Genomic DNA, 110,561 nt, shown 5'->3' with positions numbered 1-110,561 from the left:
GGCCACGCTGCATCCCCCTGCCCTGCGGCGCACCGAGGCGCCGGCGCCCTTCCGCCTGGCCGCCGTCCCCGATGCGATGGACGAGGCCGGCCTTGCATCTCGATGAGCTCATCGCTCGCGCCGGGATCGCGCCGCCGCCCCTGATCGGGGACACGGCCGCCGAGATCACCGGACTGACCGCAGACAGCCGGGCCGTGCGGCCCGGCTTCGTCTTTGCGGCCCTGCCCGGCGCCCGGGCCGATGGCCGCGCCTTCATCGGCGAGGCGGTGGCCGCCGGCGCCGCGGCGGTCCTCGCCCCGACCGGCACCGCCTGGCCGCCCGGCCTCGCCGCCCGGCCGCTGCTCGCCGCCGCCGATCCGCGCCGGGCCCTGGCGCTGATGGCCGCCGCGCTGCACGCGCCGCAGCCCGGCTTGGCCGTCGCCGTCACCGGCACCAACGGCAAGACCAGCACCGTCGATTTCCTGCGCCAGCTCTGGACGCTCGATGGCGCACGCGCCGCCTCGCTCGGCACGCTCGGCCTGATCGCCGAGGGCTTCCCGCCCGGCCCCTCGCTGACCACGCCGGACCCAGTCGCGCTGCACGCCGGCCTCGCCGCGCTCGCCCGCGCCGGCATCGACCGGGTGGCGATGGAGGCCTCCTCGCACGGCATCGAGCAGCGCCGGCTCGACGGCGTGCGGCTCGCCGCCGCCGGCTTCACCAACCTGACGCGCGACCATCTCGACTACCATGGCGGCATGGCGGCCTACCGGGAGGCCAAGCTGCGGCTCTTCGAGGCGCTGTTGCCGCCGGGCGCCACCGCCGCGGCCAATGCGGACATGGAGGCGGCGACGCTGGCCGCGCTGCGCGACATCGCCGCGCGCCGCGGGCTGCGGCTGCTCACCCTCGGCGAGGCAGGCGAGGATCTCCGCCTGCTCGCCCAGCGCCCGCTGCCGGCGGGCCAGGCGTTGGAGCTCGCCGTCTTCGGCCGGCGCCACGCGCTCGAACTCGCCCTGCCCGGCCGCTTCCAGGCGGACAACGTGCTGATGGCCCTCGCCCTCGCCATCGCCGCCGGCATGGCGCCGGAGCGCGCCCTCGCCCTCGCGCCGCGCCTCGCCGGGGTGCGCGGCCGGATGGAGCTTGCCGCACGCCTGCCGAACGGCGCCGCCGTCTATGTCGACTACGCCCATACGCCGGATGCGCTGGAGCGCCTGCTCGCCGCGCTGCGGCCGCATGTCGCGCCGGGCGGGCGGCTGCAGGTGGTCTTCGGCGCCGGCGGCGATCGCGACCCGGGCAAGCGCCCGCTGATGGGCGCGGCCTGCGCGACGCAGGCTGATCGCTGCTGGGTCACCGACGACAATCCCCGCTCCGAGGACCCGGCTGCGATCCGCGCCGCCGTGCTCGCCGGCTGCCCCGGCGGCATCGATGCTGGCGAGCGGCGCGCCGCTATCGCCGCGGCCCTCGCCGATCTCGGCCCGGGCGACGTGCTGGCCGTCGCCGGCAAGGGGCATGAGAGCGGCCAGACGATCCGCGGCGTGACGCAGCCCTTCGACGATGCGGCCGTGGTCCGCGAGCTGGCGGGAGGCGCGGCATGAGCCTCTGGACCGCCGCGGCGCTGCGCGAGGCGACGGGCGGCAGCCTGGCCGCGGCCATGCCGATCTCCGGCATCTCGATCGACACCCGCAGCATCGCGCCCGGCGACCTCTTCGTCGCGCTGCGCGACGTGCGGGACGGGCATGACTTCGTCGCCGAGGCGCTGTCCCGCGGCGCCGCCGCGGCGATGGTGGACCGCGATCCGCCCGGCGTGGCGCCGGATGCGCCGCTGCTGCGCGTCGCCGACACGCTGGAGGGGCTGCGCGCGCTCGGCGCCGCCGGCCGCGCCCGCTGCCGGGGCCGGGTCGCCGCGGTGACGGGCAGCGTCGGCAAGACCGGCACCAAGGAGATGCTGCGGCTCCTCCTCGGCAGCCTTGGCCCGACGCATGCCGCCGTCGCCTCCTACAACAACCATTGGGGCGTGCCGCTCACCCTCGCCCGCATGCCGGCCGGGACCGCCTTCGCGGTGATCGAGATCGGGATGAACAATCCGGGCGAGATCCTGCCGCTCTCGCGCCTCGCGCGACCGCATGCGAGCGCCGTGACCGCGATCGGCGAGGCGCATATCGGCCATATGGGCAGCCTCGAGGCGGTGGCGGCGGAGAAGGGCAGCATCGCCGCTGGCCTCGAGCCGGGCGGCGTCGCGGTGCTGCCGCGCGATTCCGAGTTCTTCGACCGGCTCGCCGGCCTCGCCCGCGCCGCCGGCGCCGCCCGCGTCATCGGCTTCGGCGAGCATCCCGCCGCCGAGGTGCGGCTGGCCGAGGCCGGCATCCTGCGCGACGGCCGCACCCGCGCCGTGATCGCGCTCGGCGGCCGCGAGGCCGAGGTGATCATGCCGGCGATGGGGCTGCACCATGCGGCCAATGCCTGCTGCGCGCTGGCCCTGGTGGAGGCGCTCGGCCAGGATGCGCATCGCGCCGCGCCGGCGCTTGCCGCCTATGCCCCGGGCGCCGGTCGCGGCGCGCCGCGGGAGATCGCGGTCGCGGGCGGCACCGCGCTGCTGATCGACGAGAGCTACAACGCGGCGCCCCCGGCGATGCGGGCGGCGCTGCGCACCCTCGCCCTGCGGCCGGGCGGGCGGCGGATCGCGGTGCTCGGCGACATGCGCGAGCTCGGCGAGTTCTCGGCGGCGCTGCATGCCGGCCTCGCTCCAGAAGCTGGTAAGGCGGATCTGGTCTTCTGCTGCGGGCCCGAGATGGCGCGGCTCCATGCCTTGCTGCCGCCGGCGAAGCGGGGCGGGCACGCGGCGGACAGCGCCGCGCTGGCGCCGCTCGTGAAGGAGGCGCTGCGTCCGGGCGACGTGGTGCTGGTCAAGGGTGCGCTGGGCAGCCGGATGGCCCTGGTGGTGCGGGCGCTGACGGAGTTGCCGACGTGATTTTCAACCTGCTCGCGCCCTTCGCCGAGGGATTCGCCCTCTTCAACCTGGTGCGCTACACCACCTTCCGCGCCGGCGCCGCCTGCCTGACCGCGCTTGTCTTCTCGCTCGTGCTCGGCCCGGCGGTGATCCGCTGGCTGCGCGGCTTCCAGCGCGGCGGCCAGCCGATCCGCACCGACGGGCCGCAGAGCCATCTGGTGAGCAAGAAGGGCACGCCGACCATGGGCGGCGTGCTGATCCTCCTCGCCCTCGTCATCGGCACGCTGCTCTGGGCCGACCTGCGCAACGGCCTGGTCTGGGCGGTGCTGCTGGTGACCGTCACCTACGGGCTGCTCGGCTTCGCCGATGACTGGCTGAAGGTCACCAAGCGCAACACCAAGGGCGTGTCCGGCCGGATGAAGCTGGTGGTGCAGGCCGGCGTCGGGCTCATCGGCGCGGCCTGGATCTGGTGGGTGCATCCCCCGGCCGTCGCCGGCGGCCTGGCGATGCCGGTCTTCAAGGACATCCTGATCCCCTTCGGCCCCTTCTTCCCGCTGGTCGGGATGCTGGTGATGATGGGCGCGTCCAACGCGGTGAATTTGACGGACGGGCTGGACGGGCTGGCGATCGTGCCGACCATGATCGCGGCCGGCGTCTTCGCCCTCATCGCCTATCTGGTCGGCAACCGCGTGCTGGCGGATTACCTGCAATTGCATGCGGTGCCCGGCGCGAACGAGCTCGCCGTGTTCTGCGCCGCGCTGATCGGCGCCGGCCTCGGCTTCCTCTGGTTCAACGCGCCGCCGGCCGCGGTCTTCATGGGCGATACGGGCTCGCTCGCCCTCGGCGGCGCGCTCGGCGCCGTCGCCGTGGCGACGAAGCATGAAATCGTGCTGGCGATCGTCGGCGGGCTCTTCGTCGTCGAAACAGTGAGCGTCATCATCCAGGTCTTCTGGTACAAGCGAACCGGACGCCGCGTCTTCCTCATGGCGCCCCTGCACCACCATTTCGAGAAGAAGGGCTGGGCGGAGCCGACCATCGTGATCCGGTTCTGGATCGTCGCGATGGTGCTGGCCCTCGTCGGGCTCTCGACGCTGAAGATCCGATGAGCGCATTCCGTCCCTTCCTCGGCGAACGCATCGCCCTCCTCGGCCTCGGCAAGGCCGGGATGCCGGCCGCGCAGCGCCTCGCCGCATGGGGCGCCGAGGTATCCTGCTGGGACGACCGGCCGGAGGCGCGCACCGCCGCGGCCGCGGCCGGCCTCGCCTTGGCGAACCCGGCCGAGGGCGCCTTCCGCTGGGACGCGCTGCTGCTCTCGCCCGGCATCCCGCACCGCCTGCCGGCGCCGCATCCGGCCGCCGCCGCCGCCATCGCCGCCGGGCGGCCCGTGCTCTGCGACGTCGAGTACCTGCAGCGCGCGGTCCGCGCCGCGGGCTCGCGCGCCGGCTTCGTCGGCATCACCGGCACCAACGGCAAGTCGACGACCACGGCGCTGCTGCACCACCTGCTGCGGCAGGCCGGCCGGCTGGCCGAGGCCGGCGGCAATCTCGGCCCGGCCGCCCTGTCGCTCGACCTGCTCGGCGATGCCGGCACCTATGTGCTCGAGATGTCCTCCTACATGCTCGAGCGGCTCGTCGCCGTACGGTTCGAGCATGCGGTCATGCTGAACCTCTCGCCGGACCATCTCGACCGGCATGGCGACATGGCCGGCTATGCCGAGGCCAAGGCGCAGGTCTTCGCGCGCCAGTGGCCGGAGGATCTCGCGGTGCTCGGCATGGACGATGCCGGCAGCCGCGCGCTGCGCGGCCGGATCGGGTCGCGCGTCCGGCCGGTCTCGGGCGAGGCGCGGCAGCCCGGCGGGATCTGGGCCGAGGGCAGCCTGCTGCAGGACGAGGCGGGGGCGCTGCTCGACCTGCGCGAGGCCGCGGCCCTGCCGGGCAGCCACAACGCGCAGAACGCCGCCGCCGCCGCCGCGGTCGCGCTCGATCTCGGCCTGACGCGCGAGGCGGTGGCGGCGGGGCTGCGCAGCTATCCCGGCCTGCCGCACCGGCAGGAGCGGGTCGGCGAGATCCGCGGCGTCCGCTTCGTCAACGACAGCAAGGCGACCAATGCCGACAGCGCCGCACGGGCGCTGGCGAGCTACGACCGCCTGGTCTGGATCGCTGGCGGCACGGCGAAGGAGGGCGGCATCGAGAGCCTCGCGCCCCTCTTCCCGCGCATCGCCCGCGCCGTGCTGGTCGGCCGCGACGCGCCGATCCTCGCCGCCACCCTGGCCGCGCATGGCGTGCCGCACGAGGTCGCGGGCACCCTCGACGCGGCGCTGCCGCGCGCCGCCGAGATCGCCTTCGCCGGGGCGGCGCCGGTCGTGCTGCTCTCCCCCGCCTGCGCGAGCTGGGATCAGTTCACCGGCTACGACGCGCGGGGCGACCGCTTCCGCGCCCTCGTCGCCGAGCTCGCCGCCGGCCTCGCCGCGCCGGCCCCGTCGCAACCTTCATCGCCGTGCGGGAGGGCCGCCTGATGGCCATCAGCCGTGCCGACAATTCCGTCCTCGGGCGTTGGTGGTGGACCATCGACCGCTGGACGCTGGCTGCCCTGCTGGCGTTGATCGGCTTCGGCTATGTGATGATGCTGGCCGCCTCGCCGGCGGTGGCGGAACGCGTCATCGGCAGCGATGCGCGTTCCCTGCTGCTGGTCAAGCAGGTGGTCTTCCTGGCGCTCGCCGCCAGCCTGATGGTGATCGTCTCGCTGCTCTCGCCGAAGGGCATCCGGCGCTTCGCCCTGGTGGGATGCCTCGTCGCCCTCGCCCTCACCGCGGCGACGCTGGTGATCGGCTTCGAGACCAAGGGCGCGCGGCGCTGGCTGAACTTCCCGCTGCTCGGCACGATGCAGCCCTCGGAATTCCTCAAGCCCTGCTTCGCGGTGGTGACGGCCTGGCTGCTCTCGCTCGGCAAGGAGGCCGGCATGGCGCGCCTCGCCGCCGGCCGGCCGCGGGATCTCGGCCTGCTGCATCCGCGCCTGTTCTGGCCGGGGCTGGCGCTCGGCCTGCTCGCGGTCATCGCAGTCGTGCTGAAGTCGCAGCCGGATTTCGGCATGCTGATGGTGGTGGTCTCGGTTTTCCTGGCGCAGTCCTTCGTCGCGGGGCTGAACCTCGTCCTGGTCGGCTTCAGCGCGCTCGGCGGCGTCGGCCTGGCCGTCGGCGCCTATTTCATCCTGCCGCACGTGCGCAGCCGCGTGGACCGCTTCCTCGACCCCGCCGCCGGCGATACCTTCCAGATCACCAAGTCGATGGAGGCCTTCGGCTATGGCGGGCTGTTCGGCCGCGGCCCCGGCGAGGGGCGGGTGAAGAACCTGATCCCGGACGCGCATGCCGATTTCGTCTTCGCGGTGGCGGGGGAGGAGTTCGGCTTCATCATCTGCGCGCTGATCCTGCTGCTCTTCGCCTTCGTCGTGGTGCGCGGCCTGTGGCGGCTGATGGCCGAGGGCGACCTCTTCGTGGTCCTGGCGGCGACCGGGCTGCTGGCGCAGTTCGGCCTGCAGGCCTTCGTCAACATGGCCTCCACCCTGCACCTGATCCCGACGAAGGGGATGACGCTTCCCTTCGTCTCCTATGGCGGCTCCTCGGTGCTCGCCATCGCCATGGGCATGGGCATGCTGCTGGCGCTGACCCGCCGCCGCGGCCCGCGGCTGGAGGGGCGGGAATGAGGGGGCCGGCCGTGCATCCGATCGTCATCGCCGCGGGCGGGACGGGCGGGCACCTCTTCCCCGCCGAGGCGCTGGCGGCCGAGCTGCTGGCGCGCGGCGAGCGCATCGCGCTGATGACCGATGCGCGCTCCTCCGCCTTCGACAGCCCGGCCTTCGCCAATGCCGAGCGCTTCGTGCTGAAGGGCGCCGGCCTCTCCGGACGCGGCGCGCTGAAGGCGGCGCGCGGCGCCCTGGCGCTGGCCGCCGGCACGCTGCAGGCGCGGCGCCTGCTGCGCGACCTGCACGCCGCCGCGGTGGTCGGCTTCGGCGGCTATCCCAGCGTGCCGCCGCTGCTGGCCGCGCAGGCGCTGCCGGGCCGCCGGCCGGTGACGGTGCTGCACGAGCAGAATGCGGTGCTCGGCCGCGCCAACCGCATGATCGCGCCCTATGCCGACCGCCTCGCCCTGTCGCACGACCCGACGGCGAACGTGCCGGAGCGGGCACGCATCGCGGTGGTCGGTAACCCGGTGCGCCCGGCCCTCGCCGCGCTCGCGGGCGGCGCCTATCCCGGCACCGAGGGTGCGCTGCGGCTGCTGGTGCTCGGCGGCTCCCTCGGCGCCCGCGTCTTCGCCGACATCGTCCCCGGCGCCGTCGCGGCGCTGCCGGAAGGGCTGCGGCGCCGGCTCGTCGTCGCGCAGCAATGCCGGCCGGAGGATCTCGCGCGGGTGCGCGAGGCCTATGACGCCGCGGGCGTGCCGGCCGAGCTCTCCGCCTTCTTCCCCGATGTCGCCGGGCGGCTGGCGAATGCGCATCTCGTCGTCGCGCGCGCCGGCGCCGGCACCGTGGCCGAGCTCGCCTGCGCCGGGCGGCCCGGCATCCTGGTGCCGCTGCCGCATGCGATCGACGACCATCAATCGGCCAATGCCCGGGCGCTCGCCGCGGCCGGCGCCGCGGTGGTGATGCCGCAGGCGAAGCTCAGCCCGGCCGGCCTCGCCACGCAGCTCGAGGCGCTGCTCGGCGACAGGGCCGGGCTCGAACGCGCCGCCGCCGCCGCCGCCGGCCTCGCCCGGCCGGATGCCGCCCGCCGCCTCGCCGATCTCGTCCTCTCCCTGGTGCGGGCCCGAGCCCCGCAGGATTCCCCCTGAATGCGCGCCCTGCCCCTCAATATCGGACCCATCCACTTCGTCGGCATCGGCGGCATCGGCATGTCCGGCATCGCCGAGGTCCTGCACAACCTGGGCTATCAGGTGCAGGGCAGCGACATCGCCGAGGGCTACAATGTCGCCCGGCTGCGCGAGGCCGGCATCCCGGTCTCGGTCGGGCATGACGCGGAGAATCTCGGCGCCGCGCAGGTCGTCGTCGTCTCGACGGCGGTGAAGAAGGACAATCCGGAGGTCCAGGCGGCGCGCGCCCGGCTGATCCCGGTGGTGCGCCGGGCCGAGATGCTGGCCGAGCTGATGCGGCTGAAATGGTCGATCGCGGTCGGTGGCACCCATGGCAAGACCACCACCACCAGCCTGATCGCCTGCGTGCTCGAGGCGGCGAAGATCGACCCCACCGTCATCAATGGCGGCATCGTCAACGCCTACGGCACCAACACCCGCCTCGGCGACGGCGAGTGGATGGTGGTCGAGGCGGATGAAAGCGACGGCTCCTTCCTCCGCCTGCCCTCGGTCGTGACCATCGTCACCAACATGGATGCCGAGCATCTCGACCACTGGGGCACGGCGGAGGCGATGAAGGAGGGCTACGCCCAGTTCGTCAGCAACATCCCCTTCTACGGCTTCGCCGTCCTCTGCCTCGACCATCCCGAGGTGCAGGCGATGATCCCGAAGCTCGACCGGCGCATCGTCACCTACGGCTTCTCGCCGCAGGCCGATGTGCGGGCAGAGAAGCTGCTGACCGACCGCATGGGCGCGACCTTCACCGTCTCGGTGCAGGACCGCACCACCGGCCGCGCCCGCACCATGAAGCCGATGCGCCTGCCCATGCTCGGCCAGCACAACGTGCAGAACGCGCTCGCCGCCATCGCGGTCGGCGTCGAGATGGACATCGACGAGGAGACGATCCGCAGCGCCCTCGCCGGCTTCAAGGGCGTCAAGCGCCGCTTCACCCGCGTCGGCGAGGCCGGCGGGATCCAGGTGATCGACGATTACGGCCATCATCCGGTCGAGATCGCGGCGGTGCTGAAGGCGGCCCGCCAGGCCGGTGCGCGGGACGTGATCGCGGTGGTGCAGCCGCACCGCTACTCGCGCCTCGCCGGGCTGTTCGAGGAGTTCTGCACCTGCATGAACGACGCCGGCACGGTCATCGTCGCCGATGTCTATGCGGCGGGCGAGGCGCCGATCGAGGGCGTCGACAAGGACTCGCTGGTCGAGGGGCTGCGCGCCCGCGGCCATCGCAGCGTGGTGCCCCTGCCCGGGCCGGAGAGCCTGGCCGAGATGGTCAACGCCATCGCCAAGCCGGGCGACTACGTGGTCTGCCTCGGCGCCGGCAGCATCACCGGCTGGGCGCATGCCCTGCCGGAGCAGCTGCAGGCGCTGCAGCCGGGCGGCCGCGTCACGCCGCTGAGGCGGGCATGAGCGCGCGGGGGGCGATGACCGCCGGCGGGCCGCGCGCGATCCCGGCGATTCGCGGCCGGGTGCAGGCGGGGGCGCCGCTCGCGCCCTTCACCTGGTTCCGCGTCGGCGGGCCGGCGGAATGGCTGGTGCGGCCGGCCGATGCCGAGGACCTGGTCTCGCTGCTCGCCGGGCTGCCGGCCGGGACGCCGCTCACCGTGCTCGGCGCCGCCTCGAACCTGATCATCCGCGACGGCGGCCTGCCCGGCATCGTGCTGCGCCTCGGCGGCGCCTTCGGCGCGGTGACGGCCGAGCCAGACGGCATCGTGGCCGGCGCCGCGGCGCTCGACATGACCGTGGCGCAGCATGCCGCCGCGGCCGGGCTCGGCGGCCTCGAATTCCTCTCCGGCATCCCGGGCAGCATCGGCGGCGCCGTGGCGATGAATGCCGGGGCCTACGGCTCGGAGGTGAAGGACGTGCTGGACTGGGCGGAGGTCGCGACCGCCGACGGTATCCGCCGCCTCGATGCCGCCGTGCTCGGCTTCACCTACCGCCATGCCGCGCTGCCGGGGGGCGCCGTCGTCATCCGCGCCCGTTTCCGGGCCAGGCCGGGCGAGCCGGCTGCCATCGCCGCGCGCATGGCCGAGATCCGCGCGGCGCGCGAGGCCTCGCAGCCAGTGCGCGCCCGCACCGGCGGATCGACCTTCGTGAACCCGCCTGGCGGCAAGGCCTGGGCGCTGATCGATGCCGCGGGCTGCCGCGGCCTCGCCATCGGCGGCGCGCAGGTCTCGGAGAAGCACTGCAACTTCCTGCTCAACGCCGGCGGCGCCACCGCCGCCGAGCTGGAAGCCCTGGGCGAGGAGGTGCGCGCCCGCGTCCTCGTCCGGACTGGCATCGCCCTTGAATGGGAAATCAAGCGCCTCGGGCTCGCCTTGCCGGACGGGTCTGAGGGTGGTGGAGCAGCAGCATGACCCGCGTCGCGGTCCTTTTCGGTGGCATCTCAGCCGAGCGCGAGGTGAGCCTCGCCTCCGGCGGGCAGTGCATCGCGGCGCTGCGCGAGGCGGGGTTCGAGGTGGTGCCGGTCGAGGTGGGTGAGGACCTCGCCGCCGTCATCGCGGCGCTGCAGGCGGCGAAGCCCGACGCCGTCTTCAACACGCTGCATGGCCGCTTCGGCGAGGATGGCTGCATCCAGGGCGTGCTGGACTGGCTGCAGCTTCCCTATACCGGCTCCGGCGTCCGCGCCTCGGCGATCGCCATGGACAAGCCGGCGGCGAAGGCGGTGCTGGCCTCGGCGGACCTCCCGCTGGCGCGCCACCTGCTGGTCACGCCGGAGGAGCTCGAGGCGGCGGACCCGATGCCGCGGCCCTTCGTGGTGAAGCCGCCGAATGAGGGCTCCTCGGTCGGGGTGACGATCCTGCGGGAGGGCGACAACCGTCGCGCGGCCATCGCCCGCGAATGGCGCTTCGGGCCGCGCATCATGGTCGAGCCCTACATCCCGGGCCGCGAGCTGACCGTCGCCGTCATGGGCGACCGGCCGCTCGCCGTGACCGAGATCACCACCGACCTGCAATTCTACGACTACGACGCGAAATACGCCGATGGCGGCAGCCGCCACGCGGTGCCGGCGCCGGTGCATCCGGAGATCGAGCGCCAGGCCATGGCCGCCGCCCTCGCCGCGCACCGGGCGCTCGGCTGCCGCGGCGTCTCGCGCGCCGATTTCCGCTACGACGACACGGCCGGCGAGCCCGGCCGGCTCTATCTGCTCGAGGTCAACACCCAGCCGGGCATGACCCGCACCTCGCTGGTGCCGGAGCAGGCGGCGCATGTCGGCATCCCCTTCCCCGCGCTCTGCGCCTGGATGGTGGAGCAGGCCCGCCATGGCGCGTAGCCCGCAACGCGGCGAGGGAGGGTCGCGCCGCGCGCGCGGCACGGCCGGCAGCGCGCTGGACCGGCCGACCTCGCTGCGGCTCTGGCTGCGCCGTCGCCGCGGGCTGCTGCGGCCCGCCGGGCTCGGCCTGCTCGGCGCCGGCGCCCTGCTGGTCACCGCGGTGGCGGTGATGGCGACCGATCCCTATGGCCGCATCGCCGCCCTCTGGGATGGCGCGGCGGAGATCGCGGCTGGCGGCGGCCTGCAGGTGCAGGACGTGCTGGTGGACGGCATGCGCAACACGCCGCCCGAGCTGGTGCGCGAGGCGCTGTCGGTGCGGCGCGGCGATCCGATGCTCGGCTTCGACCCGCATTGGGCGCGCGAGCAGCTCGAGCAGATCGCCTGGGTCGAGCACGCGCATGTCGAGCGCCTGCTGCCCGGCACGATCAAGGTGCGGCTCGACGAGCGGCAGCCCTTCGCCATCTGGCAGCGCGAGAGCAAATTCTCGGTCATCGACCGCGAGGGCAAGGTGGTGGCCACCGAGAATGTCGGCGCCTTCGGCCGCCTGCCGCTGATCGTCGGCACCGGCGCCGACCGCGCGGCCGGGCCGATGATCGACGTGCTGCAGGCGGTGCCGGAGGTGCAGGAGCGCGTGCACGCGCTGGTGCGCGTCTCCGAGCGGCGCTGGAACCTGCGGCTGCGCAACGGCGCCGACGTGCTGCTGCCGGAGGGCCAGGAGGCCGCGGCGGTTGCCCGCCTCGCCGAGCTGCAGGCGAAGCAGGGGCTGATGGACCGGCCGCTGGCGGCGATCGACCTGCGCCTGCCGGACAAGCTGGTGCTGCGCATGGCGCCGGGCCAGCAGCCGGCCGAGCCCCCGGCGGCCGGCCAGAAGGCCCAGGGCGCGACGAGGAGTGGCCGCGGATGAACCAGATCTCCCGCCTGCCCCCCGCCATCGACCCGCCGGCGCCGGCGCGCCGCCGCCGCGGCGCCAAGCCCGGCGTCTTCGGCGTGCTCGACATCGGCACGACCAAGCTGGTCTGCCTGATCGCCCGGATCGAGAACGATGGCGAGGCGCGGGTGCTCGGCTTCGGCTGGCAGCGCGCCCGCGGCATCAAGGGCGGCAGCATCGTCGATCTCGAGGAGGCAGAGGCGGCGATCCGCGCCGCCGTCGGCCAGGCCGAGGAGATGGCCGATACGCGGCTGAACAGCGTCGTCGTCAATCTCTCCTGCGGTCAGCCGGAATCGCGACACCAGAACATCCAGTGGGGCATCGGCGGCCGGCCGGTGACCGAGGCCGACCTGCGCGCCATCCTGAACGAGGGCCGCCGTCGCAGCGCCGAGGACGGGCGCGAGATGGTGCACGCCTTCCCGCTCAGCTTCATGGTGGATGCGACGCCGGGGGCGAACGACCCGCGCGGCATGATCTGCGACACGCTGACGGCGCGGCTGCACCTGTGCGACGCGGCGCAGGCCTCGCTGCGCAACCTCGGCGCCTGCCTGATGCGTTGCGACCTCGAGGTGAACGAGCTGGTCTCGGCGCCCTTCGCCGCCGGCCTCGCCACGCTGGTCGAGGACGAGAAGCAGCTCGGCGCCACGGTCATCGACATGGGCGGCGGCACGACGAGCTTCGCCGTCTTCGCCGAGGGGCACCTGCTGCACACCGCGCAGCTCCCGGTCGGCGGCTGGCACGTGACGAACGACCTGGCGCGGCTGCTCTCGACACCGGTCGCGCATGCCGAGCGGCTGAAGACCCTGCATGGCGGCGTGCTCGGCGCGCCGGAGGACGAGCGGGAATGGCTGCCGGTGCCGATGGTGGGCGAGGAGGACGACCACATCGCGCGCATCCCGCGCGCCATGGTGGTCGGCATCATCCGCCCGCGGCTCGAGGAGACCTTCGAGCTGATCCGCGACCGGCTCGATTCCGCCGGTCTGTCGCAGGAGATGGGGCGCCGCGTGGTGCTGACCGGCGGCGCCAGCCAGCTCGTCGGCGCGCGCGAGCTCGCCGCGCGCGTGCTCGACCGCCAGGTGCGGCTCGGCCGACCGCATCCGGTGCGCGGCCTGCCGGAGACGGCGCAGGGCCCGGCCTTCGCCGCGCCGCTCGGCCTGCTCGCCTGGTGCGCCGGCGAAGGACGGCCGCTGATCGATCTGCTGCCGGGACTCGACCGCCCGCCCGGAGTGTTTCGACGACTGGTCCACTGGCTGCGGGACCGCGCCTGATGCGCCCCGCTGTAAGACTCCCGCCACACCTATCTGTGAAAAACCTGTGGATGAAATGGGAAAAGCCCATCGCAACCCAGGACACGAATCGCAGCATATCATTAGGATTCGCTGAGGAGATGCCCGTATGACGCTCAACCTCACCCTGCCCGTTTCCCAGCACACCGACTTCAGTCCGCGCATCACCGTCATCGGTGTCGGCGGTGGCGGCACCAATGCGGTCAACAACATGATCGCCATGGGCCTCGAAGGCGTGGAGTTCGTCGTCGCCAACACCGACGCGCAGTCCCTCATGCACAGCAAGGCGCCGGCCCGCGTGCAGCTCGGCCCGCACCTGACGCAGGGCCTCGGCGCCGGCGCCAAGCCCGAGATCGGCCGCGCCGCCGCCGAGGAGGCGACCGAGGAGCTGACCAAGCACCTCGAGGGCTGCCACATGGTCTTCGTCACCGCCGGCATGGGCGGCGGCACCGGCACCGGCGCCGCGCCGGTGATCGCCCGCATGGCGCGCGAGCGCGGCGTGCTGACCGTCGGCGTCGTCACCAAGCCCTTCGACTTCGAGGGACCGAAGCGCCGCCGCGCCTCCGAGCAGGGCATCGAGGAGCTGCAATCGGTCGTCGACACGCTGATCATCATCCCGAACCAGAACCTGTTCAGGATGGCGAACGAGCGCACCACCTTCGCCGAGGCCTTCAAGATGGCCGATGCGGTGCTGTACGACGGCGTGCGCGGCGTCACCGACCTGATGATCAAGCCGGGCCTGGTCAATCTCGACTTCGCCGACATCCGCACCGTGATGGCGGAGATGGGCAAGGCGATGATGGGCACCGGCGAGGCCGAGGGCGACGACCGCGCCGTGAAGGCGGCCGAGAAGGCGATCAGCAACCCGCTGCTCGACGACGCCTCGCTGCGCGGCGCCCGTGGCGTGCTGATCAACATCACCGGCGGCTACGACATGACGCTGTTCGAGGTTGACGAGGCCGCGAACCGCATCCGCAAGGAAGTCGACGAGGACGCCAACATCATCTTCGGCTCCTCGGTCGAGGAGGACCTGAACGGCCGGCTGCGCGTCGCCGTCGTCGCCACCGGCATCGATGCGGTGCAGCCGCAGGCGGTGAACCCGGCCGCCGCCGGCAAGGCGGAGGGTCTCACCCTGGTCCCCGGCGGCCGCGCCGCGCCGACCATCGGCGGCCGCGCCGCCGTGCCGGGCACCCCGACCGCGGGACATGCGCCTGGTCACGCCCCCGGGCACGTCCCTGGACACGTCCCCGGGCAGCCGGCGTCGCGCCGGACCGCGGTGAACATCCCGGGCTCCTTCCTTCGCCCGGCGGTGAACGCCGCCGCACCGATGCCCGCCGCGGACGCCTCCGGTCCTGTGCTCGGCCCGGTGTCGGTGGTGATGGAGGAGGCGGAAGCCGCCGCGCCGGTGATGATGACCCCGGCCCCGGCGCCGGGTTCCGCCCCGGGCGGCCGGCCGGTGCCGGCCATGACCGCCGCCGATATGCGGCCGGTCGGGCAGCCGCCGCAGCCCTCCTCGGCCGGCGGCACCTTCCGGGCGCTGTTCCGCAACGTCACCGGCGGCGGGCTGATGCGCCGCACCCTGCCCGAGGCGCCGCCGGCCCCGGTCGCCAGCCAGCTGGCGCCCGAACCGACCGCCCAGCGCCCGGCCACCCGCATGCCGCAGCAGGACGACATGGCGCTCGAGATCCCGAGCTTCCTGCGGCGCCAGTCGAACGGGTGATCCCCTTGCCGTGGCGCCTCCCCGAGGGGGCCACGGCACCGGAACTAGGGGGGACTCGCCCCTGCAAGCCGCCGTGGCCCATCGCGGCGGCTTTTCCATTCCTGCCTCACGCACCGCCGGCGAGATACAAATCGCTATTTTTTTCCAAGCAATTACAGTTGCTTAAGAAGTAATATGACGAAACAAGCCTTTATTCGCCGCAGCGCACACCCGATGCCACCTATGCGCTGGGCCTGAGGCCGAAAGGCAGGGCCCGGACTTCGCAGAGGCAAGCATGGACGGGTATATCGCACTGGAGACGGGTCGCCGCCGGACGTTGAAGGCCGCCATCGGCTGCGTCGGCATTGGCCTGCACAGCGGGCGTCGCGTCCAGCTGACCCTGCGGCCGGCGGCGCCGGGCGCAGGGATCGTCTTCCGCCGCACCGATGCCGGCTTCGAGGTCCCCGCCCTGTTCGACCAGGTCATGGACACGCGGCTCTGCACCGCCCTCGGCTTGGCCGAGGCGCCGCAGCTGCGCATCGGCACGGTCGAGCATGTCATGGCCGCCCTGGCTGGCTGCAGCGTGGACGATGCGATGGTCGAGCTCGACGGCCCCGAGGTGCCGATCCTGGATGGTTCGGCCTCGGCCTTCGTCTTCCTCATCGACTGCGTCGGCCTTGTCGCCCATGGCGGCCTCGGCCTCCGGCAGATGGAGGCGATCGAGGTGCTGCGCCGGGTGCGGGTGCAGGAGGGCGACGGGCCGGAGGCCGCCTGGGCCGAGCTCGCCCCGAATACGGGCGGGTCGTTCGAGGCCAGCCTGACCATCGACTTCCCGACGCCGGCCATCGGCCGCCAGTCCTTCTCGCTGCGCCTGTCGCCGCAGAGCTTCCGCGACGAGCTGGCCGAGGCGCGGACCTTCACCATGGCCGAGGACGTGGCCCGGCTCCGCGCCGCCGGCCTTGCGCTCGGCGGCAGCCTGGCCAATGCGGTGGTGGTGGACGGCCCGCTGGTGCTGAACCCCGGTGGGCTGCGCCGGCCGGACGAGTTCGTGCGGCACAAGCTGCTCGATGTGGTCGGCGACCTCGCCCTTGCCGGCGCGCCGATTCGTGGCCGGTTCAACGGCTACCGCTCGGGCCATGCGCTGAACAACAAGCTGCTGCGCGCCCTCTTCGCCGACCGGGCGAATTGGCGGGCCCAGCCCGGCAATGCGACCATCGATGGCGGCGCCCGCATGCCGGTCGCCGCGGCCGCCGCCGCCGCCGTCGCCTGATCCCTCCCCCGGGCGGCCTGGGGGCGGCCCCGGAGCGGCCTGGATGGGTAGAGGCGGCGCCCGGCCGTCTGTGGACCGGCTCGTCGGCGTGCTATAGAGCAGCGGGGCATCGGGCGGGCATTCCGCAACGCGGCTCCCCCCGCTTTGGCGGCGCGTCGGCGCCGTGGCACACCAGCGACCAGGCCATGATGATTCGACGCCTCTCCCTTCTGCTTGCCCTTGGCTTCGGCCTTTGTGCCCTGCCCGGCTGTTCCTGGTTCAGCGACTGGGACGGCAAGCAGGGCTCGCTCGATGCCGAGCGCCGGGTGGCCGCGAACGCCACCTACGACAATACGCCGGAGGGTCTTTACGCCGCCGGCGTAGAGGCGCTGCAGGCGAAGCGTTTCGCTGCGGCCGCCGATTATTTCGACCAGATCGAGCGTGACCATCCCTATTCGACCTGGGCGACGAACGCCAAGCTGATGTCGGCCTATGCCGAGTACCAGCGCAACCGCTACACCGAGGCCATCGGCGCGCTCGACCGTTTCATCCAGCTGCATCCGGCGCATCGCGACATCGCCTACGCCTTCTACCTGCGCGCCCTCTGCTACTACGAGCAGATCGCCGATGCGCAGCGCGACCAGCGCCCGACGGAACAGGCCATGGCGGCGCTGCAGGATGTGGTGAACCGCTTTCCCGACACCGCCTATGCCCGCGATGCCCGGCTGAAGATCGACCTCGCCCGCGACCACCTCGCCGGCAAGGAGATGAACATCGGTCGCTTCTACCAGCGCCAGCGGCTCTATGCCGCGGCGATCGGCCGCTTCCGCCGGGTCGTCGAGGATTACCAGACCACCAACCACGTGCCGGAGGCGCTGCACCGCCTGACCGAGATCTACCTGACGCTCGGCCTGACCGACGAGGCGAAGAAGACCGCCTCCGTGCTCGGGCACAATTTCCCGGGCAGCCCCTGGTACCAGGACAGCTACGCCCTGCTGGTGGACGGCGCCCCGACCTATGCGCAGGACCGCCCCGGCCTGGTGGCGCGCGTCTGGAACTGGATCTTCTGAGGGCGTTGTAGCCCCTCCCATGCTGGCATCCCTTGCGATCCGCGACGTCGTCCTGATCGAGCGGCTGGACCTCGCCTTCGGCAGCGGCCTGACGGTGCTGACGGGCGAGACCGGCGCCGGCAAGTCGATCCTGCTCGACAGCCTCGGCCTTGCCTGCGGCGCCCGCGCCGAGGCCGGCATGGTCCGTGCAGGCCAGGCGCAATGCTCGGTCACCGCCGTCTTCCTGCCGCCCGAGGGCCATCCTGCGCTCGCCCTGCTGGCCGAGCAGGGGATCGAGCGGGACGACGCGCTGGTGCTGCGGCGGGTGGTGCAGGCGGATGGCCGCAGCCGCGCCTTCGTCAACGACCAGCCGGTCGGCGTCGCGCTGCTGCGCCGCCTCGCCGCGCTGCTGGTCGAGGTCCAGGGCCAGCACGACCAGGTCGGCCTCGCCGATCCGGCGACGCATGCCGGGCTGCTGGATGCCTTCGGCGGCCTCGACCCGCGGCGCAACGCCGCCGGCGCCGCCTGGCGCGGCTGGCGCGAGGCGGAGCGCGCCCTCGCCACGGCGCGCGAGGCCATCGCCGCGGCGCAGCGCGACGAGGAATTCCTCCGCCACGCCGTGCAGGAACTGTCCGAGCTCGCCCCGGTCGAGGGCGAGGAGGAGGAGCTGAGCGGCGAGCGGCAGCGCCTGCAGCAGGGCGAGCGGCGGAGCGAGAGCATCGCCGCCGCGCTCGGCGAGCTGCAGCCGCGCGACCGCCGCCGCGGCGGCCCGGCCGATGCGCTGCGCAACGCGGCGCGGGCGCTGGAGCGGCTGCCGGCGCCGAACGAGGAGGCGCAGCCGGCGCTGACCGCCCTCGCCCAGGCGCAGGATGCCGTGGCCGAGGCCGAGACGCTGCTCGAGCGCCTGATGAACGAGGGCGGGCCCGATCCGCGCCGCCTGGAGCAGCTCGAGGACCGGCTCTTCGGCCTGCGCGCCGCCGCCCGCAAGCATGGCGTCGCCGTGGTGGAGCTGCCGGCGCTGCTGGCCGAGCTGAAGGAGCGGCTCGGCGCGCTCGATGCCGGCACCGAGCGCGTGGCCGGGCTGGAACAGGCGGCCGAGGCCGCGCGCGCCGCCTATCTGCAAGCCGGCCGGGCGCTGACCGAGGCGCGGCAGGCGGCGGCCAAGCGGCTGGAGACGGCGCTGGCCAAGGAGCTGCCGCCACTGAAGCTCGACCGCGCCCGCTTCTTCGTCGAGGTCACGGCGCGGGAGGAAGGCGGCTGGTCGGCCGATGGCATGGATCGCGTCACCTTCCTCGTCGCCACCAATCCCGGCCAGGCGCCGGGGCATCTGCAGAAGATCGCCTCGGGCGGCGAGTTGTCGCGGCTGATGCTGGCGTTGAAGGTGGTGCTGGCCCGCGGCTCGCCGGTGCCGACCCTGATCTTCGACGAGGTGGATGCCGGCATCGGCGGCGCGACGGCGGCGGCCGTCGGCGACCGGCTGGCGCGCGTCGCCGAGCGGCTGCAGGTGCTGGTGGTGACGCACAGCCCGCAGGTTGCGGCGCGCGGCGGCCAGCAGCTCCGCGTCGCCAAGCAGGTGAAGGGCGAGCGCGCCGCCACCACGGTCGAGCCGCTGGACCGGCGCGCGCGGCGCGAGGAGATCGCCCGCATGCTGGCCGGCGAGCGGGTGACGGATGCCGCCCGCGCCGCGGCGGACAGCCTGCTGGAGGGGACGCTGCTGTGACCTGGCCCGCCCCCGCGGGCGGGCCGATCGGGGAGCCCGGCCCATGACCGATGCCGGCCTCCGTGCCCGCCTGCCCGAGCAGCTCACAGAGGAGGAGGCGGCGGCCGAGCTGGCGGCGCTGGCCGCCGAGATCGCGCATCACGACCGCGCCTATCACGAACAGGACGCGCCCGAGGTCTCGGATGCCGATTACGATGCGCTGGTCCGCCGCAACCGCGCCATCGAGGGCCGCTTCCCCGGCCTGATCCGGGACGACAGCCCCTCGAAGCGCGTCGGCGCGCAGGCGGCCGAGGGATTTTCCAAATTCCGGCACGGCGTGCCGATGCTCAGCCTCGACAACGCCTTCGCGCCCGAGGATTTCGCCGAGTTCTGCGCCCGCATCCGCCGCTTCCTCGGGCTGAAGGAGGATGTCCTCGGCTTCGTCGGGGAGCCCAAGATCGACGGGCTCTCGGTGAACCTGGTCTATGAGGACGGCCGCTTCCTCCGCGGCGCCACGCGCGGCGACGGGACGGAGGGCGAGGACGTCACCGCGAATCTGCGCACGCTGAAGGATTTGCCTCTGCGGTTGCGCGGGAAGGCGCCGGAGCGAATAGAAATCCGCGGCGAGGTCTTCATGGAGAAGCCCGCCTTCCTCGCCTTCAATGCCGAGCAGGCGCGGCGCATCGAGGCCGGGGAGAAGAACCAGCGCGTCTTCGCCAACCCGCGCAACGCCGCCGCCGGCTCGCTGCGCCAGCTCGATGCGCGGATCACCGCGCAGCGGCCGCTGAAGCTTTTCGCCTATGCCATGGGAGCTGCGAGCAGCGTGCCGGTCGCGACGCATTGGGAGTGGTTGGCGCAGCTCCGCGACTGGGGCTTCGACGTGAACCCGCTCTCCGAGCTGCTGCCGGACGAGACCGCCGCGGCGGCCTTCCAGGCCCGGATCGCCGAGCAGCGCGCCCGCCTCGCCTATGACATCGACGGCGTGGTCTACAAGCTCGACCGGCTGGACTGGCAGGGGCGGCTCGGCTTCGTCGGCCGGGCGCCGCGCTGGGCCATCGCCTGGAAATTCCCCGCCGAGCAGGCCACGACCCGGCTGCTGCGGATCGAGATCCAGGTCGGCCGCACCGGCGCCCTGACCCCGCGGGCGGTGATGGAGCCGGTCAATGTCGGCGGCGTCATCGTGCAGCATGCGACGCTGCACAACGAGGATGAGATCGCCCGCAAGGATGTCCGCCCGGGCGATACGGTGGTGCTGCAGCGCGCCGGCGACGTCATCCCGCAGATCGTCTCCGTGGTGCTGGAGAAGCGCCCGGCGGAGAGCGCGCCTTTCGCCTTTCCCGATCGCTGCCCGGCCTGCGGCAGCCAGGCCCTGCGCCCGGAGGGCGAGGTGGTGCGGCGCTGCACCGGCGGCCTGATCTGCCCTGCCCAGACGGTGGAGCGGCTGCGGCATTTCGTCGCCCGCAACACCATGGATATCGAGGGTCTGGGTGAGGAGCGCATCCAGCAGCTGCACGACCTCGGCTGGCTGCAGGGCCCGGCCGACATCTTCCGCCTGCCGCAGCGGGAGGCGGAGATCGCCGCGCTCGAGGGCTGGGGCGAGCTCTCCGCCCGCAACCTGGTGCGCGCCATCGAGGCGCGGCGGAAGCCGCCCTTCGAGCGCTTCATCTTCGCCCTCGGCATCCGCCGCATCGGCGAGGCCAATGCCAAGCTGCTGGCCCGGCACTACCACTCCCTGCCGGAATGGCGGGAGCGGATGCTGGCAGCGCGCATCATCGGCTCGGAGGCGCGGGAGGAGCTGGGCTCGATCCAGGGCATCGGCCCGGCCATCGCCGAGGAGCTGGTCGCCTTCTTCGCCGAGCCGCGCAACCTCGCCGCGCTCGACGACCTCGCCGGCTTCGTCGAGCCGGAGCCGGCCCGCTTCACCGCGGCGGCGGATTCACCCTTCGCCGGCAAGACGCTGGTCTTCACCGGCACGCTCGAGACCATGACCCGGCCCGAGGCGGAGGCGCGGGCCGAGGCGCTGGGCGCCAAGGTGACGAAGACCGTCTCGAAGCGGACGGATTTCGTGGTGATCGGGGCCGATGCCGGCAGCAAGGCAACCAAGGCCGCCGAGCTTGGCCTGCGGACGCTCACCGAGGCGGAGTGGCGGGAGATGGCGGGGCTCGGCTGAACCCCGCCGGGCTCTGTCCTGGGGCGGCCCGGCGTCCCGCGCCGCGGGCGGGCCGCTTCCGCCGCTCAGCCGCCCTTGTTCGAGCGGCTGCGCGGCGTGGTCGGCAGCGGCGTCGCGGTCGGGCTGCCGGCATTGCCGGCCTGGCCCGAATAGTCGACCGTCGGCTCGGTGCCCTGCCCGGTGCTGCGCGTGCCGGTGATGGTCGCCGTGCCGGGCGTGGCGTTCGGGCTGCCGGACCCGGCGATGTCCCGTGCATCCTGCTTCAGCGGCGCGGCGCCCGGGCCGGCAGAGGTGCCGGCGACCGGCGGGCCGCCCGGCTTCACCTCGGAGCAGGCCGCGAGGGCCAAGCCGGCCGCAAGGCCGAGTGTCAGCGTGGTGATGCGCATCATGTCGAGTCCCCTGAAAAAGGTTGCGCTGCCAGCCTCACCGCAAAATCGCATGGCCGTGAAGTCACATCGGCTTGCCGGTAGCGCCATGTCGCAGCCATGCATGTCACGAAATCGAGCGCAACCTTGGCGCAGCTTAGGCGAGATCTTTCGCGGCTGGAATCGCCCGGATCAGTGACGATGCGCAGAAAACAAGGTTTTAGCCCTCGATGGGGCGCGATGCGTCGTCAAGCCCACGGGTCCGTCCCGAATGCGTCCAGCCCGGCGCATGTAACGCAGGCGGGGCCCGCGCGAGCCTCCCGGCGACGCCGATCCATTCCCGTCGCGCGACGATGCCCCGCCCTTCCGCCGCCCGCCCCCTTCCCGGCGCGGCGCGCGGCGGCGATCCTGCGGCCCTGAGAAGGAGGACGCCATGGCCGAGAGCAACCTGCAGGTGCTGCTGCGCCGCCGCCCGCAAGGCGCGCCGGTGCCGGAGGATTTCGAGATTGTCGAGACCCCGGCCCCCGAGCCCGCGGAGGGCGAGGTGCTGGTCCGCGCCGAATACCTCTCGCTCGATCCCTACATGCGCGGCCGCATGTCGGAGGCGAAGAGCTACGCCAAGCCGGTCGAGCTCGGCGCGGTGATGGAGGGGCGCACGGCCGGCACCGTCGTCGCCTCGAAGGCCGCGTCCTTCAAGCCGGGCGACGTGGTGGCCGGCGGCTATGGCTGGCAGCGCTTTTCCTGCGTGAAGGCGGCCGGCCTCATCAAGCTCGACCCCTCCGAGGCGCCGCTCTCGGCCAATCTCGGCGTGCTCGGCATGCCCGGTCTCACCGCCTGGGTCGGGCTCGAGGATATCGGCCAGCCGAAAGCCGGCGAGACCATGGTGGTCTCGGCGGCCTCCGGCGCCGTCGGCCAGGTGGTCGGGCAGATCGGCAAGCTCCGCGGCTGCAGGGTGATCGGCATCGCCGGCGGCGAGCGGAAATGCCGCTACGTGACCGAGGAACTCGGGCTCGACGCCTGCGTCGACCATCGCGGCGACCTCGCGGCGCAGCTCGACCGGCATTGCCCGGAGGGGATCGACGTCTATTGGGAGAATGTCGGCGGCGCGGTGCAGGCGGCGGTCTTCCCGCGGCTGCGCGACTTTGCCCGCATGGTGATGTGCGGCGTCATCGCGCAGTACAACGTGGCCGAGGGCTCGGACAGCTTCGGCGGCGCGCCCGGCCCCAATCTCGGCGCCGTGGTGCGCAAGCGGCTGCGCATCCAGGGCTTCATCGTCAGCGACAATGGCTGGCCGCGCTACCCGCAATTCCGCCGCGAGATGCTGGGCTGGATGCGCGACGGCCGGCTGCGCTGGCGCGAGGACGTGGTGGAGGGGCTGCGCAACGCACCCGAGGCCTTCATCGGCCTGCTGCAGGGGAAGAATTTCGGCAAGCTGGTGGTGAAGGTGGATTGAGGGGCAGCAGGTTCCCCGAAGCCGTTCCGCGGCTTCGGGGGGCCGCCCTCAGCCGCGCCGGCCGGGCAGCGTGGCGAGGGCCGCCTCGAAGGCGTCCAGCGTGTGGCGCACATCGGCTTCGGTATGGGCAAGGGAAATGTAGTACTTGCTCTCGCCCTTCAGGATGCCGGCGGCGCGGAGATGCGCGTTGACATGCTTCTGCGCCGCCGCATCGGCGCGCAGCGTGGCGCGGTAGTCGCGCACCGGCTCGGCGGTGAAGACCACGTCGAAGAGCGGCGGCTCGCCGATCACCTGCGCCGCGACGCCGGCCTTCCGCAGCGCCGCCTCCATCCCCTGCATCAGCGCCCGGCCGGTGGCGAAGACCTGCTCATAGGTGCCAGGCCGCTTCAGCACCTCCAGCGTGGCGAGGCCGGCGACGGCCGCGACCGGGTTGCCGGAGAGCGTGCCGACCTGCATCAGGAAGCCGTCGTCGCCGACCAGGCCGCGGTCGAAATGCGCCATGATGTCGGCGCGGCCGGCGATGGCCGAGAGGGCGAAGCCGCCGCCGACGATCTTGCCAAGGGTGCAGAGATCGGGCGTCACGCCGTAATAGCTCTGGGCGCCGCCATAGGCGAAGCGGAAGCCGGTGACGACCTCGTCGAAGATCAGCGGGATGCCGTATTGCGCGGTGATCTCGCGGATGCCCTCGAGGAAGCCGGGGGCGGGCGGGATCAGGCGCTGGAAGGGCTCGAGGATCACCCCGCCGAGCTCGTCGTGATGCGCCGCGATCAGTGCCCGCGCGGCCTCGAGGTCGTTGAAGGGGGCGACCAGCACCTCCTCCCGCGCGCTTCTCGGGATGCCGGGCGAATCCGGCACCGCCTGCGGGAAATTTGCCAGGTGCTTCGGCGCCAGGCTCATCAGGCCCCAATCGGACATGCCGTGATAGCCGCCCTCGAATTTCAGGATGCGGTCGCGCTTGCGGAAGGCGCGCGCCACCCGCATCGCATACATGTCCGCCTCGGTGCCGCTGCTGAGGAAGCGCACCCGCTCGGCGCAGGGCAGCGCCTCGACGATCGCCTCGGCCAGCCGGATGCCGTGCTCGTTATTGGCGAAGAAGGTGGTGCCGCGCGGGATCTGCGCCAGCACCGCCTCGGTCACCTCGGGATGCGCATGGCCGAGGAACATCGGCCCGGAGCCGAGCAGGTAGTCGATGTAGTCCCGCCCCGAGACGTCCCGGACATGGCCGCCGCGTCCCTCGCGGATGACGATGTCGGAGGGCAGGTTGCCGAAATTGCCGGCCGGCAGCACGCGATGCGCCGCCTCCACCAGGGTCTGCTCCTCGGTCTTGCCTGCCGCGCCGTCCATCCGCCTGCTCCTTCGCTCGGATGCCCCGCAGGCTAGAGCGTGATCGCTTGGGGTGGAATCACCGAAAAGCGTGAATCACGCGATCAAACAACGGCCTGGACCATGATCCGCGACCCTGTGTGAGCGGATCATGGTCCAGGCCAGGATGCGCCGGGCGGGAACGTGCTGCATCGCAGCGCGCAACTTCCCCCTACCCGCCGCCATGCGGGTCGTCGCGCGGCAGGATCTCCCGGATGTAGTCCCGCCCCTTCCATTCCGGCGCCGCCGAGCCGCCATCCGGCCGCGGCAGGTAAGCCGAGGGCTCGCCGCCGGCGAGGTCGGGGATGTAGCGCGGACAGTTGGGGAAGATGTCGGTCACCGCCACCCGCACCAGCCGCCGCGCCCCGGGGATGGCGGCCAGCCGTGCCGGGTCCTCGACCAGGCTCGCCCGGCCGCGCAGGCGCAGCCGCGGCGAGCGTCCGTCGAAGGCGATGAAGAGCATGCCGATGCCCGGGCTCAGCAGGATGTTGCCGAGGGAGAGGTGCATCGAATTGCCGTCGTAATCCGGCCATTCGAGGCTGGCCGGGCCGGTCACCCGGACGAAGCCGGGCGGGCCGCCCTTGAAGCTGCAATCGACCGCGCTCCCGGCGGCGGTGGCGACGAAGAAGAAGGGCGTGGCCTCGATCAGCGCGACATGCTGGGGGGCGAAGCTCTCCACCCGGCGCCGCGCCTCCAGCGCATCGGCGACGCGCCGCCCGTCATGGCGGTCCTGCAGCAGGCGGTTGCCGGCATGGAAAAGGCGCGAACGGTCCGCCTCGGCCCCCGCCCTTGCCCCCTCCGCGAGGCCGGTTCCGCCCGGCTCCGTTCCGCCTGGCCCCATCTCGTCTGGCCCCATCTCGTCTGGCTTGGCGCCGGCCATCCGCCGCAGCATGCGTCCCTGCCCCATCTCGGCCCTCCCCGTCCGGCCGGCAGGATGCGCCGCCCCCGTCCCGGCCGGCAAATCATCCGCCCGTCCGGGCCCAGCGCGCCGACGGCGAATTTCACGGACCGCATCCGATTTCCACGTTGGGCTGGCGCGCGAAGCGGGAAGCCCTATGCTATAGACTTGGCGTATGCCATTCGCTGCCCAGTCGGGCAGGGAGCGCAGGCCGGGTCCGTGGCACGGATCCGTCCGAAGGAGCACCGAAGAGTTCGAGAGATGGCCAAAAACGACAGCTGGCGCCCCCGCAAGCCCCGCAAGCGCGGTTTCGATGATGACGCGCCCGATTTCGCCGGCGGCTGGGGCGCCCCGCCGCCCTTCCCGATGCCAAGCATGCCTGCCTCGCGCGGACCTTCGGTCTTCGCCTCCGGGCCCGAGATTGAGGCGACGGTGAAGTGGTTCAACCCTGAGAAGGGTTTCGGCTTCGTCGAGCTCGGCAATGGCTCGGGCGACGCCTTCCTCCACGTCTCGGTGCTGCAGCGCTCCGGCAATGACGCGGTGAACCCCGGTGCCGGCCTGCGCGTGCGCGTCGGCCCGGGCCAGAAAGGCCAGCAGGTCACCGAGGTGGTCGAGATCACCAGTCCCGGCGAGCCCGGCGGCGGCGGTGGCGGCGGCCCCCGCGGCGGCTTCGGCGACCGCCCGCCGCGTGCCGGCGGCTTCGGCGACCGGCCCCCGCGCGCCGGCGGCGGCTTTGTCCCCTCGGGTCCCGCCGAGGAGATGCGCGGCACGGTGAAGTGGTACAGCCCGGAGAAGGGCTTCGGCTTCGTCTCGCCGGAGGGCGGCGGGCGCGACGTCTTCGTCCATGCCACCGCTCTCGAGCGCAGCGGGCTCTCGCCCCTGACCGAGGGCCAGGCCGTGGTCATGCAGGTCGTGCAGGGCCGCAAGGGCCCCGAGGCCTCGACCCTCAGCCACGCCTGAGCCATCGGCCTGGGCAGGCGGTAGAACGGGCAGGCCATAGGAAGGGGGGCGGCGCCACGGTGCCGCCCCTTTCGATTGCTATTCGAGCAGGGTCCGGTTCGCGGCCATCTCCGGCCGCGTGCCGGGGCTTGCGGGGGAAACGCGGATGCTGCTGCGCCGGGAACGGGCGATGACGGCGGTGGCCATCATGCTCGACGTCGCCTTCCATGCCGGCCGCACCGAGGCCGTCTCCGCCGCCGACATCGCCGAGCGGCTGGGACAGGCCCGCCGAGGCATCGAGCCGGTGCTGCAATCCCTCTCCCGCGCCGGGCTGCTCGACAGCATCCGCGGCCCGAAGGGCGGCTACCGCCTTGGCCGGCCGCCGCGCGACCTGCGCCTGGCCGAGATCGTCGCCACCGCGCTCGATGAGGATGGCGCGGGCGGCGAGCAGCCGGCCGGCCGGCTGCAGGCGGCGGTGGTGCAGCCCCTCTGGATGGAGCTGGAGGGGCTGTGCCGGGACCATCTCTCGAAGCTCACCATCGCCGATCTGATCAAGCGCGCCGCCGCCGCCGGGGTGCGGCGGCCGACCGTCGAGCCGCTGAACTTCGTGATCTGAGGCGCCCCGGCGCCATACTTGCCGCGCACGGGAATTGCCCCACTGTCCCGGTCGGGTGGCCCGCCCAGGGGGGAAGAACGCCATGGCCCGCGTCCGCAACATCGACAGCCGCGAATTGCCGCCCGGTCTGGCGGCCATCTACGAGCGCTTCGCCGCGGAATACGGCCCCTTCCGCAACCAGGTCGCGGTCCTCGCCCATGTCCCGGCGGCGCTGCGCCACCTGATGCCGATGCTGATGGAGCTGCGTGAGGCGAAGACCCTGCCGAAGCGCTATCTCGAGCTCGCCATCGTCGTCGTCTCCAACCTCAATGCCTGCCACTACTGCGTCGCCCACCACAAGCCCTTCCTGGTGGTGGAGGGGATCAGCCCCGAGGGCATCGACCGCATCATGGACTGGCGCGAGCATCCCGAGCTCGACGAGGCCGACCGGCTGGTGGTGCAATACGCCATCGCCGCCTGGGAGACGCCGAACCGCATCCCGGAGGCGCTGGTGCAGCGGCTGCGCAGCGTGCTGTCCGAGGCGCAGCTCGTCGAGCTGACCCTGCGCATCACCCTCTGCGGCTTCTTCAACCGCTTCAACGACGCCCTGCAGATCGACGAGGAGGACGAGGCGGAAGCGGCCCTCGACGGCTTCGGAACCCGCCCTCAGAGCTGAGGCGAGTCCCGCCCGGCCGCGCGGATCGCCCGCCAGACCGTCTCCGGCGTTGCCGGCATCTGCAGCCCGGTGACGCCGAGCGGCCGCAGCGCGTCCAGCACCGCATGCATCACCGTCTGCGGCGCCCCGATCGCCCCCGCCTGGCCGACGCCCTTGACGCCGAGCGGGTTGGAGCGGGTCGGCTCCTCGCCGAAGGCGATGGCGAGGTCGGGCAGGTCGGCGGCGCGCGGCAGGGCGTAGTCCATGAAGGAGGCGCTGAGGAGCTGGCCGGACTCCGGATCGTAGGCGATCCGCTCCTGGAGCGCCTGGCCGATGCCCTGGGCGAGGCCGCCCTGCACCTGGCCGGCCGTCAGCATCGGGTTCACCAGGCAGCCGTAGTCGTCCACCGCCTGGTAGCGCAGCAGCGCCACGGCGCCGGTCTCGGGATCGACCTCCACCTCGGCGGCATGCGCGCCGGAGGGGAAGGTGACGAGCTCGGAGAGGTTCTTCGCCTCGGCATCCAGCCCCGGCGGCATGCCCTCCGGCAGGTCGGCCGGGTCGTAGGAGGCCTCGATCAGCGCCTCCAGGGTCAGCGCCTGCCCATTGGCGGGCACGGTGAAGCAGCCCTCGGCGAATTCCACCGAATCCGGCGCCACCTGCAGCAGATGCGCCGCCAGCCGGCGCGCCTTGGCGATCACCTGCTCCAGCGCCATGACCAGGGCGGTGCCGCCGACATGCAGGGAGCGCGCCCCGCCATGGCCGTTGCCGAAGGCGACCGCGTCGCTATCCGCCTGCACCAGGCGGAAGCGGCTCTCCTCCAGCCCCAGCCAGGCGGCGGCGATCTGCGGGAAGCTGGTCTCGTGCCCCTGACCGTTCGACTGGGTGCCGATGACGATGTCCACCATCCCGTCCGGCGCGAAGCGCAGCGCCGCCCATTCCTGCGGCGCGCCGCGCGAGGTCTCGAGGAAACAGGCGATGCCGAGGCCGCGCAGCCGACCCCGCGCCGCACTCTCGGCGCGCCTTGCGGCGAAGCCCTCGCGATCCAGCAGCGCCTCGAGATCGGCGAGGTTGGCCTGGAAGCGGCCGGTATCCATCAGCATCCCGGTCGCACTGCGATAGGGAAAGGCGGCGATGGCGTTGCGCCGCCGGATCGCCACCGGGTCGAGGCCGGTGGCGCGGGCCGCGGCCTCGACCAGCCGCTCGGTCAGGTAGTTCGCCTCGGGCTTGCCGGCGCCGCGATAGGCATCGACCGGCAGGGAGTTGGTGAAGGCGCCCTCCACCTCCAGCAGGATGGCGGGGATGGCATAGATGCCGCCGATGGCGGTGCTGACGGAATTGGTCGGGCAGGCCGGACCGTGCGCCGAGCAATAGGCGCCCATATCGGCGGCCAGCCGGGCCTGCAGGGCGAGGAAGCGCCCCTCGGCATCGAGCGCCAGCCGGGCGGTGCCCTGCAGGTCGCGGCCATGCACGGCGCCCTGGAATTCCTCGCTCTGCGCGCCGATCCAGGCGACCGGCCGGCCCAGCCGGCGGGCCGCGGCGAGCAGCGCCACATGCTCGGGGAAGAGGAAGTTCTTCAGCCCGAAGCCGCCGCCGACATCGGGGCAGCGCAGATGGAAGGCCGCCTCCGGCAGGCCGAAGACCGTGGCGAGCTGCCGCCGCAGCCCGTGCACCCCCATGCCGGCGAGCAGCAGCTCGAAGCGCCCGCCCTCCCAGGCGGCGAGGGCACCGCGCGGCTCGATCGGGGCGGCATGGACGCGGTTGTTGATCAGGTCGAGCTCGACGATCCGCGCCGCGGCGGCGAACCCCGCCTCGGTGGCGGCGCGGTCGCCGCGCTCGAAGCGGAAGGCGCGGTTGCCCGGCGCCTGCGGCCAGAGCTGCGGCGCGCCCGGCGCCAGCGCGGCGCGGCTGTCGACCACCGCCGGCCGGGGATCGTAGGCGACCTCGATCGCCTCGGCCGCGTCGCGCGCTGCCGCCAGGCTCTCCGCGACGACGAGCGCCACCGGCTCGCCGACATGCCGCACCGCGCCCCGCGCCAGGGCATGCCGCTCGGGAATGATGAGCGGGCCGATGGTCTGCACCACCGCCGGGCAGGGTAGCGGGCCGATCCCCTCGCCGGCGAGGTCCTCGCCGGTGAGGACCAGGGCGACCCCCGGCATGGCGCGCGCCGCCGCGGCGTCGATGGCAAGCAGCCCGGCATGCGCATGCGGCGAACGCAGCACCGCAGCCTGCAGCGCCCCGGGCGGGACCAGATCCGCGACATAGCGCCCCTGGCCGGTGAGGAAGCGGGCATCCTCGACCCGGCGCCGGCTCTCGCCGATCATGGGGCAAGCTCCGATGCCGTCCGGCGGCGGGCCATGGCTTGCTCCTCAAAGCCTTTGGCGCATCGTGCCACGGCCTGGCACGGGCGCCCAGCCGCTGCCCCTCAGCCCCGTGCCAAGCGCTTCTCCACGAATTCCAGCCGGTCCTGGCCCCAGAAGATGTCCTCGCCGATGACGTAGCTCGGCGCCCCGAAGACGCCGCGGGCCAGCGCCGCCGCCGTGTCGCACTCGCGCATCGCGGCCCAGCGCGGCTCCTGCGACAGGGGCAGCAGGGTCGCCGGATCGAGGCCCGCCTCGGTCACCAGCCGGGCCAGGGTTTCCGGCGCGCCGGGATCCTGCTCCTCCTCCCAGAGCGCCTTCAGGATGCGGTGGGCGAGGCGGATCGCCGGCGCATCGCCCAGGCTCTCCCGCGCCGCGATCACCGCGCAGGCGCCCGGCAGCTCATTGGCGGGGAAATGCTTCGGCCGGATCTGGATCGGGATGCCGCGATGCTCGCGCCAGCGCGCCAGCTCCTGCAGCCGGTAGGCCTGGCGCTGCGGGCTGCGCTTCGGCAGGGGCAGCCCGCCGGAGCCGGCGAAGATGGTGCCGAAATCCACCGGCCAGATCCGCAGCGTGGCGCCGTGCTGCGCCGCCAGCGCCTCGATCCGCGCCGCGCCGAGATGCGTCCAGGGCGAGTTCAGCGAGGCGTAGTAGTCGATGTGCAAGGTCATGGAGACTCCTTCCCATCCTCGGCCCGCTGCCAGGCCGCCCGCTCCAGCGCATGCCGGAGATAGCGGCCCTGCCAGGCCCCCGGCCGCAGCCCGAGCTTGCGGGCAACCGCGAGCGAGGCGTGATTCGCCGGGTTGATGTCGGCGATGATGCGCGGCAGGCCGAGCCGGCGGAAGGCATGCGGCAGCAGCGCCGCCGCCGCCTCGGTGGCGATGCCCTGCCCCCAGGCGGCGCGGCGGAGGCGCCAGCCGATCTCGACCTCCGGCCCCCGCGCATCCTCCGGGATCAGCAGGACCCAGCCGAGGAAGGCGCCGCCCGCCTCCACCACCCAGTAGCCGAGGCCTGCCGGCCAGGGGCCGCGGGTGCGAGCCTCGATGAAGGCCCGATGCGCCGCGGCGTCGTCCCAGGGCCCGTCGATATGGCGGAGCACCGCCGGCTCGCGATCCATGGCGAGGCAGGCCTCGGTGTCCTCCAGGCGGCGCGGCCGCAGCCGCAGCCGCGTGGTCCGGAAGCAGGGCGGCGTCACGCCGGCAGCAGCGGCGCGCCGGTGGCGGCCCGCGCGGTCGCCAGGTCGATGCCCGGCGCCAGCTCGCGCACCGCGAAGCCCTCGCCGGTCGGGGCGAAGAGACCGTAATTCGTGGCCACCAGCGTCACCACGCCGCGCGCCGTCACCGGCAGGCGGCAGCGCGCCACCAGCCGCGGCTCGCCCTTGCGAGTGGTGTGCTCGAGCAGCAGGAAGACCCGCCGGGCGCAGGCGGCGAGGTCCATGGCGCCGCCGATGCCGCCCCCCTTGGCGCCGGCCAGCCGCCAATTGGCGAAGTCGCCGCCGGCCGAGACCTCGTAGGCGCCCATCACCGTGACATCGATGCGGCCGCTGCGGATGATGCCGAAGCTGTCGGCATGGTGGACGATGGCGGCGCCCGGCTGCAGCGAGACATTCTGCCCGCCGGCATTGACCAGATGCAGGTCCTCCTCGCCCGGGGGCAGCACCGGCCCGTAGCCGATGACGCCGTTCTCCGCATGATAGACGATGTCGCGGTCGCCTATGTCGGTGTTGGAGCAGAGGGTCGGCAGGCCGACGCCAAGATTGACGATCCAGCCATCCTGGAATTCACGCGCCAGGCGATCCGCCATCTGCTGCCGGTCCCAGCCGGTCGATGCGGCGCCGCTCACCGCGCGCGCTCCTGCCGGCGGGTGGTCCAGAGCCCCTCGGGCGCGGGCGGGATGGCGACGAGGCGCTGGACGAAGATGCCGGGCGTGTGGATCTGGTCCGGGTCGAGCGCCCCCGCCGGCAGGATCGGCTCCTCCACCTCGACGATCGCGAGGCGCGCTGCCATCGCCATCAGCGGGCCGAAATTCCGCTGGCTGCGCCTGTATTGCAGGTTGCCGGCGGCATCCGCGCGCCAGGCGCGCAGCAGGGCGACGTCGCAGGGCAGCGCGTATTCCAGCAGGTATTCGCGGCCGTTGATCACCCGCGTCTCGCGCCCCTCGGCGAGCTCGGTGCCCACCGCGGTCGGCGTGTAGAAGGCGGGGATGCCGGCGCCCGCGGCGCGCAACCGCTCGGCGAGCGTGCCCTGCGGCACCAGCTCGGCCTCGACCTCGCCGGCCTCGTAGAAGCGAGTGAAGGGCAGCACGTCGCTCGGCCGCGTCGCCGCGGTGAAGCTGCAGACCACCTTCGCCACCTGCCCGTTCTCCACCAGCATGCCGATATCGGGCATGCGCGGCTGCTGCGCGCCACCGGTGGTATTGGCGATGCAGGTCAGGCGCTTCGCCCCCTGGGCGAGCAGCGCCCGGGTGAGATTGTAGGGCGTGCCCGGCCCGGCGAAGCCGCCGAAGGCGATGACGGCGCCATCGGGAATATCCGCGAGCGCCGCGGCGAAACTCTGCATCACCTTGCCTGGGCGTGCCATGCTCGACCTTTCCTCCCGCAGTCTCCTTACAGCGAGCCTAGGACAGCCGACCGCCTGCCGTCGATGCATCCCGGATGGCGCGTTTGCCTCCGCTTTGGGCATTGCCTGGACGCTGCGCGCAACCCACCATCCCGGGATCGTCATGCCCGCAATGGCGCCGCTTTTGCTCTAACCCACGGCGATTCCCTCGCAGGCTACCCCCGTCCATGCCGCTCCACGTCGCCCTCAACCACCGCACCAGCTACCGCTACGACCATGCGGTCACCCTTGGCCCGCAGACCATCCGGCTGCGGCCGGCGCCGCATGCCCGCACGCCGATCGTCAGCTACGCGCTGAAGGTCGAGCCGAAGCCGCATTTCCTGAACTGGATGCAGGATCCGCAGGGCAACCACCTGGCGCGGGTCGTCTTCCCCGAGCGGGTGACGCAGTTCAGCGTGGAGGTCGACCTCGTCGCCGACATGGCGACGATCAATCCCTTCGACTTCTTCCTCGAGCCCGAGGCCGAGACCTGGCCCTTCGCCTACGACCCGGTGCTGGAGCAGGAGCTGGCACCCTTCCGCAAGCTGGAGACGCCAGGCCCGCTGCTGCGGCAATTCCTCGACGGCATCCCGCGGACCGAGCAGCGCACGGTGGACATGCTGGTGGGGCTGAACCGCCAGGTGCAGGAGCGGACCGCCTATGTCGTGCGCATGGAGCCCGGCGTCTGGACGCCGGAGGAGACGCTCGGCAACGGCCGCGGCTCCTGCCGCGACAGCGCCTGGCTGCTGGTGCAGATCCTGCGGCATCTCGGCTATGCCGCGCGCTTCGTCTCCGGCTACCTCATCCAGCTCGTCGCCGATGTGAAGCCGCTGGATGGGCCGGAAGGCCCGAGCGAGGACTTCACCGACCTGCATGCCTGGGCCGAGGTCTACCTGCCCGGCGCCGGCTGGGTCGGGCTGGACGCGACCTCCGGCCTGATGGCCGGCGAGGGCCACATCCCCTTGGCCGCGACGCCGGAACCCGTCTCCGCCGCGCCGATCACCGGCTTGGTCGAGAAGGCGGAGACCGAGTTCGGCTTCGCCATGTCGGTCACCCGCCTGCGAGAGACGCCGCGCGTCACCAAGCCCTATACCGAGCAGCAGTGGCAGGACATCCTCGCCCGCGGCCGGATGGTGGACGGCGCGCTCCGCGAGGGCGACCTCCGCCTGACCATGGGCGGCGAGCCGACCTTCATCGCCGCCGACGACATGGATGCGCCGGAGTGGAACACCGCGGCGCTCGGCCCGACCAAGCGGGCCTATGCGGGACGCCTGCTGCGCCGGCTGGCGCCGCTCTGGTCGCCCGGCGCCGCGCTGCAATACGCCATGGGCAAGCACTATCCGGGCGAGCAGCTTCCCCGTTGGGCGCTCTACTCGCACTGGCGCCGCGATGGCGAGCCGGTCTGGAAGAACCCCGAGCTCCTCGCCTCCGACGACGACCGCGACAGCGCGACCGCGGCCGATGCCGCGCGCTTCGCCCGCCTGCTGGCCGAGCGGCTGCAGGTCGATCCCGGGCTCGTCGCCCCGGCCTACGAGGACATCCACTACCATCTCTGGCGCGAGAAGCGCCTGCCGGCCAATGTCGTCGTCGAGGATGCGAAGCTGCAGGACCCGCTGGAGCGGGCGCGGCTGGCCAAGGTCTTCGGCCAGGGGCTCGCCGCCGAGGTCGGCGCGGTGCTGCCGATCCGCCGGGTGATGCGGGACGGCCTTCGGCGCTGGCAGGGCGGGCGCTGGTTCTTCCGCGGCGAGCATCTCTTCCTGGTGCCGGGCGACAGCCCGATCGGCTTCCGCCTGCCGCTGGACAGCCTGCCCTGGATGTCGGAGGCGGATGCGGCGCGGGTCCTTGAGACCGAGGCCGATCCCTTCGCACCGGTCGCGCCGCTGCCGCCCCGCCAGGCCTTCGAGCGCGGCCGCGGCGGCCAGCCCCTGCCCAGCCAGCCCCTGCCCGGCCAGCGCCTGATGCCGCAGGACCCGCAGCTCGGCCTTGGCCGCGCCGACGGCACGGCCTCGGCCACGGGCCCCGCCCTGGGGGCGGAGCATTTCCGGCCGCAGCCGCAGGAGCTGCCGGTGGTCGGCCGCTCCGATCCGGGCGTGGTGCGCACCGCCCTCGCGGTCGAGGCGCGGGGCGGGCTGGTGCATGTCTTCTTCCCGCCGCTCTATGCCGCCGAGGACTGGCTCGACCTCGCCGCCGCCGTCGAGGCGACGGCCGCGGAGACCGACCGCAAGGTGATCCTGGAAGGCTACCTGCCGCCGCGCGACGAGCGGCTGCTGCATTTCTCCGTCACCCCGGACCCCGGCGTGATCGAGGTGAACATCCACCCCGCCGCCTCCTGGCCGGAGATGGTGGAGCGCACCGAGCAGCTCTACGAGGAGGCGCGGCAGGTCGGGCTCTCGGCCGAGAAATTCATGCTCGACGGCCGCCATGTCGGCACCGGCGGCGGCAACCACGTGGTGATGGGCGGCGAGCGGCCGGCCGACAGTCCCTTCCTGCGCCGGCCGGACCTGCTGAAGAGCCTGCTCGGCTTCTGGCACAACCATCCGAGCCTCTCCTACCTGTTCAGCGGCCTCTTCATCGGCCCGACCAGCCAGCATCCGCGCGTCGACGAGGCACGGCAGGACGCGTTGGCGGATCTCGAGATCGCCTTCTCGAAGATCGCGCCGGGGAAGGAGACGCCGCCCTGGCTGACCGACCGGCTGTTCCGCAACATCCTGGCGGACATGACCGGCAACACCCACCGCACCGAGTTCTGCATCGACAAGATGTACGCGCCCGAGAGCAGTTCGGGCCGGCTCGGCCTGGTGGAGTACCGGGCGCTGGAGATGCCGCCGCATGCCCGGATGTCGGCGGCGCAGATGTTGCTGATGCGCAGCGCCCTCGCCGCCTTCTGGCGCACCCCCTATGACCGCCGCCTGGTCCGCTGGGGCACGCGGCTACACGACGAGTTCATGCTGCCGCATTTCGTCGAGCAGGATTTCGCCGACAGCCTGCGCGAGCTGGCCATGCTGGGCTTCCCGCTCGACCAGGAGTGGTTCGCCCCGCACCTGGAATTCCGCTTCCCGCGCATCGGCGAGGTGACCCTGCGCGGCATCGGGCTGGAGTTGCGGCATGCGCTGGAGCCCTGGCACGTGCTGGGCGAGGAGCCGGGCGGCGGCGGCACGGTGCGCTATGTCGACAGCAGCACCGAGCGGCTGCAGGCGCGCGTCAGCGGCTGGGTGGAGGAGCGCTACGCCCTCGCCTGCAACGGCTACGAGGTGCCGCTGACCCGCACCGAGACGGTGGGCGAGTTCGTCGGCGGCGTGCGCTTCAAGGCCTGGGACCCGCCCTCCGCCCTGCATCCGACCATCCGGGCGCAGGCGCCGCTGGTCTTCGACATCTATGACCGCTGGACCGGCCGCAGCCTCGGCGGGCTGACGCATCACGTGGCGCATCCGGGCGGCCGCAATTACGAGACGCTGCCGGTGAACGCCAACGAAGCGGAGGCGCGCCGCCGCACCCGCTTCCAGCCCTTCGGCCACACGCCGGGGCCGATGCCCGAGCCGCGCGTCCTGCCCGCGCCGGAGGCGCCGCGCTCCCTCGACCTGCGGCGGGCGGGCTGATGCCGGCGGCCGTCGATGGCGCCTCATCGACGGCCCGCCTCGGCAGAAGCGCCTGACCGGGCGCCCGGCTGGGACGGGAGATGCATGCCGCCGGTCCGGGCCAGGGCGTCTCCCCCTCGCCTGCGCGCGACAGCCATGGCATCACCCTTGGCGCATGACAGAAGCCGCCCCGCTCGATGAGATGGTGGATGGCGCCGGCGGCATCCGTCCCCATTGGGGCGGCTTGCTCGGCGCCCTCTCGACGCTCGGCCGCGGCGAGCTCGCTGGGCGGGCGGCGCTGCTCGACCGACATTTCATCGAGGAAGGCGCGACCAGCCTTCTCCCCGGCGAGTCCGACATGCCCGCCTGGCGCTGCGACCCGGTGCCCATGTTGCTAGCGCCGGCCGAATTCGATGCCCTGGCCGAGGGCCTGGCGCAGCGGGCGAGCCTGCTCGAGGCGGTGCTGCAGGATGTCTACGGGCCGCAGCAGCTCCTCGCCGAGGGGCTGCTGCCACCGGCCCTGGTCTATGCCAACCCGGCCTTCCTCCGCTCCTGCCGCGCCGCGGCGGGCCGGCGCGAGGGGCCGTTGCTGCATCTCTACGCCGCCGACCTGCTGCGCGCCCCGGATGGCGGCTGGCGCGTGCTGGCCGATCGCAGCGCCGGCCCGACCGGCCTCGCGCATGTGCTGGAGAACCGCCGCGCCTTGGCGCGCACCGTGCCCGAGCTGACGCGGGCGCGGCAACTGCGGCGGCATGGGCCCTTCTTCGACATCTGGCAGGATGCGCTGCAGCGCCTGGCGCCGCCCGGTGCCGCCGGCCGCAACCCCGGCGTCGCCATGCTCACCGGCGGGCCTTCCAGCCCGCACTGGTACGAGCACGTCATCCTCTCCCGCCGCCTGTCCTGCGCCCTGGTCGAGGGCGGCGACCTCACCGTGCGCGACGGCGCGCTGTTCCTGAAGACGCTGCGCGGGCTGCAGCCCGTCGATGTGCTGCTGCGCCGGCTGGACGGGCGGCAGATGGACCCGCTGGAGGGCGACCAGAGTCCCTCGCATGGCGTCGCCGGCCTGCTCGACGCGATGCGGGCGGGCTCCGTCCGCATCGTCAACGATCCCGGGGCCGGCTTCGCCGAGGCGCCGGCGCTCGCCGCCTTCCTCGCCGGCCTGGCGCCGCGGCTGCTCGGCGAGCGGCTGCGCCTCGCCGATGCCCGCACCCTCTGGCTGGGGGATTTGGCGGTGCGGGAGCAGGTGCTGGGCGATCTCGGCCGCTGGCTGGTGCGGCGGGCGGTGGACGGCACGGTGCAGTCGGTCACCGCCGGGGCGCTGCCCGCAGCGGCGCGGGCCGAGCTGGCCGGGCGCATCCTCGCCGCGCCGGAGGAATACGTCGTCTCCGAGGCGCTGCCCGCCTCCGTCGCGCCCTGCGCCGGGCCGCAGGGGCTGGAGCCGCGGCCGGTCATCCTGCGGCTCTTCCTAGTGCATGACGGCCAGCGCTGGCAGGCGCTGCAGGGCGGCCTCGCCCGCGCCCTCGCCGCGCCCGATCCCGGCACCGGCGCCCGGCCCGGCATGCGCTTCAGCAAGGATGTCTGGGTGCCGATGCAGGAGCCGGGGGAGGTCCAGGGGCCGCCGCAGGCCAGCATCCGCGCCCTGCCGATCCGCCGCGGCAGCGGCGACATCCCGAGCCGGGTCGCCGATAATTTCTTCTGGCTCGGCCGCTACCTCGAACGGCTGGAGACGGCGGCGCGGCTGCTGCGGGCCAGCGCGTCGCGCCTCGCCGTCAGCGATCCGGGCCCGCGGGCCCTGGCCGAGCTGAAGAGCCTCGCCGCCTGCCTGGTCCGGGCCGACCTGCTCGACAGCGAGACGGCGCGCGAGATCGGCACCGTGCCGGTCGCGCGGGTGCTGCTCCGGGCGGTGCGGGAGCGCGGCCGCCTGCCGGGGCTGCTGGGCCAGGTCGGGCGCCTCGCCGACCTGCTGCGCGACCGGTTGACCGGCGAGATGCACCTCGCCCTCAACCGCGGCATGCGGGAGCTCACCGAGGCCTTCCGCGCCGTCCCGGCCAGGCGGGAGGAAGCGCGGGAGGAGGCGCGCAGCCTCGATGCGCTCGGCCATGTCAGCGTTGCGGTGCTCGCCTTCGCCGCCACCGTGGCCGGCCTCGCCGCCGAGAACATGGTGCGGGGCGGCGGCCGGCTCTTCCTCGATCTCGGCCGGCGGGTGGAGCGGGCGCAGGCGATCGCCGCCGAGCTGCACCGGGTGCTCGACCAGCCGGGCGCCGCAGCGCAGCCGGCGCGGCTCGAGCCCGGGCTGCGGCTGGCCCTCGAGCTGCGGGATTCCGTCATCACCTATCGCAGCCGCTACCTCACCGCGCTGCAGCCGGCCCCGGTGCTCGACCTGGTGCTGGCGGATGAGGGCAATCCGCGCGGCCTCGCCTTCCAGCTCGAGGCGGCGCGGGACATGCTGGCCGATCTCGAGGGCGAGGCGGGCGGCCCGCTGTCGCAACTCGCGCAATCCCTGCTGGAGGAGGCCAGGGCGATGGTGCGGGAGGTGGCGGAGGCCTCCTCCCAGGCCGAGGCGGTGCTGCGGCTGCGGCCGCGCCTCGCGGCGCTGGAGGGGGAGGTGGCGACGCTCTCGAACCGCATCGCGCGGCGCTGGTTCGCGCTGCTGCCGGCGCCGCACAGCCTCGGCCCCGCCCCCGCCATCCGGATGCGCGGCGCGGCGTGATCTACCGGGTCCGCCATACCACCCGCTACGCCTATGGCAGCACGGTGGACCTCGCGGCGCATATGCTGCACCTCCGGCCGCGCGACCTGCCCTACCAGCAGGTGCGCAGCGCCGACCTCACCAGCCTGCCCGCGGCGGCGCGGCGGCGGGACGGGCTCGACCATTTCGGCAATGCCGTGACCTGGCTGTTCATCGATGCGCCGCACGACCTCTTCGAGGTGACGGCCGAGGCCGAGGTGGCGGTGCGCTATCCCGCGCCGCCCGCGGCGGCGGCGACGCCGCCCTGGGAGGCGGTGCGCGAGGCGGCGCGCGCCGGCGGCCCGGGCGCCTGGGAGGCGGTGGAATACCGCTTCGACAGCCCGATGTGCCCGGCCGTCGCGGCGGCCGGGGCGTATGTCGGCGCGAGCTTCCCGCCCGGCCGGCCGGTGCTGGCCGGGCTGCTCGATCTGAATGCGCGGATCCGCGCCGATTTCCGCTTCCGCGCCGGTGTCACCGACCTCTCGACGCAGGTCGCCGAGGTGCTGGAGCGGCGCGAGGGCGTGTGCCAGGACTTCACCCATCTGATGATCAGCGGGCTGCGCGCCATCGGCCTGCCGGCGCGCTACACCTCCGGCTATATCCGCACCCGGCCGCCGCCCGGCCAGCCGCGCCGGCGCGGCGCCGACCAGAGCCATGCCTGGGTCGGCGCCTGGCTCGGCGCCGATCATGGCTGGGTCGAGCTGGACCCGACCAATGGCGTGGTGGTGCAGGAGGAGCATGTGGTGCTCGGCTGGGGCCGCGATTACGGCGATATCAGCCCGGTGCGCGGCGTGATGCTCGGCGGCGGCGACCACGGGCTCACCATCGGCGTCGACCTGGAGCCGGTCGAAGACTGAATGCCCGCCCCTACTGCGCTGCCGGCGCGCGCGCCAGCCCGCGCGCCAGCATCACCAGCAGGATCGCCACCGCCGAGACCGCCGTATAGAGGCCGAAGGCGTTGAGATAGCCGATCATCGCCGCCTGCCGGTCGATCTCCCGCGACAGCCGCGCCACGCCCTGCAGCGTCTCCAGGCTCCAGCCGCCCATCAGGTCCGGCATGGCCAGCGCGCGGTTGTAGAACGAGAGCGACTCGGTCATCCGGCTGTAATTGGCGGTGGTCGAGCGGACGATCTCGGTCACGCTGGCCGAGATGAACAGGCTCGATCCGAGGTTGCGCAGCAGGTGGAAGACCGACATCGCCTCGGCGGTGTAGCGCGTGTCGAGCGTGCGGAAGGTCAGCACCGTCAGCGGCACCCAGATGACGCCGACCGCGACGCCCTGCAGCACGGCGTTCAGCCGCAGCGTGTCGACATCGACATTGAGGTCGAGGCTCATCAGCCAGAGGCCGGAGGCGACCAGCAGGCCGAAGCCGAGGCTCATGCCGATCCGCGGATCGAGCCGGCCGATCACCAGCGTGCTGCCGAAGCCGAGCACGCCGCCGATGCCGCGATAGCCGACGATCTGGCCGATGATGCTGTCGGGATAGCCGGCATGGGATTGCAGCAGGGTCGGCAGCAGCACGATCGGGGTGAAGTTCACCATGCCGTAGATCAGCACCAGCGACAGGCCGATGGCGTAGTTGCGGTCGAGCAGCAGCCGCAGATTGAGGAAGGGCCGGTCGGCGGTGAGGGAATGCGCCAGGAAGATCCAGAAGGCGAGCGCGGCGATGCCCGCTTCGATGATGATCTCCGTACTCTCGAACCAGTCGAGCCGCTGGCCGCGCGAGAAGACGAGCTGCAGGCAGGCGATGGCCGTGGCGAGGGCGAGGAAGCCGGTCCAGTCCATCGGCACCCGCGCCGCGGGGCGGTCGCGCGGCAGCACCAGCCATTGCGCCAGGCCGGCCAGCAGCCCGGCCGGGACGATCATGTAGAAGGCCCAGCGCCAGTTGTAGCTCTCGGCCAGCATGCCGCCGAAGACCGGGCCGATCACCGGGCCGAGCACCACGGTCATGCCGAAGATCGAGCTGACCAGCCCGGCCTGCCGGCGCGGGAAGCTGTCGAGCACGATGGCGTTCGACAGCGGCACCACCGGCGCGCCGATGCCGCCCTGCAGCACCCGCCACAGCACCAGCGCCTCCAGGCTCTCGGCCTGGCCGCAGAGCCAGGTGGCCAGCGTCGAGCCCAGCACCCCGGTCAGCATCACCCGCCGCCGGCCGAAGCGGGCGGCGAGGAAGCCGCTGGTCGGCGTGGCGATGGCGGTGGCGAGGATGTTGAAGGTGGTGGTCCAGGCGATCTCGTCCGAGGTCGCCGCCATGCTCCCCTGCATCTGCGGCAGCAGGGTGGAGGCGACGAGCAGCGTCGTCGCGTAGAGCGTCGAGCCGAGCACCACCACCGCCAGGATCAGCACCCGGCGCAGCGCCGGCAGCTCGGTGCCGTCAGGCCGGTCGGACATCGGGACGGACGAGGATGGGGCGGCCGAGGGGCATGACAGACCTGTAACCTTGACGAAAGTCTGCCGGGTGATGTTGAGTTGGGCAACAATCCGTGGCGCGCACGACCACGCGATGCCGGGCCAGGTCCGGCCCCCTCGGGAGACGCCCTTTGCCCCAGCAGGAGGATCGCCGGCAAATCGGCTTCCTGATCGCCGACGTCGCGAGGCTGATGCGCGCGAGCTTCGACCGGCGGGTGCGGCGGATCGGCCTCACCCGCTCGCAATGGCTGGTGCTCAGCCGGCTGCACCGGCATCCCGGCATCAGCCAGTCCGAGCTCGCCGAGATGCTGGAGGTGGAGCGGGCGACGGCCGGGCGGATGATCGACCGGATGGAGCGCCGCGACTGGCTGGTCCGCCGCCCCGATCCGGACGACCGGCGCGTCAACCGTCTCTACCTCACCGCGGCGGCGGAGCGGGTGCAGGCCGAGATGGGCCGCATCGCCGAGACGCTGCTCGACGACGCCATGGCCTGCCTCGACGAGGGCGAGCGCGAGGCGCTGACCGGGATGATGGAGCGGGTGAAGGGGCAGCTCCTCAGCCTCGGCGCCCGGCGGCCCACCGTGCCGGCAGCCGAGCGGCCGGCCGTCGCGCCATGAGCACGCCCGCGGCCCGCCGGCGCCTCCAGCGCCTCCTGCTGCTGCTCGGCGTGCCGCTGCTGGTGCTGGCCGGCGCCGCCTTCCTCTGGCAGCGGGGCGGCCGCTACGTGACCGCCGAGAATGCCTATGTGAAGGCCGATATCGTGCAGATCGCACCCGAGGTCGGCGGCCGCGTCCTCGAGGTGGCGGTGCTCAATCACGGCCGGGTCCGCGCCGGCGAGGTGCTGCTGCGGCTGGATTCCGAGCCCTTCCGCCTGGCGCTGGCGAAGGCCGAGGCCGAGCTCGACGCCGCCCGCACCGCGGTCGAGACCGCGCGCGCCACCTATCTCGAGACGCAGAGCGAGCTCGGGGAGCTGCAGAACCGCGCCGACTACCTCATGCGCCAAGCGCAACGGCAGCAGGCGCTGGCCGCCCGCGGCGTCACCCCGGCCACCAAGCTCGAGGAGACGCAGAGCGATGCCGAGGTGGCGCGCGAGCGCATCAAGGTGGTGCGGCAGCGGCTGCTCCGTCTGCTGACGGCGCTGAAGGGCGACCCCGACCTGCCGGTCGACGACCACCCGACGGTGCGCGAGCGCATGGCCGAGCGTGACCAGGCGCTGCTCGACCTGCGGCGCACCACGGTCACCGCCCCGGTCGGCGGGACCATCGTGAACCTGCGGCTGCAGCGCGGCGAGCAGGTCAAGGCGGCGGTGCCGGTCTTCGCCCTGGTCTCGGAGCGCCGCCCCTGGGTCGAGGCCAATCTGAAGGAGACGACCCTGACGCATATCGTGCCGGGGCAGCTCGTGGAGGTGGTGCTCGACCTCTATCCCGAGTTGCGCTGGCAAGGCGTGGTGGAGAGCATCAGCCCGGCGACCGGGGCCGAGTTCGCCATCCTGCCGCCGCAGAACGCCTCCGGGAATTGGGTGAAGGTGGTGCAGCGCCTGCCGGTGCGGATCCAGCTCGAGCCCTTCCCCGGCGAGCCGCCGCTGCGCGCCGGCGTCACCGCGACGGTCGCGATCGATACCGGCCGGCAGCGCCGCCTCGGCGACGTCGCCCTTGCCATCGCCGGTTGGTTCCGCGGCGGGGCGAATGCCGCGGCCCCCGCCGGCGCGCCAGTGGCCAGCGCCCGGAACTGAGCCAGAACGGAGGCGGAGGAGGCGGTTTTTCGCATCCGCGAAACCCGCCGCCGCGTCACGCGTCCTGCGAGACATCGCGGCCCCCCTCCGGCCGCCATGGAGGCCGTGCATGCGACTGTTCCGCTGCCAGAACTGCGATCAGGTTCTGTATTTCGAGAACACCAAATGCGAGCGCTGCGGCTTCCGCCTCGGCTTCCTGCCGGAGGTGACGCGGCTCTCGGCGCTGGAGCCGGCGGGCGACCCGGCCTGGACGCCGCTCGCCGCCAAGGACCAGCAGCGGCTGTTCTGCACCAATGCGCAATACGATGCCTGCAACTGGCTGGTGCCGCCCGGCACGACGGATGCCTATTGCCTCGCCTGCCGGCACAACCGGACGGTGCCCGATCTCGCTGTCGCGGAGAACCTGCAGCCCTGGCGCAAGATCCAGGACGCGCAGCGCCGCCTGGTCTATTCCCTGCTCCGCCTCGGCCTGCCGCTCGAGGACCGCATCGCCGACCCGCAGCACGGCCTGGCCTTCGACGTCCTGGCCGACCCGCCGGATGGCGGCACCTCGCGCGTCATGACCGGGCATGACGAGGGGCTGATCACCATGGCGCTGGTCGAGGCCGACGACACCGAGCGCGAGAAGCGCCGCAACGCCATGGGCGAGCCCTACCGCACCCTGCTCGGCCATTACCGGCACGAGAGCGGGCATCATTACTGGGACCTGCTGGTGCGCGACGGCGGCAAGCTGGAGGAATGCCGCGCCGTCTTCGGCGACGACAGCCAGGATTACGGCGCGGCCTTGCAGCGCCACTACAAGGAAGGGCCGCCGGCCAACTGGCAGGAGGCCTATGTCAGCGCCTATGCGACGACCCACCCTTGGGAGGATTTCGCCGAGACCTGGGCGCATTACCTGCACATCGTCGACACGCTGGAGATGGCGGACGCCTTCGGCCTGCAGGTGGCGCCGAAGGTCGCCAAGACCGACGACCTCGATGCCAGGATCGACTTCGACCCCTACACCCAGGAGAGGGTCGAGCCGCTGCTGGAGGCCTGGCTGCCGCTGACCTTCGCGGTGAACAGCCTGAACCGCTGCATGGGCTCGGCCGATCTCTATCCCTTCGTGCTCTCCCCGCCGGCGATGGAGAAGCTCGGCTTCATCCACCGCCTCATCCGGGAGGTCAGGCGAAACCCAGCTTCGCCGTGAGGCCGCCCGCCTCGGCGAGGCCCTTCAGCTTCGCCCAGGTGGCCTCCTCGATCTCGATGCCCTCGGCGGCGCGCTGCCGCTCCGCCCGGTGCTCGACCTCGCCGGGATAGAGCACGCCCTGGCTGCCCTTGGCCGGCGGCGTGTCCTTCAGGTAGTGGGCGAAGTCGGCCACCTCCTGGCGGAAGGTCAGCAGCGGGCGGAAGGCCTCGACCTTGATGGCGATGAGGAAGCAGCCGTCATTGTGCCGGCCGCTCGGCTCGACGCCGAAGCCGAGGCCGGTGAGGATGCCGCAGAACACCTCGCCCATGGCCGCCAGCGCCGTGCCCTTGTAGCCCTCCCCCGCGCCGCCGAGCGGCAGCAGGGCGCCGCCATTGATCTTCTTCGGGTCGGTGGTGAGGTCGCCCTCGCTGTCCACCACCCAGCCGCGCGGGATCTCCTGGCCGCGCGCCTCGGCGAGCTTCACCTTGCCCATCGCCACCGCCGAGGTGGCGAAGTCCATGCAGAAGGGGCCGTCGAGGTCGGAGGGCACGGCGATCGCCCAGGGGTTGGTGCCGAGCCGCGCCGCCCGCCCGCCGAAGGGCGCGACGCCCTTGGGGGAGCGGCCGCTATCGGCCCAGGCCATGCCGATCATCCCCGCCTTCGCCGCCATCAGCGGATAGCTCGCCAGGCGCCCGACATGGCCCTGGCGGAACACTGTGCAGGCGGCGATGTTGCTCTTCTCCGCCTTCTCGATGGTGAGCTGCATGGCGCGCTCGTTGATGACGTAGCCGAAGCCCCAATTCCCGTCGACCACCGTCGTCGTCGGCGATTCCTGCACGATGGCGAAGGGCGCGCCGGGGACGATGTGCCCGACGCGCACGCGCTCGATGTAATTGGGCAGCATGATGACGCCGTGGCTGTCATGCCCGGCGAGGTTGGCGTTCACCACATGGCGGGCGACGGTCGCCGCCTCATCCTCCGGCACGCCATTCGCCATCAGCAGCGCGCGGCCGATCTCGCGCAGCCTCTCGGCCTGGACCTTCGGCATCCGTCCCTCCCGCCTGTATGGCGAGAGCTTCGCGCCGAAGTGCCGGCAGCGAAAGGGGGCAGGCCCGCGCCTGCCCCCCAGCCTGCGCCCTTGGAATGTCGGGGGGTTACTCCTTCGCCACCTCGACCAGCACCAGCTCGGCATCCTCGCCGGCGGTGATCTCGATCACCGGCTCGTCGACGATGCCGGCGCCGTCGCGGGCGCCGAGCGCCACGCCGTTCACCGTCACCGCGCCCTTCGCCGGGACGAGATAGGCGGCGCGGCCCTCGGCGAGAGGCTGGCGCAAGGTCTGCCCGGCCTTCAGCGTCGTCGCCAGCACGGCGCCGTCGACATTCAGCGGCAGGGCGCCGCTCTCGGCATCCTGCGGCCGGCCGCTCGCCAGCACCTCGAAGCCGGCCTCGCGGCTCGCCTTCGGGAACTGCTTGGCGCCCCAGTTGGGCGTCGCGCCGCGCCGGTCGGGGATGATCCAGATCTGGAAGATCCGGGTGGTCTCCGGCTCCAGATTGTACTCGCTATGCACCACGCCGGTGCCGGCCGACATGATCTGCACGTCGCCCGCCTCGGTGCGGCCCTCGTTGCCCAGGCTGTCGCGATGGGTGATGGCGCCGTCCCGGACATAGGTGACGATCTCCATGTCGCGGTGCGGATGCGGGTCGAAGCCGGTGCCCGCGGCGATCTCGTCATCGTTCCAGACGCGCAGCCTGCCCCAGTTCATCCGCGCGGGATCGTGGTAGCCGGCGAAGGAGAAGTGGTGGCGGGCCTTCAGCCAGCCATGGTCGGCGCCGCCAAGGGTCTTGAAGGGTCGGACTTCGATCATCGGGAGCCTCGCATCGGACGTCTTGTCGTCCGTTGGCCCCTAGATGGCCCGGCGCCGAACCGCTCGCCATGCCGTGAGCCTGATTGCCATCATTGGCCGGCGCTATCGCGGGGGCCCCATGAGGGACGGCAGGGCGATGCGGAAGCGCAGCCCGGGCGCCCCGCCATAGGCGGCATCCTTCTCGAAGCGCCCGACCAGAATGCCACCATTGCGGGTGATGACGGCGATGGAGGCGAGGTTGTCGGGATCGGTGGTCAGCTCGACCCAGGGCAGGCCGAGCGGCGCCGCCTCGCGCAGCATCAGGCCGAGCGCCCGGCTCGCCTGCCCCTCGCCGCGGCGCCAGGGCACCACGGCATAGCCGATATGGCCGAGCACATGCGAGGGCAGGTCCGGCGTGCCGGGCTGCCAGCGCAGGCCGATGGAGCCGCAGAAGCCGGCATCCCAGATCCAGCGGCGGAAGCCCGGCAGGCGCGGCCGGGTGCTGCCATCGGGCAGGGTGACGGGCGCGCCCCGGGCCTCGGGGTCGTCGAGCCCGGCGAGGAAGGCGGCGGGGTCGCGGGCGATGGCCTCCCGCTCGGCCCGCGCGGTCTCCGCCGGCCGCGCATTGTCCGGCGACCAGCCACGGTCCAGCGCTTCGAGATAGGCGGGGAGATGCTCCGGTGCCGGTCGCACCAGACGGGTTGGCATGGTCCTCTCCCGCGCCTCCCCGCCAATCGCTTCCGTCTCAGGCCCGCGGCCCGACCCTGCCGCTGCCCTGCCGTGGCTTCGCCTCGGCAGGCCGTGACGCGCCTGTACCCGATGCGACTCCCGGGGCCTCCGTGGCGCCGCGCAGCGGCGTCGTGGGGGATTAGTCGTGGGGAACTACCGGCACATCAGCACCGGCATGTCGCTGTTCTCGAGGATATGCCGGGTGACGCCGCCGAGGATGAGCTGGCGCAGCCGCGAATGGCTGTAGGCGCCCATGCAGAGCAGATCGGCGCGGAAGTCGCGCGCCGCGCCGAGCAGCCCGGCGCCGACATCCTTGGTCTGCGGCTTGAACAGCACCGGCTCGGCCTCGATCTCGTGCCAGCGCAGATAGGCGCGGATGCCATCCACGGTCGGGCCGCGGCGCTGGTACTCATCGGCATAGAGCAGCCGCACGGCATTGGCCCGGTGCAGCCAGGGCAGCGCCGCGGCGATGGCCGCGGCGCTCTCGGCCGAGCCGTTCCAGGCGCAGCAGACCCGGGTGCCGATGGTCGCCGGCGCCTCGCGCGGCGCGATCAGCACCGGCCGGCCGGAATCGAACAGCACCGCATGCAGCGCGTCGGAGGAGGAGACATCCTCCCCCGCCTCCGGATGCGGCACCACGGCGAGGTCGTAGAGGCGCGACTGCTGGGCGACCACATCCTCCTCGCGGCCGGCGATGCTCTCGAAGGAGAGGGTCGGGCCATCGGCCTTCAGCGCGCTCTCGGCGCTGTCGGCGAGGATCACGCCGCCCGAGTGGTCGGCGAAGCGCTCGAAGAGGGCCCGCACGCGGCTGGCGCGCTCGCCGCTCTCCCGCTCGGTCGCCGCCATCATCTCCTCGATCATCGCGCCCGACAGCCCCTCGCCCGCCAGCGGCGCGACGTCCCGCGCATCGACCCGGACATGCAGACAGTGGACATGCGCGTTCCAGATCCGCGCCACCATCAGCGCGGTGGCGAGGGCGGCTTCCCCGGAGGCGGTCCCGGTCAGCGGCAGAAGCAGGCGGCGATAGGCCATGGCGCGTCTCCTGAGGGCGCAGGAGGTGAATGTCTGCTAGAGCCGATCGCCGTTCAAGCCCAGGCACCGGAGGGCCGCCGGGGTCGGATCCTCCGTCGCGTCCAGCCTCACCCAGCGCACCGCCCCGACCCCGCGCGCCGCCGCGGCCTCCAGCACCGCGACATCGGCATCCGAGGCATCGCCGCGGCGGGACTCGATGCGCGCGCGCAGCACCGGCAACGGCGCCTCCAGCCAAAACCCGGTGAAGGGCGCCGCGCCGCGTGCCGCCTCGATCGCGTCGCGTTCGGAGTCGCGCAGGAAGGCGGCATCGGCGATGACGGCATGGCCGCCGCGCAGCGCCTCGGCGGCCAGCGCATCCAGCTCGGCGAAGACCGCGGCGCTCGCCTCCGGCGCATAGACCTCGGGCGGCAGCCGCTCCTCCGGTGCCCGGCCGGCGCGGCGCTTGCGGATCTCGTCGCTGCGCAGCACCAGCGCCCCCGGCGCGGCGCCAAGGGCGGGCGCCAGGGCGCGGGCGAGGCGCGACTTGCCGGTGCCCTGCAGCCCGCCCACCGCGACCAGGCGCGGCGGCGGCGGCGCCAGCATCGCCTCGGCGCGGGCCAGATAGGGCAGCCCCTCCCCCACGCCCCTCGCCTTCGCCACGACATGCGCCCGGATCATGGCGCGGACCGATAGCCAGAGCGGCAGGCCGGCGACCAGCCCGGCATCGCCGCCGCGCGCGACGTAGCGGTTCAGCACCCGGTTGGCGGCGGCGCGGCCGAGCCGGTGGTCGAGATCCATCAGCAGGAAGGCGAGGTCGTAGCCGGTATCGATCCGCGCCAGATCCTCGTCGAATTCCAGCGCGTCGAAGGGCGTCACCCGGCCCTCCACCAGGCAGAGATTGCCGAGATGCAGGTCGCCATGGCAGCGCCGCACCCTTCCCGCCGCGGCGCGGGCCGCGAGCACCGGCGCGAGGCGGGCGATCCAGGCCTCGGTCGCCGCGACCAGCGCCTCGACGCGCGCCGCCGGCAGGCCCGCCGCGCGCGCCGCCGCACCGTTGCCCGCCAGCACCCGGCGCATCGCGGCGGGCGCGTCGATGCCCGCGACCGGCGGCAGGGCGGCGTGCTGGGCGAAGACCGCGTCGGCGACGGCATCCAGCCGCACCCCGTCGAGCCCCTGCCGCGCCGCCACCGCATCGAGGAAGTCCCCGGCCGGGACCGGCGCCATCCGCAGCACCCAGTCCACCACCTCGCCCTCGCCGCCGAGGGCGAGGCCGCCATCCGGCGCCCGCGTCACCGGCAGGACGTCGCGGTAGAGGCTCGGCGCGAAGGGCTGGTTGATCTCCAGCTCGCGCCGAAGGAAATGCTCGCGCGCCGCCAGTGTCGAGAAGTCGAGGAAGCCGAGGGCGACCGCCTTCTTCAGCTTGAAGGCGGCATCCCGCCCGACATAGACGGCCGAGATATGCGTCTCGACCGGCTCGGCACTGGTGAGGCGGCGGAGCAGCGCCGCCGTCTCCGCCTGCGCCGGCGGGATCATGCGCCGCCGGCCGGACGGCGCGGCCTCACGGATACAGCGCCTCGACCCGCCAGCCCCCGCCCCCATCGCCCGCGCCGATGCCGGCGACGCGGTGGAAGACCTGCCGGTCGTGCAGGCGGAAGGGCATGTCGCGCCAGAATTCGATCCGCTGCGGCAGCACTCGGAAGCCGGACCAGAAATCCGGGCGGGGGATCTCGCCGAGGCCGAATTTCAGCGTGTACTCCGCCACCGCCTTCTCCAGCGCCCAGCGACCCTCGAGCGGCCGGGACTGCCGGCTGGCCCAGGCGCCGATGCGCGAGCCGCGAGCGCGGGAGGCGTAATAGGCGTCGGCCTCGGCATCGGTGACGCGTTCCACCGGCCCCTCCACCCGCACGCTGCGCTGCAGGCTCTTCCAGTGGAAGCAGAGCGCGGCGAAGGGATTGGCCAGCAGCTCGCCGCCCTTGCGGCTCTCGAGGTTGGTGTAGAAGACGAAGCCCCGCGGATCGGTGCCCTTCAGCAACACCATTCGTGCCGAGGGCCGCCCCTCCGGCGTGCAGGTCGCCAGGCAGACCGCATTCGGATCGTTCGGCTCGCTCTTCGTCGCCTCCGCCATCCAGGCCGCGAAACGGTCGAAGGGATCCTCGGTGCTGCTGTCCATGGCGGAAATCCCGGGTCACAAGGCGTGCGGCCGGAAGCTCTTGCCCGGCGTCCGGCGGTGTGCCACCACGCCTGCCCGTTCGCAACAAGCCGGATCCCGCCGCCGCATGTCCGAAGCGCCCCTCGCTGCAGCACCCACCGGCACGCTCATGGCCGGCAAGCGGGGGGTTGTCATCGGCGTGGCGAATGACCGGTCCATCGCCTGGGGCATCGCCCGGGCGGTCGCCGCCCAGGGCGGCGAGGTGGCCTTCACCTATCAGGGCGAGGCGCTGGAGAAGCGGGTGCGGCCGCTGGCCGAGAGTATCGGCTCCTCCCTGGTGGTGCCCTGCGACGTGGGCGACGAGGCCAGCATCGACGCCGCCTTCGCCGCCATCGCCGAGCGGTGGGACAATCTCGATTTCCTGGTGCATGCCATCGGCTTCGCCAACAAGGACTATCTGCGCGGCCGCTACCTCGACACGCCGCGCGACGTCTTCCTGCAGGCGCTCGACATCTCCGCCTATTCCTTCGTCGCCGTCAGCCAGCGGGCGGTGCCGCTGATGAAGCGCGGCGGCGCGCTGCTGACCATGAGCTACCTCGGCGCCGAGCGCGTCACGCCGCACTACAACGTGATGGGGGTGGCCAAGGCGGCGCTGGAGGCGAGCGTGCGCTACCTGGCGGTCGATCTTGGCGGCCAGGGCATCCGGGTGAACGCCATCTCGGCCGGGCCGATCCGCACCCTGGCGGCGAGCGGCATCGGCGACTTCCGCTACATCCTGAAGTGGAACCAGTTCAACAGCCCGCTCAAGCGCAACGTCACCATCGAGGAGGTGGGCGGCGCCGGGCTCTACCTGCTGAGCGATCTCGGCGCCGGCGTGACCGGCGAGGTCCACCACGTCGATTGCGGCTACCACGTGGTGGGCATGAAGGCGGTGGACGCGCCCGACATCAGCACGGTCTGACCCGGCCCGCCCCGTCATCCCCATCGAGGCCGCGGCGCCATGTCCCATAACAGCTTCGGCCATCTCTTCCGCGTCACCACCTGGGGCGAGAGCCATGGCCCGGCCATCGGCTGCGTCGTGGACGGCTGCCCGCCGCGCCTTGCCCTGACCGAGGCGGATATCCAGCCCTTCCTCGACCGCCGCCGCCCCGGCCAGTCGAAATTCGTGACGCAGCGGCAGGAGCCGGACCAGGTCCGCATCCTCTCCGGCACCTTCGAGGGGCTGACCACCGGCACCCCCATCGCCCTGCTGATCGAGAACCAGGACCAGCGCAGCCGCGACTACGGGGAGATCAAGGACCGCTTCCGGCCCGGCCATGCCGACCTGACCTACGAGCTGAAATACGGCATCCGCGACTATCGCGGCGGCGGCCGCTCCTCGGCGCGGGAGACCGCCATGCGCGTCGCCGCCGGCGCCGTCGCCCGCCGGGTGCTGGAGGGCGTGAGAATCCGCGGCGCGATGGTCCAGATGGGCCCCGACCGCATCGACCGCGCCGCCTGGGACTGGGCGGCGGTGGAGGAGAATGCCTTCTTCTGCCCCGACCGCGCGGCGGCGCGGCGCTGGGAGGCCATGCTGACCGAGGCGCGGAAATCCGGCTCCTCCCTCGGCGCGGTGATCGAGCTGGTGGCCGAGGGTGCCCCGCCTGGCCTTGGCGCGCCGGTCTACGGCAAGCTCGATGCCGATCTCGCCGCGGCGCTGATGTCGATCAATGCGGTGAAGGGCGTCGAGATCGGCGAGGGCTTCGCCGCCGCCGCCCTCACCGGCGAGGCCAATGCGGACGAGATGCGCATGGGCGCGGATGGCCGGGTGCGGTTCGGCGACAACCATGCGGGCGGCATCCTCGGCGGCATCTCCACCGGCCAGCCCATCATCGCCCGCTTCGCGGTGAAGCCCACCTCCTCCATCCTGACGCCGCGCCGCTCGGTGGACCGATTCGGCCAGGAGGTGGAGGTGCTCACCAAGGGCCGGCACGATCCCTGCGTCGGCATCCGGGCCGTGCCGGTGGGCGAGGCGATGCTGGCGATCACCCTCGCCGACCACCTGCTGCGGCACCGGGCGCAGAATCCGGATGCGCCGGCCGAGGCGCGGCTGCCGCGCAACTGAAGGGGGTCGCCGCGCGCTGTTGCCGGCGGCTGGGCTTCGGGTCCCGAGGCAGGCAGTACTATAGTATGAGCGGTGGGATCGGGCTGTGCGCTTGACGCTCCGCGATGCGGCCGGGGAAGGTCTGCCCAACGAGGAGTGTGAGACGTCGCCATGCCCTTCGCTGGTCCGCCCGCGGATATTCCCGCGCTCAACGGCTTCATTTCGCTTTGCGGCGAGGATCAATGGCTGGCGCGCGTCGCGGAGCTCGGCCTGCGGGCGCAGCCCGGCTCCCGCTCCGGACGGGCGGCGCAGCAGCGGCATGCCCTCGAACTCGCCCTCTCGCGCATCGCCGATGGCCGGCTGGCCGGGCGGGCGACGCTCGCCGAACGCCGCCTTTGCCTGCTGGCGCAGGAAGCGGTGGTGCTGGCCGAAGCGCTGCCGCCCGCCGGCCGGCGCAAGCTGCAGGACCTGATCCTGGCCGGGCTCACCGGCCCGGCGACGCTGATCCCGCTCTTCCATCTGCTCCGCACCGCGGCCCGGCTGCGCCAGCACGGCTTTACCCTGCGCTTCGACGGGCTGGCCGAGGGCGCCTTCTACGACATGCTGGCCGAGCGCGACGGCGCAACGGCCGAGGTGGTCTGCGAGACCGTCTCGGCCGAGGAGGGCCGGCCGGTGCATCGCGGCGACTGGTGGACGCTGGTCGACGCCATCGATCCGGAATTGCAGACCTGGCTGGCGGCGCATCCCGGCCGCTACCTGCTGAAGATGACGCTGCCCGAGGGCATCTCCGGCCCCGATCAGCTCGCCGAGCTGCAGCGCCGGATCAGCGGGCTGCTGAGCGCCGAGCGGCGCCAGGATGCCGGCGCGCAGGCGGTGCTGAAGCTCGACCCGCTGATGCTCGCGGGCGCGCAGATGCAGGACATGCCGGGCGGCCTGCCGGCGCGGCTGCGGGCCCTGTTCGGGCATGAGGCGCATCTCGCCGTCACCACCGGCCGGGATGGCGGCAGCGTCTTCGCCATGGCGGCGCGGGCGGGACGGGAGAACGAGATCGCCGCGGCAGTCTGCCGGCGCGCCGCCACGGCGGCGGAGCATCGCCTGACCGGCGCCCATCCCGGCATCCTGGCCATGTTCCTCGACGATCTCGACCGCGCCGACTGGCGCACGTTGCGGGGCGAGCATCTCGAGCTCGAGGGCGCGGTCCGCCGGTTTCTCACCGCCCCGGCGGCGCGGCGGGTGGTGGCCGTCACCTGCGCCTCGCGCTTCGAGATGTTCAGCGCGGCAGCGCCGGATGCGGTGCCGGAGGGCGAGCTGCGCTTCCGCAACCCGGCCCATGCCGCGGCCCGGCATCCCGGCCTGGCGCCGGCGGTCCTCTCCTCCGTGTGAAGCGACAAGGCCCGGTCGCGGCCGGACGGCAGCGTCCCTCGCCGTGCCTGGTGGGCGGATAGCCCCCCAGAGGGACCGTCCGTGACCGCATCGCGGCCCGGCCGAGGAGCATGTTCTTCTCGGTACGGATCGGTCGCGAGATTGGGCGGCACGTCACAGTTCCGCCACCCTCCTGCCGGATTGTTGCAGCGCGCAACCGCGGTGTTTCTACTGCGTTTTTCCGCGGCTTTGGGCGCTGCCGCTTCTGCCGCGGCCAAAATGGGAGACAGGCTTGCATGACCGAGCGTGAATTCGAGGCCAAGCTCGCCGAGCTCGACAGGCTCCTGAACGATCCGGAAATCCGCATGGACCCGGACCGCGTCTGGTCCCTGCTGGCCGAGATCGGGACTCAGGACATGCGGAGTGCGGCCGGGGGCTGAGCCACGGCCCAGCACCGCCGGAACGGGCCGCCGATGTCCTGCATCGGCGGCCCTTTCATGTTTGGCGTCAGGCCACCTCGAACAGCCCGGCGGCGCCCTGGCCGCCGCCGATGCACATGGTGATCACCACATACTTCGCGCCGCGGCGCTTGCCCTCGATCAGCGCATGGCCGGTCATGCGGGCGCCGCTCATCCCATAGGGATGGCCGACCGAGATGGCGCCGCCATCGACGTTCAGCCGGTCATCCGGGATGCCGAGCTTGTCGCGGCAGTAGAGCACCTGGCAGGCGAAGGCCTCGTTCAGCTCCCAGAGGCCGATATCCTCCATCCTGAGGCCATGCTGCTTCAGCAGCTTCGGCACCGCGAAGACCGGGCCGATGCCCATCTCGTCCGGATCGGTGCCGGCCACCGCCATGCCGCGATAGATGCCGAGCGGCTGCAGGCCGCGGCGGGAGGCCTCGCCCGCCTCCATCACCACGCAGGCTGAGGCGCCGTCCGAGAGCTGGCTGGCATTGCCGGCGGTGATGAAGCGCCCCTCCTTCACCCGCTGCCCGTCCTTGAAGACCGGCTTCAGCGAGGCGAGGCCCTCCAGCGTCGTGTCGGCGCGGTTGCCCTCGTCCCGGGTGAGGGTGACCTCCTTGCGGCTCACCTCGCCTGTTGCCTTTTCCTGCACCGCCATGACGCTGGTCAGCGGCACGATCTCCTTCTCGAAGCGGCCGGCCGCCTGGGCGGCGGCGGTGCGCTGCTGCGATTGCAGGGCATAGGCGTCCTGCGCCTCGCGGCTGATGCCGTAGCGGTCGGCAACCACCTCGGCGGTCTCGAGCATGCTCATGTAGAGCTGCGGCACGTGCTGCTCGAGCCAGGGATCGCGCGTGCGGTGGCGGTTCATCTTGTCGTTCTGCACGAGCGAGATGGATTCCAGTCCGCCGCCGACCGCGACCTGCATGCCGTCGACGATCACCTGCTTCGCCGCGGTCGCGATCGCCATCAGCCCCGAGGAGCATTGCCGGTCCACCGACATGCCCGGAACGCTGTGCGGCAGGCCGGCGCGCAGCGCGCATTGCCGGGCGAAATTCGAGCCCTGGCTGCCCTGCTGCAGGGCCGCTCCCATGATTACGTCCTCGACCTCGCCCGGATCGAGCTTCGCCCGCTGCACCGCGGCGGCGATGACATGGCCGCCGAGCGTCTGCGCCGGCGTGTCGTTGAAGGCGCCGCGATAGGCACGCCCGATCGGCGTCCGCGCGGTCGAGACGATGACGGCACTCCGCATCCTGCTGTCCTCCCTGGTCTTCGGCCCCGCCCGGTTCAGCTGGTGCCGAGGATCTTCCACACCCCGTCGCCATGCACGAGGGTCCGCCCGCCCGAGGTGAGCAGCCCGCGGACGAAGACCACGCTCTTCGTCACGCGCAGGATCTCGCCCCGGCCGACCACCAGCTCGTCGAGCCGGCCCGGCGCCATGAAGTGGTTGTTGAGCTGCACCGTGGTGACGGGCCGGCGGCCGGCCGCCTCCCATACCGTCATGCCGAGCACGTCGTCCATGAAGCTCATCAGCATGCCGCCATGCACCACCCCGCCGATGTTGAGGTGCCGCTGCTCCGGCAGGAAGGCGTATTCCCACCCCTCGCCGGCGCGGCGGGCGAGGAAGGGGCCGATCATGGCCGGGTAGTCCTTGGCCGGGACCGGCTTCCAGCCCTCCGCCTTCAGGGCGGGCGGGATGGCGTGGCCGGGCTTCAGGTCCGGGTAGCGGACCTCCTGGGGGGCGATATCGTCCATGCGCCGGGTATAGCGGGAGCGTTCGGTGACGTCATGGCCGGCCATGGCGGGCGGCGATGAGGAACTCCCGGTTGCCCTCGGGGCCGAGGATCGGGCTCGGCTCGATGCCGATCACCTGCCAGCCCGGCAGACCGGCCCACCAGCCGGCGATGCGGTCGCAGACCGCGCGGTGCACCGCGGCATCCCGCACCACCCCGCCCTTGGCGACCGCCGGCCCCACCTCGAATTGCGGCTTGATCAGCGCCACCGCCCAGGCGCCGGGGGCGCAGAGCGAGAGCGGCCGCGGCAGCACCGTGCCGAGGCCTATGAAGCTGGCATCGCAGACCAGCACGCCCGGCGCCTCCGGCACCTGGGCCGGCTCGAGGTAGCGGGCATTCACCCGTTCCAGCACCACGACGCGGGGATCGTTGCGCAGGCCCCAGGCGAGCTGGCCATGGCCGACATCGACCGCATAGACCCGCGCCGCCCCGTGCTGCAGCAGCACATCGGTGAAGCCGCCGGTCGAGGCCCCGACATCGAGGCAGACCCTGCCCTCCGGCGAGAGGCCGAAATGGCCGAGCGCATGCGCCAGCTTCACCCCGCCGCGGGACACCCAGGGATGGTCCTGGCCCCGCACCTCGAGCGCGGTGCCGGGGGGCAATAGCTGCCCGGACTTCTCGATCCGCCGCTCCCCGGCATAGACCTTGCCGGCAAGGATCAGCGCCTGGGCCCGCGTCCGGCTCTCGGCCAGGCCGCGATCCACCAGCGCCTGATCGGCACGCTCCTTGGCGATGGCCCACCCCCGTCCTTCCGGCGGCGGGCCGGCCTGCCCGCCGCTGCCGGCCTCAGGCCCGCGCCGGCCGCGCCGCCGCGCCGCTGCCGAGCGCCGAGACCGCCATGGCGACGATCTGCGCCGCGTTCAGCCCCGCCTCGTCATACTGCTTCTTCGGGTTGTCATGGTCGATGAAGCGGTCCGGCAGGCACATCGGCCGCACCTTCAGCCCGGCATCGAGCAGCCCGCGCAGCGCCAAGTGCTGCAGCACGAAGCTGCCGAAGCCGCCGACCGAACCCTCCTCGATGGTGATCAGCACCTCGTGCTCGCGCGCCAGGCGCTCGACCAGCGTCGTGTCGAGCGGCTTGGCGAAGCGGGCATCGGCGACGGTGGTGGAGAGGCCGCGCGCGCCCAGCTCCTCGGCTGCCCGCAGGCATTCGGCCAGCCGCGTGCCATAGGAGAGGATGGCGACCGAGCTGCCTTCGCGCACGATGCGGCCCTTGCCGATCTCGAGCGGCGTGCCGCGCGCCGGCAGCTCGACGCCGAAGCCTTCGCCGCGCGGGTAGCGGAAGGCGCTCGGCCGGTCGTCGATGGCGGCCGCGGTCGCCACCATATGCATCAGCTCCGCCTCGTCGCTCGGCGCCATCAGCACGATGCCGGGCAGGCAGCCGAGATAGGCGATGTCGAAGCTGCCGGCATGGGTCGCGCCATCGGCCCCGACCAGGCCGGCGCGGTCCATGGCGAAGCGCACCGGCAGGCTCTGCAGCACCACATCGTGCACCAGCTGGTCGTAGGCGCGCTGCAGGAAGGTCGAGTAGATGGCGCAGAAGGGCTTCATCCCCTCGGTCGCCATGCCGGCGGCGAAGGTGACGGCATGCTGCTCGGCGATGCCGACATCGAAGGTCCGCTTCGGGAAGCGCTTGCCGAAGGTGTCGAGGCCGGTACCCGAGGGCATGGCCGCGTTGATGGCGACGATGCGCGCATCCGCCTCGGCCTCGGCGACCAGGGCGTTGGCGAAGACCTTGGTGTAGGAGGGCGGGCCGGGCGGCGCCTTCTGCTGCTCGCCGGTGATGACGTTGAACTTCTGCACGCCGTGATACTTGTCGGCGCTGGCCTCGGCCGGGGCGTAGCCCTTGCCCTTCTTCGTCACCACATGCAGCAGGATCGGGTCGTGCAGCTCCTGGTCGCGCAGGTTGCGCAGCACGGGCATGAGGTGGTCGAGGTCGTGCCCGTCGATCGGGCCGACATAGTAGAAGCCCAGCTCCTCGAACAGCGTCCCGCCGGTCAGCAGCCCGCGGGCGTATTCGTCCGCCCGCTTGGCGACGCGCTCGACCGGCGCCGGGAAGCGCCGCGCCAGCTTGGCCATCATGTCGCGGATGGAGAGGAAGGGCCGCGAGGAGACGACCTTCGACAGATAGGCGCTCATCGCCCCGACCGGCGGAGCGATGGACATGTCGTTGTCGTTCAGGATGACGATGAGGCGCGACTTCTCGGCGCCGGCATTGTTCATGGCCTCATAGGCCATCCCCGCGCTCATCGCGCCGTCGCCGATCACGGCGATGACGTTGCGCGTGTCGCCCTTCAGGTCGCGCGCCACGGCCATGCCGAGGCCGGCGGAGATCGAGGTGCTGGAATGCGCCGCGCCGAAGGGGTCGTACTCGCTCTCGCTGCGGCGGGTGAAGCCGGAGAGGCCGCCGCCCTGGCGCAGCGTGCGGATGCGGTCGCGCCGCCCGGTCAGGATCTTGTGCGGATAGGCCTGGTGGCCGACATCCCAGATCAGCCGGTCGCGCGGCGTCTCGAACACCGCGTGCAGCGCCACGGTGAGCTCGACCACGCCGAGCGAGGCGCCGAGATGCCCGCCGGTCTGGCTGACGGCGTGGATCGTCTCGGCGCGCAGCTCGTCCGCCAGCTGCTTGAGCTGCTCGGTCGAGAAATTGCGCATTTCGGCGGGAATTCGAACCCGGTCGAGCAGAGGCGTGGAGGGGGGTGCCGACATCAGCTCCTCCGCTCGATGGTGAAGTCTGCGAGCATGCGCAAGAGGTCGCCCCTCCGTCCAAAGCCGTCAAGGTGGCCCTTCGCCTGGGCCACGAGCCGCTCCGCCTGCAGCCGCGCCCGCTCGAGCCCGAGCAGGCCGACCAGGGTCGCCTTGCCGGCCGCGGCATCCTTGCCGGTGGCCTTGCCGGCCTCCTCGGCGCTCACGGTGGCGTCAAGCAGGTCGTCGGCGATCTGGAAGGCGGCGCCAAGGTCGCGGCCATAGGCGAGCAGGGCATGCCGCTGGGCGAGCGGCGCCTTGCCGAGAATGGCGCCGGCCTCGGCGGAGAATTCGATCAATTTGCCGGTCTTGAGCGTCTGCAGCCGGCCGATGGCCACCTCGTCGAGCTGGCTGCCGGCGCGCTCGGCCAGCATGTCGAGCATCTGGCCGCCGCACATGCCGCGCGGGCCGGCCGCCCGGGAGAGGCAGCGCACCAGCTCGGCGCGCACCGCCGGGTCGGCATGCGTGTCCTCCTCGGCGAGCACGGTGAAGGCGTGGCTCTGCAGCGCATCGCCGGCGAGGATGGCGGTGGCCTCGTCGAAGGCCTTGTGCACCGTCGGCTTGCCGCGGCGAAGATCGTCATCGTCCATCGCCGGCAGGTCGTCATGCACCAGGGAATAGGCGTGCACCATCTCGATCGCCGCCGCGACGCGCAGCGCCGCCTGGCGCGAGACCGAGAATTGCCGCGCGCCTTCGAGGACGAGGAAGCCGCGCAGCCGCTTGCCGCCGCCGATCGTGGCGTAGCGCATCGCGGCATAGAGCGGCGCCTCGGCGCCCTCCTCCGGCGGCAGCAGGACGGCGAGGGCCTCGTCGATCTCGGCGGCGGCCTCCGCCATGGCGCGCGGCAGGGAGTCCGTCGCCGCCTCGGTTGTCATGCTCATCGCTCAGGCGACCTCACTCGACATCGCGCAGCACCGGGCCGCCCGGCCCCTCGACGATGGCCTGCACCTTCGCCTCGGCCTCGGCCAGCTTCCGCTCGCAATGCTGCCGCAGCGCGGACCCGCGCTCGTAATCCGCGATCGCCTGGGCCAGGCTGCCCTTGCCCCCTTCGAGCGACCGTACGATTTCCTCCAACTCCTGCAGCGCGTCCTCGAAGGACAGCGCGGCCAGCTCCCGCTGTGCCGTCATGATGCCCGTTCTGTCCCCCTTCTGGCGCGCCGGGCGGCCCCGCCTTCCCCGCGCGGTCCCATCCGGCTCGAACCCCCACCATACATCCTGCGCGCGTGTGGCAAAACCTCACCTCGCGCCTGGCCCCGGCTGTGGTGGCCCATCCTGTGGCGCGGGCGCGACACGGCGGCCGGCAAGGGGCGCACGCCCGTCCGCATCGTTGCAAAATCATCTTGTTTCAAACCCATCATGCAGCCGATGCCGACAAGGATGTTGCGGCGCTGGCCACGGCCATCGCAGCATGCGGACCAGGCGACATCCCGCTCAGGGGAATGGCCTTGCGCGGCACCGCGCAGCCGAGCGTGAAGACACGCCGGCGGGACCGAGGAGGAGAGAGTCCATGAGTTCGACAACGCTCGGCGGCGCCTCGCCGCGCAAACCGGTAGCCGGCGAACTATTCGCAGGCGATGCAGGCCTTCCCCCCGCCGCCGGTCCGCTCGAGGAGCGGCACCTGCGCTCGCAGGCCTATCGCAACGCGGCGCAGCAGGAGAAGCTGACCAAGACGCATTGGCACATCGCCTGGGCGAATGGCCTGGGCTGGGGCTTCGACGGCATGGACGGGGCGATCTTCTCCCTCGTCGCGCCGCTGGTGATGGCGGAGTTCGCCGTCACCCTGCCGGAATACCGCACCGGCGTGCAGATCGCGATGCTGGTCGGCATCATCGGCCTTTATCTCTGGCCCTGGCTGGCGGACCGCTTCGGCCGGCGCACGCTGCTGGCCATCAACATCGCCATGTTCTCGCTGATGATGCCGCTGGTGGCGCTCGCGCCTACCTGGGGGTTCTTCGTCGCCGCCTATTCCATCGTCCGCTTCGCCCTCAACGGCGAATGGGCGATCGGCTCCATGCTGGTGGCCGAGACCTGGCCGGCGCGGCTGCGCGCCCGCATCGTCAGCAGCAACCGCGCCGCCTGGGGCGTCGGCGCGGCGCTGGCCGGCACCATCACCGCCCTCGTCGTCGGGCAATGGGGCTGGCGCGGCGCCTTCGTGCTGCCGGCGGTGGTGGCGCTGCTGGCGGTCTATGTCCGCTTCCTCTGCCCGGAATCGCCCTATTGGGTGCGCACCACCGACCGCAAGCAGCGCATCCGCGCCGAACTCGCGTCCGGCCAGACGATCAGCGAGGAGGACCGACAGTGGTTCGGCAAGGCCGACAAGGTGGGGCTGCGCCAGCTCTTCCTGCCGGATATGCGCCGCAACACCATCCTGGCGACCTTCGTCGCCGTCACCAACCTCATCGCCTTCTCGACCGTCGGGCTCTGGATGCCGCTCTTCCTGAAGGAGGCGCATGGCTGGACCACGGCCGAGTACAGCAGCTTCTACATCGCCTGGGGCCTGATCGGCGTGGTCGGCATTGCCGGCGCGGGCTGGATCTCCGACCTGCTCGGGCGGCGGCTCGCCTTCGTGCTGATGCTGGCGGAGGGCGCGCTGTTCCTCACGCTCTGGATCTATTCGCAGGACCGGACGCTGCTCTGGATCTTCGGCCTGCTCTGGAGCATCGGCTTCCTCGGCGTCTGGGGCCCGGCGACCACCTACACCGCCGAGATGTACCCGACCCGCATCCGCGGCGTCGGCAACGGCTTCTCCTGGGCGCTGGCCTTCTTCATCGGCTACGTGCTCTGGCCCTTCGTCTCGGTCTGGATCCGCGAGGCGACCGGAAGCTTCCACCTCGCCTTCCTCGTCATCCCGGTCTTCATGCTGGGCCAGGCGGCGGTGGTGTGGTGGTTCAGCCCCGAGCATGCCGGCAAGGATCTCGACGGCATCCATGTTTGATATCGCCACCCCTCGATCGGCGGCGCAAACCTCCGGTTTGCTCGGCGACGCGATACAGGTCGCGGGCCCCATTCGGGGCCTCGGGCCGGTCAGGCAACCGGTCCGCTGATCCGAGACGCACAACCTTCCGCGGCAATGCCGCGGAAGGCGGCTCTCAGGGCAGCCCGGCCATCCGGGCGATCACGGCATGCACGGCGGCGGTATCCTCGGCGCCGTGCCCCTCGGCCAGCGTCGCCGCATGCAGCGGCAGCACGGCGCTGAACAGCGGCAGCGGACAGTCGAGCGCGGCGGCGAAGGCGCCGATCACCGCCAGGTCCTTCGCCCAGAGCGCGTTGCGCATGGTCGGCGGCTCGTAGCGGCGCGCCACCATCATCGGCGCCCGCAGCTCGAAGACGCGGGAGGTGCCGGCGCCGCTCCGCACCAGCTCGAAGACCTGCTCCGGATCCAGCCCGGCCTTCTCCGCCAGCACCATCGCCTCGGCCGAGGCGACGTTGTGGATGGCGACGAGCAGGTTGGCGACGAGCTTCATCCGCGTGCCGTTGCCGAAGGCGCCGAGATTGTGCGTCGCGCGGGCGAAGCCGGCGAAGAGCGGCGCGCAATGCGCGACGGCCTCGCCGTCGCCGCTGGCATAGACGACGAGGTCGCGCCGCGCCGCCTGCGCCCCGGTGCCCGAGAGCGGGCAATCGAGCGCCACATGCCCGGCCGCGCGCAGCGCCGCCTCGGCCGCCTGCTTGTCCTCCAGCGCGAAGGTGCTGGTCTCGACGAGGATGCAGGGCGGCGCGCCGGCGACGGCGATCGCCTCGACGGTCGCGCATAAGGCCGCGGGCGTCGGCAGGCTGGAGAGCAGCAGCCGCGACTCCCGCGCCGCCGCCCCGGCATCCGGCAGGATCCGCACGCCCTCCTCGGCGAGGGCGGCGCAGCGGGCCGGATCGGGATCGACGCCCAGGACGCGCCAGCCATCGACGCGCAGGTTGCGCGCCATGGCGCCGCCCATGATGCCGAGGCCGATGACGCCGACCACCTGGTCCATGACCGTTCTCCCTACCCCGCCGCAGTCTTGCGCAGACGGCATCCGCCGTGAACCACAGGGTTGGACGATCCGGCCCCTTCCTCCAGGAATCCCCGGCGAGGCTCCGGGGATCGCGCCTTGTCGCCGGCGGCGAGGCGCGGCATGCATCACCGCGGGCCCGGTGCAGCGGGCCCGGTGCAGCGGGTTCGGTGCAGCGGGCACCGTGCAGGGAGTTGGCCATGGCCACCGAGGTCGAGCGGAAATTCCTCGTCGCCGGCGGGGGCTGGCGCCATGCCGCGCTCGGCCCCGGCCTGCCCTTCCGCCAGGGCTACCTGCCGAATGGCGGCGGCGCCGATGCGCCGGTGGTGCGCATCCGCTTGGCCGGCGCAGCGGGGGTGCTGACGATCAAGGGGCCGGGACTGACCACGCGCGCCGAGTACGAATACCCGATCCCGGCCGAGGATGCGGCGGCGATGCTGGCGACGCTCTGCGTCCCGCCGGTGCTGGAGAAGACCCGCACGCGCGTGGCGCATGCCGGGCTGGTCTGGGAGGTGGACGAATTCGCCGGACCGCTCGCCGGGCTCGTCCTCGCCGAGGTCGAGCTTGCGCGCATCGACCAGCCTGTCGCGCTGCCCGACTGGGTGGGGCGCGAGGTGAGCGGCGATCCGCGCTACCTGAACAGCAACCTCGTCCGCGCCGGCCTCCCGCCGCGGCCATAGCACCCGCCCCGTACGACGCAGATGGAGTCCATGCCTCTCCTGCCGCAGGGCGCCGCCCTCGCCTGGCTGCTCGTTGCGGCGCTCGCGGCCGGGCTGGCGCGCGGCTTCTCCGGCTTCGGCGCGGCGCTCATCTTCGTGCCGCTGGCCTCCATCGGCCTCGGCACGCGGCAGGCGGCGCCGCTGATGCTGGCGCTCGAGGTGCTGGCGATCGCGCTGCTGACGCCAGCCGCCTGGCGCATCGCCGACCGCCGCGAGGTCGGCTGGCTCGCCCTCGGCGCGGCGCTCGGCACGCCGCTCGGCGCCGCGGTGCTGGCCCTGGCCGATCCGCTGGCGCTGCGCTGGGGCGTCGCGCTGGTGATCCTCGGGCTGCTGGCGCTGCTGGTCTCCGGCTGGCGCTTCCGCGGCGTGCCCTCGCGGCCGGTGACGCTCGGCTTCGGGCTGGCCGGTGGCGTGCTCGGCGGCGTCGCCATGGTGAGCGGGCCGCCGGTGCTCGCCTATCTGCTCGGGCGCGAGGGACCCGCGCGGCAGCTGCGGGCGGATTTCGCCTTGTTCCTCGCGGCCGGCGCGGTCTTCATCGGCATCGCCTATGCGATGGCGGGGCTGCTGGATGCGCGGCTGCTTGGCCCCTTCGCCATCGGCGCGCCGGCCTATGCGGCCGGCATCGGCCTCGGCGCCTGGAGCTTCGGCCTCGCCAGCGAGCGGGTCTTTCGCCTCACCTGCCACGCCATGATCGCCGTCGCGGCGCTGCTCGGCCTGCCGGTCTGGGACGCGCTGCTGCGCTGACCTCCGTTGCCCTGCTCATGGCTGGCGCGCCTCCCGCCGCAGGGTCATCGCCGGGTTGCGGGTGAAGAAGCCGTAGGGCTTCAGCTCGATGCGGTGCCACTTGGTCGGTAGCACCGGCCAGTCCTCCGGCCGCGTCAGGTGGTGGAAGCCCATCGTCGCCCAGACCACCAGATCGGCATTCTCCACCGGGCGCCCGCGCGCGGCGAAGCGCGGCAGGCCATCGCCGCCGCGCGCCTGGTTCGGCCAGGGGCCGGCGGCGTGGATCTCGGCCGGATCGTAGCCGGTCACCCAGAGCGGCGCGGCGGTGAAGGCGGCCCGCCGCTGCGGGAAATCCTCCGGATCGAGCAACGAGGTGGCGCCATGGCCGAGCACCACCTCGTAGCCCGGATGATGGCCGAGCGTCGTCGTCAGCCCGGGATTCACCACCCGCCAGACCTCCGGCGCATGCTCGGGCAGGACCGCGCCCTCGACCGGCATCGGCACCGCCTCGGGCGCCCAGAGGCTGCGGCGCGGCGTGCCCGCGGCCGCCGCGCGCGGCACCAGCCGCTCCCGCCGGAAGCTGTTCGCCGGGCCGTCCACATCGAGATCGAGGCGGAAGGAGATGTAGTGGTCGTGCCAGACGCCGACCGCGCCGGGCGCCACCAGCATGCCGGTCGTCACCTCCTGCGCCGCCCCCGGCTCGGCCATGCTGCGCGCCGCGACGCCCTTCACCGCATCCATCCCCGTCGCGCCGACATCGATGCGGATTTCGCCGCGCTGGGTGAAGACCCAGTCCATGACGTAGTCGTAATTACCGACGGTCGGGATGCTGCGCACCACCAGCTCGACCTCCGGCCGGCCCTCGTAGCTCTGGTCGACGATCTCGGCATGTCGCCAGGCCGGGTTGCCGGTGTCGCGCTCGAAGATGCAGAGAACGCCGGGCAGCGTCATCGGCTTGCCGTCGTCGCCGGGCAGCACCGCGTCCAGGAACTGCGCATGCGCCGGGCAGTCGGTGCCGGGGGCGAGCGTCGAGGCGAGGGCGCCGAAGCCGTACTCGCCGATATCCATGTAGGAGCGGTAGTACCAGGCCTCGGAGGCGTCCATGTAGGGCACGAACATCTCCGAGGCATGGCCCGCATAGAGCACCATGCGGTCGCGCCCCTCCTCTGCCCAGCGCGCCAGCGAGATCATGGGGCCGAAGCGGCGGTCGAGCCGGACGTGGAAGCGCCACTTGTCCCAGCTCACCTCCTGCCCGGCGATGACGGCATTGCCGCCCATCGGCGCCGCCTGCCGCACCGGCCGCATGGGCGGGCGGAGATCGGGGAAGGCGGCCTCGTCGGCCCGGTCCGGCCCCTCCCGCACCGGCACCGCGCCGGTATCGACCACGCGGAGCACCTGCCCGGCGCCGAGATCGACGATGGCGAAGAGCCCCTCGATCGGCCGCCCGTGCACGGTGGTGCGGGCGCCCTTCGTCTCGTAGCAGGGCACGCGCAGCAGCCGCCGCCCCTGCTCCTCGGCAGTGCCGAACCAGCCGACGGTGAGCGGGGCACAGAACAGCGTGTCGAAGGCGGTGTAGCCGCGCTTGCGCATCGCCGCCTGCCAGGCGGGATCCGCCAGGGTGAGCTTCGAGGCCAGCTCCCATTCCTCGAGCAGCACGCCGGATTGCACATCGGGGATCGGGCGCGGCCCCGTCACCCGGCCCGTGGCGAGGTCGATCTCGGCCTCGGCCATGGCGGCGCCGCGGCGCAGCACGACATGCGCCCGGCGCGGCGCCGGCTGGCCGGAGAGCACGGCGGATTTCGCCGGCTCCACCAGCTCGACGGCGACGAAGCGGGTCGCGTCATCCGCGGCGCCGGCTTGGCGGAGCGCGGCGGTGGCGGCCGTGATCTCCTCCGCGCCCAGTGGATCCAGCGGATGCGCCGCCGTGGCGCCGCCCAATAGGCCGCCTAGCATCAGGATCGCGCCGAAGCCCCAGCGCATCATCCAGCCCGGCATGCTCCCCCTCCATTGCTGCAATGCCGTATCACAGCCGGTTCGGCACCGAACCGCGAGGGGTTTTCCGGTGTTTGGGCGGAAGGTCTCGAAGCCGGGTCGGGAGGAACACGTGATGGATCGCCTGGGATCCTGGGTGGTGCCGATGCTCGTGGCGGGCGGCCTTGCCGCCCCCGCGCTTTCGCAGCAGGCGCCGGCGCTGGTCTATATTCAACCGCTCGCTCCTGCGGCGGTCACCGCGGTGCAGGAGAAGCTGAAGCAGGCGGGCACCTATACCGGGCGCGCCGACGGCATCTGGGGGCCCGACAGCCAGGCGGCGCTGGAGCGCTTCCAGGCGGCGCATGCGCTGGTGCCCTCGACGCAGCTCAACCCCGCCACCGCGGCGACGCTCGGCCTCAGCCCCAGCGAGTTGCTGGCCGCCGGCCCCGGTGCCGGCCCGGCGCCGGGCACGCCGGCCGCGATGGCGACCGAGCCGCTCAACCCGGCCGCGGTGCGCAACATCCAGCAGAGGCTGAAGGCGCTGAACTTCTACCGCAGCGATGTGGACGGCGCCTGGGGCGCCAGCACCCAGGCGGGCATCGAGCGCTTCCAGCAGGGGCGCGGCCTCCAGGCGACCGGGCAGATGAACCCGGCCACGGCGCGCGAGCTCGGTCTCGATCCGAACAACCTCGCTGCGCCGGCGCGGTAGCGCCGGGGCAACCGGTTATCAACGGACCGGTCGCTTGACCGGTCCGATGCCCCGAACGAGGCCGCCGCCGGTCGCGCCGCGAGGCGCACCTGGCGGCGCGACGCCAAGCAAACCCAGAGGTTCTGCGACCGGCGTTTGGGGGGCCCGCATGCGGTCACGCATGCAGGCCACTGGCATAAGCTGGATCAGCTCTCCCGCTCGACCATCATCTGCTTGATCTTGCCGATCGCCTCGGCCGGGTTCAGCCCCTTGGGGCAGGTCCGGGTGCAGTTCATGATGGTGTGGCAGCGGTAGAGCCGGAACGGGTCTTGCAGATTATCGAGGCGCTGGCCGGTCGCCTCGTCGCGGCTGTCGGCGATCCAGCGATAGGCCTGCAGCAGCACGGCCGGGCCGAGATAGCGGTCGCCGTTCCACCAGTAGGACGGGCAGGCGGTGGAGCAGCAGAAGCACAGGATGCACTCCCACAGCCCGTCGAGCTTCGCTCGCTCCTCCTTCGACTGCCGGCGCTCGCCATCCGGCGGCGGCGGGGTGTCGGACTTCAGCCAGGGCTCGACCGAGCGGAGCTGCGCGTAGAGCTGCGACAGGTCCGGCACCAGGTCCTTCACCACCGGCATGTGTGGCAGCGGGCTGATCTTCACGTCGCCCTTTACGTCCTCGATCGGCTTGAGGCAGGCGAGGGTGTTCAGCCCGTCGATGTTCATCGAGCAGGAGCCGCAGATTCCCTCGCGGCAGGACCGCCGGAAGGTGAGCGTGCTGTCCACCTCGTTCTTGATCTTGATCAGCGCGTCCAGGACCATCGGGCCGCACTTGTCGAGATCGATCTCGTAGGTGTCGGTGCGCGGATTCTCCCCGGAATCGGGATCGAAGCGGTAGATCCGGAAGGACCTCACGTTCTTGGCGCCGGCCTCGGCCTTGAAGGTCTTGCCCGGCTGGATCGTGCTGTTCTTCGGGAGCGTGAAGGTGGCCATGGATCAGGTCGTTCCCTGGGCAGGCCACCGCGGGGCAGAAGCGCCCGCCGGCAGGGACCGGCCCGACATGAAGGATGGGGCGAGGCGCATCCTGCGCTTGGCTAATAGACGCGCGCCTTCGGCGGGAAGACCTGGACCTCGTTGGTGAGGGTCCGCATCTTCACGTCGCGATAGTCGAGCTTCACGTTGCCCTTCTCGTCGACCCAGGCGAGCGTGTGCTTCATCCAGTTCTGGTCGTCGCGGTCGGGGTAGTCCTCCTGCGCATGCGCTCCCCGGCTTTCCTTGCGGGCATCGGCGCCGACGATGGTCGTCATCGCGTTGCCGATGAGGTTGTCGAGCTCGAGCGCCTCGACCAGGTCGCTGTTCCAGATGAGGCTGCGGTCGGCGATCTTGATGTCGTCGTAGCCAGCATGGACCTTCTTCATCTTGTCCACACCCTCGCGCAGCAGCTCGGAGGTGCGGAACACCGCCGCGTGCGTCTGCATGGTCCGCTGCATGTTCAGCCGCAGCTCGCCGACCATCGTGCCGCCCTTGGCGTGGCGCACGCGGTCGAGCCGGTCGAGCGCCTTCTCGCCGGCCTTGGGCGGCAGCGGCGGCTGGCCCGCGCCCGGCTTGAGCGTGTCGGCCGCCCGGTGCGCCGCGGCGCGGCCGAAGACGACGAGGTCGAGCAGCGAGTTGGTGCCGAGCCGGTTGGCGCCGTGCACCGAGACGCAGGCCGCCTCGCCCACCGCCATCAGCCCGGGCACCACGCGGTCCTGGTCCTCGGCGGTGGGGTTCAGCACCTCGCAATGGATGTTCGTCGGGATGCCGCCCATGTTGTAATGGACGGTCGGCAGCATCGGGATCGGCTCCTTGGTGACGTCCACGCCGGCGAAGATCTTCGCCGTCTCGGAGATGCCGGGCAGCCGCTCATGCAGGATCTCGGCGCCGAGATGCTCGAGATGCAGGTGGATGTGGTCCTTGTGCGGCCCGACGCCCCGCCCCTCGCGGATCTCGATCGACATGGCACGGGAGACGACGTCGCGCGAGGCGAGGTCCTTCGCCGTCGGGGCGTAGCGCTCCATGAAGCGCTCGCCCTCGGAATTCGTCAGGTAGCCGCCCTCGCCGCGAGCGCCCTCCGTCACCAGGCAGCCGGAGCCGTAGATGCCGGTCGGGTGGAACTGCACGAACTCGTTGTCCTGCAGCGGCAGGCCGGCGCGCAGCACCATGCCGCCGCCATCGCCGGTGCAGGTGTGGGCGGAGGTGCAGGAGAAATAGGCCCGGCCGTAGCCGCCCGTCGCCAGCACCACGGTCTGGGCGCGGAAGCGGTGGATGGAGCCGTCCTCGAGGTTCCAGGCCATGACGCCGCGGCAGGCGCCTTCCTCATCCATGATCAGGTCGAGGGCGAAGTATTCGACGAAGAATTCGCAGTTGTGCTTCAGCGACTGCTGGTAGAGCGTGTGCAGGATGGCATGGCCGGTGCGGTCGGCCGCGGCGCAGGCGCGCATGGCCGGCGTCTTGCCGTAATGCTGCATGTGGCCGCCGAAGGGCCGCTGGTAGATGCGCCCATCCTCGGTGCGGGAGAAGGGCACGCCGTAATGCTCGAGCTCGATGATCGCCGGGATCGCCTCGCGGCACATATACTCGATGGCATCCTGGTCGCCGAGCCAGTCCGACCCCTTCACGGTGTCGTACATGTGCCAGCGCCAGTCATCCTCGCCCATATTGCCGAGCGCGGCGCCGACCCCGCCCTGGGCCGCCACGGTGTGGGAGCGCGTGGGGAAGACCTTGGTGATGCAGGCCGTCTTCAGGCCGGCAGCGCCCATGCCGAAGGTGGCGCGCAGCCCGGCGCCGCCGGCGCCCACCACCACCACGTCATAGGTGTGGTCGACGATCCGGTAGGCGCCCTGCGAGGGCATGCTGATCGCATTCATCATCCGTGTCCCTATCCGCCCCCATCCCGCGCCGGGCGGGGCGATCCGGAGCCCGAGGCGGCCGCGGCCTGGCCGCGCCGCCCCTCAATCCTCACTGCGTCTCAGACCGCGATCCGAAGGACCGCGAGCGCCGCGGCGATGGCCAGCAGCCAACAGATGGCCCTGACTCCGTAAATTCCCGCCACCTTGGCCCATTCCTGATTCGCATAGTCCTCCATGATCACCTGCATGCCTGCCGCGGTGTGGTGGAAGGCGAGCGCGATCGCGGCCAGCAGCAGCACCGCGTTGAAGGGATGCGCGATCCAGTCGCGCGTCACCTCATAGGGCGCGCCGGCGAGCGAGGCGGCCGAGAGGGCGAACCAGAGCACCAGCGGCAGCAACGCGACGGAGGTGAGGCGCTGCATCAACCAGTGATGCGTCCCGCCCTTGGCGGAGCCGAAGCCACGCACCCGGCCGAGCGGCGAGCGCATCGTGGCGTCGGCGGCGGAATCCTTGGCCATCTTCGGCGATCCTCAGCGGGCCCAGGCGATGATGGCGATCAACCAGGTCAGCACGGTCATCGCCGCCGTCCCGATCAGCACCGCCCGGCCGGATTTGTAGGTGGTCGGAATGTCATAGCCGTAGCCGGCATCCCAGGCGAGGTGCCGCAGGCCGTTCAGCGTGTGGAACCAGGCGGCGGCCGTCAGGCCGAAGAGGCCGAGCACGCCGAGCCAGGAGGTGAGGAACCAGGTCACCGTGGCATAGGCACCGGGCCCCGAGGCGGTGGCGACCAGCCACCAGACCAGCACCAGCAGCCCGACCGACCAGATCACCCCGGTGATGCGGCCGCTGATCGACAGCGCGCTGGTCAGCTGCATCATGTCGTACACCTGCAGGTGCGGCGACAGGGGCCGACGGATGGGCGTGCCGTCCGATCGGCGACCGAACATGGTCGCCTCGCGCGAGTCCTGCATGATGGACATTGGTACATTCACTCCTGCGGCTGAACCAGGCGCGGTGCGGCATTCCTGCGACACGCCTTCTATGGTGCCCTGCGGCATAGCGTCAATTGCGCCCGGTCACGCGGATCGTGATCGACGAGGCATATTTAGGAATGATATCCTATTATCATGCCCCGCCCCCAGCAACCCCCCAGGCCGCGCCCCGGGCCACGCCCGCCCCTGCTGCAACGCCTGCGGCCCTGGGCGGATTTCCTGCAGCGGCTGCTGGTCGCGATCGCGGCGGCGATCGCCATCTGGAAGGCGGTGCACGAGAGCCTCAACTGGCCATCCTGAGGCCGGCGACGCCGCCGAGGACCAAGGCGAGGCAGAGGATCCGTCCGGCGGTGGCCGGGTCCCCCTCCACTGCCATGCCCCAGACCGCCGTGCCGACGGCGCCGATGCCGACCCAGACGGCATAGACGGTGCCCATGGGCAGCACCTGCAGCGCGCGCGACATGCAGTAGAAGCTGACGCCCATGGCGGCGAGGGTCGCGGCGCTCGGCAGCAGGCGGCTGAAGCCTTCGGTGTATTTCAGCAGCACTGCCCAGACGACCTCGAAGCCGCCGGCGATGGCGAGCCAGATCCATGCCATACAGTCTCTCCCGGCTTTGATGGGCGCCCCACCGGGACGCCGCGGATAGGAAGCCCCGCCCCCGGCCGCGCACCAGCGCGTTTCGGGCCGCCCAGCCCTGCGGCCCGCGCCGCCGGACGCGGCCGTGGTGCCAGCCTCAGCCGGCCGCGGCCGGCGCCACCTCGCCGCCGAAGGCCTGGGTGCGGACCAGCCGGGCATAGAGCCCGTCCGCCGCCATCAACGCGGCATGCGTGCCCTGCTCCACCGCCCGCCCCTCCTGCATGACCACGATGCGGTCCGCCTCGCGCACCGTCGCCAGGCGATGCGCGATGACGAGCGTGGTCCGCCCCCGCCGCAGCCGCGCCAGCGCCGCCTGCACCAGCGCCTCGTTCTCGGCATCGAGCGCGCTCGTCGCCTCGTCCAGCAGCAGCACCCGCGGGTCGCGCAGCAGCGCCCGGGCGAGGGAGACGCGCTGCTTCTGCCCGCCCGAGAGCCGGCCGCCGCCGGGGCCGAGCAGCGTGCGGTAGCCCTGCGGCAGCGCCGCGATGAAGTCGTGCGCCGCCGCCGCCCGCGCCGCCGCCTCCACCTCCGCCTCGCTCGCCCCCGGCCGGCCGCAGGCGATGTTGGCGAGGACCGTGTCGTCGAAGATCACCGCCTCCTGCCCGACATAGGCGATGGCGTCGCGCAGCGAGGCGAGCGTCACCGACCGCACATCCGCCCCATCCAGCAGCACCCGCCCCGCGGTCACGTCGTAGAGGCGCGGGACGAGGGCCAGCGCCGTCGACTTGCCGGCGCCCGAGGGCCCGACCAGCGCCACCGTCTCGCCCGGCGCGGCGGCGAAGCTGAGGCCGGACAGCGCCCGGTCCGGCGTGCCCTCATAGGCGAAGCCGACCGACTCGAACGCCACCCGGCCATGGCCGGCCGGCAGCGGCCGGGCGTCGGGCGCCTCCACCACCGCGCGTGGCGCGTCGATGACGGCGAAGACCCGGGCGAGGCCGGCCAGCCCCTCCTGCAAGGCGGCGTTCAGCGAACCGAGGGCGCGGATCGGGCGCGAGGCGATCAGCAGCGCCGCGACGAAGCCGGTGAACTCGCCGACCGTGCCCTGCCCGGTCGAGACCCGCCAGCCGACGAAGCCGAGCACGGCGGCGACCGCGACGCCGCCCAGCGCCTCCAGCATCGGATCGAGGCTGGCGCGGGTGCGGGCGATGCCGAGCAGGCTCTCGCGCAGCCGGGCGAAGGTGCGGTTGGCGCGCGCCTCCTCCTGCTCCTCCAGCCGGTAGGCGCGCACCACGCGGGCGGCGGCGAAGCTCTCGGTGAGCTGCGCCGCGGTCTCGCCCATCCGCTCCTGCACCCCGCCCGAGGCGCGGCGGATGCGCTTGCCGAGGCGCAGGATCGGCAGCACCGCGACCGGGTACATGGCCGCGGCAATCAGCGACATCTGCCAGTCGAGCCAGATCATGGAGGCGACGAGGCCGATGACCGTGAGGATGTCGGCGCCGCCGTTGATCGACTTGGTCAGCGCCTCGCGGATCGCCGCCGCATCGACGGTGAAGCGGCTGGCATGCCGGGCCGGCGCGTCGCGCAGCACCGCGGCGAGGTCGGCCCGGGTCAGCGCCCGGAACAGGTCGCCCTGCAGCGCCTCGATCACCCGCAGCACGACGGATTGCACCGCGACCGCCTGGCCGTATTGCGCCGCCGCCTTGGCCAGGGTTACGCCGATGATGACCAGCGGCAGCAGCCAGGCGAGGTCCGGGTCATTGGCGCTGAAGCGGTCGAAGCCCTGCTGGATGACGACCGGATAGAGGGCGGTGAGCCCCGCCAGCGCCAGGGTGCAGAGCACGGCGAGGGCGATGCCGCGGCGGTGCCGCGCCAGGTAGCCGCGCAGCAGGCGCCGGATCAGGGCCCGGGAGGAGGGATCGGCGGGGAGGACGGCCATGGCGGCGCGGGTTTATCGGATCGCCGGGCCGGCGGCCAATTCCCGCAGGCGGGCGAGGCATTCCCCATGCGTGGCGGTGCAGCCGCCGGCGAGCCACCAGGCCCGGACCTCGGCGAGCAGGCGGCCGATGCGCGGCCCCGGCGGCAGGCCGAGGCTGAGGGCGTCCCGCCCCTGCAAGGGGAAGACCGGCCGCGGGGTAGCCGCCAGCCGTCCCGCCACGCCCTGCCAGCCGCCGGCGGGGCCGGCCGAGGCCGCGCGCTCCATCCGCAGCCAGGAGCGGACGAGCAGGGCTTCCGCATCCGCCTCGGCGAGCAGCCGGTTGACGGCGATGGCATCGGCTTCCGGCGTCAGGACGTCGCCCACGAGATAGCCCTGCAACCGCCCCGCTTCCTCGCCGGACAGCCGCAGCCGCCGCGCCAGCGCCGGCAGATCGACATCCGGCGCCAGGATGGCCGCCAGCCGCACCAGCGGCGTCTGCGGCAGCGGCGAGGACAGGAGCGCATCGAGGCGATCGCGCCGCCCCGCCTCCGGCAGCACCGCCCCGAGCACCCCCGTCGCCGCCATCAGCGCCAGCGCCGCGCGCGGGTCGGGCGCCGCCAGCAGCCGCTTCAGCTCCATCCAGACCCGCTCGGCCGAGAGCCGCGCCAGGCCCGGCACCGCCGCCCGGATCGCCGCGACCGCCGCCGGATCGGGCGCGCCCCGCCCGTAGCGGGCCTGGAAGCGGAAGAAGCGCAGCGCCCGCAGATAGTCCTCGGCCAGCCGCGTCGCCGGGTCGCCGACGAAGCGCAGCCGCCCGGCGGCGAGGTCCTCGCGGCCGCCGAAATAATCCCAGACCTCGCCGGCGCCGCTCATCGACATGGCGTTGATGGTGAAGTCGCGCCGCGCCGCATCCTCCCGCCAGTCGGTGGTCCATGCCACCTCGGCATGCCGACCATCGGTGGCGAGGTCGCGGCGCAGGCTGGTGACCTCGACCGGCTCGCCGTCCAGCACCGCCGTCACCGTGCCATGGGCGAGGCCGGTCTCGGCCACCTTCAGCCCGGCGGCGCGCAGCCGGGCGATGATCGCCTCGGGCGGCAGCGGCGCGGCGACATCGACATCCTGCACCGGCCGGCCGGCCAGCGCGTCCCGCACCGCCCCGCCCACCGCCCGGGCGCCGGGCAGCGCCGCCAGCACCGCCGCCGGCGCGCCGCGGCCGAGCAGGCCCGGCGGCGCGACCCGCGCCACCGGCGGGTCCCCACTCATCGCCCTCCCCTCACCGCGCCGCATCCAGGGGGGCGTGCGTCACCCGGCCATCGGGGCCGAGCTGCGCCGGCACGTAGCGCTCATGCGGCGGCATCGAGACGGAGAGCCCGTACCAGAGGGCGAAGAGGAACATCAGCAGCACCCCGGCCAGCCCGGCCAGCACCACCCGCGGCCCCGGCTCGACGCCCGGATTGAGCCGGCGCCAGAGGGCATAGGCCGCGAAGGGGAGGATAAACAGCAGGATGTCGACGAGATAGGGCATCGGGCCGCCGCGCGACAGGGATTGGAAGACGGCGCTGTAACGCGGCGGCCATGCCCTTCGGCGCCCAACCCGCACCCGCCCCTGGCGCCCCCCCCTATCTCAGCCGGCGCGCGCCGGCACCGCCTCGGGCGCGCCGCGCAGCACGCGCGCCAGGTTCACCAGGATCGCCGCGGTCGCGCCCCAGATGTAGTGGCGCTCATGCGGCCAGACCCAGAAGGTTCGGCTGCGGCCCTTCCATTCCGCCATCCGCCGCTCCGGCGCCGCCGGGTCGAGCACCACCGCGAGCGGCAGCTCGAAGGGCTCCTCCACCTCGGCCGGATCGGGCACGAGGTTGAGCGGCGGCGGCACCAGCCCGACGACCGGGATGATGTGGAAGCCGGTGCCGGTGCGGTGCTCCGGCAGGCGGCCCAGCAGTTCCGGCAGGCGGGGGTCGAGGCCCACCTCCTCCGCCGCCTCGCGCACCGCCGCCGCCTCGGGCGTCTCGCCCGCCTCGATCCGGCCGCCGGGGAAGCTCACCTGCCCGGCATGCGAGGAGAGCCGCGCCGCGCGCAGGGTCAGCAGCACCGTCGGCTCGGCATGCATGACGATGGGCACGAGAACGGCGGCCGGCCGCGCCGGCAGCACGGCGCGGTCCTCGGCATCGTCGAAGCCCGTCGGCTCGGCCAGCGCCAGCGCCGCGGGATCGGCCAGGCGGGCGGCGATCTCGGTTGGCGTCACGCCAGGGCCGCCGCGGCGGCCCGCATGGCAGCCGGTCTCATTCCGCCGCGACGTCGAGCGCGCCGACCTCGTCGATCGGGAAGAAGACGCCCTCGCTCCAGACGCCGAGGACCTCGCGGCCATCCACCGTCTCGGTCTGGCCGAGCGCGACCAGCTCGTAGAAGACCGCGCGGTTGATCCGCGCCTCGATCCCCGGCCGGATCGTCACATAGGGGCGCGGCTCCCGCGTCTTCGGGTCGAGATGCACCCGGATCGGATGCTCGGCATCCGCCGTCACGATCTGGTCGAGATTGGTGCGGAAGCTGAGGCATTGCCGCGGCTTGCCGTCGCCGCAGTCGCAGTCGCGCCAGCACATCTCGACGGCGACGAAGGGTGCGTCCTCGACATCGATGCGGCCGCGCTCGACCGGCGTCTCGAGCCAGTAGCCGCCATCCTCGCCGCGCTTCAGCACGCTGGCGAAGAGGCAGACCAACTCCTTGCGGCCGATCACGCCGCCCTCATGGTACCAGGTGCCGTTCCGGTCGATGCGGATCGCGTAATGCCCGGCATCGCGCTTCGTGCGCGGCGGCCCGCCGCGCGGCGCGGCGCCCTCCGCTCCCCCCTTTGGGCCCCCCTCCAGCCCCGCCATCACGCCTTGCCCGCCCGAGGGGCAAGGCAGGTCCCCGCCCACGGGGCGGGACGGGTCGCGGACGGGCCGCATCCGGTTCTGCACGACTGCCTCCCCATTCAACGCTTTGTCCCAACCGTCCCTGGCCATAGGCTTCGTCATCCACATGTCCGGGCCCATATCAGGGAGACGCCGCACCGGCACCGTGCCGGCAACACCTCTCCGGGCGTCGGCAAGGACGCTCGGGGCCAATATAGGGATCGGGTCTGGGATGATTGAAGTGGCGGGCTCCAAGTCGGACGGCGCGAAACCCGGCGCGGGCGAGGCCGGCGCCCTGGTCGCCGAGGTCGAGGCGCTCGGCGAGCGGCTGCACCGGGTGCGGCAGGCGGTCGGGCGGGTGATCTTCGGGCAGGAGGAGGTGGTGGAGCACACGCTCATCACCCTGCTCTCCGGCGGCCATGCGCTGCTCGTCGGCGTGCCCGGCCTCGGCAAGACCAAGCTCGTCGAGACGCTCGGCACCGTGCTCGGCCTCGATGCGCGGCGGGTGCAGTTCACGCCCGACCTGATGCCGGCCGACATCATCGGCTCGGAGGTGCTGGAGGAGGGCGAGGGCGGCCGGCGCGCCTTCCGCTTCCTCCCCGGCCCGGTCTTCTGCCAGCTGCTGATGGCCGACGAGATCAACCGCGCCAGCCCGCGCACCCAGTCGGCGCTGCTGCAATCGATGCAGGAGCACCGGGTCGCCGTCGCCGGCCAGGTCCACCCGCTGCCCGGGCCCTTCCACGTTCTCGCCACGCAGAACCCGATCGAGCAGGAGGGCACCTATCCGCTGCCCGAGGCGCAGCTCGACCGTTTCCTGCTCGAGGTCGAGATCACCTATCCGGACGAGGCGGCGGAGCGTGCCATGCTGCTCGCCACCACCGGCGCGCAGGATGCCCGGCCGATGCCGGCCCTGACGGCGGCCGAGCTGATCTCGGCGCAGGCGCTGATCCGCCGCATCCCGGTCGGCGAGGGCGTGCTGGACGCCATTCTCCGCCTTGTGCGCGGCGCCCGGCCGGAGACCTCCTCCCTGCCCGGCATCGGCAAGCAGCTCGCCTGGGGCCCGGGGCCGCGCGCGGCGCAGGCGCTGATGCTGGCGACCCGCGCCCGGGCGGTGCTCGACGGCCGCCTGGCCCCCTCGGTGGAGGATGTCCTCGCCCTCGCCGCCCCGGTGCTGCGGCACCGCATGGCGCTCAACTTCTCGGCCCGCGCCGAGGGAGTTGCGGTCGCCGACGTGATCGAGACGCTGAAGGCGCAGCTTGGCTGAGCCGCGCAAGCCGGGCGCGCCCGGCCCGACGGCGCTGCGGGCCGAGGCGCTGGGCGCGCGGCTGCCGCCCCTCGTCGTCGCCGCCGACCGCATCGCCGCGACCGTGCTGCAGGGCGTGCACGGGCGGCGGCGGGCCGGCCAAGGCGACGCCTTCTGGCAGTTCCGCCCCTTCCTGACCGGCGACGCCGCCGCGCGCATCGACTGGCGGCAGAGCGCCAAGAGCGACCGGCTCTTCATCCGCGAGACGGAATGGGAGGCGGCGCAGACCGTCGCGCTGTGGTCGGACGCCTCGCGCTCGATGGAATGGCGCTTCTCGCCGAGCCGGCCGACCAAGCGGGAGCGGGCGGACCTGCTCAGCGCGGCGCTGGCGGCGCTGGTGCTGCGCGGCGGCGAGCGGGTGCGGCTGTTCGGCGGCGCCCGTGGCGGCAGCCGCAGCCATGCCGGGCGGGCCGGCCTCGCCTCCCTGGTCGAGACCATGGGCCTGGTCACCAAGTCGCAGTCCCTGCCGGTGCCCGATCCCAGCCTGCCACGGCATGCGCGGGCGGTGCTGATCGGCGATTTCATGGCGCCGCTGCCGGAGATCCACGCCACCGTCGCCGCCCTCGCCGCCTGGCCGGTGCGCGGCCATATCCTGCAGGTGCTGGATCCGGAGGAGGAAACGCTCGGCGAGGGCAACCGGGCCTATGCCGGCCGCGTCCTGTTCGAATGGGGTGCGGGCGGCCAGAGCATCCTCGTGCCCCGGGTCGAGGAGGCCCGCCCGATCTATGTCGAACGCCTGCGCCATCACCGCGAGGGCATCGCCTCCATCGCCGCCGCCGCGGGCTGGGGCTTCATGACACACCATGTCGACCAGCCGCCGCAGACCGCGCTGCTGGCGCTGTGGCAGGCCCTCGGGCCGGAATAGGGTCGACCCCATGCGCCACCCCCTGCCGCGGCGGCCCGGCCCGCCATGCTGAGCCTCGGCCCCCTCGCCTTCGCGGCGCCCTGGCTGCTGCTGGCCCTGCCGGCGCTGCCGATCCTCTGGTGGCTGCTGCGCGTCACCCCGCCCGCGCCGCGCCGCATCGGCTTTCCGGGGCTGCGGCTGCTGCGCGACCTGCCGCTGGCGCAGGAGACCCCCGCGCGCACGCCATGGTGGCTGCTGCTGCTGCGCCTGGTCGCCGCGGCACTGGTGATCATCGGCCTCGCCCGGCCGGTGCTGGGCCCCGGCCCTGGGGCCGCCGGCGAGGGGCTGCTGCTGCTCGTGGTGGATGACGGCTGGGCCGCCGCGGCCGGCTGGCCCGCGCGCATGGCCGCCGCCGGCAGCGCCCTCGACGGCGCCGCCCGGGCCGGGCGCAACGCCGCCCTGCTCGCCACCGCCCCGGCCGAGACCGGCGAGGCGCCGCGCCTCCTCGGCCCGATGCCGGCCGAGGATCTGCGCGCGCGGCTGGCGGCGCTGCGGCCGAAGCCCTGGGCGCCCGACCGCGCCGCCGCCCTCGCCGCCTTCCAGGCCTGGCGGGCGAGCCATCCCGGGCCGCTCGCCACGCTGCTCGTCAGCGACGGCACCGAGGACCCGGCCGAGGGGGCCGGCCCGCTGCAGGCGGCGCTCGCCGCGGCGGGCGAGCTCACCCTCGCCCGCGACGAGGCGCATCCCACCCGCCTGCTGCCGCCGCCCGTCGCCGAGGCGGACCGGCTGCGCCTCAAGGTCCGGCAGGTGCCGCAGCCGGCGGCCTCGGAGGCGGTGGTGCTGGCCCGCACCGGCGATGGCCGCGCCCTGGCCGAGGCGCGGCTGCCGATCGCGGCCGGGGCGGCGGAGGGCGAAGGCGTGCTGGAATTGCCGCTCGAGCTGCGCAACCAGGTGGTCCGCCTCGATCTCGAGGGCGAGTCCGGCGCCGGCGGCGTCGTGCTGCTCGACGAGCGCTTCCGCCGCCGCCCGGTCGGCCTGCTGCCGGCGGCGGAGGAGGGCGCCGACGCGCCGCTGATCGGCGACCTCTACTATCTGGACCGCGCGCTGGCGCCCTTCGTCGAGCTGCGCCGCGGCTCGATCGAGCAGTTGCTGGCGCGGCCGATCTCGGTGCTGGTCCTGGCCGACCGGCCGATCGGCGAGGGGCCCGACCGCGCCGCGCTCACCCGCTGGGTGGAGCGCGGCGGCACGCTGATCCGCTTCGCCGGCCCGCATCTCGCCGAGCGGCAGGACCCGCTGCTGCCGGTGCCGTTGCGGGCCGAGCGGCAGTTGGGCGGCGCGCTGTCCTGGGAGCAGCCGCAGCGCCTCGCGCCGTTCCCGGAGACCTCGCCCTTCGCCGGCCTGCCCATCCCCGGCGAGGTGTCGGTGGAGCGGCAGGTGCTCGCCGAGCCCTCCCCCACCCTCTCGGGCCGCAGCTGGGCGCGGCTCTCGGACGGCACGCCGCTGGTCACCGCCGAGGCGCGCGGCCAGGGGCGCATCGTGCTGTTCCACGTCACCGCCAATGCCGAATGGTCGAACCTGCCGCTGTCGGGCCTCTTCGTGCAGATGCTGCGGCGAATCGTCGCCCTCTCCTCCGGCGTCCAGGGGGCGGAGGGCGATGCGCCGCTGGCGCCGCTCGAGACGCTGGACGGCTTCGGCCGGCTGGGCCCGGCGCCGCCGGCCGCCGCCGCCCTGCCGGCCGCGGCGATCGACACCGCCATCCCCTCGCCGCGCAACCCGCCGGGCTGGTACGGCACCCCCGGCCGGCCCGCGGCCGAGGCGGGCGCCGATGCCACCTACCGGCGCGCCCTCAACCTCGGCAGCGGCCTGCCGGCGCCGCGCGCCGCGCCGATGGCGCCGCCCGGCACCCGCTTCCTCGCCATCGGCGGCATCCCGGCCGAGCGCGATCTCGGCCCCTGGCTGCTCGCGCTCGCCCTGCTGCTGCTGGCGGCGGATCTGCTGATCGGCCTCGTCCTGCGCGGGCTGCTCGGCCGGCCGGGGGCGCATCGCCAAGCGGCCCCTCCCACCGGGGGCGGCTCCGGCCCGCCGCGCGCGGCGGTGCTGCGCGGCGGTCTCCTGCTCCTGCTGCTGGCCGCGGCGCCGCTCCGGGCGCAGCCGCTTTCCGATCCGGACTGGGCGGCCGACCCGGCGCTCGCCACCCGCCTCGCCTATGTCGTCACCGGCGATGCCACAGTGGACGACACGCAGCGCATGGGCCTCGTCGGCCTGTCGGATTTCGTCAACCGGCGCACCGCGGCGGCGCTGGCCGAGCCGACGGCGGTCACCCCCGGCCAGGACGACCTCTCCTTCTACCCGCTGCTCTACTGGGTGATCCTGCCGGACGCGCCGCAGCCCGACCCCGCCGCGGTCGCCGCGCTGAACGACTTCATGCGGCATGGCGGCATCATCCTGTTCGACACGCGCGATGAGGGCTCGGGCGAGGGCTTCGCGGCCGGGGCCGGCGCGGCGCTGCGGCGCGTCACCCGCGACCTGGCCGTCCCGCCGCTCGCCCCCCTCGCCGACGACCATGTGCTGAAGCGCGCCTTCTACCTGCTGCCCGAGCTGCCGGGCCGCTTCGCCGGCGGCCAGGTCTGGGTGGCGCGCGACCAGGACCGGGCGAATGACAGCGTCTCCCCGGTCATCATCGGCGGCCATGACTGGGCCGCTGCCTGGGCCATTGACGGCCGCGGCAACAACCCCTTCGCGGTGATCCCGGGCGGGGCGCGGCAGCGGACGCTCGCCTACCGCTTCGGCGTCAACCTCGTGATGTACGCGCTCACGGGCAACTACAAGGGCGACCAGGTGCACGTGCCGGCCATCCTTGAGCGGTTGGGGAATTAAGGATGCCGCTATCGCCCCGCGGCCTGCTGCGCGAGCGCCTGCCGCATGCCGAGGCGCGCGTCGCCAATGTCGAGTTGTTCTTCGACCTGGTCTTCGCCTTCACCATCACCCAGGTCTCGCACGCGCTGCTGCACCATCTCGACCTGGCGGGCGCGCTGCGCACCGGCCTGCTCTTCCTCGCGGTGTGGTGGGTGTGGATCTACACCGCCTGGGTCACGAACTTCCTCGATGCCGACCGCACGCCGGTGCGGCTGATGCTCTTCCTCCTGATGCTGGCCGGGCTGGTGCTCTCCATGGCGCTGCCGGAGGCCTTCGCCGAGCGCGGCCTCGCCTTCGCGGCCGCCTATGCCTTCATGCAGGTGGGGCGCGGCGCCTTCACCGTCTGGGCGATCGGCCCGGCGGAGCCGGCCTTGCGGCGGAACTTCCTGCGGGTCCTCGCCTGGCTCGCCCTCGCCGCGCCCTTCTGGGTGGCGGGCGGGCTGGCGGAGGGCGAGGCGCGGCTGCTGCTCTGGGTGCTCGCCCTCGGCATCGAATATGCCTCGCCCTTCGCCTATTTCTGGACTCCCGGCCTCGGCCGCTCCACCACCGCCGACTGGCGGGTCGAGGGCGGCCACATGGCCGAGCGCTGCGCCGGCTTCATCCTCATCGCCCTCGGCGAGACGCTGCTCGTCACCGGCGAGAGCTTCGCCGGGCTGGCCTGGGACGGGCCGCACGGCACCGCCTTCGTCATCGCCTTCCTCGGCTCGGTCGCCATGTGGTGGCTGTATTTCCACCTCGGGCAGGAGCGCGGCGCGCATCACATCACCCGCTCCGCCGATCCCGGCCGCATGGCCCGGCTCGGCTACACCTATCTCCACCTTCCCGTCGTCGCCGGGATCGTGGTGGCGGCCGCCGGGGATGAGATGGTGTTGCAGCATCCGGGCGGGATCGCCGCGCCGGCGGCGATCCACTGCATCATCGGCGGGCCCGCGCTCTACCTGCTCGGCCTCGCCCTGTTCAAGCGCATCAGCCTCGGCCAGCTGCCGCTCTCGCACCTGGTCGGGCTGGCGCTGCTCGCGGTGCTGGCGACCCTCGCGCATGAGATGCCGGTGCTGGCCCTCGCCGGCCTCGCCAATGCCGCGCTGATCCTCGTCGCGGCCTGGGAGCACGTCTCGCTGCGGGGACACGCCGCATGACCCAGGCCTTCGCCGGCATCGACTTCGCCCCCATCCTGCCGCCCTGGCTGCTCCTCGCCCTCGCCCTGGTCGCGCTGCTGGCGCTGGCCCCGGCCTTCTGGCGCCGGGCGCGCGGCGCGCCGCTGCGGCTCCTGGTCTTCGCCTTGCTCCTGCTGGCGCTCGCCAATCCCCGGCTGGTCGAGGAGACGCGGGAGACGCGGCCGGACATCGCTCTCCTCCTCGTCGATCACAGCGACAGCGCCCGCATCGGCGACCGCGCGGCGCAGATCGAGGCGGCGCGGCGACTGCTCGAGGCCCGGCTGGGGCGCCTGCCCGATCTCGAATTCCGCACCGTCGAGGTGCCGGAGGGCGGCAACCAGGGCACGCGCCTGTTCACCGCCATGGAGCAGGCGCTGGCCGAGATTCCGCGCGCCCGCCTCGCCGGGGTGATCGCGCTGACCGACGGCCAGGTGCATGACGTGCCCGCGACCTCACCGATCGAGGCGCCCTTCCACGCCCTGCTGCCCGGCCGGCCCGGCGAGATCGATCGGCGGCTGCGCGTCATCGAGGCGCCGGGCTACGGCATCGTCGGCCGCAGCGTCGAGCTGCGGGTGGCGGTCGAGGATCTCGGCCTGCCGGAGGCCGCCGGCGCGGCGCGGCTCTCGATCCGGCGCGACGGCGCGCCGCCGCGGGTCGAGAGCGTACCGGTCGGGCGCGAGCACCGCATCGAGATCCCGATCGAGCGCGGCGGCCCGACCGTCGTCGAGCTGGCGGCCGAGGCGCGGCCGGGCGAGGTCAGCGAGATCAACAACCGCGCCGTCATCACCGTCACCGGGGTGCGCGACCGGCTGCGGGTGCTGCTCGTCTCGGGCGAGCCGCATGCTGGCGAGCGCACCTGGCGGCGCCTGCTGAAGGCCGATCCCGGCGTCGACCTGGTGCATTTCACCATCCTCCGGCCACCCGAGAAGGACGACCTGACGCCGCTGAACGAGCTGGCGCTGATCGCCTTCCCGGTACGCGAGCTGTTCCAGGTGAAGCTGCGCGACTTCGACCTGATCGTCTTCGACCGCTTCGCCAATCGCGGCATCCTGCCGCCGGCCTATCTGCGCAACATCGCCGATTACGTCCGCGGCGGCGGCGCGCTGCTGCTCTCGGTCGGGCCGGAATTCGCCGGCCCGGCCAGCCTCGCTGCGACGCCGCTCGGCAGCATCCTGCCCGCGCGGCCGACCGGCGAGGCCGGCCCGGGCGCCACCGAGGGCGCCTTCCGGCCGATGGTGACCGCGCTCGGCGCCCGCCATCCGGTGACGGAGGGGCTGACCGGCGCCAACCCGGACGAGTCGCACGAGGCGCGTTGGGGCCGCTGGTACCGCAGCATGCGGGCCGAGCAGCGCAGCGGCACGGCGGTGATGGAGGCGGCCGGCGGGGCGCCGCTGCTGGTGCTCGACCGCGTCGGCGAGGGGCGCGTCGCGCTGCTGCTCTCGGACCATATCTGGCTCTGGTCGCGCGGCCATGACGGCGGCGGACCACAGGCCGAGCTGCTGCGGCGCGCCGCGCACTGGCTGATGCGAGAGCCGGAGCTGGAGGAGGAGGAGCTGACGGCGCGGATCGAGGCCGGGCGGCTGCAGGTGCAGCGCCGCAGCGTCGAGCCCGGGCCGCCGCCCGGCCTCACCGTCACGGCGCCCGATGGCAGCACGCGTCCGGCCACGCTGCAGCCGGGCCCTGGCGGGCGGGCCACGGCGGAGCTGCCGGCCGACCAGCCCGGTGTCTGGCAGGTCTCGGACGGCAAGCGCAACGCCTTCGCCGCCGCCGCCGCCGCGAACCCGCCTGAGGTCGCCGATCTGCGAGCCGACCCCGGCCCCCTTGCCCCGGTCCTCGCCGCGACCGGGGGCGGCGCCCGCTGGCTCGGCGCCGGCGCGGTGCCGGTGCTGCCGGAGCTGCGCCGGGTCAGCCCCGGCCGCGATGCCCAAGGAGGCGGCCAGGGCAGCGGCCCGGGCGGCGGCTGGATCGGGTTGCGTCGCAACGGCGATCACACCGTGACCGGCATCGCCGCCACATCCTTGTTGCCGCCGTGGCTCGCTTTACCTTTGGTACTGGGCGTCGCCGTGCTCGCCTGGCGACGGGAGGGACGATAGACAATGCCCAAGGGAGTGCCCACAGGAAGGCTGGGACGATACCAGCGCAGGCTGGCAGGCCTGCTGCGGCGGGCCATCCTGCCGGCGCTGCTGCTGCCGCTGCTGCTCGGTGCCTGCGCCACGGAGCCGCCGATCGAGGTCCGGCTGCAGCCCTTCATCGGCAAGACGGAGGCCGAACTGGTCCAGGCCCTCGGCGTGCCGAACGGCACCTTCGAGACGGGCGGCGAGCGCTTCCTGCAATATGACGAGCGGACCAGCACCGTCTATCCGGGCGATCCCTATTGGGGCGGGTTCGGCTATCGCCGCTTCGGCGCACCGATCTACACGCCGCCGCTGGTCATCGTGCGGAACTGCTCGGTGACCTTCGCGGTGCGGCAGGGCCGGGTGACGGCCTTCACCTTCCGGGGCAATGGCTGCCGTTAGGGCGGATTGGCGGGATCGCGTGGAGAGAGCATCCCCCGGCTTGGGCCGTTTCGTATCGGGGTCGGCGCGTGCATTCCGACATGGAAGCACACCAAATGATTGTGATAACGAATAGGCTATGCGCGATGCTTTAAATTTATGGTAGAAAATCTCCCGTACAGCTCGACAGAACGGGGCTAGGTCCCCACGGGAGCGGACGATGCGTGAGACGGTACTCGAAGCAACCACCCTGGTGGCCGTTTCGCTGGCCGCCGCCCTCCTCCGGTTGTTCATCCTGGCCATGACGCTCTCCCGGCACCTGCTGCGCCGCCCCACGGCAGAGACGAGCTATCCGAATTTCGCTTCCTTCGGGAATGGTCCGGGCGGCCGCTTCAGCCCCGCCCTCATCCAGCCGCAGCGTCGCGCCGACCGCGCCTGATCGCTGGTCTCTGCCGTGGCGTGTCCTCGTCATGGTGGCGGCCCCGTCGCAAGGGCGGCGTGACCGGCCCCCTGCCGGTCATCCCAGGACCACGGTGCTGGAGGGTGCGCCGCGGGCGTGGGACGGATGCAGCCTCGCCCTCTGGTGCAGTCGCAGCCGCCGGCTGATCGGGAGTTCGACGAGCCGGAAGCAGGCGAGACCGGCGCTGATCGAGAGAAGCAGGGTCACGGCGAGGTAAGCCGGAACAGGCAGCCAGCCGAGCAGGCGCCAGGTGAGCCCGACCAGCAGCGGATGCATGAGATAGATCGAGTATGAGGCGTCGCCGAGCAGCGCCGCCGGGCCGTGCCGTCCGACCGCGCCAGCCGAGAGCGCACCCGCGACCAGCAGCCAGGCCGGCACGCCCCAGAGCAGAACCCGCCAGTCCTCGGCATGGAAGCCATTGAGCTCGAGGGCTGCGAAGGCTCCAAAGCCAAGCGCCATCATGCTCCAGCCGCCGGCCCGTCCTGGGAGGCGTCCCTGGCGCCAGAGCACGGCGAGCCCGATCCCCCCGGCGAATTCGAGCAGCAACGGGCTGGTACAGGTGACGGCCACCGGGTGATCGGGCTGCAACGCGAGGCCGGCCGTGGCGAGGAGCCCGAGCGTGGCCAGGAGCATGCCGAGCCGCGCCTGCCGCGGCAGCGCCAGGCTCGCGGCGAAGAGCAGGTAGAAGACCATCTCGAAGTTCAGCGTCCAGCCCGGCACGAGCAGCGGAAAGATGGCGCCCTCGGCATTGCGGTGGGGGATGAAGAACAGCGAGAGCAGCAGGGTTTGCGGCGTCGGATGCAGGTTGGGCATCGCCGCCGGCAGCAACAGCGCGAGCGCCGCGATGCCGATCGTGACCAGCCAGTAGAGCGGCGCCACCCGCGCCAGGCGGGCCCAGGCAAAGCGCAGCGGGGAGGCAGGCCGGTCAGTGCCGACCATCCACATGATGAAGCCGGAGATGACGAAGAAGATGTCGACGCCGGCAGCGCCGACCCCGAAGCTCAGGCCCGCGCGATCGGCGGCATGATGGAGGACGACCGCCAGGGCAGCGACGCCGCGGAGAAGCTGGATCTCGATAAGTCGTTGCTGGAACGGCAAGATCAGACGCTCATCCAGGTGATTATTGAATTCCTAAAGGGTCCGACCTGCAGTCACAACTTTTAGTTTATCTTGCATCGCAAAAAATAGCCTTTGATTGCATTCCCGCCAGCACCTCGCCAGGGAGCCGGGGCTCGAAGCGGGTGGCGGCCTGGCTGGTCAGCGAGTAAGCAAGGGCCATGCGCGCCCCGACCCGCCTGCTGCCCCTCGTCCTGCTCGCCGGACTCACCCTGCCGGCCAGCGACGCCCTGGCCCAGTTCGCTCGCGGTCCCGGACGGCAGCCGCAGGGCGACGCCGCGGCGGCGAAGCGTCCGCCGCCGCCCGCCCTGCCCGGCCTGCAGAACCGGACGGCGCCGGAGCCGATCCCGGCCGATCCGAACCAGGTGCTCTCGCCGAATGCCTCGCTCTTTGACGCCATCAACCGGGGGGACCTGGCGGCGGCCAAGGATGCGGTGGCGCGCGGCGCGGACCTTGACTCGCGCAACGTGCTCGGCCTGACGCCGATCGATGCATCGGTGGATCAGGGGCGCACCGAGATCATGTTCTACCTGCTCTCGGTGCGGGGCGGGACGCGCGTCGCCGGGCCACCGCCCGCGGCAGAGGGCGAGGCGGCCGGCAAGGCGGGCCGCAACCGCCCGCCCCGCAACGGCAACGGGCCGCGCCCGGCGGCGGAGGCCATCGACCGCTCGGTGCCGATGCCGCGGCCGGTCGCGCGCAACCCGCGGCTCTGGGCCGGCGATGGCGGCGCCCCGCAGCCGGAGATCGGCTTCCTCGGCTTCGATGCCGGGCGGCCCGCGGGCGCCATTGCACCCGTCTCGACCACGTCGACGCCGCGTCCGGCCCAGTCCACGTCGCGCCGCACCCGGGGCTGAGACACCGACCGCGCCCGCTGGCCACCGCGCGCCTCGCGGCGTCGCTCGGACGCCGCGTCGTCCCGACGATCCGGACTAGGCCAGCGGTATCCATTCGATGCCGGCCCGCCGATGCGCGCGGGGACCGATGCGCCCAGGCGCCTTTCACCGGCTGCTGACCACGGGGTGCGGCCGTCCAGGTGGAACCGCGCCCGGGCGGGCCGGCCGGTCCTTGCCGACGCGCCGCTGCGGCTCTGCTCTTGAAGCAAAGCAGCCATGTCCGTCGCATGCACCTAAGAATTCGTGAGGGAACTTTGACGTCCCCAGCCCAGCGACCGATCGCGTTGGCGAAGACGCTAGCGCTCGCGTGAAAGATACGACCATTCTCACCCGGCGAGAGCGTACACGATATACTTGGTTACACGCCGTTTCTGGCACGACATCCCCTGTGCTTTCTTGGCCACAGCGATGCTTTACCGCTGCCGTCTGGAGTCGGATCGCGCAGCCGTGCCCTCCCCCGCCGCGAAGAATCTGCTCTATGTCGCATGCGCTCCGGCGGAGAAGGCTTCCACCGGTCCCTCCCAAGGGGACTGTGGCTCGGCGGCAACAACGACGGGGCTAGCAGAAGGGGCAGATGAACTGTGGCCCCTGTAACGTCTTAGGCGCGTACACGCGTGTCGGCTGCGAACCGAGATGTCGGTTCCCGCGGCGCGAGTGACGATGATGGAGAGAGAGGCATGACGTTCAAAAGGGCGCTGCTGGCAGCGACCATCCTGGCGGCGCCGGTGGCCGCCAGCGCCCAGCCGGTGACCGGTCTCTATATCGGTGTCGGTGCGGGTGGAAACTGGGTCAACAACCCGTCGAAGATCGACCTGAGCGGCGGTGCCACGCCAGGCAATTTCGGCCTCGCCCCCGGCGTCACCATCAGCAACGCGGGCAAGGCGAACTTCAACTTCGGCTGGGCCGGCGTCGCCAGCATCGGCTGGGGCTTCGGCAACGGGTTCCGGGCTGAAATCGAAGGCAACTACCGCGAGAACGAAGTCGACAGCATCCGCGGGTTCAATCTCGCGCCGATCGGCCGGACGGGTGGTTTCCAGCGCACCTATGGTGTGATGGCGAACATTCTCTATGACTTCGATTTCGCCAACTTCGGCCTCGGCCAGAGCATCTTCCAGCCCTATGTCGGCGTCGGCGCCGGCTATGCCTGGACCCAGTGGCACAATGTCCGCGGCCAGAGCTTCGCCCCCGGGCGCGGCGGCTCGGTGTTCTACGCCGATGACGACAACGGCCAGTTCGCCTACCAGGCCATCGTCGGCGTGGGCACGCCGCTCACCTGGCTCGGCGTCACTGGTCTGACGTTGACCGCCGAGTACCGCTTCTTCGGCACGCTGCAGCCGGATCTGTTCACCACGATCCGCAACCCGGTGAACAACGCGATCGGCGCGGCCGGCAAGGTGTCGCCGGACAACTACAACCATTCGGTCATGCTCGGCCTGCGCTACGCGCTGTTCCAGCCGCCGCCGCCGCCGCCGCCCGTCGCCACCCCCGTGGCTCCGGCGCCGGCTCCGGCGCGGACCTACCTGGTCTTCTTCGACTGGGATCGCGCCGACCTGACCGCCCGCGCGCGGGAGATCATCGCCGAGGCGGCGCAGAACGCCTCGCGCGTGCAGTCGACCCGCATCGAGGTGGCCGGCCATGCCGACCGCTCCGGCTCGGCCGCCTACAACCAGCGCCTGTCGCAGCGCCGCGCCGATGCGGTCGCGGCCGAGCTGGTCAACCGTGGCATCAGCCGCAGCGACATCTCGGTCAGCGCCTATGGCGAGTCGCGCCCGCTGGTGCCGACCGCGGATGGCGTGCGCGAGCCGCAGAACCGCCGCGTCGAGATCGTCCTGCGCTGACCGGCTGGCGCTTCGGGACGGACCGCCCGGGGCGCCCATTGCCGGACTGGTTGCGGGACACTCGATCAAGGGGGGCAAAACAGGAAGGGGCGCCGCGAGGCGCCCCTTTTTTCGTGCCCGCCGCCGGGCTGCCTTAGCCGCCGCAGCAGGCCGTTGACGGCATCCCGTCAACGGCCCGTCCCTCAGAGCACATTGAACAGATAAAGCAGGATCAGGATCGGGATGGGGATGCCGAGGAGCCAAAGGAGGATGCCGCGCATGGTGACCTTCCGTTGCGTTTCCAATCCTCACCGAACGCAGCGTGCCGCCCGACGCTCCCATGGGCAGCGCTGCCGGCTTGCCGGCTCGATGGTTCGTGAATATGGCTGGCGGATCGGAAGGAGACCCGGAATGCCGAGGCGACGCGCGGCCCTGATCCTGACCTGCGGCCTCGGGCTGGCCGCTTGCGGCACCAACCCTTCCTCCCCCTATCTCTTCGGCCTCGGCGACCCGATCCGTGGTGCGGGGCTCAGCGCGCCGCGCAATTTCGGCGATACCAGCCGCTGGGCCGGGCAGCCAGCCTCGGCCGCCTTCGCGGTCGAGCAGCTGGAATTCCTCACCAGCTCGCTCGCCACCGACCCGCGCTACGCGCCGGTGGTGAACCCCGCCGTGCTGCAGACGCTGCAGCGCGCGCGGACGGAGATGCGCGCCTATCTCGGCATCGCCTCCGATGCCGATCCGCAGCTCGTCATCACGGCGATGCAGCGCGTCGGCGCCGCGCTGCGCGGCGGCAGCCAAGCGCAGGCCGAGGCGGCGCTGAGCGGCGCCGCCTTCCCGGCCGGACCGCGCAGCGTCCTCGCCCGGCTCGCCGAGATGCCGCGCCTGCCGCAGGCCGCCGCGGCGGCTGGCATGGTCGCCTCGGAGATGGACCGCCTCGAGCGGCGGAACTGAGAATACCGGAGCATCGCCACCCGATCAGGCACCTTGCCTGATCGGGATCGGCGCCGGGACGTCCGCCGCTCTCAGAAGGCGATCAGCTGGCGCACCACATGGCCGGTCTTCAGCCGCGCGAAGCCCTCGTTGATCTCCTCGAGCTTCAGCGTGTTGCTGATCAGGTGGTCGAGCTTCAGCTTGCCCTGCTGCCAGAGCGTCAGCAGCCGCGGCATGTCGGTGCGGAAGTGGTTGGAGCCCATGGAGGACCCCTGGATCCGCCGCTCCCGCAGGAAGTCGAAGCCGTGCAGCTCGATCTTCTGGCCGAAGGGCACCATGCCGATGATGGTGGCGGTGCCGCCCGGGCGCAGCATGGCGAAGCTCTGCTCGGCGGTCTTCTTCAGGCCGAGCGCCTCGAAGCTGAACTCGACGCCGCCACCGGTCAGCGCCCGCACCGCCTCCACCGGGTCGTCATTGCCGACGAGCACGGTGTCCGTCGCGCCCATGGCCTTCGCCGTCTCGAGCTTCTCGGGCAGGGTGTCGAGAGCGATGATGCGCGAGGCGCCGGCGAGCGCCGCGCCGTTCACCGCCGAGAGGCCGACGCCGCCGCAGCCGATCACCGCGACGGTCGAGCCGGCCGGGATGCGCGCCGTGTTGATCACCGCCCCGACGCCGGTGATGACGCCGCAGCCGACCAGCGTCGCACGGTCGAGCGGCACCTCCCGGTCGATCTTCACCAGCGCATTCTCATGCACCAGCATCTGCTCGGCGAAGGCGGAGAGGTTGAGGAACTGGTTCATCACCTCCCCGCCCTTCCAGGAGAGGCGGCGGGACTGGCCCGGCACCATCTTCACCTCGGTATTCTCGCAAAGCACCGTCCGGCCGGAGGTGCATTGCTGGCAGGCGCCGCAGAAGACCGAGAGGCAGCCGATCACATGGTCGCCCGGCTGCAGGTAGGTGACGTCCGAGCCCACCGCCTCCACCACGCCGGCCACCTCATGGCCCGGCACCAGCGGCAGCGGATGCGGGTAGAGCCCCTCGATGAAATGCAGGTCGGAATGGCAGAGCCCGGCATAGGCGGTGCGGACCAGCACCTCCCGCGCCTTCGGCTTCTGCAGGGAAACCTCCTCGATGGTGAGCGGCTCGTTCACCGCATGCAGGACCGCTGCCTTCATGGATCGCTCCTTCTCCCTGGCCGGCCCGCCGATGCCCTCGCATGACGGGTAGCGGCCCAGTCTGCCCCCCCGGTATAGGGTGCACCAGACGCAAGACGGGAGGAGCGAGGGATGCCAGGCGACCTGATCGTGAGCGAGGAGGCAGGCGTCGCCCTGCTCACCATGAACCGGCCGGACAGCCTGAACGCGCTCGGCGGGACGCTGCTCGACGAGCTCCTGGCCGCCCTCGCCCGCATCGCCACCGACATGTCGGTCGGCTGCGTGGTGCTGACCGGGGCCGGGCGCGGCTTCTCGGCCGGCGGCGACATGAAGTCGCGCGCCACCGGCGAACGGCCAATCCTGGAAGGGACGCGGGAGCAGGCGCAGATGTCGCTCCGCGCCCGCATGGAGGCCTCGCGCCTGCTGCACGAGATGCCGAAGCCGACCATCGCCATGGTGAACGGCGTCGCGGCCGGCGCCGGCATGTCGCTGATGCTCGCCTGCGACATGCGCATCGGCGGCCGCAGCGCCCGCATGGGCACCGCCTTCGCCCGGATGGGCTTCTCCGGCGATTTCGGGGGCCACTGGTTCCTCAACCGCCTCGTCGGGCCGGCCAAGGCGCGCGAGCTCTACTTCACCGCCGAGGTCATCGACGCGGCCGAGATGCACCGGCTCGGCCTGCTGAACCGGCTGGTCGAGGATGCCGAGCTCGGCGAGGCCACCCTGGCCCTGGCGCGGCAGCTCGCCGCCGGGCCGCGCGTCGCCTGGCACCACATGAAGCGCAACATGCAGGTGGCGGAGCAGGGAACGCTGGCCGAGGCGCTGGATGTCGAGGCCTATGGCATGACGCGCTGCCGCGACACCGAGGACCACAAGGAGGCGCTCCGGGCCTTCGTCGAGAAGCGGCCGCCGGTCTTCCACGGCCGCTGAGCGCGGCGCCATCGGGCGGCAATGCCCGGTGGCGCGATCCGGCCCTTCGCGCGGGCGGCCATGCCGGCGCCCTGGATCGAGTCGGAAGGACCTGCATGCGGATCACATCCCGACATAAATGACGTGGCGCAACAGTCTCGGCCTTCGGTGCGCCTGCCGGCGGGTCGTCTCCCCGTGGCAAGATGCGTCGCATCAGGAAGCGGGGCGGTCGGCTGCGAGGATCCGCGGCGAGTGAGTTGGATGCAACGGGGCGCATGTCATCGCGCCATGGCGTGGCATATCAGGCATGAAACGATGAAACATCGCCACTGATGCAGACACTACCGGGGCAGCGAAGCGTGGGCGTCCGTCCCACAAACATGCCTTCCTGGATCAGCTCCGCGTCTCGCGCATGACCCATACATTACTTTTGCCGGACTTGATCGTTGCAGTGGAATTCGAGCTTCGGAACTCTCCACACCATCCTTACGCCACAGCAATCTCATCACATTCTCTAACCCTCACCAATCGCTGCACTGCCACAAATTGGCCTCCGACCGTAATCGTGGTCTAGTACCGCTCGCACAGGGCGCCGTCCCCCCCGGCGCCGGTGGCTGGACTTGTTACAGGGACCGACGAATGCATATGCGTCAAAGGAGCTGCTAGGTGTTTGGCGACACGCTGGTAGCGGCAGCCAGGCATCTGCTCGCAATCGCCCCCTATGCCATCCTGTTCAGCTGGGCAATGACGTTCTTCGGAGCGTATATCGCCTATGTCTCGCAGACCGAGAGCGCGGAGCGCAGCTTCCGCGGCTACATGCGCTTCTGCTTTCCCGCGCGGATCCTGAAGCACCCCTCTCTCCGCCTCGACATCTTCTTCAATATCAGCTTCAGGCTCCTCCACCCGTTCATCCTCGCCCCCCTGCTCGTCAGCAGCGCCGCCCTCGCGGCCGGCAGCTACGCCCTGCTGACGATGCTGTTCGGCGAAGTTGAAGCCGTCTCTTCCCCGAGCCTCCTGACCTGGACCCTGATCCTCGTCGCACTGATGATCGCGCAGGACTTCGCGACCTTCTATGCCCACTACATCGAGCATAAATTCGTCCTGCTGTGGCAGTTCCACAAAACCCACCACTCGGCGGAGATCCTGGTCCCGCTGACGAATCGCCGCTTCCACCCGGTGCAGACCATCATCGACAATGGCTTCAACGCCATTGCAGTCGGCGGGCTGATCGGCGTCTCCGCCTATGTCCTTGCCTTGCCCATCCTCGACTACAGCCTGCGTGGCCTCGAGGCCTACTGGCTGATCAACGCCCTCAGCTTCCACCACCTGCGCCATTCCCATATCCGCCTGGGCTATGGCTGGCTGGAGCGGTACCTGCTGAGCCCGGCCCAGCACCAGCTGCATCACAGCTCCGAGGTGCATCACTGGGACAAGAACTTCGGCCTGCTCCTGTCCTGCTGGGACCGCTGGTTCAAGACGATCGTCTACACCAACCCGACCGAGCAGTACCGCCTCGGCCTGCCGCCGGGCAGCGGCGACTTCTCCACCGTCACGGGCCTCTACATCTCGCCGTTCCGCGGCTTCGTGAAGATCCTCCGCGAGCGGATGCAGCGCCATGCCGGGCGCTCCGAGCCGGCCCCGGGCCCGGCCGTGCCGGAAGCCTGATGCGACAACCGGCGCGGCCCGCCGCGCCGGTCCTGGAACGATGAAAGGGGTCCGGGATGCTGTCCCGGACCCCTTTTCCGTTCATGGGAACGCCACCTCACCCGCCCAGGCCGGTCGCCCAGGCAGGTTCGGTCGCTACCTCAGAAGCGCAGCGGCGTCGCCTGCATCACCAGCGGCAGGGAGCGCAGCTCGGCCAGGACGGCCTCCGGCATCGGCGCATCCAGGCTCACCAGGCAGATCGCATCCCCGCCCTGCGCCGCGCGGCCCAGATGGAAGGTGGCGATGTTGATGCCGGCATTCGCCAGCACCATGCCGAAGCGGCCGATGAAGCCCGGCTTGTCCTGGTTGGTGACGTAGAGCATGTCCGGGGCGAAATCCGCCTCGACCGCGATGCCCTTGATCTCGACCAGCCGCGGCCGGGCCTCGCCCACCAGCGTCCCGGCGACGCTGCGCTCATAGCCATCCGTCACCACCGTGACCCGGAGCAGCGAGGCATAGTCGCCGCGGCGCTCATGCACCGTCTCGGCCACCTCGATCCCCCGCTCCCGGGCGACGATTGGCGCGTTGACCATGTTCACCGCGCCGAGCAGTGGCCCGAGCACGCCGGCCAGCGCCGCCGCCGTCAGCGGCCGGCGGTTCAGCTCCGCGACATGGCCTTCATATTCGACGCGGATCGCCCGCAGCGCGCCGTCGCGCGCCTGCGTCAGCTGCCCCGCCATGCTGCCGAGCAACCGCGCGAGTTCCATATAGGGCTTGAGGCGCGGCGCCTCCTCGGCGGTGACCGAGGGCATGTTGATGGCGTTCGAGACCGCGCCGGTCAGCAGGTAATCCGCCATCTGGTCGGCCACCTGCAGCGCCACGTTTTCCTGCGCCTCGGCCGTCGCGGCGCCGAGATGCGGCGTGCAGACGACGTTCTCCAGCGCGAAGAGCGGGCTCTCCGTCGCCGGCTCCACCTCGAAGACGTCGAGCGCGGCGCCGGCCAGATGGCCGGAGGTCAGCGCCTCGTACAGCGCCTGCTCGTCCACCAGCCCGCCGCGGGCGCAGTTGATCACCCGCGTCCCCCGCTTCAGCTTCGCCAGGTTCTCGCGGGAGAGGATGTTGCGCGTCTGCTCGGTCAGCGGCGTGTGCAGGGTGACGAAATCCGCCCGCTCCAGCAGTTCGTTCAGCTCCACCTTCTCGACGCCGAGCTCGAGGGCGCGCTTCTCCGAGAGGAAGGGGTCGAAGGCGACCACCTTCATCTTCAGCCCGACCGCCCGGTCGGCGACGATGGAGCCGATATTGCCGCAGCCGATCAGGCCGAGCGTCTTGCCGAAGAGCTCAACGCCCATGAAGCGGTTCTTCTCCCAGCGGCCGGCCTTGGTGGAGGCCGAGGCCTCCGGGATCTGCCGGGCGAGGGCGAACATCATGGCGATGGCATGCTCGGCGGTGGTGATGGCATTGCCATAGGGCGTGTTCATCACCACGACGCCGCGCGCCGAGGCGCTGGTGACGTCGACATTGTCCACGCCGATGCCGGCGCGGCCGACCACCTTCAGGTTCGGTGCCGCCTCCAGCAGCTCCCGCGTCACCTTGGTGGCGCTGCGCACCGCCAGCCCGTCATAGGGAGCGATGATGGCCCGCAACTCGGCCGGGCTGAGGCCCGGCTTGAAATCCACCTCCACTCCGCGCCGCCGGAAAATCTCGATCGCGGCGGGCGAGAGCTTGTCGGAGATCAGGACCTTCGGCATCAGGCGGCCACCTTCGCATGCTCGGCCTCGACATTGGCAAAAGCCCAGTCGAGCCAGGGCAGCAGCGCCCGGATATCGGCGGTCTCGACCGTCGCGCCCCCCCAGATGCGCAGGCCCGGCGGCGCGTCGCGATAGGCGCCGGCATCGAGGGCGACGCCCTCCGTCTCCAGCAGCCCGGCCAGCGCCTTCGCCGCCGCCGCCTGCGCCGCGGCATCGAGGGCGGTGAACCAGGGCGCCACGATCTTCAGGCAGATCGAGGTGCAGGAGCGCGTCGCGGGATCCTCGGCCAGGAAATCGACCCAGGGGGTCCGCGCCACCCATTCGGCGATGGCGGCGAGATTCGCCTCGGAGCGCGCGACCAGCCCCTCCAGCCCGCCGACGCTCTCGGCCCAGCGCAGCCCGTCCAGCGCATCCTCGACCGCGAGCATGGAGGGCGTGTTGATCGTCTCGCCCCGGAAAATGCCCTCGTTCAGCTTGCCGCCCTTGGTCATGCGGAAGATCTTCGGCAGCGGCCAGGACGGCGCGTAGCTCTCCAGCCGCGCCACGGCGCGGGGCGACAGGGCCAGCATCCCATGCGCCGCCTCGCCGCCCAGCACCTTCTGCCAGGACCAGGTGACGACATCGAGCCGCTCCCAGGGGAGCCGCATGGCGAAGGCGGCGCTGGTCGCGTCGCAAATGGCGAGCCCCTCCCGCTGCAGGGGGATGAAATCGGCGTCCGGCAGCCGCACGCCGCTGGTCGTGCCGTTCCAGACGAAGACCAGGTCGCGCGTCCCGTCGGCCTCGAGCCGCGGCAGCCGGCCATAGGGCGCATCGACGAGGCGGGCGTCCTTGAGCTTCAGCTGCTTGAGGACATCCGTCCCCCAATCCTTGGAGAAGCTCTCCCAGGCCAGCACATCGACCCCGCGGGCGCCGAGCAGCGACCAGAGCGCCATCTCGACCGCGCCGGTATCCGAGGCCGGGACGATGCCGAGCCGCCAGTCACCCGGCATGCCGAGCACCGCCTTGCTGCGCTCGATCACCTCGGCCAGCCGGGCCTTGGGCTGCGCGGCGCGGTGGCTGCGGCCGAGGAAGGCGCCCGAGAGGGCGTCCAGCGTCCAGCCGGGACGCTTGGCGCAGGGACCGGAGGAGAAATGGGGGTTGGCCGGACGAAGGTCCGGCTTCGGGGTGGCGTTCGCCATCGGATGCTCCCTTCCAGAAGCGGATGCGCCCCGGTGGGGGGGCGTGGCCCGGACGGAGAGGTAGGACGGCGCCGCCCCGGAGGCAACGTCCGTGACGATGCGCCGCCGGATTGCGCCTCAGCCGAAGAGGGAGAGCAGGCTGCCGGTGGTGCTGCTGGTGCTGGTGGAAGCCGCCGCCATCAGGTAGCGCTGGACCAGCTTCTGGACCTTGGTGCTGTCCTGCAGGTCGGTCAGCTTCATGCGGCTGCTGATGGCCCGCGCCTGGGTCTCGACCGACTGGATCGCCATCTCGGCCGGCAGGCCGAGCGCCCCGGTCACCACCCGCCGCATCACCGCGTTGCCGAGGATGCCGTAGACATCGGTTTGGGAGGAGGCGTTCTTGATGAAGTACAAGGCGTCCGACATGCCGGCATTCTTCTCGTCCAGGCCGATCTGATACTGGTACTGGATGTAGGCGTCGGTCAGCTTCGTCTTCGTGGCCGCGTCGGTCAGGCCGGCCAACCCCTTGTTCTTCAGGTCCAGCGTCTGGGCGGCGGCCTTGAAGCGGCTGTCGAGGCTGGCGAGCAAGCCCTTGGTGTCGCTCGGATCGGCGAGCAGGGCCTTCTGGACCAGGCCGGGATACTGCCTCTGGTCGGCCAGCCCGAGCGCCGGTAGCAGCACCGCCAGCACCCGCGGGTCCTGCAGCGCCGTCTTCACGTCCTTCGCCTTCGCCACCGCCGTCTCGAACTGCTTGAGCGCGGTGATGGTGACGGGGTCCTTCCTCTCCTGCGCCACGCCCTTCGTCTCGGCATCGCTCGACTGCGCCTGCTTCAGCGCGAGGATCGCCGAGGCGGCATCGCCGGTGCTGCTGCTGGTGTTGGTGCTGCCGAAGAGGGCGGAGACCAGCGAGGTGGAGAGCGTGATCATGGACCGGCCCAGCCTGCCGGAGCAGGGCTGAAAGCCCGGTTAAGGCCGTTCCCCACGGCCGCCTAAGAAGCGCCTGTCGGAACCGTCGCTGCCCGTTATCCTGTCGCGGACCTAGCTTGGGCAAGAGAGGGACTCATGGGGCCCATGCGAAGGCGCGCAGCGACTTCGCTGGGAATTACTAATGCCAGGCGGAGCCGCCATCGACGCCGAGGGCCGAGCCGGTGACATAGCTCGCCTCCGCGCTGGTCAGCCACAGCACCGCCTGCGCCACCTCCTCCGCCGTGCCGAAGCGGCCGAGCGCGTAGCGCGCGAGGAAGCGCCGCTCGGCCTCGGCCGCATCCGGCTGGGCGGCGATCGTCTCCTCCACCATCGGCGTCCGGATCGCGCCCGGGCAGACCGCATTCACCCGGATCCCCTCCCCTGCCAGGTCGAGGGCGAGGCAGCGCGTCAGCATCAGCAGCCCGCCCTTGGAGGCGCCATAGGCCGCGTAATGCGGCCGCGGCACCAGGCCGGCGGCCGAGGCGAGGTTGACGATGCTGGCCCCCGCCGAGTTGGCTCCCCCGGGCGGCGCGGCCCGGCGCAGATGCGGCAGGGCGGCGCGGCAGACATGGAAGGGGCCGTCGAGATTGACCGCCATCACCTCCCGCCACAGCGCCGGCGTGGTCTCGGCCGGGCTGGCGACGCGGCTGATGCCGGCGGCATTCACCACCGCATCCAGCGCTCCGAGCGCCGCGGCCGCCTGCTCCACCGCCGCCGCAGCGGCCTCGGGATCGGCGATGTCGACCGGGATGCCCGTCACGCCGAGCTCGGCGGCGAGGCCGGCCAGCGCCGCCGCGTTGCGGTCGAGCAGCGCGACCCGCGCGCCCTCGCGCAGGAAGAGCCGCGCCGTGGCGAGGCCGATGCCCGACGCTCCACCGGTGATCAGCGCATGGCGCCCGGCCAGCCGCATGGCTCCCCCCTCCTTCATCGCAGCGGGCCGGCCGAAGGGTTACCCGGCGGCGCGGCCGGCCGCCCGGCGCAGCATCGCGCCGGCCTCCGCCGGCTGCAAACGCGCCCCATACGACAATGGCCGGCGCAAGCGCCGGCCATCGGAAGCGAGATACCTACTGGAAGCGGGCCTAATCGTCCCGGTGCACGCGCTCCATGCGCTCATGGCGCTCCTGCGCCTCGATGGAGAGGGTGGCGATCGGCCGGGCCTCGAGGCGGCGCAGGCCGATCGGCTCGCCCGTCTCCTCGCAATAGCCGTAGGTCCCGGTCTCGATCCGCTCGAGCGCCTGGTCGATCTTGGAGATCAGCTTGCGGGCCCGGTCCCGGGTGCGGAGCTCGAGCGCCCGGTCGGTCTCGACGCTGGCACGGTCGGTCAGGTCGGCCTCGGCGATGCCGCCGACGGAGAGGCTGGCGAGCGTCTCGCCCGCCTCGCGCAGCAGGTCCTGGCGCCAGCGCAGCAGCTTCTGCCGGAAATAGGCCTGCTGCTGGGAACTCATAAACTCTTCGTCATCGTGCGGGCGGTAATCGGGCGGCAGCGTGATCAACATCGTCTGGACGACCCCATTGCAGCCGGAGCCCGGGCGCGGACGCCCTGCCCCGAAGTTGGCCGGACCATACATGCGCAGCCATCCGAAAGCCAAGGGGTTACACAGGCGCAAATTGCTGATACGAGCGGCTTTTCACGCGGTTGACACGGAGCCGTTCCAGCCGCGCCGGGCCAGTTCCACCCTGGCGCGCAGGACGATCGCCTGCACTGCTTGTCGCAGGATGGGATCGGCCCCCTCCTCCCCTGATTGCAGGGCCGCGAGCCGTTCCAGCCGCCCCGGATCGCCGCCGCCTCGCAGAAGATCGCGCTGCAGCGCCTGCAACTCATCGAGGATCGACTCCGCCCGGCGGCGGGCCGAGCGGTCCCGCGACGGCGCATCGCCGCCTTCCTGCAACGCGAGCAGGCCGAGCCCGACCGGCACCGCCGCCCCCGCCGCGTGCGGCCCGGCCGCCGCCGCCCCGGGCTGGCCGACCGTGAAGCCGCCTGCCCCACGCCCGCCGGTCCGTCCGGGCCGCATGGCCCCGCCCGCCGCCACTCCGCCGATCCCGCGCATCCCGCCCTCCTGGCCCGCGCCATTCCTGCCCATCAGGGGCAAACTTCTCCGCCCGACCCGGCAAAGCCTGCCCTTCGGTCCCTGATTCGGGCTGGCACGCCGGTTGCCCCTGCCGCTCCGAGCCTCCGATCCGGCGATCCTCGCCGGCTGCGGAGGCCCGGACCCTGGGGGGCGGAGAGCAGCGTGGCCAAAATTGCTTTCGCAAGGGCGAAGACCGCCTGGGCGCTGGCGGCCACAATGGCGCTGCTCCTCCTCCTCCCGGCGGCTCCCGCCGCCGCCCAGCCGGTCCGCATCAAGGACATCGCGGATGTCGAGGGCGTGCGGGACAACCAGCTCGTCGGCTACGGCCTGGTGGTCGGCCTCGCCGGCACCGGCGACCGGCTGCGCACCGCCATCTTCACCCGCCAGACCCTGATCGGCATGCTCGAGCGGCTCGGCGTCAACACGCGGGACAACGAGGCCAAACTCGAGACCAAGAACGTCGCCGCGGTCATGGTCACCGCCAACCTGCCGGCCTTCGCCCGGCCGGGCAGCCGCATCGACATCGCCGTCTCGGCGCTCGGCGACGCCACCAACCTGCAGGGCGGCACGCTGCTCGTCACGCCGCTGCTGGGCGCCGATGGCGAGGTCTATGCCGTCGCCCAGGGGGCGGTGGCGACCGGTGCCGTCGCCGCCCGCGGCGCCGCGGCCAGCGTGCAGCGCGGCGTGCCGACCAGCGCCCGCATCGCCTCCGGCGCCATCGTCGAGCGCGAGATCCCCTATGCGCTGGCCGGCCGCAACAGCCTGCGCCTGGCGCTGCGCAACCCCGACCTCACCACGGCGCGGCGGATCGCCGCCGCGATCAACCGCGCGACCGGCGGCAGCCTCGCCGCCGCGACCGATCCGCGCACGGTGGCGCTCAACCTCGCCGGGCGCGACCCGCTCGCCATGCTCGGCGAGATCGAGCAGCTCCGCGTCGAGCCCGACCAAGTGGCGCGCGTCGTCATCGAGGAAGCCAGCGGCACCATCGTCATGGGCGCCAATGTGCGCGTCTCGACCGTCGCGGTGGCGCAGGGGAACCTCACCATCCGCATCACCGAGACGCCGCAGGTGAGCCAGCCGGCGCCGCTCTCGAACGGCCAGACCGCGGTGGTGCCGCGCACCACTATCGAGGTGGACGACCAGGCGGAGCGCCGGGTCGGCACCCTCGGCGGCGGCGTCACCCTGCAGGAGCTGGTGCGCGGGCTGAACGCCCTCGGTGTCGGGCCGCGCGACCTGATCTCCATCCTGCAGGCGGTGAAGGCCGCAGGGGCGCTGCAGGCCGAGATGGAGCTGCGGTGATGCGCCCGCTGACCGCCGCCGAGATCGCCGCCGCGCCGGCGAGGCTGCGCCAGGCAGCGCAGGATTTCGAGACTCAGGCCTTCGCCCAGCTGCTGCAGCCGATCTTCGCCAGCGCCGATCCCAGCGGCGGCCTCTTTGGCGGCGGCGCGGCGGAGGCGCAATGGCGGCCGATGCTGGTCGAGGCCACCGCGAAGCAGGCGGTGCGCGGCGGCCATGGCCTCGGCATCGCCGATGCGGTGCTGCGCGAGCTGCTGCGCCGCCAATCCGACGCGTCCAGCCAGGAGACCACGCCATGAGCCTGATGATCGAGGCCCTGATCGCCGCCGGCCAGCGCCTGGCCGAGGCCCTGCGGGCGGAGAACGAGGCGCTCGCCGCGCTCGACCTGCCACGCGCCGCCGGCCTCGCCACCGCCAAGACGCAGGCGACGGATGCCTTCGCCGCCGCCTTCGCCGCCGCCGCGCGGACCGGCAGCCAGGCGGCCGGCGAGGCCCGGCGGGACGCGGCCGAGATGACCGACCGCCTGCAGCAACTGGGCGCGGAGAACCGCCGCCTGTTGCAGCGGGCCATCGCCATCCAGTCGCAGGTGATCGAGACCATCGCCGGCGCCGCCCTGCCGCGGGCGGCGGCGCCGGGCTACGGCGCGGCGGGACGGCCGCTGGCGGCGCGGCAGGCGCCGCCGCTCGCCATGGCGACGCGCGCCTGAGCCCGCGCCGCCCGCTACATCTGCGGACTGGTTCCTCAACCGGTCCGAGGCCCCGGATGGGGCCCGCAGCTTATGCCGCGACGCCAGGCGAACCGGAGGTTCGCGCCCGGCATCCGAGGGCCAGAACTATCAGCCCTTCTTCGCCATCAGCGTCTTCACCTCGTCCATCGCCTCGGTGAAGCGCTTGTTGAGCAGGGACAGCGCCTCCTGGTTCGACTTCTGGATGAGGTCGGCCACTTCCTTCATGTTGGCGACCGCCTTCTCATAGGCGGATTTCAGCATCTCCGCCTGGCGCGCCGCCTTGGCCTGCGGCGATTCCTGCGTGCTGAGCGCCTTCATCGCCTCGGTCATCTCGGTCATCGAGGACTGCAGGATCTCCATGTGCCGCCGCGCCACGGCCTGCGCCCCTTCGAGCGCCACGCGGTTGGCGGCCGAGAGCGCCTCGAGGTTGCGGCGCTGGGCGGAGGCAAGCGCCTCCACATCCGGCATGCCGGGCAGGCGAAACTCGGAGAGCATGCGCATCAGGTCGGTCTCGGGCTTCTTGCCGCTGGTCTCGGACATGTCGTTCTCCGCCGTGGTACCGGGCGCCGCATGACACGGGCGCCCGAAGCCTAAAACGGATCAGGGCGGGGCGGGATCGCGAAGGGTGGTAAATCCGCCCCGGCAACAAGCCGCCGCGCCGCCGGCGCCCCTCAGCCCGCCGCCAGGTCGCCGGGCGTGAGGCGGAGCGTGCGCGCCACCTGCTCCGCCCGGTCCAGCGCCCGGTCCAGCGCCGCCATGGTCGCGCCGAGATCGGCCGAGCCGTCGCGCTGCCAAGCGCGCAGCGTCGCCAGCCAGACCCCGACCAGCCCCTGCACCCGGAGCGCCCCGGACAGGCCGCGCGATTCGATCTCGGCCGTCTCCAGCAGCCGCGCCATGGAGCGCGGCAGCCCCGCCACCAGGCAGAGGGCGAGGCCGGGATCGGTCCGCAGCTCGTCGAGGAAGCGCAGCATCCCGGCGCGATGCGGCTGCATGGCGTCGATCCGCCGCATCAGCACGTCGAAGATGCGGTCGCGCGGCGTGCCGCCCTGGCCGGGGACGGTGCCGCTCGCCACCGCCTCGTCCAGCAGCCGTGCCTGCAGCGCCAGCAGGTCGCGCGGCCCGCCGGGGCAGCGGACGCGGATATCCGCCGCCGCGAGGCCGGTGGCGGCGGCCAGCCGCCGCAGCGTCACGCCCTGCCAGCCATGGGCCGCCACGACCTGCCAGAGGCCGGTGACGAGGCGGGATTCGGTCGCGTCGTGGGTATCGCTCATGCCGTCAAGGTGGGGGATCGGCAGGGCCGGCGCCAAGGGGTCAGCCCGCCAGCTCGCGCGAGCGCTCCGTCGCCGCAGCGATGGCGCGGGACAGGGCGGCCGGCCAGGCCTCGGCGGCCATCAGCACCGCCAGCGCCCGCTCGGTCGTGCCCTTCGGGCTGGTGACGTTGATGCGGAGCTGGGCGCTGCTCTCCGGGCTCGCCGCCAGCAGGGCGCCGGAGCCGGCGACGGTCGCGCGCGCCATGCGGCGGGCGAGGTCAGCCGGCAGCCCCTGCTCCACCGCCGCCTTCTCCAGCAGCTCGGCGAGCAGGAAGACATAGGCCGGGCCGCCGCCGGAGACGGCGGTGACCGGGTCGATCAGCCCCTCCTCCTCCACCCAGGCGACCTCGCCGATGGCGCCGAGCAGCCGGTCGGCCAGCGCCCGCTGCGTCGCGGTCACGCCCGGGCCGGGGCAGGCGACGGTGAAGCCCTGCCGCACCGCGGCCGGGGTGTTCGGCATGGCGCGGATCACCGCCGCCTCCCCGCCGAGCGCGGCGCGCATGCCGGCGATGGCGCGCCCGGCCATGATGGAGAGGAAGACGGTCCCCGGCCCCGCCAGCCGGGCGAAGGCGGGCAGCACCGCGGCCGCCTCCTGCGGCTTGATCGCCAGCACCACGGCGCCTGGGCGGAAGCCGGGCGGGATCGCGGCCGGCTCCGGCACCCGCGTCACCCGGCCGGCGAAACCCGCCACCGCCGCCGCCTGGGGCTCGACCACCACCGCCTCGGTCAGGCCGCGCTCCAGCCAACCCGCGAGCATGGCCCCGCCCATCTTGCCGCAGCCGACGAGGAGGAGGGGGGGCAGGGATGTCTCGCTCATGCGCCGACCCTCGCGCGGCAGCCGCCGGAGCGCAATGGTCCCGAGGAAGGCCCCAAGGAAGAAGGCCGGGCAGGCGGGCGATGGGCCGGCGCGCCGGGACGTCAATGGACGCGCCGCGCCGCCGGGGCTAGAGCAGCCGCCGTCCGGGCGCCGCGTCCGGGCGAGGAACCGCCCGTCCCCCGGCCGCCGCCCCGAGGCCCGGCCCGCGCAGGGACCCCGAGGACCGCACGCGCATGCCCGCATACCGCTCCCGCACCACCACCCATGGCCGCAACATGGCCGGCGCCCGCGGCCTCTGGCGCGCGACCGGGATGAAGGACGGCGATTTCGGCAAGCCGATCATCGCCATCGCCAATTCCTTCACCCAGTTCGTCCCCGGCCATGTGCATCTGAAGGACCTCGGCCAGCTCGTGGCGCGGGAGATCGAGAAGGCCGGCGGCGTCGCCAAGGAGTTCAACACCATCGCGGTGGATGACGGCATCGCCATGGGGCATGACGGCATGCTCTACAGCCTGCCCTCGCGCGAGCTGATCGCCGATGCCGTGGAATACATGGTCAATGCGCATTGCGCCGATGCGCTGGTCTGCATCTCCAACTGCGACAAGATCACCCCGGGCATGCTGATGGCCGCGATGCGGCTCAACATCCCGACCGTCTTCGTCTCCGGCGGGCCGATGGAGGCCGGCAAGGTCGTGCATCGCGGCCAGAAGCGCAGCGTCGACCTGATCGACGCCATGATCACCGCCGCCGACAGCAGCGTCACCGATGCCGAGGTGCAGGTGATCGAGCGCTCGGCCTGCCCGACCTGCGGCTCCTGCTCCGGCATGTTCACCGCCAATTCGATGAACTGCCTGACCGAGGCGCTCGGCCTCGCCCTGCCGGGCAACGGCACCGTGGTGGCGACGCATGCCGACCGCGAGCGGCTGTTCCTCGAGGCCGGGCGACGCATCGTCGAGATCACCCGCCGGCACTACGAGACCGACGACGCCTCCGTCCTGCCGCGCTCCATCGCCACCGTCGCGGCCTTCGAGAACGCGATGACGCTCGACATCGCCATGGGCGGCTCGACCAACACGGTGCTGCACCTGCTCGCCGCGGCGCAGGAGGGCGAGGTGCCCTTCGCCATGGCCGATATCGACCGCCTGTCTCGCCGCGTGCCGGTGCTCTGCAAGGTCGCGCCCTCGGTGCAGAACGTGCATGTCGAGGATGTCCACCGTGCCGGCGGCATCATGGGCATCCTGGGCGAGCTCGACCGCGCCGGGCTGATCGACACCTCGGTCTCCCGCATCGACGCGCCGAGCCTGGCCGAGGCGCTGGCGGAATGGGATGTCCGCCGCAACCCGGCCGAGGCGGTGCAGCGCTTCTTCCGCGCCGCCCCCGGCGGCATCCCGACCACCGTCGCCTTCAGCCAGGCGGCCCGCTGGGACAGCCTCGACCTCGACCGCGAGCGGGGGGTGATCCGCGACATCGAGCACGCCTTCTCGAAGGATGGCGGCCTCGCCGTGCTCCACGGCAACCTCGCCGAGGAGGGTTGCATCGTGAAGACCGCGGGGGTGGATGCCTCCATCCTCCGCTTCACCGGCCCGGCCCGCATCTTCGAGAGCCAGGAGGCCGCGGTCGAGGGCATCCTCGGCGGCAAGGTGCAGGCGGGCGACGTGGTGCTGGTGCGCTACGAGGGGCCGAAGGGCGGCCCGGGCATGCAGGAGATGCTCTACCCGACCAGCTACCTGAAGTCGGTCGGGCTCGGGAAGGCCTGCGCCCTGGTCACCGACGGGCGCTTCTCCGGCGGCTCCTCGGGTCTCTCGATCGGCCATCTCTCGCCGGAAGCGGCCGAGGGCGGGTTGGTCGGGCTGGTCGAGGAAGGTGATCAGATCGAGATCGACATCCCCGGCCGCCGCATCCATCTCGCCGTGGCGGATGAGGTGCTGGCGCAGCGCCGGGCGGCGATGGAGGCACGCGGCGCCGAGGCCTGGCAACCGCTGGGCCGCAACCGCGTGGTGTCGACCGCCCTCAAGGCCTATGCGGCGCTCACCACCAGCGCGGCGCGCGGCGCGGTGCGCGATGTGGGGCAGCTTCGCCGGCGCTGAGGCGAGCCTCGGGGGGGAGTCGGACGCCCCCGCTCCCCCGGCCGCGTCAGCGATGCCGGCGGTCGGCCCCCGGCAGCCGCTGCGGCGCCAGGCCCATCAGCGCCAGCCAGGGTGCCCAGGCCGCCTCGACGCAGCGCGCCCAGAGCTGCATCGGGGCGAGCATCGGGTTGGAGGCCTCCAGCAGCCGCGCCCAGGCCTCGAAGCCCTGCGGGGCGGTGAGGCTGACGGCGATCTGCTCGGCCCCCGCCGCGCCGGCCGCGCGACGGTGCCGGATCTCCAGTTCCAGCCCGCCCGGCAGGCGACCCTGGGCGCGCATCTCGTCGGGAGGCGGGTCTTCAGCCATGCGCCGGCTCAGGCCTCGCCGACGCAGTCGAGCATCGCCGCCTGCAGCGCATCGCCCGGCGACTTCCCGCCCCAGAGGACGAACTGGAAGGCCGGGAAGAAGCGCTCGCATTCGGTGATGGCGATGTCGACCATGTCCTCGAGCGATTCCGCCGAGGCGCTCGGGGCGCCGCGAAGCAGGACGGAGTGGCGGAAGACCGGCACCCCCTCCTCCGACTCGAGGCCGAAATGGCCGATCCACAGCTTCTCATTGGCCAGGGCGAGCAGTTCGAAGAGCTTGGCTCGCCCCTCCGGGGGCACCTTCATGTCGAAGGCGCAGGAGAAGTGCATGGCGCTGATCTCCGGCGACCAGGAGAAGAACAGCCCGTAATCGCACCACTTGCCCGGCGCCTCCGCCGCCATCTCGCCATCCGAGCGGCGCTCGAAGGCCCATTCATTGGCGGTGACGATCTGCTCAAGCACGTCGAGGGGGTTGGTCGCACGCTCGCGCACGCGGGCCTGAAGACCGGACATCGCGGCACCTCCTCTGTCGTTGGCGGAACGGCGTCCCCGCCGCCCGAAGCCCCGGTATACCGAGTCTTGGGTGAATCGGGCGGCGGGGACCACCACTTATAGACTACGCAGGCGCAAAACGCCGTCGCAAGCACGCGGATGCAGCCGATGTTTCACAAGGCGTTCCGGGCCTGTGTCAAAACCCGGGACCGCGTGATGCGGCATGGATCAGTCCGGGCGCGACCCGTTGCCGACACCGTCGGGCGTCGCCTCGGTCCGCTCCTCCACGGCAACCGTGGCGGCGGGCGTGGCCGGCGCCGCTGCCATGGCGGGGGCCGCTGAGGTCGGCGCCACCGGGGTAGGCGCCACTGGGGTAGGCGCCACTGGGGTAGGCGGTGTGGCGGAGGCCGGCGCCGGCGTCGTCATGCCGGCAAGCCGCGCCTCCAGCGCCGCGACCCGGGACTCGAGCGCCTCCTGCGCCTCGCGCGCCCGCCGGGCAAGCTCCATCGCGGCGTCGAGATCCTCCCGCTTCACCAGGTCCAGCCGCTGCACCATGGCATCGACCTGCGCCCGGGCCGCCGCCTCCACCTCGCCGCGCACCCCGGCCAGGGCCGAGAAGGCCCCGCCCGCCACGCCGGCCAGGTCATCGAAAATCCCGCCACGCCGGCGGCCACCCGTATCGCTCATCGCCCATCTCCTCGTCGCACCGGCCCGGTCCGGAAGCCCGGTCCAGGCGGCGCCCTTCACAGGCCGCGCCGTCGCGCCCTATACCCCGCGCCATCGCGCCGCAACGCCGCGCCTGGCCGCCCGCAGAGGGCCGGTCCACGGCGACGCCGGCCGCCCATGGGCCAAGCGGGGATCACGCCATGTATCTGGTCACCGGCGGGGCCGGTTTCATCGGCTCCAACCTCGTCGCCGCCCTCGCGGCGCGGGGCGAGGAGGTCATGGTGATCGACCGTCTCGGCAGTGGCGACAAGTGGCGGAACCTCGCCAAGCACCGCATCGCCGGCCTGCTGCCGCCGGAGGCCCTGGAGGAATTCTGGGCCTCGGCGCCGCCGCTCCGGGCGGTGCTGCATATGGGCGCGATCAGCGCCACCACCGAGACGGATGGCGATCTCGTCGCCGCCACCAACCTGACCCTGCCGCTGCGCCTCTGGTCGCTCTGCGCCGCGCGGGGGGTGCCGCTGATCTACGCCTCCTCCGCCGCCACCTATGGCGATGGCGGGCTCGGCTTCGAGGACGACGCCTCACCGGAGGCGCTGGCCAGGCTGCGGCCGCTCAACCTCTATGGCTGGTCGAAGCTCGCCTTCGACCGCCGGGTCGCCGACCTTCTGGCCCGTGGCACGCCGCGTCCGCCGCAATGGGCGGGGCTGCGCTTCTTCAACGTCTATGGCCCGAACGAGGCGCATAAGGGCCGCATGGCCAGCGTGCTGTTCCACAAGTTCCAGCAGGTGCAACGGGGCGAGGCGGCGACGCTGTTCCGCTCCGACCGCCCCGGCATCGCCGATGGCCAGCAGATGCGCGACTTCGTGCATGTGGATGACTGCGTCGCGGTGATGCTCTGGCTGCTCGACAACCCCGGGGTCTCGGGCCTGTTCAATGTCGGCTCCGGCCGGGCGCGCAGCTTCCTCGACCTGGTGCGGGCGATGTTCGAGGCGCTCGGCCGGGCGCCCGAGATCCGCTTCGTCGACATGCCGGCCGATCTCCGCGGCAAGTACCAGTACTTCACCGAGGCGCCGCTGGAGCGGCTGCGCGCCGCCGGCTTCAACGCCCAGACCACGCCGCTGGAGGAAGGGGTGCGCCGCACGGTGCAGGATTTCCTCGCGGCCGAGGACCCCTATCGCTGATGCTCTTCGCCATCCCCTTCCCGGTCATCGACCCGGTCCTGGTGCAGATCGGGCCGCTCGCCATCCGGTGGTACGCCCTCGCCTACATCACCGGCATCGTGCTGGGCTGGATCCTGGCGCGGCGGCTCTCTGCCCTGGCGCCGGTCGCGGCGACGCGCCAGCAGGTGGACGATTTCGTCACCTGGGCGACGCTCGGCGTCATCCTCGGCGGCAGGCTGGGCTATGTGCTGTTCTACCGGCCCGACCACTACCTGGCGCATCCGCTCGACATCCTGCAGGTCTGGCAGGGGGGGATGAGCTTCCATGGCGGCGCGCTCGGCGTCATCGTCGCGCTGATCCTGTTCTGCCGGCAGCAGCGGCTCGACCTGCTCGCCTTCGCCGACCGGGTGACGGCGGTGGTGCCGATCGGCCTGTTCTTCGGGCGGCTGGCGAATTTCGTGAACGGCGAGCTCTGGGGCCGCGTGACGGACATGCCCTGGGGCATGGTCTTCCCAACCGGCGGGCCGCTGCCGCGGCATCCGAGCCAGCTCTACCAGGCGGGAATGGAGGGGCTGCTGCTCTTCGGGCTGCTGCAATTCCTGGTCTGGCGGCCGGGTATCCGGGCCCGGCCCGGCTTCGTCGCCGGCGCCTTCCTCGCCGGCTACGGCGTGGCGCGCTTCATCGGCGAATTCTTCCGCCAGCCCGATGCCTTCCTCGGCTTCCTCTTCGCCGGGGCGACCATGGGCCAGCTCCTCAGCCTGCCGATGGTGCTGGTGGGGGCGTGGCTGATGGGGCGGAGCACCCCCAAGGGCGCGGTGCCGGCAGGCGGGTAAGGCAGGACTGAGGACGACCGCATGGGCGGTTGCGATACGCCATGCCAGGCGGCTTGGCGCGGACAGGGCCGTCCGGATTGCGGGAGCCGTGATGGCTGGCGTCAGGAGTGAAGGCCAGCGCCCTGTAGCTCTCGGTTTTCAAGGCAGGAGGCTGCATCCGGCTCCCCGCGCTGCTCGCGTTCCGCCGCGATGACGAGGCGACAGGACTACGTCACAATGGCTCCAACTCCGGACAGAGACGTGGATTCCGCCTTGGCGACAGCAGCGACTTAACTTATATGTCAATTCAGGATGAGATCGAGGCTGCCAGAAGGTCCGGGCTGCTCGTGCCCTTCAGTGGCCTCGTCCCATGGGCGGCCACGCCACGTGTGTTCCTGATGTCCTTTCGCCTCGCCGCGCAGATCGCGGAAGGCGTTGCTGCGGGTGAGAGGAGCCGGTCAGCGCGCTGGTCGGCCCTGGAGGCGGATATCGCCCACTTCGTCGAGGGCGGCTTCGTCAATTGGGGCTTGATGAAATAGCTCGACCCCAAGACCTACGAGCATTGGAACCTCAGGAGCGTGCGGCCGAAGCCGTCGCTGCGCGTGTTCGGACGCTTTGCGGAACCCGACGTGTTCGTTGGAACCCATGCGATCGAACGCGCCAGTCTCGGCGGGAAATGGTCGATTGCCTGGGAGATCGAGAAGCTAGAATGCGAGCAGATCTGGCGGCAGATCTTCACCAGTCCGCTCTTCTCGGCCGCGAAATACGAAGATTACATCACCGAGAATGCCCATCCCAATGTGAGGCTGCCGCCGTGACCGGACATCCCAACAAGGAGCATTTCCGCCAACGCCAGCGGAACAGGCTTTACGAAGCGGTCGTGAAGGCCATCGAAGCCGCGGCGGCTGAGCGTGGCGTGCGGCGAAAGGACATCGCGGAGACACTTGGGAAGGAGCCGTCGCAGATCAGCCGGACGCTGGCCGGCCCGGGGAATTGGAGCATCGATACCGTCAGCGACCTTCTGTTCGCCATTGATGCCGAGATGGACTTCGATGTGGTCCGCTTCGAGGATAGGCGGAAAGGAAATCGCTTCCATCCGGGGGGTGAGCGGCCGACGGCAATGACGGGGTCGGCCAAAGCAGGCACCTCGACGGCCAGCCGCATCACGCTGCCGCCCTCGGCGCCCGAACATAGCATCAGCCGGTCAGGCACTAGCAGGGCACGCTCCCTGGAGCCCACCGGTGGCTGACTTCACGATAGGGTCCGTCATCATATGCGATGACATCCGCACGGAGCAGAACGGCAAGCATATCCTGATTGGTGTGTACGGGGGCGACATCGTCGTCAGCGAACTTCCCGTGACACTTCCTCTGGCTTTCTGGATCGAGTTCCTGCCGAAGCGGGCGGGAGAATTCCGGTTCGATTTGCGGATGGAGGTTCCTGGCTCAGCGCCGTCCCTCGAACTGAACGGGATCGGAGCAACTACCACAAATCTCGATCCGGGAATCATGGTCCTTGCGCCGCGGCCCTATGTGATCCAGGCGGAGGGGAGGCTGCAGCTTCAACTGCGGAGCAGCAGCGTAGGGCGGTGGAAAACATTTAAGGCCAAGCAGATCATGCGAGGCCCTGCCGCGGCGGCTCCATCATCAGGCTGACAGGCCAGACGGGTAATTTTCATTGCTTTTCCCTATCATGTTCTGTTATTGTTCTTAGCTTTTGCGCCTTCCGGAGGCCTAGCCTGATGCGCATGTGCCAGCCCGTCATCTCGACCCTTCGGCTAAGCATCATGCCGGCTTCCGCCTC

The 110,561-nt window shown here is 72.3% G+C and carries 105 protein-coding genes (1 of these 105 only partly in view); 58 read left to right on the top strand and 47 right to left on the bottom strand.

Annotated elements, in window-relative coordinates:
- From HJG45_RS21795 to ligA, 17 genes are all read left to right on the top strand, one after another.
- Positions 1-106: the end of a penicillin-binding protein 2 gene (locus HJG45_RS21795; protein WP_171615020.1), read on the top strand. The gene continues 2,024 nt to the left of window position 1, outside the view; 106 of the gene's 2,130 nt are visible here — the last part of the coding sequence; its start codon lies off the left edge, out of view; its stop codon occupies positions 104-106.
- Positions 72-1,571 carry a UDP-N-acetylmuramoyl-L-alanyl-D-glutamate--2,6-diaminopimelate ligase gene (locus HJG45_RS21790; RefSeq protein WP_171615018.1) on the top strand — a complete coding sequence of 500 codons (1,500 nt, stop codon included), beginning with the start codon at positions 72-74 and terminating at the stop codon, positions 1,569-1,571. The genes HJG45_RS21795 and HJG45_RS21790 overlap by 35 nt, the downstream gene beginning before the upstream one ends.
- Positions 1,568-2,944: a UDP-N-acetylmuramoyl-tripeptide--D-alanyl-D-alanine ligase gene (gene murF, locus HJG45_RS21785; protein WP_171615016.1), complete on the top strand. Its 1,377-nt coding sequence runs from the start codon at positions 1,568-1,570 to the stop codon at positions 2,942-2,944. The genes HJG45_RS21790 and murF overlap by 4 nt, the downstream gene beginning before the upstream one ends.
- Positions 2,941-4,029 (top strand): phospho-N-acetylmuramoyl-pentapeptide-transferase, encoded by a 1,089-nt coding sequence (gene mraY, locus HJG45_RS21780; RefSeq protein ID WP_171615014.1) that lies wholly within the window; start codon positions 2,941-2,943, stop codon positions 4,027-4,029. Before murF ends, mraY begins: the two co-directional genes overlap by 4 nt.
- Entirely contained in the window at positions 4,026-5,438 is a 1,413-nt protein-coding gene (gene murD, locus HJG45_RS21775) for a UDP-N-acetylmuramoyl-L-alanine--D-glutamate ligase (protein WP_171615012.1), read from the top strand. The genes mraY and murD overlap by 4 nt, the downstream gene beginning before the upstream one ends.
- A complete protein-coding gene (locus tag HJG45_RS21770; protein WP_171615011.1) occupies positions 5,438-6,622 on the top strand; it encodes an FtsW/RodA/SpoVE family cell cycle protein in 1,185 nt (394 codons plus the stop codon). The genes murD and HJG45_RS21770 overlap by 1 nt, the downstream gene beginning before the upstream one ends.
- Entirely contained in the window at positions 6,619-7,746 is a 1,128-nt protein-coding gene (gene murG / locus HJG45_RS21765; protein ID WP_171615010.1) for an undecaprenyldiphospho-muramoylpentapeptide beta-N-acetylglucosaminyltransferase, read from the top strand. The genes HJG45_RS21770 and murG overlap by 4 nt, the downstream gene beginning before the upstream one ends.
- Positions 7,747-9,183 (top strand): UDP-N-acetylmuramate--L-alanine ligase, encoded by a 1,437-nt coding sequence (gene murC / locus HJG45_RS21760; protein WP_171615009.1) that lies wholly within the window; start codon positions 7,747-7,749, stop codon positions 9,181-9,183. It abuts the gene before it with no gap.
- Positions 9,180-10,130 (top strand): UDP-N-acetylmuramate dehydrogenase, encoded by a 951-nt coding sequence (gene murB, locus HJG45_RS21755; RefSeq protein WP_254452696.1) that lies wholly within the window; start codon positions 9,180-9,182, stop codon positions 10,128-10,130. Before murC ends, murB begins: the two co-directional genes overlap by 4 nt.
- The gene (locus HJG45_RS21750; RefSeq protein WP_171615008.1) at positions 10,127-11,047 is read left to right on the top strand and encodes a D-alanine--D-alanine ligase; all 921 of its coding nucleotides are present in this window, start codon (positions 10,127-10,129) and stop codon (positions 11,045-11,047) included. The genes murB and HJG45_RS21750 overlap by 4 nt, the downstream gene beginning before the upstream one ends.
- Positions 11,037-11,951, top strand: a complete 915-nt coding sequence (locus HJG45_RS21745; protein ID WP_171615007.1) for a cell division protein FtsQ/DivIB — start codon at positions 11,037-11,039, stop codon at positions 11,949-11,951. The genes HJG45_RS21750 and HJG45_RS21745 overlap by 11 nt, the downstream gene beginning before the upstream one ends.
- On the top strand, positions 11,948-13,243 hold the full coding sequence (gene ftsA, locus HJG45_RS21740) for a cell division protein FtsA (RefSeq protein ID WP_171615006.1): 1,296 nt from the start codon (positions 11,948-11,950) through the stop codon (positions 13,241-13,243). The genes HJG45_RS21745 and ftsA overlap by 4 nt, the downstream gene beginning before the upstream one ends.
- Before the next feature lie 127 nt (positions 13,244-13,370).
- Positions 13,371-14,981 (top strand): cell division protein FtsZ, encoded by a 1,611-nt coding sequence (gene ftsZ, locus HJG45_RS21735; RefSeq protein ID WP_171615004.1) that lies wholly within the window; start codon positions 13,371-13,373, stop codon positions 14,979-14,981.
- Between the two features lie 274 nt (positions 14,982-15,255).
- Positions 15,256-16,230: a UDP-3-O-acyl-N-acetylglucosamine deacetylase gene (gene lpxC / locus HJG45_RS21730; protein ID WP_171615002.1), complete on the top strand. Its 975-nt coding sequence runs from the start codon at positions 15,256-15,258 to the stop codon at positions 16,228-16,230.
- 185 nt (positions 16,231-16,415) lie between these two features.
- Positions 16,416-17,279, top strand: coding sequence for an outer membrane protein assembly factor BamD (locus tag HJG45_RS21725; protein WP_254452695.1), 864 nt, complete (start codon positions 16,416-16,418; stop codon positions 17,277-17,279).
- A gap of 19 nt (positions 17,280-17,298) precedes the next feature.
- Positions 17,299-18,978, top strand: coding sequence for a DNA repair protein RecN (recN, locus tag HJG45_RS21720; protein ID WP_171615000.1), 1,680 nt, complete (start codon positions 17,299-17,301; stop codon positions 18,976-18,978).
- A 43-nt stretch (positions 18,979-19,021) separates the two neighbouring features.
- A complete protein-coding gene (ligA, locus tag HJG45_RS21715) occupies positions 19,022-21,127 on the top strand; it encodes an NAD-dependent DNA ligase LigA (protein WP_171614998.1) in 2,106 nt (701 codons plus the stop codon).
- A 65-nt stretch (positions 21,128-21,192) separates the two neighbouring features.
- Here the strand turns inward: ligA and HJG45_RS21710 are convergent, their stop codons facing one another.
- Positions 21,193-21,516, bottom strand: coding sequence for a hypothetical protein (locus tag HJG45_RS21710; protein ID WP_171614996.1), 324 nt, complete (start codon positions 21,514-21,516; stop codon positions 21,193-21,195).
- A 409-nt stretch (positions 21,517-21,925) separates the two neighbouring features.
- On the opposite strand from HJG45_RS21710, the gene HJG45_RS21705 reads away from it, so the two are divergent.
- Entirely contained in the window at positions 21,926-22,945 is a 1,020-nt protein-coding gene (locus tag HJG45_RS21705; RefSeq protein ID WP_171614994.1) for an NADP-dependent oxidoreductase, read from the top strand.
- A 48-nt stretch (positions 22,946-22,993) separates the two neighbouring features.
- Here the strand turns inward: HJG45_RS21705 and HJG45_RS21700 are convergent, their stop codons facing one another.
- The gene (locus tag HJG45_RS21700; RefSeq protein ID WP_171614992.1) at positions 22,994-24,289 is read right to left on the bottom strand and encodes an aspartate aminotransferase family protein; all 1,296 of its coding nucleotides are present in this window, start codon (positions 24,287-24,289) and stop codon (positions 22,994-22,996) included.
- Between the two features lie 190 nt (positions 24,290-24,479).
- Positions 24,480-25,214: a pyridoxamine 5'-phosphate oxidase family protein gene (locus tag HJG45_RS21695; protein ID WP_171614990.1), complete on the bottom strand. Its 735-nt coding sequence runs from the start codon at positions 25,212-25,214 to the stop codon at positions 24,480-24,482.
- Positions 25,215-25,580: 366 nt separating this feature from the next.
- Here HJG45_RS21695 and HJG45_RS29280 point away from each other — a divergent pair, with 366 nt between their 5' ends.
- The 3 genes from HJG45_RS29280 to HJG45_RS21680 all read left to right on the top strand — a co-directional run bounded on the left by HJG45_RS29280 (position 25,581) and on the right by HJG45_RS21680 (position 27,415).
- Positions 25,581-26,165, top strand: coding sequence for a cold-shock protein (locus HJG45_RS29280; protein WP_302479793.1), 585 nt, complete (start codon positions 25,581-25,583; stop codon positions 26,163-26,165).
- A 145-nt stretch (positions 26,166-26,310) separates the two neighbouring features.
- Positions 26,311-26,760 (top strand): Rrf2 family transcriptional regulator, encoded by a 450-nt coding sequence (locus HJG45_RS21685; RefSeq protein ID WP_171614986.1) that lies wholly within the window; start codon positions 26,311-26,313, stop codon positions 26,758-26,760.
- Between the two features lie 82 nt (positions 26,761-26,842).
- On the top strand, positions 26,843-27,415 hold the full coding sequence (locus HJG45_RS21680; RefSeq protein ID WP_171614984.1) for a carboxymuconolactone decarboxylase family protein: 573 nt from the start codon (positions 26,843-26,845) through the stop codon (positions 27,413-27,415).
- On the opposite strand, the gene HJG45_RS21675 is transcribed toward HJG45_RS21680, so the two are convergent.
- The 5 genes from HJG45_RS21675 to HJG45_RS21655 all read right to left on the bottom strand — a co-directional run bounded on the left by HJG45_RS21675 (position 27,406) and on the right by HJG45_RS21655 (position 32,330).
- Positions 27,406-29,715 (bottom strand): xanthine dehydrogenase family protein molybdopterin-binding subunit, encoded by a 2,310-nt coding sequence (locus tag HJG45_RS21675; protein WP_171614981.1) that lies wholly within the window; start codon positions 29,713-29,715, stop codon positions 27,406-27,408. The two genes, HJG45_RS21680 and HJG45_RS21675, sit on opposite strands and share 10 nt — an antisense overlap.
- Positions 29,716-29,816: 101 nt before the next feature.
- Positions 29,817-30,422, bottom strand: coding sequence for a 2-hydroxychromene-2-carboxylate isomerase (locus HJG45_RS21670; RefSeq protein WP_171614980.1), 606 nt, complete (start codon positions 30,420-30,422; stop codon positions 29,817-29,819).
- The gene (locus HJG45_RS21665; protein ID WP_171614978.1) at positions 30,419-30,946 is read right to left on the bottom strand and encodes a GNAT family N-acetyltransferase; all 528 of its coding nucleotides are present in this window, start codon (positions 30,944-30,946) and stop codon (positions 30,419-30,421) included. The genes HJG45_RS21670 and HJG45_RS21665 overlap by 4 nt, the downstream gene beginning before the upstream one ends.
- Positions 30,943-31,593 carry a CoA-transferase gene (locus tag HJG45_RS21660; RefSeq protein WP_368040652.1) on the bottom strand — a complete coding sequence of 217 codons (651 nt, stop codon included), beginning with the start codon at positions 31,591-31,593 and terminating at the stop codon, positions 30,943-30,945. Before HJG45_RS21660 ends, HJG45_RS21665 begins: the two co-directional genes overlap by 4 nt.
- Entirely contained in the window at positions 31,590-32,330 is a 741-nt protein-coding gene (locus HJG45_RS21655) for a CoA transferase subunit A (RefSeq protein WP_171614976.1), read from the bottom strand. Before HJG45_RS21655 ends, HJG45_RS21660 begins: the two co-directional genes overlap by 4 nt.
- Positions 32,331-32,536: 206 nt before the next feature.
- Here HJG45_RS21655 and HJG45_RS21650 point away from each other — a divergent pair, with 206 nt between their 5' ends.
- The 3 genes from HJG45_RS21650 to HJG45_RS21640 all read left to right on the top strand — a co-directional run bounded on the left by HJG45_RS21650 (position 32,537) and on the right by HJG45_RS21640 (position 39,508).
- Positions 32,537-35,944 (top strand): DUF2126 domain-containing protein, encoded by a 3,408-nt coding sequence (locus HJG45_RS21650; protein WP_171614974.1) that lies wholly within the window; start codon positions 32,537-32,539, stop codon positions 35,942-35,944.
- A gap of 154 nt (positions 35,945-36,098) precedes the next feature.
- Positions 36,099-38,633 carry a circularly permuted type 2 ATP-grasp protein gene (locus HJG45_RS21645; protein WP_171614972.1) on the top strand — a complete coding sequence of 845 codons (2,535 nt, stop codon included), beginning with the start codon at positions 36,099-36,101 and terminating at the stop codon, positions 38,631-38,633.
- On the top strand, positions 38,630-39,508 hold the full coding sequence (locus HJG45_RS21640) for a transglutaminase family protein (RefSeq protein ID WP_171614970.1): 879 nt from the start codon (positions 38,630-38,632) through the stop codon (positions 39,506-39,508). The genes HJG45_RS21645 and HJG45_RS21640 overlap by 4 nt, the downstream gene beginning before the upstream one ends.
- A 10-nt stretch (positions 39,509-39,518) precedes the next feature.
- Here HJG45_RS21640 and HJG45_RS21635 read toward each other — a convergent pair whose 3' ends face one another.
- Positions 39,519-41,042, bottom strand: a complete 1,524-nt coding sequence (locus HJG45_RS21635) for a DHA2 family efflux MFS transporter permease subunit (RefSeq protein WP_171614968.1) — start codon at positions 41,040-41,042, stop codon at positions 39,519-39,521.
- A 149-nt stretch (positions 41,043-41,191) separates the two neighbouring features.
- On the opposite strand from HJG45_RS21635, the gene HJG45_RS21630 reads away from it, so the two are divergent.
- From HJG45_RS21630 to HJG45_RS21620, 3 genes are all read left to right on the top strand, one after another.
- Positions 41,192-41,677 (top strand): MarR family winged helix-turn-helix transcriptional regulator, encoded by a 486-nt coding sequence (locus HJG45_RS21630; protein WP_217362999.1) that lies wholly within the window; start codon positions 41,192-41,194, stop codon positions 41,675-41,677.
- Positions 41,674-42,792 (top strand): HlyD family secretion protein, encoded by a 1,119-nt coding sequence (locus tag HJG45_RS21625; protein ID WP_171614966.1) that lies wholly within the window; start codon positions 41,674-41,676, stop codon positions 42,790-42,792. The genes HJG45_RS21630 and HJG45_RS21625 overlap by 4 nt, the downstream gene beginning before the upstream one ends.
- A 109-nt stretch (positions 42,793-42,901) precedes the next feature.
- Positions 42,902-43,981 carry a putative zinc-binding metallopeptidase gene (locus HJG45_RS21620; protein ID WP_171614964.1) on the top strand — a complete coding sequence of 360 codons (1,080 nt, stop codon included), beginning with the start codon at positions 42,902-42,904 and terminating at the stop codon, positions 43,979-43,981.
- Here the strand turns inward: HJG45_RS21620 and HJG45_RS21615 are convergent.
- The 6 genes from HJG45_RS21615 to pdxH all read right to left on the bottom strand — a co-directional run bounded on the left by HJG45_RS21615 (position 43,956) and on the right by pdxH (position 49,714).
- Positions 43,956-45,008 (bottom strand): Ldh family oxidoreductase, encoded by a 1,053-nt coding sequence (locus HJG45_RS21615; RefSeq protein WP_171614962.1) that lies wholly within the window; start codon positions 45,006-45,008, stop codon positions 43,956-43,958. The genes HJG45_RS21620 and HJG45_RS21615 overlap by 26 nt on opposite strands.
- 106 nt (positions 45,009-45,114) lie before the next feature.
- Entirely contained in the window at positions 45,115-45,825 is a 711-nt protein-coding gene (locus tag HJG45_RS21610) for a pirin family protein (protein ID WP_171614960.1), read from the bottom strand.
- Positions 45,826-45,927: 102 nt separating this feature from the next.
- Positions 45,928-46,512: a GNAT family N-acetyltransferase gene (locus HJG45_RS21605; RefSeq protein WP_171614958.1), complete on the bottom strand. Its 585-nt coding sequence runs from the start codon at positions 46,510-46,512 to the stop codon at positions 45,928-45,930.
- A gap of 174 nt (positions 46,513-46,686) precedes the next feature.
- Complete coding sequence (locus tag HJG45_RS21600; RefSeq protein WP_171614956.1) at positions 46,687-47,565, bottom strand: universal stress protein; 879 nt, start codon at positions 47,563-47,565, stop codon at positions 46,687-46,689.
- A 36-nt stretch (positions 47,566-47,601) separates the two neighbouring features.
- Positions 47,602-49,077, bottom strand: a complete 1,476-nt coding sequence (locus HJG45_RS21595; RefSeq protein ID WP_171614954.1) for an AAA family ATPase — start codon at positions 49,075-49,077, stop codon at positions 47,602-47,604.
- A gap of 25 nt (positions 49,078-49,102) precedes the next feature.
- Positions 49,103-49,714 carry a pyridoxamine 5'-phosphate oxidase gene (gene pdxH, locus HJG45_RS21590; RefSeq protein WP_171614952.1) on the bottom strand — a complete coding sequence of 204 codons (612 nt, stop codon included), beginning with the start codon at positions 49,712-49,714 and terminating at the stop codon, positions 49,103-49,105.
- Positions 49,715-49,820: 106 nt separating this feature from the next.
- On the opposite strand from pdxH, the gene fabI reads away from it, so the two are divergent.
- The 4 genes from fabI to HJG45_RS21570 all read left to right on the top strand — a co-directional run bounded on the left by fabI (position 49,821) and on the right by HJG45_RS21570 (position 53,578).
- Positions 49,821-50,654: an enoyl-ACP reductase FabI gene (gene fabI / locus HJG45_RS21585; protein ID WP_171614950.1), complete on the top strand. Its 834-nt coding sequence runs from the start codon at positions 49,821-49,823 to the stop codon at positions 50,652-50,654.
- 39 nt (positions 50,655-50,693) lie between these two features.
- On the top strand, positions 50,694-51,797 hold the full coding sequence (aroC, locus tag HJG45_RS21580) for a chorismate synthase (RefSeq protein WP_171614948.1): 1,104 nt from the start codon (positions 50,694-50,696) through the stop codon (positions 51,795-51,797).
- Positions 51,798-51,947: 150 nt separating this feature from the next.
- Positions 51,948-53,159, top strand: coding sequence for a hypothetical protein (locus HJG45_RS21575; protein WP_171614946.1), 1,212 nt, complete (start codon positions 51,948-51,950; stop codon positions 53,157-53,159).
- 275 nt (positions 53,160-53,434) lie between these two features.
- Entirely contained in the window at positions 53,435-53,578 is a 144-nt protein-coding gene (locus HJG45_RS21570; RefSeq protein ID WP_171614944.1) for a peptide chain release factor 1, read from the top strand.
- Positions 53,579-53,645: 67 nt separating this feature from the next.
- Here the strand turns inward: HJG45_RS21570 and HJG45_RS21565 are convergent, their stop codons facing one another.
- The 6 genes from HJG45_RS21565 to HJG45_RS21540 are packed head-to-tail and all read right to left on the bottom strand — an operon-like array spanning position 53,646 to position 59,262.
- The gene (locus tag HJG45_RS21565; protein ID WP_171614942.1) at positions 53,646-54,848 is read right to left on the bottom strand and encodes an acetyl-CoA C-acyltransferase; all 1,203 of its coding nucleotides are present in this window, start codon (positions 54,846-54,848) and stop codon (positions 53,646-53,648) included.
- Between the two features lie 35 nt (positions 54,849-54,883).
- Positions 54,884-55,396 carry a PaaI family thioesterase gene (locus tag HJG45_RS21560; RefSeq protein WP_171614940.1) on the bottom strand — a complete coding sequence of 171 codons (513 nt, stop codon included), beginning with the start codon at positions 55,394-55,396 and terminating at the stop codon, positions 54,884-54,886.
- The gene (locus tag HJG45_RS21555) at positions 55,383-56,123 is read right to left on the bottom strand and encodes a TlyA family rRNA (cytidine-2'-O)-methyltransferase (RefSeq protein WP_171615075.1); all 741 of its coding nucleotides are present in this window, start codon (positions 56,121-56,123) and stop codon (positions 55,383-55,385) included. Before HJG45_RS21555 ends, HJG45_RS21560 begins: the two co-directional genes overlap by 14 nt.
- Before the next feature lie 52 nt (positions 56,124-56,175).
- A complete protein-coding gene (gene dxs, locus HJG45_RS21550) occupies positions 56,176-58,098 on the bottom strand; it encodes a 1-deoxy-D-xylulose-5-phosphate synthase (protein ID WP_171614938.1) in 1,923 nt (640 codons plus the stop codon).
- Entirely contained in the window at positions 58,098-59,009 is a 912-nt protein-coding gene (locus HJG45_RS21545; protein WP_171615072.1) for a polyprenyl synthetase family protein, read from the bottom strand. The genes dxs and HJG45_RS21545 overlap by 1 nt, the downstream gene beginning before the upstream one ends.
- A gap of 19 nt (positions 59,010-59,028) precedes the next feature.
- The gene (locus tag HJG45_RS21540) at positions 59,029-59,262 is read right to left on the bottom strand and encodes an exodeoxyribonuclease VII small subunit (protein ID WP_171614936.1); all 234 of its coding nucleotides are present in this window, start codon (positions 59,260-59,262) and stop codon (positions 59,029-59,031) included.
- 379 nt (positions 59,263-59,641) lie between these two features.
- Between HJG45_RS21540 and HJG45_RS21535 the strand changes: the two genes are divergently transcribed.
- Entirely contained in the window at positions 59,642-61,069 is a 1,428-nt protein-coding gene (locus tag HJG45_RS21535) for an MFS transporter (RefSeq protein WP_171614934.1), read from the top strand.
- 154 nt (positions 61,070-61,223) lie between these two features.
- Here the strand turns inward: HJG45_RS21535 and HJG45_RS21530 are convergent, their stop codons facing one another.
- Positions 61,224-62,099, bottom strand: a complete 876-nt coding sequence (locus HJG45_RS21530; protein WP_171614932.1) for an NAD(P)-dependent oxidoreductase — start codon at positions 62,097-62,099, stop codon at positions 61,224-61,226.
- 218 nt (positions 62,100-62,317) lie between these two features.
- Here HJG45_RS21530 and HJG45_RS21525 point away from each other — a divergent pair, with 218 nt between their 5' ends.
- Together HJG45_RS21525 and HJG45_RS21520 are read left to right on the top strand one after the other, a co-directional pair.
- Positions 62,318-62,797 (top strand): CYTH domain-containing protein, encoded by a 480-nt coding sequence (locus HJG45_RS21525; RefSeq protein ID WP_171614930.1) that lies wholly within the window; start codon positions 62,318-62,320, stop codon positions 62,795-62,797.
- Between the two features lie 30 nt (positions 62,798-62,827).
- Positions 62,828-63,580, top strand: coding sequence for a sulfite exporter TauE/SafE family protein (locus HJG45_RS21520; protein WP_171614928.1), 753 nt, complete (start codon positions 62,828-62,830; stop codon positions 63,578-63,580).
- A 15-nt stretch (positions 63,581-63,595) separates the two neighbouring features.
- Here the strand turns inward: HJG45_RS21520 and HJG45_RS21515 are convergent, their stop codons facing one another.
- The gene (locus tag HJG45_RS21515; RefSeq protein WP_171614926.1) at positions 63,596-65,554 is read right to left on the bottom strand and encodes a tyramine oxidase; all 1,959 of its coding nucleotides are present in this window, start codon (positions 65,552-65,554) and stop codon (positions 63,596-63,598) included.
- A gap of 112 nt (positions 65,555-65,666) precedes the next feature.
- On the opposite strand from HJG45_RS21515, the gene HJG45_RS21510 reads away from it, so the two are divergent.
- Positions 65,667-66,239: a peptidoglycan-binding protein gene (locus tag HJG45_RS21510; protein ID WP_171614924.1), complete on the top strand. Its 573-nt coding sequence runs from the start codon at positions 65,667-65,669 to the stop codon at positions 66,237-66,239.
- A gap of 185 nt (positions 66,240-66,424) precedes the next feature.
- Here HJG45_RS21510 and HJG45_RS21505 read toward each other — a convergent pair whose 3' ends face one another.
- The 4 genes from HJG45_RS21505 to sdhC form a co-directional block, all read right to left on the bottom strand.
- The gene (locus tag HJG45_RS21505; RefSeq protein ID WP_171614922.1) at positions 66,425-67,207 is read right to left on the bottom strand and encodes a succinate dehydrogenase iron-sulfur subunit; all 783 of its coding nucleotides are present in this window, start codon (positions 67,205-67,207) and stop codon (positions 66,425-66,427) included.
- Positions 67,208-67,308: 101 nt separating this feature from the next.
- Complete coding sequence (gene sdhA, locus HJG45_RS21500; protein ID WP_171615070.1) at positions 67,309-69,120, bottom strand: succinate dehydrogenase flavoprotein subunit; 1,812 nt, start codon at positions 69,118-69,120, stop codon at positions 67,309-67,311.
- Positions 69,121-69,221: 101 nt separating this feature from the next.
- A complete protein-coding gene (sdhD, locus tag HJG45_RS21495) occupies positions 69,222-69,620 on the bottom strand; it encodes a succinate dehydrogenase, hydrophobic membrane anchor protein (protein ID WP_171614920.1) in 399 nt (132 codons plus the stop codon).
- Positions 69,621-69,632: 12 nt separating this feature from the next.
- Positions 69,633-70,082 carry a succinate dehydrogenase, cytochrome b556 subunit gene (gene sdhC / locus HJG45_RS21490; protein ID WP_171614918.1) on the bottom strand — a complete coding sequence of 150 codons (450 nt, stop codon included), beginning with the start codon at positions 70,080-70,082 and terminating at the stop codon, positions 69,633-69,635.
- Positions 70,083-70,229: 147 nt separating this feature from the next.
- On the opposite strand from sdhC, the gene HJG45_RS21485 reads away from it, so the two are divergent.
- Entirely contained in the window at positions 70,230-70,394 is a 165-nt protein-coding gene (locus HJG45_RS21485; RefSeq protein ID WP_171614916.1) for a hypothetical protein, read from the top strand.
- Here HJG45_RS21485 and HJG45_RS21480 read toward each other — a convergent pair.
- The 6 genes from HJG45_RS21480 to HJG45_RS21455 form a co-directional block, all read right to left on the bottom strand.
- Complete coding sequence (locus HJG45_RS21480; protein ID WP_171614914.1) at positions 70,378-70,692, bottom strand: multidrug efflux SMR transporter; 315 nt, start codon at positions 70,690-70,692, stop codon at positions 70,378-70,380. The genes HJG45_RS21485 and HJG45_RS21480 overlap by 17 nt on opposite strands.
- A gap of 136 nt (positions 70,693-70,828) precedes the next feature.
- Positions 70,829-72,607, bottom strand: a complete 1,779-nt coding sequence (locus HJG45_RS21475) for an ABC transporter ATP-binding protein (protein ID WP_171614912.1) — start codon at positions 72,605-72,607, stop codon at positions 70,829-70,831.
- A 12-nt stretch (positions 72,608-72,619) separates the two neighbouring features.
- Positions 72,620-73,849, bottom strand: coding sequence for a CCA tRNA nucleotidyltransferase (locus HJG45_RS21470; protein WP_171614910.1), 1,230 nt, complete (start codon positions 73,847-73,849; stop codon positions 72,620-72,622).
- A gap of 10 nt (positions 73,850-73,859) precedes the next feature.
- Complete coding sequence (locus HJG45_RS21465; protein ID WP_171614908.1) at positions 73,860-74,111, bottom strand: hypothetical protein; 252 nt, start codon at positions 74,109-74,111, stop codon at positions 73,860-73,862.
- Positions 74,112-74,210: 99 nt separating this feature from the next.
- Complete coding sequence (locus HJG45_RS21460; protein WP_368040651.1) at positions 74,211-74,828, bottom strand: CoA pyrophosphatase; 618 nt, start codon at positions 74,826-74,828, stop codon at positions 74,211-74,213.
- A gap of 37 nt (positions 74,829-74,865) precedes the next feature.
- Positions 74,866-75,456 carry a DUF1285 domain-containing protein gene (locus HJG45_RS21455; protein WP_171614904.1) on the bottom strand — a complete coding sequence of 197 codons (591 nt, stop codon included), beginning with the start codon at positions 75,454-75,456 and terminating at the stop codon, positions 74,866-74,868.
- Positions 75,457-75,706: 250 nt separating this feature from the next.
- On the opposite strand from HJG45_RS21455, the gene HJG45_RS21450 reads away from it, so the two are divergent.
- From HJG45_RS21450 to HJG45_RS21420, 7 genes are all read left to right on the top strand, one after another.
- Positions 75,707-76,738, top strand: coding sequence for a MoxR family ATPase (locus tag HJG45_RS21450; protein WP_171614902.1), 1,032 nt, complete (start codon positions 75,707-75,709; stop codon positions 76,736-76,738).
- Positions 76,731-77,642 (top strand): DUF58 domain-containing protein, encoded by a 912-nt coding sequence (locus tag HJG45_RS21445; protein WP_171614900.1) that lies wholly within the window; start codon positions 76,731-76,733, stop codon positions 77,640-77,642. The genes HJG45_RS21450 and HJG45_RS21445 overlap by 8 nt, the downstream gene beginning before the upstream one ends.
- Before the next feature lie 45 nt (positions 77,643-77,687).
- Positions 77,688-80,498 (top strand): DUF4159 domain-containing protein, encoded by a 2,811-nt coding sequence (locus tag HJG45_RS21440; protein WP_171614898.1) that lies wholly within the window; start codon positions 77,688-77,690, stop codon positions 80,496-80,498.
- Positions 80,499-80,500: 2 nt separating this feature from the next.
- Positions 80,501-81,673, top strand: a complete 1,173-nt coding sequence (locus HJG45_RS21435) for a low temperature requirement protein A (RefSeq protein WP_171614896.1) — start codon at positions 80,501-80,503, stop codon at positions 81,671-81,673.
- On the top strand, positions 81,670-83,784 hold the full coding sequence (locus HJG45_RS21430) for a hypothetical protein (RefSeq protein WP_171614894.1): 2,115 nt from the start codon (positions 81,670-81,672) through the stop codon (positions 83,782-83,784). The genes HJG45_RS21435 and HJG45_RS21430 overlap by 4 nt, the downstream gene beginning before the upstream one ends.
- A gap of 3 nt (positions 83,785-83,787) precedes the next feature.
- The gene (locus HJG45_RS21425; protein WP_171614892.1) at positions 83,788-84,207 is read left to right on the top strand and encodes a hypothetical protein; all 420 of its coding nucleotides are present in this window, start codon (positions 83,788-83,790) and stop codon (positions 84,205-84,207) included.
- A gap of 199 nt (positions 84,208-84,406) precedes the next feature.
- Positions 84,407-84,625 carry a hypothetical protein gene (locus tag HJG45_RS21420; RefSeq protein ID WP_171614890.1) on the top strand — a complete coding sequence of 73 codons (219 nt, stop codon included), beginning with the start codon at positions 84,407-84,409 and terminating at the stop codon, positions 84,623-84,625.
- Positions 84,626-84,703: 78 nt separating this feature from the next.
- Here the strand turns inward: HJG45_RS21420 and HJG45_RS21415 are convergent, their stop codons facing one another.
- The gene (locus HJG45_RS21415) at positions 84,704-85,744 is read right to left on the bottom strand and encodes an acyltransferase (RefSeq protein WP_171614888.1); all 1,041 of its coding nucleotides are present in this window, start codon (positions 85,742-85,744) and stop codon (positions 84,704-84,706) included.
- Positions 85,745-85,923: 179 nt separating this feature from the next.
- Here HJG45_RS21415 and HJG45_RS21410 point away from each other — a divergent pair, with 179 nt between their 5' ends.
- The 3 genes from HJG45_RS21410 to HJG45_RS21400 all read left to right on the top strand — a co-directional run bounded on the left by HJG45_RS21410 (position 85,924) and on the right by HJG45_RS21400 (position 89,423).
- Positions 85,924-86,616 (top strand): ankyrin repeat domain-containing protein, encoded by a 693-nt coding sequence (locus HJG45_RS21410; RefSeq protein WP_171614886.1) that lies wholly within the window; start codon positions 85,924-85,926, stop codon positions 86,614-86,616.
- 716 nt (positions 86,617-87,332) lie between these two features.
- Entirely contained in the window at positions 87,333-88,493 is a 1,161-nt protein-coding gene (locus HJG45_RS21405) for an OmpA family protein (protein WP_171614884.1), read from the top strand.
- A 390-nt stretch (positions 88,494-88,883) separates the two neighbouring features.
- Complete coding sequence (locus HJG45_RS21400; protein ID WP_171614882.1) at positions 88,884-89,423, top strand: hypothetical protein; 540 nt, start codon at positions 88,884-88,886, stop codon at positions 89,421-89,423.
- A gap of 71 nt (positions 89,424-89,494) precedes the next feature.
- Here HJG45_RS21400 and HJG45_RS21395 read toward each other — a convergent pair whose 3' ends face one another.
- Entirely contained in the window at positions 89,495-90,577 is a 1,083-nt protein-coding gene (locus tag HJG45_RS21395; RefSeq protein ID WP_171614880.1) for a Zn-dependent alcohol dehydrogenase, read from the bottom strand.
- Between the two features lie 111 nt (positions 90,578-90,688).
- Between HJG45_RS21395 and HJG45_RS21390 the strand changes: the two genes are divergently transcribed.
- Both HJG45_RS21390 and HJG45_RS29505 read left to right on the top strand, forming a co-directional pair.
- Positions 90,689-91,486, top strand: a complete 798-nt coding sequence (locus tag HJG45_RS21390; protein WP_171614878.1) for an enoyl-CoA hydratase — start codon at positions 90,689-90,691, stop codon at positions 91,484-91,486.
- A gap of 645 nt (positions 91,487-92,131) precedes the next feature.
- On the top strand, positions 92,132-93,130 hold the full coding sequence (locus tag HJG45_RS29505; protein ID WP_171614876.1) for a sterol desaturase family protein: 999 nt from the start codon (positions 92,132-92,134) through the stop codon (positions 93,128-93,130).
- Positions 93,131-93,270: 140 nt separating this feature from the next.
- Here HJG45_RS29505 and serA read toward each other — a convergent pair whose 3' ends face one another.
- From serA to HJG45_RS21355, 6 genes are all read right to left on the bottom strand, one after another.
- The gene (gene serA, locus HJG45_RS21380; protein ID WP_171614874.1) at positions 93,271-94,857 is read right to left on the bottom strand and encodes a phosphoglycerate dehydrogenase; all 1,587 of its coding nucleotides are present in this window, start codon (positions 94,855-94,857) and stop codon (positions 93,271-93,273) included.
- Positions 94,857-96,035, bottom strand: a complete 1,179-nt coding sequence (locus tag HJG45_RS21375; RefSeq protein WP_171614872.1) for a phosphoserine transaminase — start codon at positions 96,033-96,035, stop codon at positions 94,857-94,859. The genes serA and HJG45_RS21375 overlap by 1 nt, the downstream gene beginning before the upstream one ends.
- A 117-nt stretch (positions 96,036-96,152) precedes the next feature.
- On the bottom strand, positions 96,153-96,941 hold the full coding sequence (locus tag HJG45_RS21370; protein WP_171614870.1) for a DUF1217 domain-containing protein: 789 nt from the start codon (positions 96,939-96,941) through the stop codon (positions 96,153-96,155).
- Between the two features lie 178 nt (positions 96,942-97,119).
- The gene (locus HJG45_RS21365; RefSeq protein ID WP_217362998.1) at positions 97,120-97,890 is read right to left on the bottom strand and encodes an SDR family NAD(P)-dependent oxidoreductase; all 771 of its coding nucleotides are present in this window, start codon (positions 97,888-97,890) and stop codon (positions 97,120-97,122) included.
- A gap of 169 nt (positions 97,891-98,059) precedes the next feature.
- A complete protein-coding gene (gene dksA, locus HJG45_RS21360) occupies positions 98,060-98,473 on the bottom strand; it encodes an RNA polymerase-binding protein DksA (RefSeq protein ID WP_171615068.1) in 414 nt (137 codons plus the stop codon).
- Positions 98,474-98,608: 135 nt separating this feature from the next.
- A complete protein-coding gene (locus tag HJG45_RS21355) occupies positions 98,609-99,028 on the bottom strand; it encodes a flagellar assembly protein FliX (protein WP_171614866.1) in 420 nt (139 codons plus the stop codon).
- Between the two features lie 237 nt (positions 99,029-99,265).
- Between HJG45_RS21355 and HJG45_RS21350 the strand changes: the two genes are divergently transcribed.
- The 3 genes from HJG45_RS21350 to HJG45_RS21340 are packed head-to-tail and all read left to right on the top strand — an operon-like array spanning position 99,266 to position 101,051.
- Positions 99,266-100,348, top strand: a complete 1,083-nt coding sequence (locus HJG45_RS21350) for a flagellar basal body P-ring protein FlgI (protein ID WP_171615066.1) — start codon at positions 99,266-99,268, stop codon at positions 100,346-100,348.
- On the top strand, positions 100,348-100,644 hold the full coding sequence (locus tag HJG45_RS21345; protein WP_171614864.1) for a rod-binding protein: 297 nt from the start codon (positions 100,348-100,350) through the stop codon (positions 100,642-100,644). The genes HJG45_RS21350 and HJG45_RS21345 overlap by 1 nt, the downstream gene beginning before the upstream one ends.
- On the top strand, positions 100,641-101,051 hold the full coding sequence (locus tag HJG45_RS21340; protein WP_171614862.1) for a hypothetical protein: 411 nt from the start codon (positions 100,641-100,643) through the stop codon (positions 101,049-101,051). Before HJG45_RS21345 ends, HJG45_RS21340 begins: the two co-directional genes overlap by 4 nt.
- Before the next feature lie 129 nt (positions 101,052-101,180).
- On the opposite strand, the gene HJG45_RS21335 is transcribed toward HJG45_RS21340, so the two are convergent.
- The 3 genes from HJG45_RS21335 to proC form a co-directional block, all read right to left on the bottom strand.
- Positions 101,181-101,612 (bottom strand): phasin family protein, encoded by a 432-nt coding sequence (locus tag HJG45_RS21335; protein WP_254452694.1) that lies wholly within the window; start codon positions 101,610-101,612, stop codon positions 101,181-101,183.
- A 131-nt stretch (positions 101,613-101,743) separates the two neighbouring features.
- Positions 101,744-102,343 (bottom strand): TetR family transcriptional regulator, encoded by a 600-nt coding sequence (locus HJG45_RS21330; protein ID WP_171614860.1) that lies wholly within the window; start codon positions 102,341-102,343, stop codon positions 101,744-101,746.
- 40 nt (positions 102,344-102,383) lie between these two features.
- Positions 102,384-103,199, bottom strand: coding sequence for a pyrroline-5-carboxylate reductase (gene proC / locus HJG45_RS21325; protein WP_171614858.1), 816 nt, complete (start codon positions 103,197-103,199; stop codon positions 102,384-102,386).
- A 233-nt stretch (positions 103,200-103,432) separates the two neighbouring features.
- Between proC and ilvD the strand changes: the two genes are divergently transcribed.
- Positions 103,433-105,286 carry a dihydroxy-acid dehydratase gene (gene ilvD / locus HJG45_RS21320; protein ID WP_171614856.1) on the top strand — a complete coding sequence of 618 codons (1,854 nt, stop codon included), beginning with the start codon at positions 103,433-103,435 and terminating at the stop codon, positions 105,284-105,286.
- 46 nt (positions 105,287-105,332) lie between these two features.
- Here the strand turns inward: ilvD and HJG45_RS21315 are convergent, their stop codons facing one another.
- The 3 genes from HJG45_RS21315 to HJG45_RS21305 all read right to left on the bottom strand — a co-directional run bounded on the left by HJG45_RS21315 (position 105,333) and on the right by HJG45_RS21305 (position 106,807).
- Positions 105,333-105,629, bottom strand: coding sequence for a hypothetical protein (locus tag HJG45_RS21315; protein ID WP_254452693.1), 297 nt, complete (start codon positions 105,627-105,629; stop codon positions 105,333-105,335).
- Positions 105,630-105,637: 8 nt separating this feature from the next.
- The gene (locus HJG45_RS21310) at positions 105,638-106,141 is read right to left on the bottom strand and encodes a YbjN domain-containing protein (protein WP_171614854.1); all 504 of its coding nucleotides are present in this window, start codon (positions 106,139-106,141) and stop codon (positions 105,638-105,640) included.
- Positions 106,142-106,348: 207 nt separating this feature from the next.
- A complete protein-coding gene (locus tag HJG45_RS21305; RefSeq protein ID WP_171614852.1) occupies positions 106,349-106,807 on the bottom strand; it encodes an accessory factor UbiK family protein in 459 nt (152 codons plus the stop codon).
- 179 nt (positions 106,808-106,986) lie between these two features.
- Here HJG45_RS21305 and rfaD point away from each other — a divergent pair, with 179 nt between their 5' ends.
- The 6 genes from rfaD to HJG45_RS21275 all read left to right on the top strand — a co-directional run bounded on the left by rfaD (position 106,987) and on the right by HJG45_RS21275 (position 110,413).
- On the top strand, positions 106,987-107,967 hold the full coding sequence (gene rfaD, locus HJG45_RS21300; protein ID WP_171614850.1) for an ADP-glyceromanno-heptose 6-epimerase: 981 nt from the start codon (positions 106,987-106,989) through the stop codon (positions 107,965-107,967).
- The gene (gene lgt, locus HJG45_RS21295) at positions 107,967-108,779 is read left to right on the top strand and encodes a prolipoprotein diacylglyceryl transferase (RefSeq protein ID WP_171614848.1); all 813 of its coding nucleotides are present in this window, start codon (positions 107,967-107,969) and stop codon (positions 108,777-108,779) included. Before rfaD ends, lgt begins: the two co-directional genes overlap by 1 nt.
- A 278-nt stretch (positions 108,780-109,057) precedes the next feature.
- Positions 109,058-109,297, top strand: coding sequence for a hypothetical protein (locus HJG45_RS21290; protein WP_171614846.1), 240 nt, complete (start codon positions 109,058-109,060; stop codon positions 109,295-109,297).
- 39 nt (positions 109,298-109,336) lie between these two features.
- Positions 109,337-109,576 (top strand): hypothetical protein, encoded by a 240-nt coding sequence (locus tag HJG45_RS21285; protein ID WP_171614844.1) that lies wholly within the window; start codon positions 109,337-109,339, stop codon positions 109,574-109,576.
- Positions 109,573-110,007, top strand: a complete 435-nt coding sequence (locus HJG45_RS21280) for a hypothetical protein (RefSeq protein WP_171614842.1) — start codon at positions 109,573-109,575, stop codon at positions 110,005-110,007. The genes HJG45_RS21285 and HJG45_RS21280 overlap by 4 nt, the downstream gene beginning before the upstream one ends.
- Positions 110,000-110,413 (top strand): DUF6941 family protein, encoded by a 414-nt coding sequence (locus tag HJG45_RS21275; protein ID WP_171614840.1) that lies wholly within the window; start codon positions 110,000-110,002, stop codon positions 110,411-110,413. Before HJG45_RS21280 ends, HJG45_RS21275 begins: the two co-directional genes overlap by 8 nt.
- Positions 110,414-110,561 lie beyond the last annotated feature (148 nt).

Source organism: Roseicella sp. DB1501, from assembly GCF_013112485.1.
Lineage (GTDB): Bacteria > Pseudomonadota > Alphaproteobacteria > Acetobacterales > Acetobacteraceae > Paracraurococcus.
This window is presented reverse-complemented; position numbering and strand designations above follow the sequence as displayed.

Excerpts from the sequence above, each read along its gene's own strand:
- ligA (WP_171614998.1), top strand. The coding sequence starts at position 19,022 with ATGACCGATGCCGGCCTCCGTGCCCGCCTGCCCGAGCAGCTCACAGAG.
- HJG45_RS21605 (WP_171614958.1), bottom strand. The coding sequence starts at position 46,512 with ATGCCAACCCGTCTGGTGCGACCGGCACCGGAGCATCTCCCCGCCTAT.
- murD (WP_171615012.1), top strand. The coding sequence starts at position 4,026 with ATGAGCGCATTCCGTCCCTTCCTCGGCGAACGCATCGCCCTCCTCGGC.
- murF (WP_171615016.1), top strand. The coding sequence starts at position 1,568 with ATGAGCCTCTGGACCGCCGCGGCGCTGCGCGAGGCGACGGGCGGCAGC.
- HJG45_RS21625 (WP_171614966.1), top strand. The coding sequence starts at position 41,674 with ATGAGCACGCCCGCGGCCCGCCGGCGCCTCCAGCGCCTCCTGCTGCTG.
- HJG45_RS21340 (WP_171614862.1), top strand. The coding sequence starts at position 100,641 with ATGAGCCTGATGATCGAGGCCCTGATCGCCGCCGGCCAGCGCCTGGCC.
- HJG45_RS21355 (WP_171614866.1), bottom strand. The coding sequence starts at position 99,028 with ATGCGCGGGATCGGCGGAGTGGCGGCGGGCGGGGCCATGCGGCCCGGA.
- dxs (WP_171614938.1), bottom strand. The coding sequence starts at position 58,098 with ATGTCGGCACCCCCCTCCACGCCTCTGCTCGACCGGGTTCGAATTCCC.
- HJG45_RS21465 (WP_171614908.1), bottom strand. The coding sequence starts at position 74,111 with ATGCCCTATCTCGTCGACATCCTGCTGTTTATCCTCCCCTTCGCGGCC.
- HJG45_RS21530 (WP_171614932.1), bottom strand. The coding sequence starts at position 62,099 with ATGGACCAGGTGGTCGGCGTCATCGGCCTCGGCATCATGGGCGGCGCC.
- HJG45_RS21290 (WP_171614846.1), top strand. The coding sequence starts at position 109,058 with ATGTCAATTCAGGATGAGATCGAGGCTGCCAGAAGGTCCGGGCTGCTC.
- HJG45_RS21750 (WP_171615008.1), top strand. The coding sequence starts at position 10,127 with ATGACCCGCGTCGCGGTCCTTTTCGGTGGCATCTCAGCCGAGCGCGAG.
- HJG45_RS21565 (WP_171614942.1), bottom strand. The coding sequence starts at position 54,848 with ATGCGGAGTGCCGTCATCGTCTCGACCGCGCGGACGCCGATCGGGCGT.
- recN (WP_171615000.1), top strand. The coding sequence starts at position 17,299 with ATGCTGGCATCCCTTGCGATCCGCGACGTCGTCCTGATCGAGCGGCTG.
- HJG45_RS21650 (WP_171614974.1), top strand. The coding sequence starts at position 32,537 with ATGCCGCTCCACGTCGCCCTCAACCACCGCACCAGCTACCGCTACGAC.
- sdhC (WP_171614918.1), bottom strand. The coding sequence starts at position 70,082 with ATGTCCATCATGCAGGACTCGCGCGAGGCGACCATGTTCGGTCGCCGA.
- HJG45_RS21620 (WP_171614964.1), top strand. The coding sequence starts at position 42,902 with ATGCGACTGTTCCGCTGCCAGAACTGCGATCAGGTTCTGTATTTCGAG.
- HJG45_RS21655 (WP_171614976.1), bottom strand. The coding sequence starts at position 32,330 with ATGGCACGCCCAGGCAAGGTGATGCAGAGTTTCGCCGCGGCGCTCGCG.
- HJG45_RS21685 (WP_171614986.1), top strand. The coding sequence starts at position 26,311 with ATGCTGCTGCGCCGGGAACGGGCGATGACGGCGGTGGCCATCATGCTC.
- HJG45_RS21675 (WP_171614981.1), bottom strand. The coding sequence starts at position 29,715 with ATGATCGGCGAGAGCCGGCGCCGGGTCGAGGATGCCCGCTTCCTCACC.
- HJG45_RS21770 (WP_171615011.1), top strand. The coding sequence starts at position 5,438 with ATGGCCATCAGCCGTGCCGACAATTCCGTCCTCGGGCGTTGGTGGTGG.
- HJG45_RS21695 (WP_171614990.1), bottom strand. The coding sequence starts at position 25,214 with ATGGGGCAGGGACGCATGCTGCGGCGGATGGCCGGCGCCAAGCCAGAC.
- HJG45_RS21475 (WP_171614912.1), bottom strand. The coding sequence starts at position 72,607 with ATGGCCGTCCTCCCCGCCGATCCCTCCTCCCGGGCCCTGATCCGGCGC.
- HJG45_RS21310 (WP_171614854.1), bottom strand. The coding sequence starts at position 106,141 with ATGTCCGGTCTTCAGGCCCGCGTGCGCGAGCGTGCGACCAACCCCCTC.
- HJG45_RS21365 (WP_217362998.1), bottom strand. The coding sequence starts at position 97,890 with ATGCGGCTGGCCGGGCGCCATGCGCTGATCACCGGTGGAGCGTCGGGC.
- HJG45_RS21595 (WP_171614954.1), bottom strand. The coding sequence starts at position 49,077 with ATGATCCCGCCGGCGCAGGCGGAGACGGCGGCGCTGCTCCGCCGCCTC.
- lgt (WP_171614848.1), top strand. The coding sequence starts at position 107,967 with ATGCTCTTCGCCATCCCCTTCCCGGTCATCGACCCGGTCCTGGTGCAG.
- rfaD (WP_171614850.1), top strand. The coding sequence starts at position 106,987 with ATGTATCTGGTCACCGGCGGGGCCGGTTTCATCGGCTCCAACCTCGTC.
- HJG45_RS21510 (WP_171614924.1), top strand. The coding sequence starts at position 65,667 with ATGGATCGCCTGGGATCCTGGGTGGTGCCGATGCTCGTGGCGGGCGGC.
- pdxH (WP_171614952.1), bottom strand. The coding sequence starts at position 49,714 with ATGGACAGCAGCACCGAGGATCCCTTCGACCGTTTCGCGGCCTGGATG.
- serA (WP_171614874.1), bottom strand. The coding sequence starts at position 94,857 with ATGCCGAAGGTCCTGATCTCCGACAAGCTCTCGCCCGCCGCGATCGAG.
- HJG45_RS21545 (WP_171615072.1), bottom strand. The coding sequence starts at position 59,009 with ATGACAACCGAGGCGGCGACGGACTCCCTGCCGCGCGCCATGGCGGAG.
- HJG45_RS21470 (WP_171614910.1), bottom strand. The coding sequence starts at position 73,849 with ATGAGTGGGGACCCGCCGGTGGCGCGGGTCGCGCCGCCGGGCCTGCTC.
- murG (WP_171615010.1), top strand. The coding sequence starts at position 6,619 with ATGAGGGGGCCGGCCGTGCATCCGATCGTCATCGCCGCGGGCGGGACG.
- HJG45_RS21525 (WP_171614930.1), top strand. The coding sequence starts at position 62,318 with ATGGCCACCGAGGTCGAGCGGAAATTCCTCGTCGCCGGCGGGGGCTGG.
- HJG45_RS21535 (WP_171614934.1), top strand. The coding sequence starts at position 59,642 with ATGAGTTCGACAACGCTCGGCGGCGCCTCGCCGCGCAAACCGGTAGCC.
- HJG45_RS21560 (WP_171614940.1), bottom strand. The coding sequence starts at position 55,396 with ATGGCCGGCCATGACGTCACCGAACGCTCCCGCTATACCCGGCGCATG.
- fabI (WP_171614950.1), top strand. The coding sequence starts at position 49,821 with ATGTCCGAAGCGCCCCTCGCTGCAGCACCCACCGGCACGCTCATGGCC.
- HJG45_RS21350 (WP_171615066.1), top strand. The coding sequence starts at position 99,266 with ATGGCGCTGCTCCTCCTCCTCCCGGCGGCTCCCGCCGCCGCCCAGCCG.
- HJG45_RS21375 (WP_171614872.1), bottom strand. The coding sequence starts at position 96,035 with ATGGCGAACGCCACCCCGAAGCCGGACCTTCGTCCGGCCAACCCCCAT.
- HJG45_RS21700 (WP_171614992.1), bottom strand. The coding sequence starts at position 24,289 with ATGGACGGCGCGGCAGGCAAGACCGAGGAGCAGACCCTGGTGGAGGCG.
- ftsA (WP_171615006.1), top strand. The coding sequence starts at position 11,948 with ATGAACCAGATCTCCCGCCTGCCCCCCGCCATCGACCCGCCGGCGCCG.
- HJG45_RS21305 (WP_171614852.1), bottom strand. The coding sequence starts at position 106,807 with ATGAGCGATACGGGTGGCCGCCGGCGTGGCGGGATTTTCGATGACCTG.
- HJG45_RS21705 (WP_171614994.1), top strand. The coding sequence starts at position 21,926 with ATGGCCGAGAGCAACCTGCAGGTGCTGCTGCGCCGCCGCCCGCAAGGC.
- HJG45_RS21440 (WP_171614898.1), top strand. The coding sequence starts at position 77,688 with ATGCTGAGCCTCGGCCCCCTCGCCTTCGCGGCGCCCTGGCTGCTGCTG.
- aroC (WP_171614948.1), top strand. The coding sequence starts at position 50,694 with ATGTCCCATAACAGCTTCGGCCATCTCTTCCGCGTCACCACCTGGGGC.
- HJG45_RS21405 (WP_171614884.1), top strand. The coding sequence starts at position 87,333 with ATGACGTTCAAAAGGGCGCTGCTGGCAGCGACCATCCTGGCGGCGCCG.
- murB (WP_254452696.1), top strand. The coding sequence starts at position 9,180 with ATGAGCGCGCGGGGGGCGATGACCGCCGGCGGGCCGCGCGCGATCCCG.
- HJG45_RS21710 (WP_171614996.1), bottom strand. The coding sequence starts at position 21,516 with ATGATGCGCATCACCACGCTGACACTCGGCCTTGCGGCCGGCTTGGCC.
- HJG45_RS21485 (WP_171614916.1), top strand. The coding sequence starts at position 70,230 with ATGCCCCGCCCCCAGCAACCCCCCAGGCCGCGCCCCGGGCCACGCCCG.
- HJG45_RS21610 (WP_171614960.1), bottom strand. The coding sequence starts at position 45,825 with ATGATCGAAGTCCGACCCTTCAAGACCCTTGGCGGCGCCGACCATGGC.
- HJG45_RS21570 (WP_171614944.1), top strand. The coding sequence starts at position 53,435 with ATGACCGAGCGTGAATTCGAGGCCAAGCTCGCCGAGCTCGACAGGCTC.
- HJG45_RS21600 (WP_171614956.1), bottom strand. The coding sequence starts at position 47,565 with ATGGCCTATCGCCGCCTGCTTCTGCCGCTGACCGGGACCGCCTCCGGG.
- HJG45_RS21335 (WP_254452694.1), bottom strand. The coding sequence starts at position 101,612 with ATGTCCGAGACCAGCGGCAAGAAGCCCGAGACCGACCTGATGCGCATG.
- ilvD (WP_171614856.1), top strand. The coding sequence starts at position 103,433 with ATGCCCGCATACCGCTCCCGCACCACCACCCATGGCCGCAACATGGCC.
- HJG45_RS21515 (WP_171614926.1), bottom strand. The coding sequence starts at position 65,554 with ATGCCGGGCTGGATGATGCGCTGGGGCTTCGGCGCGATCCTGATGCTA.
- HJG45_RS21635 (WP_171614968.1), bottom strand. The coding sequence starts at position 41,042 with ATGTCCGACCGGCCTGACGGCACCGAGCTGCCGGCGCTGCGCCGGGTG.
- HJG45_RS29280 (WP_302479793.1), top strand. The coding sequence starts at position 25,581 with ATGCCTGCCTCGCGCGGACCTTCGGTCTTCGCCTCCGGGCCCGAGATT.
- lpxC (WP_171615002.1), top strand. The coding sequence starts at position 15,256 with ATGGACGGGTATATCGCACTGGAGACGGGTCGCCGCCGGACGTTGAAG.
- proC (WP_171614858.1), bottom strand. The coding sequence starts at position 103,199 with ATGAGCGAGACATCCCTGCCCCCCCTCCTCCTCGTCGGCTGCGGCAAG.
- HJG45_RS21435 (WP_171614896.1), top strand. The coding sequence starts at position 80,501 with ATGCCGCTATCGCCCCGCGGCCTGCTGCGCGAGCGCCTGCCGCATGCC.
- HJG45_RS21430 (WP_171614894.1), top strand. The coding sequence starts at position 81,670 with ATGACCCAGGCCTTCGCCGGCATCGACTTCGCCCCCATCCTGCCGCCC.
- HJG45_RS21450 (WP_171614902.1), top strand. The coding sequence starts at position 75,707 with ATGATTGAAGTGGCGGGCTCCAAGTCGGACGGCGCGAAACCCGGCGCG.
- HJG45_RS21680 (WP_171614984.1), top strand. The coding sequence starts at position 26,843 with ATGGCCCGCGTCCGCAACATCGACAGCCGCGAATTGCCGCCCGGTCTG.
- HJG45_RS21390 (WP_171614878.1), top strand. The coding sequence starts at position 90,689 with ATGCCAGGCGACCTGATCGTGAGCGAGGAGGCAGGCGTCGCCCTGCTC.
- HJG45_RS21745 (WP_171615007.1), top strand. The coding sequence starts at position 11,037 with ATGGCGCGTAGCCCGCAACGCGGCGAGGGAGGGTCGCGCCGCGCGCGC.
- HJG45_RS21425 (WP_171614892.1), top strand. The coding sequence starts at position 83,788 with ATGCCCAAGGGAGTGCCCACAGGAAGGCTGGGACGATACCAGCGCAGG.
- HJG45_RS21480 (WP_171614914.1), bottom strand. The coding sequence starts at position 70,692 with ATGGCATGGATCTGGCTCGCCATCGCCGGCGGCTTCGAGGTCGTCTGG.
- HJG45_RS21645 (WP_171614972.1), top strand. The coding sequence starts at position 36,099 with ATGACAGAAGCCGCCCCGCTCGATGAGATGGTGGATGGCGCCGGCGGC.
- murC (WP_171615009.1), top strand. The coding sequence starts at position 7,747 with ATGCGCGCCCTGCCCCTCAATATCGGACCCATCCACTTCGTCGGCATC.
- HJG45_RS21575 (WP_171614946.1), top strand. The coding sequence starts at position 51,948 with ATGCCCTTCGCTGGTCCGCCCGCGGATATTCCCGCGCTCAACGGCTTC.
- sdhA (WP_171615070.1), bottom strand. The coding sequence starts at position 69,120 with ATGAATGCGATCAGCATGCCCTCGCAGGGCGCCTACCGGATCGTCGAC.
- HJG45_RS21410 (WP_171614886.1), top strand. The coding sequence starts at position 85,924 with ATGCGCGCCCCGACCCGCCTGCTGCCCCTCGTCCTGCTCGCCGGACTC.
- ftsZ (WP_171615004.1), top strand. The coding sequence starts at position 13,371 with ATGACGCTCAACCTCACCCTGCCCGTTTCCCAGCACACCGACTTCAGT.
- HJG45_RS21455 (WP_171614904.1), bottom strand. The coding sequence starts at position 75,456 with ATGGCGGGGCTGGAGGGGGGCCCAAAGGGGGGAGCGGAGGGCGCCGCG.
- HJG45_RS21670 (WP_171614980.1), bottom strand. The coding sequence starts at position 30,422 with ATGACCTTGCACATCGACTACTACGCCTCGCTGAACTCGCCCTGGACG.
- HJG45_RS21725 (WP_254452695.1), top strand. The coding sequence starts at position 16,416 with ATGATGATTCGACGCCTCTCCCTTCTGCTTGCCCTTGGCTTCGGCCTT.
- HJG45_RS21420 (WP_171614890.1), top strand. The coding sequence starts at position 84,407 with ATGCGTGAGACGGTACTCGAAGCAACCACCCTGGTGGCCGTTTCGCTG.
- HJG45_RS21330 (WP_171614860.1), bottom strand. The coding sequence starts at position 102,343 with ATGAGCGATACCCACGACGCGACCGAATCCCGCCTCGTCACCGGCCTC.
- HJG45_RS21345 (WP_171614864.1), top strand. The coding sequence starts at position 100,348 with ATGCGCCCGCTGACCGCCGCCGAGATCGCCGCCGCGCCGGCGAGGCTG.
- HJG45_RS21400 (WP_171614882.1), top strand. The coding sequence starts at position 88,884 with ATGCCGAGGCGACGCGCGGCCCTGATCCTGACCTGCGGCCTCGGGCTG.
- HJG45_RS21315 (WP_254452693.1), bottom strand. The coding sequence starts at position 105,629 with ATGGCTGAAGACCCGCCTCCCGACGAGATGCGCGCCCAGGGTCGCCTG.
- HJG45_RS21540 (WP_171614936.1), bottom strand. The coding sequence starts at position 59,262 with ATGACGGCACAGCGGGAGCTGGCCGCGCTGTCCTTCGAGGACGCGCTG.
- HJG45_RS21505 (WP_171614922.1), bottom strand. The coding sequence starts at position 67,207 with ATGGCCACCTTCACGCTCCCGAAGAACAGCACGATCCAGCCGGGCAAG.
- HJG45_RS21520 (WP_171614928.1), top strand. The coding sequence starts at position 62,828 with ATGCCTCTCCTGCCGCAGGGCGCCGCCCTCGCCTGGCTGCTCGTTGCG.
- sdhD (WP_171614920.1), bottom strand. The coding sequence starts at position 69,620 with ATGGCCAAGGATTCCGCCGCCGACGCCACGATGCGCTCGCCGCTCGGC.
- HJG45_RS21370 (WP_171614870.1), bottom strand. The coding sequence starts at position 96,941 with ATGATCACGCTCTCCACCTCGCTGGTCTCCGCCCTCTTCGGCAGCACC.
- HJG45_RS21615 (WP_171614962.1), bottom strand. The coding sequence starts at position 45,008 with ATGCCGAAGGTCCAGGCCGAGAGGCTGCGCGAGATCGGCCGCGCGCTG.
- HJG45_RS21395 (WP_171614880.1), bottom strand. The coding sequence starts at position 90,577 with ATGAAGGCAGCGGTCCTGCATGCGGTGAACGAGCCGCTCACCATCGAG.
- HJG45_RS21790 (WP_171615018.1), top strand. The coding sequence starts at position 72 with ATGCGATGGACGAGGCCGGCCTTGCATCTCGATGAGCTCATCGCTCGC.